The organism is Streptomyces sp. NPDC046900 (assembly GCF_040644975.1).
GTDB lineage: Bacteria > Actinomycetota > Actinomycetes > Streptomycetales > Streptomycetaceae > Streptomyces.
Map to the genome: position 1 here is coordinate 1 of NZ_JBEYXD010000021.1, position 115,343 is coordinate 115,343.

Consider the following 115,343-nt stretch of genomic DNA (forward strand, 5'->3'; position numbering starts at 1 on the left):
ACAGTGCGGTCACGAGGGTGTTCAGTTCTGTCGTCACAAACGGATCTTGAACACCCTCTCTTCATGCCCGCAGGCATTTGGACAGACTCGTCTAGCCGCTTCGCGGCCTTCCCCGCCGAGACCCGATCGTCACCCTTCTCACTCATGTGGGGGACTCTATGGCCCACTGTGACTACAACGAATCAACAGTTGCCAACCCGTGCCCCACACCGGGCCCCGCCTCTCACCAGGTGTGGGCCACGTCGACCACCATGCGGTCCGCCAGCCTCAGTACCCGGAAGGGCAGTCGCGCCCGCACCCCGAGCCCCACCTGCGAGACTCCCTCGTAGCTGGAGCCGAACCTCGCGTCCCGGAAGGTGCGGTAGCCCCTCAGGTCGACGCCCGGCAGCACCTTGCCGGCACGGCCGGGGAAGGTCGGGTGACCGGTCTGCGGGTCGTACGCCGGCGCGCTCACCCGGATCTCCAGGATCGCTCCGCCGGACACGGGTATCACCCTGTTGGACGGATCCTGGCGGAAGACGCCGACGTAAGCGACGTGGTAGGCGAGCGGCGCGGAGCCCGAGCCGGGCACGTCGAAGACCATGCGGTCGTAGCAATCGTGCCGCCCCGTTCGGATGCCGGTCAGAGGGCGCGGCTCCTGTGAGCCGGCCGTTGCGGACTTCGGCAGGCTGCCCCAGCCCTTCGGGCAGGTCGTCGAGGCCTTCGTAGCGTTCACCGCGTCCGTGGCGGACGCCTCCGGGACCGCCACGGCCAGCGATCCCGCTGCCATCAGGACGGCGATCGCACCCGTCGTCCATCTTCCCTTTCGCATGATTCCCCCTTGGCGTTGCGGACCTCCACGATCCGTTACGCACTTGACATTCGGGACAGACGGATGGTTGCGCGTCACGCTCGCCTGAACCCGCGGGAATCCGAAGTGCGCCTCGCGAGCCGGTGCTAGTCGCTGAGGCGGGCGTCGAGGACGGCCTCGGCGCCCGGCGCAGCGCGGCTCAGTCCCGAATCCGCAGGTAGTGGCCGATGGTCGGTCAGATGTTGGTGGGGCTGGCCTTCGGTGTCGTTTCCGGGTGCGGGGGCAGAGCTGGGGCCCGGCTGTCGTGCCGGGTGGCGGCTTTCCAGGGCGGTTCGTTGTGCGGTGGGGGCGGTCGGTCAGGCGGCCAGCAGGGTTCTGGCAGCGCGGATCTTCGCCAGGGTGGCGGCGATCAACTGTGCTGCGGCCGGTGCGAATCGCAGTTCGTCGCGGCGGGCGGTGCTGGTCAACCGCGCGGCGCGGCGCACGAGGAGGCGACGGACGGTGGCGATGCGGCGGCGCGCGCCGCCGATGGGGGCGAGCACCTGCAGCCAGGCGGAGAGGTTGTAGGCCAGCAGCGCGCCCCACATCCACATGCTGTTGACGGCGTGCGAGGCCGACGGCAGATGGTTCAGCCCGGCGCCGTACGCGGTGTCGCGGAACAGCTCCTCGATCTTGGTGCGGCGGCGGAACTCCCACTCCGCCTGAGCGATCTCCTCCTCCAGGTCCAGGTCCTCGTTGGTGGCGATGAAGGAGTAGGCGTACGCGGTGTCTTCGATCCCGTCCAGGACCAGGGCCAGTTGGTCCTTGCCCACGGTCCGCGAGCGTCGCGACCGCGGGTCGGCGGACAGCGCAGCGGCGTCGTAGCGCACCCGCCGAGCGATCACCTTCGTGCCGTCCGGCCAGTCGGCCGGGGCATAGTCCAGCAGGGCGACCTGTGCGTCGGGGTAGTCGACCGTGTCGATCCAGTCGTCTGCGTGCACGGCGGCCACGGCCCGCCACAGCGCCTTGCCGCGCGGCACCCCGAGTCGGAATAGGCCGCCGCGGGCCACGATCTTCTCCGCGACCTTGCCCGCGTAATAGCCCGAGTCGCCCTGGAACAGGATCCGCCCACTGGCCCCGGCGGCGCGCACGGCGTCCACGGCCCGGTCGATCTGGCCGGGAGAGTGGGTGCGGCCGTCCGAGCGGCCGTCGAGGAGGTCCGCGACCAGCACGGTGCCGGCCTGGGCCCAGTGCGCGGCGTGCACCCTTCCTGCGATCTCGCCCTTGTAGGAGCGGATGACCTGTTCCTTGCGGGTGGAGAACACCTCGATGTCCTTGGCGTCCAGGTCGATCGTCACGCGTCCGGACAGGATCCGGGCCCGCTCGGCGACCGGCACAGCCGCCAGGGCCCGGCCGGTCAGCTGCGCGCACGCGGTCTCGATGCCCTCGCGTTCGTCCTGGCCGAACCTGGCCGCGAGCGTGGCTGCCGTCGTGGACGGCGGGACCGGCGCGGGCAGCAGCCCCTCCCCGACCGCGTCCGCACGCAGCCGGTCGAAGCCGACCAGTTGATCCTCGCCGGTCAGCTGCACCACGGCCATCGCCAGCGCGAACTCCCCGCCCGAAAGGCCCCGGTCGCGCTCCTTGACCGGCCCGATCCCCGCGTCCAGTGCCGCGGTGATCCCCAGCACCCGGTCCAGCTCCGCCACCAGCAGCAGGCCGCCGTTCTCGGTCAGTGCCGCATCCGACTCACCGACCTGGGCGTTGATCCGGCTCCAGCGCTTGCCGGGCGTGACGGAAGCGGTACGGCGACGCGATATCGTTTTCACTCGACAGGTGCACTTTCTGGACGAGACGGTCAAAGTGTGAGAACCCCGATCATCTCGCCAGCAGAGTGCACCTGTCGCCATATCAGCTCCCGCCTGCCCCGGCTACCTGCGGATTCGGGTCAGACCAGGCCCATGAGGGTGGTGTACGCCGACTCGGCCTGGCGTCCGGGCGCTGCCTCCGTTGCCGCGTGGGTGAGGAAGCCGGCCGTCGGACCGTCGTAGGTGACGCGCCCGGCGAGCAGGCAGGTGACCGTGTCGGCCTCCTCGGCCAGATCGGCCACGTCATGGGTGGACATCAGCACCGGGGTCTCGGCCGCCACCTCACGTACCAGGGCACGGAACACCGAGCGCTGATGGGGATCAAGGCCGGCGGTCGGCTCGTCGAGCAGGATCAGCTTGGCGTTGTGGGCCAGGGCGCAGGCGATGCCGACCCGGCGCAGCTGCCCCCCCGAGAGGTGCGCGGTCCGCTTCCCGGCTTCCGCCGCCAGGTTCACCCGCCCCAGCACGCGGGCGGCGTTCTCCCATGCGGTGGACCGGTCCACACCCTTGAGCCACGCGATGTAGGCGACGTACTCGCGGGCGGTGAGCGTCTTGCTGGCCGGCACATGCTGCGGCAGCCAGGCGACCTCGCTGCGGTAGGCGCGCACTGTCGACTCCACGCCGCCCAGGGCGATCCGACCGGAGTTCGGGCGGCTGATCCCGGCGAGGAGCGAGAGCAGGGTGGACTTCCCGGCGCCGTTGGGGCCCAGCAGGATCGTCAGTCCGTCGGTGGTGCGGTGGGTGAAGCGGTCCAGCACGGGCGGCCTGCGCCGCCGGTAGCGGAAGGTCACGTCGTCGATGAGCAGGCTCAAGGCCGGATCCTTGTCATGAGTCGGGGCAGGAGGGCGAGAGCGAGGAGGCCTGTCAGGAAGGCAAGTCCGGCACCCAGCGCGGCGTAGGACACGTAGGGCCCCTCGGCGACGATCACCCAGGGGTAGGGGTCGTTGGAGGAACGATGGCCGTTCAGGAGGGACACCAGCATCCAGACCACCGGGAGGAGACTGGCCCGGGCGCCCAGGAGTGGCCAGGCGGCCAGCGCGATCCCGCAGAAGAACAGGACGTTGCGGGCCGCGGTGAGAGCGGTCGCGCTGTCGAACCCGCGCAGGAACAGCAGAGCGCCGGCACTCGCGGCCAGGCTCAGCCCGGCCGCGAGAACGACGTCCATCCGCTCGACCCGGCGCAGGGCCGCGGCCTCCGCCGCCACCAGCCTCCGCTCCAGTACGGCGACGACCGCCGTACTGACCGCGAGACAGGCGAAGTCGCTCAGCCGCGTGGTCACCAGGTCGGCCAACAGGCTGGGCATGGCGACCGTTTTGCCGGAAGTGACCGCGAGTACCACCCAGAAGCCCACCAGGACTCCGGGGACGAGTGAGAAGACGCCCCGTTGGCGCATCCACCAGCGCATCTCAACCAGCCGCCGTCGGCCGGAACTTCATGGTCGATCCCGCACAGGCCTGCATGATCTTGTCCTGGTACCAGGACTTCTGCTGAGCGGCGGGCAGTTTCAGGACCCGCCCGACCTCCGCGGTGAGCTGGGGCTCCTGGGCGGTCTTGAACTCGGGCTCCGACCGCAGCCACTTCAGGTAGCGGTCATCCACGCCGCTCTTCTTCATCGCCCAGTAGGTGGAGTAGTGCATGGTCTCCCAACTGGGATTGGAGCAGAACCAGTTCACGGACTGCATGGTGAGCGCGAATGCGAGGTCCTTCTCGTTCCCGTTGGCCGCACCGATCAGGTTGACGCGCCAGAAGGCCGCGGAGGACGAGCGTTCACCCTTTGCCGCACCCTTGATCTCGAAGACGGACGTGGGTACTTGGGGTATCGCCCCCGCGTTGGCCAGTGTGGTCAGGACCCCGCTCACCCGGGTCTGCAGGGCGGCCGCGTCGACCCCCGCCACCGTTGGCAGACACACCTTGGGAGCCGTTCCCGCGCAGGTGGTATCGGCCAGCCCGGCCACGGTCGGTGCACTGAAACTCCAGTTGGCCGTGATCCGGTAGGGGACCAGGAAGCCGACGGCCGCGATCGACAGGGCCGCGGCCACTGCGACTGTGCGACGGGCAGTGGGCAGGCAGAGCAGGGCAACGGCCAGGCCCACGGCTACCGTCGCCGCGGTTGTGGTGAGGAACACGACTGGTTCGAAGGCCTCCCCGAACCCCACCGGTTCCACAATGCCCGAGATGTGCCGCGGCCAGTACGGCAGGTACGACACGGACGTGCCCACCAGGAGCTGGACGGACACGGCGAGCGCCGGGGCGGCGTAGAGCGCGTTGATCCGACGACCCACGCTGTACCCGAGCAGCGCATAGCCGGCGATGTTGACCAGGGGGAGGGCGAGCGCGGCGAGGGCGTACCCGTCGATCCCGCTGCCGGTGGTGATGAGGGTGACGACCGGAACAGCGCTGACGGCGACGGCGAACACGCCGAGGATCGCGAGCAGACTCCGGGCAGCGATGGCCGGTTCCGACCGTGCGGGACCGATGCCCCAGGTCCTCAGCTTCCGCAGCCGGTGTCCTTCAAAGCAGGCGACGGCCGCGGTGAGCGCATAGACCGGCGGCAGTGTGCTGCTCAGGGAGAAGGTTACTGCGCGGGTCGGCCAGTCAAGTCCCAGGAAATGCAGTGAGGGTTGGATGCCGACGAAGAAGAAGTACGCGCACCCTGCGGCCAGGAACGGGGCCGTTCTGACAGCGGCAGAGGTGCGGAGGAGAGTCGTGGTTCTCAAGCGGATGTCCGAATCAAAGCGGGCCGTTGCCCCCGGTGGACCGCACCGGAGGCAACGGCGAGCGGTCGTCTGTCAGTCGGCTTGCGTGGTGTCGACGCCGACCCAGTCAGCGAACAGCAGGCAGCAGGACCCGCCCTGAGCAACCTTGTCGGCTTCGAAGTAGTAGGAAGCCGAGTCCAGACCGGTCTGTGTGTCTGTGCTGTAATAGCCGCTGCCGTTGAAGCAGTTGGAGAACGTGAAGGTATCCACGGTGACGTCCGGGGACAAGGAGACGTCTATCCTCCGCTTGACGACCGTCTGCTGTGTTGTGCCGTACTGGGCGAAGCAGCCCTCCCAGCTGATCTCGTTGTAAGACTCGTCCGCCCAACGGTGCGAGGTGTCCCCGTCCGTCCATGAACTGATATAGCTGGTCCACGTCCAGTCCGCGAAGGCGGAGGGGCTGAGGACGAAGAGCAGTGCGCTGACCGCGCCGAGGATCACACCAGTGCGCTGAAGTCTCAGATTACGTGTAGACATGACTCTCGCCTTCTCCCGCACGAGAACGCCACGTCGGCATAGGAAGATCGCGCAAGATTCGCGCGAACGTAGCATGATCAGCCGGGAGTTGACGGGTATAGATCACAGCCCGATTCCTGCGTGAGGGGGCAAACCGCTCGCGAGATTCTGAATCGGTCAGGCAGCCCTCGCCGTGACCGCGGATCTGGCAGCCCACGACCCTGGAGACGCACCCCGGTGCGAGGTGCCGCGGTGCCTGGTCTAGTTGGGGGGTGGCGCGCCGCGTCGGGGTCGCTTCCCGGTGGAGCCGGTCCATGCAGCGGGATGGGAGGAATCCTCCGTCCCACCATCCGGACGCCCCCTTGATCTGTACCCCACCCCGTAACTTCGACGCCCTCGCGTTGCGCCTGATCGAAGCGGGCGGCCAAAGTGGCGGCCGTGGTCACGGCCGGGACCGGCGCGGGCAGCAGTCCCTCGCCGACCACGTCCGCCCGCAGCCGGTCGAAACCGACCAGATGGTCCTCCCCGACCAGCTGCACGACCGCGGTGGCCAGCGCGAACTCACCGCCCGAAAGGCCCCGGTCACGTTCCTTGACCGGGCCGATCCCCGCGTCCAACGCGGCAGTGACGCCAAGGACCCGGTCCAACTCGGCCACCAGCACCAGCCCGCCGTTCTCGGTCAGCGACCCGTCCGGGACCCCTGTCCGGGCATTCAGCCGGGTCCAGCGCTTGCCAGGCGTGCGGGAGGCGGTACGACGACGCGATATCTTCTTCACCAGACAGGTGTACTTTCACATTCGAGACGATTAGGTGTAGGAACCTCGATCTTCTCAAACCGGAAGCGCACCTGTCGCCGTATCAGCTACCGATCACCGCCGCTACCTGCGGATTCGGGTCAGTGGCACCGCCCGGAGCCGGACCCCGAGCGGTGCCATGCGGCCCTTCTCTCGTCAGTCGAAGTAGTCCGGCTGCGTCTGCACGTTGAGCTCATGCAGATGGACCCGTCCGGCCGGGTCCGTGCGCCGGTCGCTGATCTTCAGGACGTCGAAGCCCTTGGCGATGTCGTTCGAGTAGATGTAGCCGTTGTAGTAGTACGCGGACCAGGAGCCGCCGGTCGTCATGTGGTCGGTGGTCAGCGGACCGCGCTCGAAGTAGCCGATCTCCTCGGGCCGGCCGGAGTCGGTGAAGTCCCAGACGGAAACACCGCCCTGGTACCAGGCCTGGACCATGAGGTCCCTGCCCTTGACCGGGATCAGCGAGCCGTTGTGGGCCACGCAGTTCTCGGTGTCGGCCTGGTGGCGGGGGATCTTGAAGTAGCTGCGGAAGACGAGCTTGCGCTTCTCGCCCTTGCCGACGATGTCGTAGATGCCGTCGGCCCCGCGGTTCGGGCCGATCGCCGCGTTGCAGGTGGCCGCGCCGCCGCCGCCCAACTCGTCCGTGAAGACGACCTTGTTCGCCTTCTGGTTGAAGGTGGCCGAGTGCCAGAACGCGAAGTTGACGTTGTCCTGCACCCGGTCGATCACCTTCGGGTGCGCCGGGTCCTTGATGGACAGCAGGATTCCGTCGCCCATGCAGGCGCCGGCGGCCAGGTCCTTCGAGGGCAGCGCCGTGATGTCGTGGCAGCCGGTGGTCTTCGAGACGCCGGGGTTGGTGGGCGCGCCCGGGTTGCCTCCACCGTCCGGTCCCTCACCGGGGAACAGCACCGGGAAGTCGACGACCGCTGCCTTCTCGGGCGCGTTGCGCGGCACCTTGATGACGGAGATGCCGTCGTGCGGCGGCTGGCAGTCGGGGTAGGTGGCGCTCGGCGAGTACGAGGAGACGTAGATGTAGACGTCTCTGCGCTCGGGCACCAGCGTATGGGTGTGCGACCCGCAGGCGGTCTCGACCGCGGCGACGTACTTCGGGTTCTTCTTGTCGCTGATGTCGAAGACCTTCATGCCCTCCCACGAGGACTTCTCGGTCGCCGGCTGCGTGGTGCTGTTGCAACTGCTGTCGCTGCGCGAGGAGTCGGTGGACAGGAACAGCAGGTCGCCGGAGACGGAGACGTCGTTCTGCGAACCCGGGCACATGACCTGGGCGACCGTCTTCGGCGAGCGCGGGTTGCCGATGTCGAAGATGCGGAAGCCGTCGTAGTTGCCCGCGAAGGCGTACTTGCCCTGGAAGGCCAGGTCCGAATTGAAGTTGGCGAGCGCGTCCTTGGGGATGTTGGCGAGGTGCTCGACATTGGGGGAGTGGACGATCTCGTCCTGGCCGGGGATCTCGCCGTTCGCGATGGCCGCCCGCGCTTCGGCCTGCGCACTCCTCGAGACCTGCTGGTGCGCGGCCGGAGTGTCCCCGGGGTCGGGGATCGCGGTGGCCGGGGTGGTGGTGAGGAGAGCGGTCAGCAGACCGGTGGCGACCGCGGCAACTCCCAGGCGTCTGCGCCGTGTGCGGGGGTCGTGTAACAGGATCACTGTTTCCTCCCTTGTTCCGTTCGCCTCGGAACGGTTCATCCATCCCGCAGTATCGCCTTCACCATGCACATACCAAAAGAGGGCAACGTACTTGCAATGAAGTTTTCCGATCAGTAATGCGCGGAAGCGTGCTAGGACGGTAGCCGGAACTCCCGAGGTGTCCTTCGACTCGCCTGTCCCAGGAGGCTGTTGTGCTCGTGCGTCGTGCGTCACTCGTCGCGGCCGGACTGTCCGCCGTGGCCGTGCTCGGACTCGGGGGGTGCGACTCCGGTTCCGACGCGAAGCCGAGCGCGGCCAACGGCCCTTCGGTGATCGTGCCGGGCGAGCCCGGGGAGGAGAACCGGACCCTGTCCGCGGAGGAGGCCGCCCGGCAGCGTGCGGAGGACGACTCCCCGAACTCCGCGGACGTCTCCTATGCGCGGATGATGATCGAGCACCACTCGCAGGCCCTGGAGATGACCGGACTGGCTCCGCGACGTGCCGAGTCCGCGAAGGTCAGACGGCTCGCCGAGCGGATCGCCGCCGCGCAGGGGCCGGAGATCAAGGCGATGCAGGGCTGGCTCGAGACGTACGGCGAGGCGAAGAAGGCCGGCGGTCACGAGCACGAGCACGCGGCGATGCCGGGAATGGCGACCGAGGCGCAGCTGAGAAAACTGCATGCGGCGCAGGGCAAGGCCTTCGACCGGCTCTTCCTGACACTGATGATCACCCATCACGAGGGGGCCATCACCATGGCCACCGATGTGAAGGCGCAGGGCAACAACATCCGGATCGAGGAGATGGCGGACGACGTGATCGCCCAGCAGACGAGCGAGATCACACGCATGCGCACCATGCTGTGACGGTCCGTCCGGACATGGCGGTGGTTGCCGCCCCGCGCGCTCCGGTGAGAGCCGGTCAGCGTGCCGACAGGTCGATCGCCCGGTCGACGTCCTGGGGCCGCAGGACGCGCAGGATGCCTTCGAGCAGGTAGTAGTCGGCGTAGGGGAGCGAGATCTCGATCCCGTCCTCGGCGGGCCGGTTCCGGGTGCAGCGGGCCACGACCGCGTCGGCACGCGACGAATTCCGCGTGAGACAGGTCTCCGACAGTGCGGTGAGCACCCGCAGGGCCACTTCACGGTACTTGTTGCTGCCGGTGGCCTCGGACAGGTCGAGCAGACCGCATGCCATGATCGCGCCGGCGGAGGCATCCTTGACGTCGTACGGCTGCTGCGGCGCGCGGTAGTCCCACACGGGGACGTGGTCCGCACTCAGCGCTCCTACCGCGAAGTCCGCGAGTTTCCGTGCGGTGGCAAGGAATTCCCGGTTCGCGGTCCGCCGGTACATCGTGGTGAATCCGTACACTCCCCAGGCCTGCCCGCGCGACCAGCACGAGGTGGGGCTGTAGCCCTGCACGGTGTTGGGGCCGATCGGCGCGCCGCTGTCCGGGTCGAAGTCGAACACGTGCGGAATCGAGCCATCCGGGCGGAGGAACGTGCGCTGGACGGTTTTCGCGTGCTCCACGGCGACGTTCAGGTACTTCTCGTCTCCGGTCTGACTGCCGGCGAAGGCCAGCAGGTCCAGATTCATCATCGTGTCGATGATGACGCGGCCGGCGTTGCTCGGATCGGTCAACGCCCCCCAGGCGCGAATGAAGTGGCCGCGCGGGTTGTAGCGCTGGATCAGCGAGTCGGCCGCCTGTACGGCCCCTGCCCGCCACGCTTCACCGCCGGTCAGCCGCCAGGCGGTGACCCATGACGGATAGGGGGTCGAGGAACATCGGAACGAAAACCGGCGCTAAGCCCGTCCGGCCTCCATGAGGGCTTTGACCTGGTCTTCTGCGGGGGTTGAACCTTCGGCAGTCGTATTGATCGACTGTCTGGAGGTCCGGGGTGCCGGTCGAGTTTTTGACGGATGAGCAGGCCGCCGCGTACGCGGCGTATCGCGGGGCGCCGTCCCGCACGGAGCTGGAGCGGTTCTTCTTCCTGGACGACGCGGACCGGGAGCTGATTCAGGGCAAGCGCCGGTCCCACAACCGGCTGGGCTACGCCGCACAGCTGACGACCGCGCGCTTCCTCGGGGTGTTCCTGGACGACCCGACGGACGTGCCGGTGGAGGTCGTGGACTACCTCGCCGAGCAGCTCGGTATCGACGACGCGTCGGTGCTGAAGGCGTACGGGGAGCGGGAGAACACCCGGCTGGAGCACGTGCGCGAGCTGCGGCGGGTGCTGGAGTACCAGGAGTTCGCCGAGGTAGAGGCCGAGTTGCGGGCGTGGGTGGACGCGCGGGCCTGTACCACGGGCGAAGGGCCGAAGGCGCTGTTCGACGCGGCGGCCGGGTGGCTGCGCGAGCGGCGGGTGCTGCTGCCCGGGGTGACGACGCTGGCCCGGCTGGTGGCCTCGGTGCGGGAGGCGGCGAACCAGCGGTTGTGGGACACGCTGTACGGGCTGCTGAACACCGGGCAGCGGGCGGTGCTGGACTCGCTGCTGACCGTGCCGCCCGGCGAGCGGGTCTCGGAGCTGGACCGGTTGAGGCGCGGCCCGGTGCGCGTGTCCGGGCCACAGATGAAGTGGTCGCTTCAGCGGGCGGAGGAGATCGCCGACCTCGGGATGGGGAACCTGGACGTCTCGGCGATCCCGCCGCGGCGGCTGGCGGAGCTGTCCCGGTACGGCGTGGACGGCAAGGCGTCGCTCTTGCGCCGGCACGGCGATTCGAGGCGGCTGGCGACGCTGCTGGCCACCACCGTCTACCTGACGGCCCGGGCCGTTGACGACGCGCTCGACCTCCTGGAGGTGCTGATCGCGACGAAGCTGCTGGCCAAGGCCGAGCGCGAGACGGTCAAGGAGAAGATGAAGACGCTGCCGCGGGTCGAGCGGGCCTCGGCGAAGCTGGCGACCGCGTGCCAGGTCGTGTTCGACACCACGAGCGAGCTGGTCGACACCGACACCGGTGAGGTGACCGGGCCGGCGGTGGAGTCGTTCGAGGCGATGTGGGAGCGGATCGAGGCGGTCGTGCCCCGCCACGAGCTGGCCGCCGCGATCGCCGCGTTGTTCGAGCTGACGCCGCCGCTGGACTCGGACGCGGACGAGGCATGGCGGTCCATGCTGGTCAGCCGGTTCGGCACCGTCCGCCCGTTCCTGGGGCTCTTGGTCAAGGTCGTCGACTTCGGCGCCACCCCGGAAGGAGCGCCGGTCCTAACCGCGCTCAAGTCCCTGCCGGACCTCATGGGCCGCAAGAAGGTCGGCCCGGCCGAGATCGACACCGGCCTGCTGGTCGGTTCGTGGCGGCGCCTGGTGCTGTCGACGCCGCACCTGGAGCCGGGGACGGTGGACTGGAAGGCGTACACGTTCTGCGTGCTGGAGCAGTTCCACCGGATGCTGCGGAGCAAGCAGGTGTTCGCGAAGAACTCCTCGAAGTGGGGCGATCCGCGGGCGAAGCTGCTGGATGGCGAGGCGTGGGAGCAGGCCCGGCCGACCGTGCTGGCCTCGCTCGGGCTGCCTGGCGAGGCGGGCGAGCACCTTGCGGCGCGGGCCGCGCTGCTGGATGGCACGTACCGGGAGGTCGCCGGGCGCCTGCCGGACAACGCGCAGATCGTCTTCGACGACGATGGACGGCTGCACTTCGCTGCGCTGGAGCCGGAGCCCGAACCGGCCTCGCTGCTCGATCTGCGGGCGGCGGTGAATGCGATGCTGCCGCGCGTGGACTTGCCCGAGGTGCTGCTGGAGGTGTTCTCCTGGACCGGCGCCGACCAGGCGTTCACCTCGGTCACCGGCGGCGAGGCCCGCCTGAAAGATCTGCACGTCACGATCGCTGCACTGCTGGTCGCGCACGGCTGCAACGTCGGCTACACCCCGGTCATCGGCGGGGTCGACGCGCTGAAGTACGGGCGGTTGTCCCACGTCGACCAGACGTATCTGCGGCTCGCGACCTATCGGGCTGCGAACGCCACTCTGATCGAGCACCAGGCATCCATCGGCCTCGCCTGCGCGTGGGGCGGCGGCCTGGTCGCCTCGGTCGACGGGATGCGGTTCGTCGTTCCGGTCCCCTCGGTGTACGCGCGGCCGAACCCGAAGTACTTCGGCCGCCGAGGCGGCGCCACCTGGCTCAACATGATCAACGACCAGGCCGCCGGGCTCGGCGGGAAGGTCGTGGCCGGCACCCCGCGCGACTCCCTGTACGTGCTGGACGTCCTCTACGACCGCGACGGCGGGCGCCGCCCGGAGATGATCGTCACCGACACCGCCTCGTACAGCGACATCGTCTTCGGGCTACTCACGCTCGCCGGGTTCACGTACGCGCCGCAGCTCGCCGACCTGCCCGATCAGAAGATGTGGCGCGTCGACCGCGCCGCCGACTACGGCGCCTTCCAGGACGCGGCCCGCGGCCGGATCGACCTCGCCCGGATCGAACGGCACTGGGAAGACATCCTGCGGATCATCGGCTCCATCCACACCGGCGCCGTCCGCGCCTACGACGTGATCCGGATGCTCTCCCGGGACGGCCGGCCCACGCCGCTCGGCGACGCGATCGCGCACTACGGGCGGATCGCGAAAACCCTGCACATCCTGCGCCTGGCCGACGAGCCCGGATACCGGCGGCAGATCAAGGTGCAGGCCAACCTCCAGGAAGGCCGGCACGCGCTCGCCCGGAAGATCTTCCACGGCCGCGCCGGGCAGCTTTACCAGCGCTATCAGGACGGCATGGAGGACCAGACCGGTGCCCTCGGCCTTGTCCTCAACGCGCTTGTGCTCTTCAACACCCGCTACATGGACGCCGCCGTCACCCAGCTCCGCGCCGACGGCTTCGACATCCGCGATGAGGACGTCGCCCGCCTCTCCCCGTTCGTCCGCCACCACATCAACATGCTGGGTCGGTACTCCTTCCAGCTCCCTGAGCTGCCCGGGGGCCTTCGTCCACTACGCAACCGGGAGGCCATCGACGAGGAGTGACTGCGGCGAACCCCGTTGCCATCGAGATGTTCCGGCATAGCGACGACGTTGACCACACTTCCAAGTGAAGTTAGTCTCTAACATTAGTTAGCAGCTAACATTTGGAGGATAGGATGGCGGATACGGCAGTCGTGGTGGCCGGGGCGGGCCCGACCGGGCTTGCCCTGGCCTGCGGATTGCGGGCGGCCGGGTTGCCGGTCCGGGTGGTGGACAGGGCGGAGGGGCCATCGACGACTTCGCGAGCACTCGGGTTGCAGCCGCGGGGCTCGGAAGTCCTGGACCGCCTTGGCGCCCTGGAGGACTTGCCGCAGCGGTCAGTGCATATCGGGCAGGTGATCACCCATGTCAACGGCGAGCCCGTGGCGCGGCTGAAGGTTGGCCAGCGCACCAAGCTGGTGACCAGGCCCGGCCTGATCGTTTCCCAGGCCGAAGTAGAAGCCCAGCTCCGGCACCGGCTCAGTGAACTGGGCGTCGAGGTGGAGTGGGGGCGCGAAGTACATGCCGCCGACCAGGACAGCCAGGGCGTGTCCGTCCGTTTTGCCGACAGGCAGATGCGCGCCGACTGGCTGGTGGGATGCGACGGCGCACACAGTCGGGTGCGCAAAGCGGCAGGCATCGGGTTCCCCGGGGTTGCCGTGATTGAGCGTTTTCTGCTCGCGGATGTGCGAGCAGAGCTACCTCTGCCCCGCGACGCAGTCTCGGTCTGGCTGCGAGGGGACCAGGTGGTTGGAGCCTTCCCGCTGCCTGGTACTGACGTGTGGCGCCTGATGGCCCCCGCGCCGGCGGGTACTGCAGAGGACACTGAGCCCGATGGGTTGCTGGCCGTGCTCACCGGAGTGCTTCAGGACCATGCACGTCTTCCGGCCGCTGTGGTGCGCGAGACACTCTGGACCTCCACGTTCCGTATCCACCGTCGGCTGGCGTCAACCTACCGGCGCGGCAGGATCCTGCTGGGCGGGGACGCGGCGCACATCCATAGCCCGTTCGGCGGGCAGGGCATGAACACCGGGCTGGGTGACGCCGAGAACCTGGCCTGGAAACTCGCTCTCGTCGCCACCGGCCGGGCCGGGGCTGCGCTGCTGGATACGTATCAGGCCGAGCGGCGGCCCGTCGCGCAGGAGGTGCTGGAGTCCACCAGCGCAATGACCCGCATGGTCGTCGGCGAGACTCCACTCGCTCGGGCGGTGCGTGACCGTGTTTTCATCCCGCTGATGAACCGGCCGCTGGTGCAGCGGCTGATCTGGGAGAAGTCCTCCCAGTTGAAGGTCAACTACCGTAACGGACCGCTGGCATCCCGCTCACTCCAGGGCTGGTCCGTCCGCGGCCCGCACGGGGGCGACCGGGTGCCTGACCTTGAGTGCGCCCGGGAAGACGGCAGCCTGACGCGTCTGCATACGGAACTCGGATCACGCTGGGCACTCCTCGTTCCCTCCACAGAGCACCCCGGCACAGCCACCGCCCGACGGCACCTCGGCGAAACCGGCACATTGACTGTGTTGACCCCTGCCACCGCTCACGGCCGGCAGATCATGCTGGTGCGGCCCGACGCCCACCTGGCCTGGCGTGGCACATCCCCGGCCGCGCTGAGCCGGTGGCTGACACGCATGCTCGCCCACGACCACACCCGGTGATCACGCCGACTCCCTTGCCCGAGCCATGAAGCAGCAAAGGAAGAAAATATGGCTGTGAATCCGTCCCCGACCGCGCCAACGGGCCTGCGTGAACGCAAGAAAGCCCAGACCCGCCGCACCATCCAGGAACAGGCCCTGAGGCTCTTCCTCAGCCAGGGATACGAGAACACCACCGTCGAGGAGATCGCGGCCGCTGCCGGGGTCTCCCACATGACCTTCTTCCGTCACTTCCCCACCAAGGAAGCCGTTGTCGAAAGCGACGACTACGACCCGATGATCGTCCGTCTCATTGAACAACGCCCCAAGGAGGAGGACCCGCTCACCGCCTTGCACCAGGCACTGGCCCACGGCCTGGCCACCGTCTACGCCACCGACAAGGAAGCACTCCTGGTCCGCACCCGCCTCGTCCTGAAGACACCGGCGTTGCGCGCCCGCGCATGGGAGAACCAGTACGCCACCGAGCAGATGTTCGCCCAAGCCCTCGCGGCCCGTCTCCAGACAGAACCCACGCTGAGCACCCGCGTTCTCGCCGCAGCCTCTCTCGCCGCCCTCACCACAGCGCTCACCTGCTGGGTGGACAGCGACGGTGCCGAAGACCTGCCTTCGCTGGTGGACCAGGCGTTCCTCACCCTGCGCGGGGCAGGCGCCATCTCCGGAGACCAGGCGGTGCAGTGAAGCTGGTCACCGGCCGCTCAGCGCCTGCTGCCGCCGGGTGCGAGCAGGCTGGTGAGTTCGGCGATGGCTTCCGGGGAGGGCTTGAAGTAGCGACGGAGGTTCTCCGGCTTCTTGTGCCGGGACTTCGCCATCAGCATCAGCAGCGACGCGCCCTGCTCTCCGAGGTGGGTTAGGGAGGAGTGCCGGTACTCGTGCAGGTCCCAGCCCGTGCCGGACCCGCGCACGGCGGTGTGCTCGTCCAGCAGCGCGCGGGCCTGCCCGTACGACAGGCGGGCCAGCCCGGTGTCCAGGCACACGTCGCGGGGGCTGACGACCTTGCCCGGCCCCGGGCGTCGGTGGGTGACGAACACCGGCCCGCGGGTGCGGCCCTTCAGCAGGCGGGGCAGGAGCCGGGCGGTACCGGCGTCCCAGTACACGGTCTCCAGCACGAAGTCCTCGCGCGTCTGGCTCCGGCGTCGGGCCTTGCTCCGCGCTCCCTTGGCCTTGACCAGGCAGCGACGCCCGGCGAAGTCCAGGTCCTCGATGTTCACGCCGAGGATCTCCTCCGCACGGCCGGCGGTTTCGTACAGCATCCGCCACAGGGTCTTCTCCCGCAGGTGTACCTCGCGCCGCGCGACCAGCCGGTCGATTGCCATCTTCGAGCGGGCCGGGGTCTCGGAGTCCGGCACCGCCAGCCGCTTCGCCCAGGCTGAGACCATCGGTCCCTCGTAGCCGCGCTCCCGGCACCAGCCGAGCCAGGACAACACCCCCGCCCGCCGGGAGTTCCACGTGTTGACCGCCGCGGTGCCCCACAGCAATTCCAGAGCCTCGCCGATCTCGTCGTCCGCGACCGACGCCAGCGGCCGGGCCTCCCCGATCCGTTCGGCCGTCTTGCCGACCCCGATCCCGTAGTTGCGGACCGTGTTCGGGTTGCCGAGCGAGTCGAGGAACACGTCCGCCGCCGCGCGGACGGTCAACGCCTTCCCGGCTGGCAGCTGCACAACGACGGGCACCACTTTCCCCTTGCCGCAGATAACAGGGCCGCTTCACGTACGGCTTGGAGAACGTCACCGCAGGTGACGGATCAAGCTACCGCAGATATTGGGGTGTTATCTGCGGGACGACTTCAGACCGGCCCCGCCCCCGGCGACCCGTCAGCCACCCACCAGAGACGACGAGGGCTTAGCGCCGGTTTTCGTTCCGATGTTCCTCGACCCCCGGATAGAACAGGAAACCGAGGTCGTGGGTGCTGGTGTCGTACTGCCGGGGAGCGAGTCTCTGTGCGGACTCCAGCGCCCATGTGCGGAACGCGTCGTCCTCGCTGTAGAGCCACGCCATCCACAGCGTCCCCGGCCAGAACCCGCCGACCCAGTCTCCGTTCTGCGAATACACCCACTTCTCGAACTTCGTACCGACGGGGAAGGCCTTCACAACCGGCGCGACGGAACGGACCTTGTCCACCGCGTAGTCGGCCGCCACGCGGAGCGTGCGCTCCGTCTGCGCCGGGGTCCGGGTGGCGAGGGCCTGTGCGGGTTGTGCCGAGGAAGCGTATGCAGCGGCGGCGCCGGCCGCCGTCGCCATGACGGTACGTCGGGAAACACTCACTGGCTCCCACCTCTCGAACTCGACAGCGTGACAAGGGAGTTGAAGGAGTCTTGCACGGCAGCTCCCTTCAGTACACTCATGTAAGCAAAGTTCATGTACATGAACCGGGAGGCGTCGGTTATTCGGCATACCGGGCCGGAACCTGCACTGCCTTCCCTGTAGGAAGGAAGATGAGATCGCGAGCGGACGCACGGTCGATGTGGAGGAGTGGGTGCCATGGAGCATGAACGAGCGGGCAGGCCGGCCGGACCGGAGGACCTGATCGACGTCGCCCGGCTGGTGACGGCGTACTACGCACTGCACCCCGACCCGGCGGATCCGGGGCAGCGCGTGACGTTCGGTACTTCCGGACACCGTGGGTCGTCGACGGCGACGGCGTTCAACGAGGACCACATTGCCGCGACCAGCCAGGCCATCTGCGAATTCCGTGCGGGGCAGGGCATCGACGGCCCCCTGTTCCTGGGGGCGGACACGCACGCCCTGTCCGAGCCCGCGAAGGTCACCGCTCTCGAGGTGTTCGCGGCCAACGACGTGACGGTGCTGATCGACACCGCGGACGGCTACACCCCCACCCCGGCGGTCTCGCACGCCATCCTGACTCACAACCGGGGCCGCACCTCGGGTCTCGCCGACGGCGTGGTCGTCACCCCCTCGCACAACCCGCCCTCGGACGGCGGCTTCAAGTACAACCCTCCGAGCGGCGGTCCGGCGGGCTCCGACACGACCTCCTGGATCCAGGACCGGGCCAACGACATCATCACGGCCGGCCTGAAGGACGTACGACGCATCCCGTACATCCGGGCGCTCGCCGCTCCCGGCACCGGCCGCTACGACTTCCTCGGCACCTACGTCTCCGATCTGCCGAGCGTGCTGGACCTCGACGCGATCCGGGACGCGGGGGTGCGGATCGGAGCCGATCCGCTGGGCGGAGCGTCCGTGGCCTACTGGGGGCGCATCGCGGAGCAGCACCGGCTGGACCTGACGGTGGTCAATCCGCTCACCGACCCCACCTGGCGGTTCATGACGCTGGACTGGGACGGCAAGATCCGTATGGACTGCTCGTCGCCGTACGCGATGGCGTCGCTCATCGAGCAGCGCGACCGTTTCCGGATCGCGACGGGCAACGACGCGGACGCCGACCGGCACGGCATCGTCACACCGGACGCCGGGCTGATGAACCCCAACCACTACCTCGCCGCGGCCATCGCCTACCTGTACGCCCACCGCGCCCAGTGGCCAGCCGCCGCAGGCGTCGGCAAGACGCTGGTCTCCTCGGGCATGATCGACCGGGTCGCCGGCGACCTCGGCCGACGGCTGGTGGAAGTGCCCGTGGGCTTCAAGTGGTTCGTGGACGGGCTGGTGGACGGATCGCTCGGCTTCGGTGGCGAGGAGTCCGCCGGGGCGTCCTTCCTGCGGCGAGACGGATCGGTGTGGACCACCGACAAGGACGGCATCATCCTGGCCCTGCTCGCCTCGGAGATCACGGCCGTCACCGACAAGACGCCGTCCCAGCACTATGCCGCGCTCACCGCGCGCTTCGGCGAACCCGCGTACGCCCGCATCGACGCACCCGCGACGCGCGAGGAGAAGGCACGTCTGGCCAAGCTGTCGCCGGCCCAGGTCAGCGCCGACACCCTCGCCGGTGAACCGGTCACCGCCGTGCTCACCGAAGCGCCGGGTAACGGCGCATCGATCGGCGGCATCAAGGTGACCACCGAGAACGCCTGGTTCGCCGCGCGGCCCTCGGGTACCGAGGACGTCTACAAGATCTACGCGGAGTCGTTCCGCGGGTCCGACCATCTCCGCCAGGTCCAGGAGGAGGCCAAGACCGTGGTCCTCGGGGCGTTGAACGGTTGACGCGACGGGCGCCGGCGGCGCGAGGCCTGGAGGGCTTGCGGTTCCGCCTGTCGTGCCGGTCCGCCACCACTCGGGCGGACCGGCACGGCGCCGGCTCAGGCGGTTGCGCGCCGCCGGGCCGCCAGCACCGCGTAGACGATGACGCCGGCGAACAGGAACAGCACACCCTGGTACACCGCCGCATAGCCCGCGCCCGCGACGAGCCACATCGAGAAGGCGATCGCGACCGCCGCGATCACGGCGTCCCGCACCAGCCGCGCACGGTCGACCTGTTCGCGCCGGCCCGAAACGAGGTGGAAGAGCTGCGCGGCGGTGGCCAGCAGATACGGCACGGTCGCGGTGAACGTGGTGACCAGGACCAGCATCTCGAAGACCTTGCCCGAGCCCGATGCGAAGTTGTAGACGGTCAGCAGCGAGGCGAGGACGACGGTGACACCCACGCCGACGGTCGGAACGCCGCGCCGCCGACGTGCGAAGGCCGCCGGGAACAGGCCGTCCTGTGCCGCGGCGTACGGGGTCTGGGCGCTCAGCAGCGTCCAGCCGTTGAGGCAGCCGGTCATCGACACGAGCGCGGCGAGCGCGACGGCCCAGCCGCCCCAGGTGCCGCCGAACATGGCGTTCACGGCGTCCGAGAACGGCGCGGTGGACTTCACCAGTCGGTCGTGCGCCACCGTGCCGAAGACGGACAGCGTGCCCAGCAGATAGACGAGCGCCGCGCCCGTGGTGCCGATGACGGTGGCCCGTCCCACATTGCGCCGCGCGTTGTCGACCTCTCCCGCGCTGACGGCGGCGGATTCCACGCCCAGGTAGGAGAAGAGGAGAATCGCGGCGCAGGCGGAGACCGCGCCGATCGGGCTGCCGCCGCCCGAATGGAACGGCCCGAGGTTGTCCGGGTCGAAGAAGAACAGCCCGCCCACCGCCACGAGCAGCAGGGGCGCGAACTTCAGCACGGTGGAGACGAGTTGGACGGCGCCCACGTAGCGGGTGCCCGCGAAGTTCGCGAGTGCGGGCAGCCACTGCAGGACGAGCGCGGCCAGACATGCGGTCCAGCGGTGGCCGTTCACCGGGATGAGCACGTCGAGATAGCCGACGGCGGCCACGGCGAGCGCCGCGTTCGACACCCAGGTGGTGATCCAGTACGCCCAGGCGGCGAGGAAGCCGGCGAAGTCGCCGAAGGCCTCGCGGGCGTAGACGTAGGGCCCGCCGGTGCGTGGGTCGCGCTCGGCGAGGCGGCCGAAGACCAGGGCCAGGGCGATGGCGCCGACGGTCAGGACGCCGAAGGCGAGCAGACTGACCGTGCCGTACGGCGCGACGGAGGCCGGAAGCAGGAAGATACCGCCGCCGATGATGTTGCCCATGACCAGGGCGGTGGCGACAGGCAGACCGAAGCGGCGGGCGTGCCGGCCGGTGTTGCCGTCCGTGTCTTCGGCAGCGGGGGCGGCCGCTGGGGTCTCCTGCGAGGCCGGAGCCGACTGAGGGACGGTTCCGGTGACGTGCATGGGGTGGTGCGCCTCTCTTCGAACTGGTGCCCGGGATCGCCGGGACGGGCCCTATGGTCGGACATCACCGGAGGCGCCCACAAATCCCTCGTTTTTGTCCCGTATGACACCCTCCGGTGCCGGAAAAGCTGCGCCCGTACGGGCCCTGGACCGGGAATCGTTCACCAGGCACCGATCCGGGAGGAGGGCGGCGCCGCACCGGCGAACGGCGAGGAGCGCCAGGCGCGGTGACCCTCGAACCCGCGCATGCCGGACTCCCCGTCCGCGTTTGTTGCCGGAATGAGGGGCAAGGCGATGTCCATGAGTGAACAGAACGGTGCAACGAATCAAAGCACGGGTACCAAACGGGCGGCCGCGGCCAAGGCGCGGCGGACCGCGGACAAGGCGACGGCTCCGGCTGCTCAGGCCGCGAAGAAGACCACGGCGATGACCGATGACGCGGCGTCAGCGGTCAAGGCCGGTGCCGAGCGCTCGGCCGAGGCCACCACGAAGGCCGCGCGGACCGCGGCCGCCGGCGTCGAGGCGGGCCGGCAGGCGGTCATCGCGACCGCGGGCCATGTCGCGGCCACGGCGAAGACGGCCTGGACGGTCATCGCGCATCGCAAGCTCGTCGTCGCCGGAGTGGGCGCCGGCCTGGCTGTGGTGAGCACCGCGTCCTATGCGGTCGGCCGTCGCGCGGCACGTCATACCCACGGCCCCCTGACCCGCCTCACCGGCGGGCGGATCTGACTCCGGTGGGGTGGGCGCAGCCACCCGTTGAAGAGACATGGAGTGGCAGGGCCCGGACCCTGGATTCCCAGGTCGTTCCTGGTCCTGCCCTCCCCACCGGATCCCCCCGAAGAAGAACCATCGCGGCACCTGAGAGCGGCCAGGACACTCAGGGTCGCGCTGATGGATCGTGAAGCAATACGGCCGTCCCTCCCGCCCGACGGGTCACTCCGCCAGTGATGCGCCAGGGACAGCAAGGTGATGCCAGGCCCCTGCAGGACGGCTGCGGCTCAAGGCCGAGTGCGTGCAGTGGAGCCCTTCATGCCAGGAGTCATCGCCCGCAGCAGGGCGATGAAAAGGCGCTCATCCGTCTCCCCTCTCGACGGCCGGTAGCGATCCGGGCGGCGGCCGTGGCAGCGATGCGGCGTGCGTTCCCTGGGCGGGTCCGGCGTACCTGACCGCTGCGGCGGGGGCGTGGGGTTCGGTGATGCCGCCGGCCTGTCGGCAGGAGTCGCCGCGCGTGCTGAAGTGGCGGCCGATGGTGCCTATCTCCGCCGGGCAGGCGGGCGGGGGACACGTGCCGGTGACAAGCCCTCGCTGCTGTCCGCCGCGGCTGCTCGGCGTTTGCCCGCCGGGCCGGAGCCACAGGTCCTCGAAGTCCTCGGCAACGCACTGGTGGACCCGGGACCCGGTGTTCAGCTGTCCCCGCCCACCCTGGTCGATGTGCGCCTGCGGCTCGCGGACGGGCCATGGACAGCCCTGGTCGCAGGTGAGCAGGGGTCGGCCGAGGCAGCGGTCGAGGACAACGGTCACTGTTCACCTCCGGTATCCCTGGTCGCGACCGGGACGGCCTCCGCCTCGGCCGGAGTGAGGGGGCCGTTGGCCATGACGATCGAGCTCAGTGGGTACACCGGGCCACTGGTGCCGCAGAGGGTCAGCAGCGGCATGTCGCCCTCCTGGCACTGGCCGAGGTAGAGCCACACCTGGCCGTGACGGTCGACCTGACCACGGGCGAGGTCGTAGATCCGGCCCCCCAGGCAAAACGGTTCCTCGGCGGATTCCGCGGCTTGGTCGAGCAGGCGGGGCACCCCATGGGCGGTGAGGTGGATGTCGACGCCGTCGATCTGTCCTGAGGCGATCTGTGCCCATCCGGCGCGCCGGGTCGGCACGTTGAGGGGTGCACCGATCGCGCCCAGCCAGTACTCCCAGTCGCCGAGGGCCAGGGCCCGGATGGCGATGGTGACGCGGTTGCGGTCAGGGGCGATCTGCATGACCTCGAGCCGATCGGCGTTCTCGGCCTGCAACTTGGCCGCTGTGGTGATCGCCCGGGCCTCCGCCAGGTCCCAGTCCGCCGCGCGCTGCTCCTGGGTGCCGGTGGTCTGCGCGCTGGTGGGCCTGATGGTGGGGGCCAGGTCCGAGAGGGGTACGACGGTCGGCTGCGGCAGGGTGCTCGCTGCATGGGGCGTGTCGCGAGAGGGGCGGGGCAGCACGATCGCGCCACGGGGCATCGAGGTGGGTGGCTCCGGGTCGGGAGCGCTTTCGTGGTGGGCCTCAGGCTCTTCCTCACGGTCACCGAGGAGCCCGTGCCGTCGCAGGGCGGTCGCCACCCGCAGGGCGACCGCGCTGGGGAAGCCGCATTCGGATGCGATGACGTCGACGGCGACCTTGTATCCGTCGGACAGGCTGCCCCGCGTTTCGACCTGTTCCCGCAGCCGCTTGAGAACGCCGGCGCCACCCGTCTCGACCAGGCGGCCCTGAGCATCGAGGTCGGCGACGAACTCCCGCGCCAACTGGCAGAGTTGATCCGTCAGTTGCTGCTGGACGTCGGTACAGGATTCGGGTGAGGTGGTCATGCTGGCACCCCTCCGTACGCCTTCCGGAGGGAGTCCAGCGCGCGCCACTGGAGCGTCTTGACGGCTCCGTCGGTGGTGCCGAGGGTGCGGGCCGTCTCGCTGACGGACATCTCGCCCAGGAACCGGAGCCGGATGACGACTTGCTGGCGCGGTGTGATCTCGGCCAGGGCATCGTGCAGGTCGGCCACGTCGAGGGCCGACAGCACGGTCTCCTCGGCGGTGCTGACCGGTGCCGTCCAGGCGTCCCACACATGCGTCATCTGGTCGACGAAGGTGAGGCGCTGGGTCGCGGCGACCTTGAAGTGGTCGGCGACCACATTGCGGGCGATCGTGCACAGCCAGGCGCGGATCGATGTACCGTTCCACCGGAACGTGTCGATCTTGGCCCAGGCCTTCACGAAGACGTCGGCGGTGAGGTCCTCGGCCAGTGTCGGGTTCGATCTGACGCGGTAGCCGATGAGCGTGGCGATGACGTCGTGGTGCATTCGGTACAGCTCGCCGAATGCCTCGGGGTCGCCTTGCTGGGCGCGGGCGATGAGAGCCGGTTCCCCGGTTTTGAAGCCGCCGGATACGGCGTTAGCCTTAGTGATCAAGGCCTACTCCCGTCATTCATGAGTAGATGAGCTCTGTGGGCTGGTGAGGGGAGGGGCTGCTTCGGCCACGGCCCGGCTGGGGGCGGCCCCTGCGTATGTCAGTCGGTCAAGCGCTGACGCCGGACTTGGGCAGGCGTCGGTCGCAGGCACGAATCGGTGGTGCGCCGCGGGTCTGCAGGTCGTCGTGCCCAAGGTGGGCAGCCGATCTTGTTGGCGCCGCGCAGGGTCCGGAGCGTGGCCGGCCTCGGTGTTCCGTGCCGGCCGCGAGCCGGTCGAGGAGGGACCTGTCGAAAACGTGTGCGCTGCCGCAGGGCGGCAACACTTTCGTCAGCGAGCTTGGCCATGCTTGGGGCGGAGCACGGCCAGGCGACCCCCCTTGATGATGTGCATGCGTGCGACTAACTCACGCGCTTGCAACTTACGCAAGTTGCTCACTTGTACGCAAGTTGCCAGGCTGAAGTGAGATGGGAAGTTTTTTTGATCCGTATGAATGGGGCGTATCGCGCATCTGGCCAGCTTGAACGCTCATCGCAGGGTTGACCTGCAATTATGCAAGCGTGCAACCGGCATGCAACTTGCACGCATGCGCGCTACTCTCCGAACATGCGGAGCATGGAAGAGTCCCCCCACGGGAACCGGGTAAAACGTCAAGCTCAGGCGGAGCGCGTCGGTGCGTATCTCACGCAGGCCGCCGCTGCGGCAGGGTACGACGTCCGCCCGCGGCAGGGCGGCCGAGCGCAACTCGCGGCCGCGACCGGACTGAGCCTCACCACCATCAGCCGAACGCTGGACGGTAAAACCCTGCCGCTGCCCTCGCAATTCTCGACGTGGGCGACGGTTCTTCGACTCGATCACCGGTCAATGTTGGTTGAAAGCGGCCTCATTCCTGCCGAACAAGGACCCGATCTCCCAAGCCGGGCGGTAACCTCAGCACCACTCTCTCCGGACGAGGCCATGAATGCGTGGGGTATCACCGATCCCATCATTCGCAAGACGCTCAATGCGAGCATCGTTCAGGCGATCAAGCTCCAAGAGGAGATCGATGCAGCCGACGACCGGGGGGCCGCTGCAAGGGGGTAACCGAAAGTGGTGTACAAACGGACTATCGCTAGCACCACTAGCTGCACGGCCGGTGGAATCCTGACAGGCGACGGTATCTGGACCCACACGTGGGAAGCCGCCGCGACCGGCCTCGGTTTATTGGCCGTGGGTATCGCCGGGGTGCTGGCCACGGCGATGTTCCACCTGCTCCGCGGCTTCGAGGCGCGTACCCGACGCGACATGGACCAGCTGGCCGAGGAGCGAAGCCTCTTCGAGCAGGACATGCGCGCGCGGGAGTACGAACTCCAGAGGCGCCAGGAAGCGTTGAATCGCCGTGCCGTGGCAACCTCTATCCGTCTTGCCAGCTATGCGAAGTCGGTGGACGACACGCGGACGGAGAACCGCACCCTGCGTGAGCGGATCCTGGAGCTGGAGGCCGAGATCGACGAGGTCAACGACGAGCGCAACCAGCTGATCTCCAACGAGCTCACCTTGGCCAGCGCCCAGTTCACGGCGCGGGCGTACGGGGATCTGCGGGCCGTCGCGGGGGGTGAGCAGCCGGCACGGATGCGACGTTCCGGTAAGCGGGGCGTCGAGCTCTTCGAACATGAACGGCGCTGAAAGCTTCTGGTGTGTCGAATGCGGGTCCGAACCGGCTCGCCTGAAGGCGCGGTCTCGCCGCCCATCGTTCGGATCGTCGCGTCCGCAGTGGGGAGGGGAAGGCGACGATATGACGTTCGTGTGACTGTTCGGGTATGAGGCAGCAGTGCGACTGGCGCCTCATGCCCGAACAGCCTCCCGGCACCTGTCGCCAGGGGGCGCGCCCACGCCGTCGCAGTGAAGTGCCGCGCTCGCACCACGGGCACGCGGCCTCGCGGGCGGTCTCTGCAGCTGTGCCGCCGCGCCGCTTGTCCGTCCAGAGGACAGGTGTTCGTCAGAGGGCGGCCGTCGTGTGCTGCTCCTCAGTCCCCGGCACCTTCTCGCCCGGGTCGACACACCGTGCGAGGCACCGCGTGCGAGACAGGGCGAAGACGCCGTAGCAGAGCAGAACGACACCCAGCGCCGCGGGCAGCAGCCACAGCCCGCGGCGCGGCGACTCCGCGAACAGCGTGATGCCGAGGCAGAAGCTCACCGTGGCGTCACCGAGTGTGAGGGCCGGCTGGGACGCGATCAGCGGACCTCCTTGCATGGCATAGCCCAGCAGGAAGATGGAGAGCGATCCGACGGCCGCGAAGCCGTAGGTCTGCCAGGTGAGGAAGAACGCCGGCACGCCGGCCTCGGAGAGCACCCCCATGGCGGACTTGACCAGCGCCGCGGTCAGTGCGTTGCCGATAGCGGCCGCGGACGCCAGGCACGCCGCGCGCGCCAGACCGAGCGGGCGCCGCAGACCGGCCAGGACGAGTACGGCGCCCGCCCCGCCTATGACGGCGAGCGTCGGTACCCACCAGACTCCGGGCACCTGGGCGCGTCCTCCGGAGGGAGCGGCTGAGAACAGCCCGACGGCCAGCCCTACGAAAATGCACACCACGCACAGCCACGCCTTGCGGGAGACCCGTACGTGGAAGACCGCGCTGCCGACCAGGAGGGCGAGCGGGAGTTCGAGGATGAAGACCGGCTGGACCGCCGCGAGGGTCCCCGCGTTCAGAGCCAGAGCCTGGAAGAGGGCCGCGAAGACGACCCCGAGGATGCCCCCGAACCAGATCGGGCTGTGCAGCAGATGCCGGACAAGACCGAGCCGCGCGCCGGAGTCGGGCACCTCCGACGCCGCGCGCCGTTGCAGCACAGTGCCCACCGCGTTGCTGCCGGCAGCCAAGACGGCGAACATGACCGCCAGGATCATCCCGCTTGCACCGCTTCCTTCTGCGCTGCCCGCTGTGGGCCCAGGCCTCGGTCCGGTCGCTGGTCATAAGGGGCATACTCGGGTGTTTTCCACCATGACACTCCTCAACAGGGGTTTCCAGCGCTGGCGACCCGGCCGCGCCGGTCCCCGAAGGGGTGCCCGACGTGATCGCCGATGCCGTCACAGTGAGTAGCGGCTCACCGGAAGGCGCCCCCAGGCCGCGTGGTCCCGGTCGACCTGGGGTCACCGTGCGTGATGGAAGCGGTCCTGCGTCGCCGTGGTGCGGAAGCGAGCACGGTACGTGGTCGGCGCGACGCCCAGCGTTTGCTGGAAGGCACGCCGCATGGTCTCCGCCGAGCCGAAGCCTGCCTGATCCGCGACGGTGTCGACGGTGTCGTTGCCCGCCTCGAGCAGTGCCTGCGCTGCCTCCAGCCGCAGAGACTCGAGGTACTGGCCCGGGGTCACACCGACCTCACTGCGAAACAGGCGGGTCAGGTGCCGGCCGCTCAGTCCCACGCGCCGGGCGAGACTGTCCACACCGCAGGAGCTGCGGGGGTCGGCCGCCAGAACGTTCATGGCTTCCCGTACCGCCGGGTGCTTGGCCTCCTTCGGCGCCAGCCGGACGCTGAACTGGGACTGACCACCGGGGCGGGCCATGAAGACGACCAGGTGCCGTGCCACGCTGCGTGCGATGTCCGGTCCCTGGTCGTCCTCGACCAGGGCGAGCGACAGATCGATTCCCGCCGTGACCCCTGCCGAGGTGCTGACCGCGCCGTCCCGGACGAAGACCGGGTCGGCCTGGACCTGCACCTTCGGGTATGCCGCGGCCAGTTCCCGGGTGAGCTCCCAGTGTGTGGCCGCCCGGCGGCCGTCCAGAGCGCCGGTCTCGGCTAGCAGGAAAGCACCGGCGCAGACGGAGGTGACCCGCCGGGACCGTCCGACCAGTTCGGTGGCGAGCCCGACCAGTTTCTCGTCGGAAACCGCCCGCTGCCATGGGATGCGGCCGGGCACGACCAGGGTGTCGATCCGGTCGGGCAGGATCTCGGGCGGCCCGTCCACGCCGACACGCACCCCGGAGGAGGTCCGGACGTCTGCCCCGTCGGTGGAGACGATCCGTACGTCGTAGTAGGCGCCGTAGGTGTTGGCGGTGGTGAACACCTCGGCGGGCCCGGTCACGTCCAGCAGCTGGACCTCGTCGAAGGCCACCACTGCCACGACATGGGGCGCGGAGGTGCTCCGGTTCACTGCGGCCACGGGGAGTCCTGGACGGAGCGGTGAATGAGTTCGCTCGCGGACCCGCCCACCCGCTCGGCCGCCTCCTGCGCCGGCACCGTGTCCGGAGCGCTCACCCCCGCCACGGTGTTCATGGCAGTCGTCATGGTGCTCACCCGGCCTTTCCCTCGTTTGCGGTGTCCGGCGGATCGGGCGTGGCGTGCCGTTCGCCGCCCGTCGTACTTCCAGCCTCCTGTCCAGGCCGAGTCTTCCACCATGGCGGTACGGACGCGCACCCCACACATACGGACATCGCTGCCCTGCCGCGGCAGGGCAGCGAGCCTCAGCTGCGACAGCGGACAGTCCGTGGGCGCGCGAGGCGGGAGGCTGGGGACAGGCCGCCTACAACATGACCAAGGGCGCGCTGGCGAACAGACCGACGTGATGGCGCTGGACCCGACCGGGAGATCCGGGTCAATGCCGTCCACCCTGGCGTGACGCTCAGCAGCCGGTTCCTGCGCGACGCGCTCGCCGAGGGGACCCCGCTGCGCGAACGATTCGCGGAGCGGGTACCCATGGGCCGGCCGGGCGAGCCGGCTGCCGTCGTCGCGTTCCTCGCCGCTCCCGACGCCGGCTATCTCAACGGCGTGCACATTCCCGTGGACGGTGGCCTGACCGCATCGAACGGCCAGGCCCACCTCTACAAGACCGAGGACTGAGGGCGAGGAGGGACGCGCGTGGAAATGCCGTCCGGGATGCCCGCGAGCCTGGACCGGCCCGTCGGCAAGACCGTCGACGGCGTGGCATGGGGCGCCGGTGACGGTCGATTCGGCGGCGCGCGGTCCGTCTTGTCTTGATGGCCTGTCAACTACAGGTCAGCTGGCCCGCGTTGAGCTTGGCGGTGAGGATCCGGTGGACGCTGTTGTTCACCTTGGTCCGGAACGAGGCGTCTTGCTGCATCCGGGCCTGAATGGCCTGTGCCATCGCCGGCACGGTGCTCGGCTGCACCGTCAGGATCATGTCCCCACCCGCCGCGATGAAGTTCAGCGCCCGCTGCGCAGGGGTGAAGGACCGTACCGCGACCGCGTTTCCGAGGTCGTCCGAGATGACCACGCCCTTGAATCCGAGCTGGGTGCGCAGCATTTGACCGATGACCGTGGGCGAGAAGGCCGCCAGATGCTTGGAGTCGATCTTGGTGTAGGTGGCCAGCGACACCATCACGAACGGTGAACCGGCAGCGATCCCGCTCCGGAAGGGGGTGAGGCTCGAGCTACTGGCGGTCGTCACCGTGTCCTTGACGTTCGCGGTGGTGTCGGTGTTGCCGATCACCTGGCCAAGTCCTGGAAAGTGCTTGAGCGTGGTCATCACGCCCGACTGCTTGAAGCCGGCGGCGAACGCGTTGGTGTGCGAGGTCACGGTGGCGGCGGTGTGGCCGTACTCCCGGTAGTAGTGCCCGATGGGGCCGTTCTTGGTGCCAAGGCTTGCCGGGACCACATCGGCGACCGGGGCCAGGTTGAGGTTGAGTCCGGCGGCCTTCAGCTGCTTGGCCCAGCCGGCGGCCCGGGTGCGCAGCGTCGTGGTCGACCAGCTGCCCTGGGTCAGCCCGTTGGGCATGGTCGAGAAGCCCGGGCCGCTGAGGACCTGGACCTGGCCGCCTTCCTGGTCCGTGGAGACCAGAAGCCCGACACGCCGGCCGCCGACCAGGTCCGCCTGGCCCCGGATGCTGTCCACCACCTTTCTCGTCGCCGTGACCCCGGCGGTGCTGCGCCCCGTCAGCATGATGGACCCCACGTGGTAGGTCCGCAGAGTGCGCAGCTGGGTCTGGTCCGGACGGGCCGCGTTGACTCCGCCCATGAAGAGCTGTCCGACCCGCTGAGCCGTGGTCATGCCGTTGAAGTACCGGTCGGTGCAGGTGACGGCGGGGGCCAGCGAGGTGGTTCCGGTGGCGGCCGCGGCTGCGCCGGTGGCTATGGAGCGGCTCGACAGGAAGCTCGCCGTCCAGGAGCCCTCTGCGCGTTGGCCGGTGGCGGCCGAGGGCGAGTCGCCGGCGCTCGCGTGAGCGACGGGTACGCCACAGGCGGCTGCGGCCAGCACCAGGGTGACGAGGGGGACCGCGGTGCGCATGGTTGCTGAGCGGCGGCCCTTGAGCCACCGGACACGTGCCGTCATGGATTTCTCTCCTGCCTCTGATGGTTCCCGGACCGCTGAGGCCACGGGTTTCAAAGCCGCTCGGTGCGCGGCGAACTCGGCGCACCGCGCCAATCACACGGTACGTTAATGCGTATTTGTCCGACTCCTAGTGGGTGTAGACAGGAATGGGGGCTCGGGGGTGCGCGACGCCCCGTTCGCCTGGGGTGGTGTCCCCCCAGGTAGACCGGTATTGGCGTGTCTGGGACGTCCTGCGGCGGCCCGGTGCGGGCATGCCGGCCCCTGCTGCTGGACCGACCGGGGCACGGATCGCATGGACATCGGTTCCTGCGGGCCGTCGACGATGGACCGTATGGCGCCGACGCCGGGCGTCTCCTGGGGGACGGTGAGTCGTTTGCCCATCTGGTGCCGCCGATTGCTCCGGCTCCTCCGCCGCGCCGGTCACGCCGGTCGGAGACAGGGGTGTTCGGCGCAGGCGATCCCCTGTTGCGGCGGCGTCGGCCGACGGCCGGAGGGGGCGCGATACCGGCCCTGACCGACACGTTCATGGCTCTGTGTCGCTGCCGAAGTGGCAGATGTGCGATGTGCGCGTGCGACCTGCTCGGTCACGCGTCCTCCGAACGAGGGCTGTTGATTGTTACGGAGGCCGTTGGGCCGGCCGGGGGAGTCCTTGCGGCGGGCCGGTCGAGGTGGGCCATGAGCGTCCACCGCTTGTGTGCTGATCACAGTGTGGTGGGGGGCGCAAGCGGACTACTCCAACCGGAGGGCCCGTTACTTCAGTGGTCCATGCACGGGAGCGTTACGGATATGTCCGTGTTTTGTAACGCGAATCGTCTCGTTGATCTGCTGCGGCCGGATCGAGCCAGAGTTGCGGACCTCGGCACCGAGCCGGGACTCGAATGGCGCGCCGGCCCCGCCAGGGTGGGCGTGCACGCACGTGAAGGGACAGCAGCATGTCTGTTTCTCGTAATGTCGTCCGCCTGTTTGCCACGTGTGTGGCATCGGGCGCCCTCGTGGGGGTGGCGGCCCTGCCGGCCCTCGCCAACGACGGCTGCCACGACCGAGACCTCGGGAGCAGCTACTCGGACAGCTACCGCCACGATGACGGCTACCTCTACCGCGCCGACTGGAACCGGGGCCGTGACTGGGACATGGGTTACGGCCGCGACTGGGACAACAGCTGGAAGCGCCACCACAAGCACCACAACAAGCACCACAACAAGCATCACAACAAGCACCATCACAAGCACCACAACAACGACTGGAACGGTTCGTACGGTTGGTAGGAGGGCCGCTAGCCCACCCCGGCGGGCGCGCCGGTGACGGCGCGGTTCCCCACACCCCGTGTCACACCCTCCGTCATGGTCGGCCGCGGCCATGACACCCCATCCGGGGGTCGAGGAGCGTAACCGACGCTCCCTCGGCCCCCGGGTCGTCTTTCGGGTAGCCGCGCCGCGACGATGGCTGCCGGTGCACCTGGTCATTACCGACTCGGCAGACGGGCGGCTTCACGCCGCACGTCGCAGGACGCCGTTCCGGCCCGAATGGGACGTCGAGAGCGGGGCATTCGCACCGCACGAGAAACCGACCACCCACTCATCCATCAGGGCGGACATCGTGCTGGCCATTGTCTCGGCAGTCCTCTTCTTCATCGCCTTCCTGATCAACGCGGCAGACCTCACCACCAACGACACCTTCTCTTCGACGAACGTCATGCTCCTCGGGCTGGCGGTGCTGGCCCTCCACGTCGCGGGCGTCGGCAGCGGCTGGGCCGTACGCGGCCGTAGACGCTGAGCGCAGGCAGGCCGGTCCCGCGTCGCTGCGCCCGAGGGAAGGACATCTTCCTCAAGCTCTGCTGCCGGGAACCCGCTTGCTGGTGGCGTGTGTCGGTACTGGGCGACATTCTCGCGACTGGCAGACGAAGACGGCCCGCTGCCGCTCAGCGGCGGCGGGCCGCCTCGGCAAGGGCACGCCGAGTCGGTGCACGTCAGGGCCAATGGCCCGTGCCCGGAGACCGGATGCTTCGTGACGCCCTACGGGCACGGAAGGTCCTGCCCGGAGGAAGGCGGGCGCTGCCGGCGGGTGACGACCGCGGCACGTGGTGGTGCCGTCGGGGGCGACGGCACGGTTCACCGCTGCTGTACGGCGTGCCGCCGCCCGCCCGACGACGCGGCAGGCCCTCGCACTGGCCGGTTCCGCCTACCGGGCGGCGGGGGTGAACAGGGCCAGTTGGTCCTTGCCCCACGGATCGTAGACCGCCAGTCGCTTCGCGGCCGCCGGGTCGAACATCGCCAGCTGGTCCGCCACCCAGGGATCGATGCCCTGGCGGGCGGTGCTGTGCGAGCAGTGGCCGGTGTCGTCCGCGACGGTGCGGGCGGGAGTGCGCCCCGTCGTGTGAGCGGTTGCCGCCGTCGCGGAGCCGTCGGCGGCGAAGAGAGCGCCTGCCACGACCACGGCACAAACGCCCGAGGTCGTCACACGCCGTATCAGCTTCTTCATGGTTCTCCTCCTTGCACAGCCCCTCGTTCCCTGACTGCGAACGATGGCGGCTGCCGTTGCGTCGGCGCTGGTCACGCTGCGGGTGCCGGCCTTGCAGGCACCTCGGCCCACCTCCCGTGGAGGCGTCCGGACGGGCGGTTACCCCACTCACCACTCCTCACACACCGGTGACGAGGGTCGGCGTGGGACGACGGTCCCGTGCGGCGAAGGCAAGGGGCATGGTGCCGCTGCCCGTGTGTGAGCGGGGACGTATGCAGTGGCGTCGACCGGGGACCGTCCACGCGGCGACGACGCGGCCGGCACCGCCGGGGGGCCGGAGCCGATCCGACCGGGACAGAAGGTCTGGACCGGCCCAGTCAAGAGGTGAACGCGCCATGTCGCCCGATGCGCCGAGGATGCTCAGAAGCCAAAGTCGCCTTCGCCTCACGGTCCAGCACCTTCGGCCGCATGTGAGCAAAGGATCTGACGCCCGAACATGGCCGGAAGACGGTTGAGGGGGAGCGGGGCGACGAGAGCAACTACTTCCGGCGGCACGTCGGTTCGACTGCTCCGCTCGTTTCGCGTTCAGTTGTTGACCGTGCGACGCAAGGGGAGTACAAACCCCGAATAGAGCGCTCTCAAGCACCGCTGTTCTTCATCCCCCACAGACAGCCACCGCTTTGGAGACCCCATGCGGACATCGTCACGCGCGCCGATATCGAGACCACTGTCCGGCGCCGCACGGTCCCGAACCGCTCTGTGCCTGATCCTCGCGCTGCTCGCCACATGCTTCTTCACGATGGCGCAGTCACCCGCCCGAGCCGACGACCAGCTGCTCTCCCGCGGTCGGCCCGCGACCGCGTCCTCGACCGAGAATGCGGCCTTCCCGGCCACAGCGGCGGTCGACGGCGACCCCGGCACCCGCTGGTCCTCGGCCTTCGCCGATCCGCAATGGCTTCAGGTGGACCTCGGTTCCGTCCAGCAGCTCACCCGCGTCACCCTTCGCTGGGAAGCCGCATACGCCACGGCCTACCAGATCCAGGCCTCCACCGACGCGCGGAACTGGACGACGATCTACTCCACGGCCACCTCCACCGGCGGCACGCAGAACCTGAACGTCGCCGGAAACGGCCGCTATGTACGCATGAGCGGAACCGCGAGAGCCACTCCGTACGGCTACTCCCTATGGGAGTTCGAGGTCTACGGCCCCGGCGGCAGTACCCCGCCCGCGGACGACTTCTGGGGCAGCACCAGCGACGTCCCGCCCGCGCAGAACGCCGTCGAGGTGAAGATCCTCAACCGCACCAACGGAAAGTACCCCGACACTCAGGTCTACTGGAGCTTCAACGGCCAGGTGCACTCCATCGCCGAACAGCCCTACCTCGACATGCCGGCCAACTCCGCAGGCCGCATGTACTTCTATCTGGGCTCGCCCAACGGCCCCTACTACGACTTCATCGAGTTCACCGTCGGCAACAACGTCTTCAACGGCAACACCACGCGCGTCGACGCCTTCGGCCTCAAGCTGGCCATGCGACTGCGCACCAAGGACGGCTACGACGTCGAGGTCGGCGAGAACCGGCAGACCTTCGCCGAGGACCGCTCAGCCACCTTCCAGCGCTTCGTCGACGCGGTCCCCGCCCCGTTCAAGACCCTGGCCCAGATCCAGGCCCCGTACCGCATCATCGCCCCCGGCAGCGCCCCCAACTTCCGTGCGGGCGGCGCCGATGCCGGCTACTTCACCGCCTACGCCCAGTCCGTCGGAGTCAACGCGGCCACGTCGGACATCTTCGGCTGCGCAGCCTCCCTGGCCGGCAACCCCGACATGTGCGCCGCCCTCAACCGCCACGTGGCCACGCTGCCGGCCTCTCAACAGGCCGACCCCAGCCAGTACTACAAGGCGGCCCCGGCGAACTACTACGCAAGGTTCTGGCACGACAACGCCATCAACCACTTGGCCTACGGCTTCCCCTACGACGACGTGGCGGGGCAGTCGTCCTTCATCTCCCACAGCAACCCGCAGTGGTTGCTGGTCGCCGTCGGCTGGTGACGAGCCGGTCGCCGGCCGAGGTCCCGGCCCGCAGGCCCTGACCTGTGGTGGACGACGACGGTGGTCCAGGTCGGCCATCGCGTCACGCCGGTGCGGCACCACAGAGCCGCACCGGCGTGGTCCCGCCTTCCTCGGCAACGGGACTGGACCCGCACGCGGCACCAGAGGACTTTCCTAGTCACATGCCGTCGGCCGTGCCCAGCCGCCACTCGTCGAACTCCTCCACGACGCTGCGCAGCCGCCACTGGGGGCTCTTCACGAACATGCCGCGCAGTTCGGCGACGGGGATCGCAGCCGGAAGGTAGTCGTCGTCTTCGTAGAGGTCCTCGTGGTCCGGATCCTCCATGGGGTCGCCCGGAACCCCCACGAAGGGTCCCTCCCATGCATCGGATTCGGCCGGGGAGTGGGGGTTGTACTTCCACACCGCCCCGGCGCGCACGCATACCTCGCCGAGGTACCAGGCGGGCACGGTCACCTGAGGGGTGTGCTGCGCGGCTCTGATGTCCTCCCAGGAGGAGAACTCGGCCCTGAGCACCGCGTCGAGCCGGTCGACCGAGTCCAGGGAGAAGTCCCAGACGCCCGGGTGGGAATCGGCCCACTGCGGGAACGCCTCTTCCTGCTCCTGCAGCCAGGCCCAGAGCCGGGGATGGTCCGTCCACTGCTGCTCACTCATGGGTCAGAGCCTAACCAGCCGCGTCGTCCGGTGGTGCCGCAGACCCAGGCATCCGCGCCGACCAATACGCTCTCCACGTCGGTCGGTGGCTCGCCGGTCGATGTGCGGCTGCTGCGTGAACACGCCAGCAGCACAGGAGGGTTGGCGTGAAGGGGGCATGCCTCACTTGGCAAGGCGTCGCAGCCGGCTCTCCTCCTGGGTGGTGCTCTCTGTGCGCCGGGGCCGGCGGCATTTCTGCTGCTGCCAAACGGGACGGCGCGCGAGCGAGAGCGTCACGTGGACGGCGCGACATGCACTGGGTCAGTGAGCGGCAGGTTCAGCGGCCGCCGACGTTGCGTGTCAAGGGGATCTTCGTGGCGGTTTTCGCCGTGAGGCTGATTCCCGCCGATGAAGATCCGTTGACGCGCAGGTTGCCTGTCCACAACGGTACTCAGCTGTGGATCCACCCGGATCCCATCGGGGCTTGGCGAGCGACGAGGGCATTGGCTTCGGATCCCATTGGAGAACGTATGGGGCTCGGCGAGCCACCGGTACGTGGCTATTGAAGGATCTCAGTGGACCCTACCCGGAACGCACGCGGGCGGCGACGAAGAATGGTGGTGGCCGTGTTGGCCGCCACGTTGGCGATGTTCGGTTTGGCCGGACCGGCCGCCGCGACCGTCAGCGCACGGCCGCCCGGCACGTCCGCGACCGCCGGCCTGACCTCGGCCGCAAGCGGCTCGGCGGCTGTGTCCGCCACGACACCGATGCCATCGACGAACAAGCATGCCACCCCGCTGTGTTCACTCCCGAAGAAGAAGGGCATGGCGCGGTGCTTCGCCGAACGGCGCACTGACGTCGCCTCGACCAAGGGCGTCCAACGGCTTGCCGCCGCTGTGTCCGGATACGGACCGTCCGACCTCGTCAGCGCCTACGCACTGCCGGCGGACGGCGGCGCGGGCCAGACTGTGGCCATCGTCGACGCCTTCGACGACCCGGCCGCCGAGGCCGATCTCGCCACCTACCGCTCCCAGTTCGGCCTGCCGCCGTGTACGACGGACAACGGCTGTTTCCGCAAGGTCGACCAGCGCGGCGGGACGTCGTACCCGGATGCGAACGCGGATTGGGCCGGTGAGATCTCGCTCGACCTGGACATGGTGTCCGCCGTGGCGCCGAGGGCGCACATCCTGCTCGTGGAGGCGGACGACAACAGCGACCCGAACCTGTTCGCGGCCGTGGACGAGGCGGTCGCACTGGGCGCGAAGTACGTGTCCAACAGCTATGGGTCGCAGTACAGTCCGGATCCGGGAAGCGGTGAGGACGCGTCGCAGGTCACCGATGCCGACGCGCACTTCAACCACCCTGGCGTGGCCATCGTCGCGTCCAGCGGTGACAGCAACTACGGGGTGTCCTACCCGGCCTCCTCGCAGTACGTCACCGCGGTCGGCGGCACCAGCCTCGTCCGGGACTCCAGCGCGCGCGGCTGGTCGGAGTCCGTGTGGAGCAGCGGAACCAACGGTGCGGGCAGCGGGTGTTCGCTGTACGAGGCGAAGCCGGCCTGGCAGCACGACAGCGGCTGCGACAAGCGCACGGTGGCCGACGTGGCCGCGGTGGCGGACCCGGCGACCGGTGTCGCGGTCTACGACTCCTACCAGCAGGGCGGCTGGAGCGTGTTCGGCGGCACCAGCGCCTCGGCACCCATCATCGCGGGTGTGTACGCCACCGCCGGCGCCCCGGTGAAGGACACGTATCCGGCGAGCTACCCGTACGCCAACGCCGCACACCTCAACGATGTGACCGCCGGCGCCAACGGCACGTGTTCGCCCGCGTATCTGTGCACGGCCGGTGCCGGTTACGACGGACCGACCGGGCTCGGCACGCCGAACGGCCTGGCCGCGTTCACCACGGGACCGCACGGCGCCATCACCGGTACCGTCACCGACGCCTCGACGAAGGCTCCGGTGGCCGGTGCGACGGTGACGATCGGTGACACGACGGCGCTGACCGACGCGTCGGGCCACTACAGTGCCTCGGCGCCGGTGGGCACCTACGACGCGACGGCGTCGGCCTACGGGTACGCGAAGAAGACGTTCAACGGTGTGTCCGTCACCGACGGCGGCTCGGTGACCGCGGACTTCGCACTCGACCCGCTGCCGACGGCCACGGTGTCCGGCAAGGTCACCGACGGCTCGGGCCACTCCTGGCCGCTGTACGCGACGATCAGCGCCGACGGCGTGCCCGGCGGGGCGGTCCACACCGACCCCTACACCGGCCGCTACAGCCTGAAACTGCTTCAGGGCCAGACGTACACGCTCAACCTGAACGCCAACTACCCGGGCTACGAAGCGGTGACGAAGAAGGTGACGGTCGGCACGTCGGACACGACCGCCGACCTGAGTGTCCCGGTCGACGTGTATGACTGCATTGCGCCCGGGTACACGGCCCACAACGCGGGTAAGACGGAGACGTTCGACGGGACGTCGATTCCGGCCGGTTGGACCTTGGACAATACGGCCACGGGCGCCTGGGCGTTCAACGACCCGCCGCTGCCGTGGTGGGATGCGAGACCTGGCAACCACACCGGCGGTAGCGGCGGCTTCGCCGTCACCGACACCTCCCATGTGGGCGGCCCGAACGTCGCGGACATGTCGCTGATCTCCCCCGTGACCGACTTCTCCGGTGCCGCGAACCCGTACCTGACGTTCAACACCGACCTCTGGGCATGGATATCCACCGCGGACGTCGATGTCACCACTGACGGCGGCGCCACCTGGAAGAACGCCTGGCGCAGCAGGGCGACCGACGTCCACGGCCCGGCGCACGTGGACGTACCGCTGCCGATGGCCGCTCACCAGTCCGCCGTACAGGTGCGGTTCCACTTCACAGATGGTGCTGTAGCTTGGTGGCAGGTGGACGACGTCTTCCTCGGCAATCGCACGTGTGACCCCATCCCGGGCGGCCTGGTGGCCGGAACGGTCACCGACGCCAACACCGGCCAGCCCGTCGTGGGCGCGAGCGTCACCAGCGCGGAAAAGCCGGCCGAGCACGTGATGACCGCCGCGACCCCGGACGACCCGAACCTGCCCGACGGCTTCTACTCGGTGTTCTCCTCGCTCACCGGTACGCACGACTTCACTGCGGCGAGGCGGAACTACACCACGGCCACCGCCCATGTCGACGTGGCGGCGGACGCGGTCACCCGGACGTCGCTCGCCCTCAAGGCAGGCCGGATCACCGTCACACCGGGCAAGGTCGGCCTGTCCGTGCCCTGGCAGGGCAAGGCCGCTCAAACCGTCACCGTGAAGAACACCGGCAGCGCACCGGCCAAGGTGACGTTCGGCGAGCATGTCGGCGGTGTGACACCGCTGACCGCGCACGGCGCGCCCACCACGCGGATCAAGGGCACGTACTCGCCGCTGTCCCTGGTCGACAAGAACGGCACGAAGGGCAGCACGGTCCGCAAGGCGGCCGAGGCCCCAGCGAACTCCTCGGTACCGGCCGCCGCGCCGTGGACCGCCATCGCCGACTACCCGGCGGGCACCGTCATGGACAACGCCGTCGTCTCGCTCGGCGGCAAGATCTACTCGGCCTTCGGGGTCGGCAGCAACGGCTTCTACGACGCCATGTACGCCTATGACCCGGCCACCGGAACCTGGTCGCAGAAGGCGAGCACCGCGACCAAGCGTGAGACTCCGGCCATGGCCGTGCTGAACGGGAAGATTTACGCGACGGGCGGCCTGGACCTGGACCCGAGCAACTGGGGACACCCGGAGGCCAGGACCGAGGTCTACGACCCGGCGACGAACGCGTGGACGACCGCCGCGGCCAATCCGCACCCGCTCTGGGCCTCCGGTGTCGCCGTTCTCGACGGCAAGATGTACGTCGTCGGCGGTTGCCCCGGCGACGGAGAGTGCGGCGCCACGGACGTCATGGAGTACGACCCGGCCACCGACTCGTGGAGCCGCGACGCCGACTACCCCGAGCCGGTCAGCTGGGAGTCGTGCGGCGCGATCTCCGGCGAGCTGTACTGCGCCGGCGGCACCGGCCCCAACGGCGAGACCAAGCACACGTATGTCTACGACCCGCACTCCGACACATGGACGCGGGTGGCGGACCTGCCCATCGACCTGTACGCCTCCGGGTACACGACGGCGCAGGGCCGGCTGCTGGTCTCCGGCGGTGTCACCGACCACGACTCCGTCATCACGAACCAGGGATTCGCCTACGACCCCGCCGGTGACACCTGGGCGCCCATCCCGAACTCGAACAACACGCTCTACCGCGGCGGCAGCGCGTGCGGGTTCTACAAGATCGGCGGCCGGACGGACGACCTGGACGGCGGCTTCGAACCGGTCGACGTGGCCAGCGGCGAAATGCTGCCGGGCATGGCCGACTGCGGCGACACCAATGACGTGAGCTGGCTCGCGGCGAATCCGAAGACGGTCACGGTCGCACCGGGGGCCAGCGCCACGATCACCGTGAACGTCGACGCGAGTGCCGCGGACATCACCCAGCCCGGTACGTACACGGCGGCCCTGGTGGTCGGCACGGACACGCCGTACCGGACGCCGACCCAGCCGGTGTCGATGACGGTCGCCCCGCCCAAGACCTGGGGCAAGATCACCGGCACCGTCACCGGGCCGTCGGGTCCGCTGCCCGGCGCACAGGTCCAGATCACCACGCCGGCGGGCCACTACACCCTCAGGACCGACGACGACGGCCACTACCAACTGTGGCTCGACGCGCGGAACAACCCGTTGCAAGTGATCTGCTCGCACAGCGGCTACCAGCCGCAGGGGACCACGGTAGTGATCAAGAAGGGAGCGACGACGACGCTGAACTTCGCCTTGCAGAAGGTCTAGTTCAGCCCGGCGGGAGGGGGCCGGACCCGGCGGTGTCACCGCCCGGCCCCTCCCGCGTGCCGCCCCGTCGCCGTGACAGGCGCGGGACATCCCCATCACCCGGTCACCTCAGTTTCGGGAGAAACTCCTTGCCCAGAACCCGTCCCCGTCGGAGCGGTGGAGGCGGAGGCCGAGCGGCCACCGCCGTCGTCGGACTCCTGTCCGCGGCACTTGCCGTCATAGGACTCCAACTGCCCACCGCCACGGCCGCGTCCGCCGCGTCCTCCGGCAACGCCACGACTGTCCGGCAGTGCGCGGACCCCAAGCCCGGACATGTCACCTGCCTGTCGTTGCACCGCACCGACGTGGCCGCACGCCGCGGTGTCCAGGCGGCGTCCGCGACGCCGGCCGGCATCGGTGCCATCGACCTGCGCAACGCCTACGCGCTGCCGGCGGACGGCGGCGCCGGACAGACCGTCGCCATCGTGGACGCCTACGACGACCCGACCGCCGAGGCCGACCTCGCGGTCTACCGCCAGCAGTACGGCCTGCCCGCGTGCACCATGGCCAACGGCTGCTTCACCAAGGTCGACCAGCGCGGCGGCACCCGTTACCCGTCCCCCGACGCGAGCTGGGCCGGCGAGATATCCCTCGACCTCGACATGGTGTCCGCCGCCGCCCCCAACGCCCACATCCTGCTGGTCGAAGCGGACAGCACGGGCTTCGCCGACATGGGTGCCGCGGTGGACGAGGCCGTCGCGCTCGGCGCGAAGTACGTCTCCAACTCGTACGGCACCGGGTACAACAGCACACCGGGCACCGGCGAGGACCCGGCCGAGGCGACCCAGTTCGACCCGCACTACAACCACCCGGGCGTGGCCATGGTCGCCTCCAGCGGTGACAGCGGCTACGGGGTGGGCTACCCGGCCTCCTCGCAGTACGTCACCGCGGTCGGCGGCACGAGCCTCGTCCGGGACTCCAGCGCGCGCGGCTGGTCCGAGTCCATCTGGAGCGGCGCGGGCAGCGGCTGCTCGCTGTACGAGACGAAGCCGGCCTGGCAGGACGACAGCGGCTGCGCCAAGCGCACGGTCGCCGATGTCGCGGCGGTCGCGGACCCGGCGACCGGTGTCGCGGTCTACGACTCCTACCGGCAGGGCGGCTGGACGATGTTCGGCGGCACCAGTGCCGCCGCGCCCATCATCGCGGGTGTGTACGCCGCCGCCGGTACCCCGGTGAAGGACACGAATCCGGCGAGCTACCCGTACGCCAACCCGGGACACCTCAACGACGTGACCGCCGGTCGCAACGGCACGTGTTCGCCGGCATACCTGTGCACGGCCGGGGCCGGTTACGACGGCCCGACCGGGCTCGGCACGCCGAACGGCGTCGACGCGTTCACCACGGGTCCGCACGGCGTGGTCACCGGCACCGTCACCGACGCCTCGACGAAGGCTCCGCTGGCAGGTGCGACGGTGAAGGTCGGCGACTCGACGGCCCTGACCGACGCCTCCGGTCACTACCACGCATCGGCGTCGGTGGGCACGTACGACGCGACGGCTTCGGCCTACGGATACGCGGACAAGACGGTCAAGGGGGTCACCGTCACGGACGGCGGCTCGGTGACCGAGGACTTCGCACTCGACACGGTCCCGTCGTCGACCGTGTCCGGCAAGGTCACCGACGGCTCGGGCCACCCCTGGCCGCTGTACGCGACCATCACCGCCACCGGCGTGCCCGGCGGGGCGGTCCACACCGACCCGTACACCGGCCGCTACAGCCTGAAACTGCCGCAGGGCCAGACGTACACGCTCAACGTCAGCGCCAACTACCCGGGCTACGAAGCGGTGACGAAGAAGGTGACGGTCGGCACGTCGGACACGACCGCCGACCTGAGCGTCCCGGTCGACCCCTACGACTGCGTCGCAGCCGGATACGCGGTCCACAACACGGGCACGACGCAGACCTTCGACGGGACGTCGGCGCCGGACGGCTGGACCCTGGACAACACGTCCGCGGGCGGATGGGCGTTCAACGATCCGCAGCTTCCGTGGTGGTCGTACAGCACGGGCAACCACACGGGCGGCAGCGGCGGCTTCGCCGTCACCGACACCCGCACCATGAACTCCCAGCACCCGGCGGACATGTCGCTGGTCTCCCCGGTGACCGACTTCTCCGGCGCCGCGCACCCGGACCTGACGTTCAGCACCGACCTGTCGGTGCAGAGCGGACCCATCGCGGACGTCGAGGTCACCACCGACGGCGGTACCACCTGGAAGCCCGCCTGGTCCCGCGGGAACGACCTGCGCGGCCCGGCGCACGTCGACGTCCCCCTGCCGATGGCCGCTCACCAGTCGGCCGTGCAGGTGCGGTTCCACTTCAGCAGCCATCTGCTGAACGCATGGTGGCAGGTGGACGACGTCCACCTCGGCGACCGCAGCTGCGACCCGGTCCCGGGCGGCCTGGTGGCCGGAACGGTCACCGACGCCAACACCGACCAGCCCGTCCTCGGCGCGACCGTCACCAGCGCCGACAAGCCGGCCGAGCACACGATGACCGCCGCGACCCAGGACGACCCGAACCTGTCCGACGGTTTCTACTGGATGTTCTCGTCGCTGACCGGCACGCACGACTTCACGGCGGAGCGCAGGCACTACACCTCGGCCACCGCTCATGTCGACGTGGCGGCGGACGCGGTGACCCGGACGCCGTTCACCCTCAAGGCCGGCCGGATCACGGTCACCCCGGGCAAGGCCGACCTGAGCGTGCCCTGGCAGGGCAAGGCGGCTCAGACCGTCACCGTGAAGAACACCGGCAGCGCACCGGCCAAGGTGACGTTCGGCGAGCATGTCGGCGGTGTGACACCGCTGACCGCGCACGGCGCGCCCACCACGCGGATCAAGGGCTCGTACTCGCCGCTGCGCCTGCTCGGCAAGGGTGCTGCGAACCGGATGGCGAGCGCTGCCGCACCGCACGGCGCGATACCGGCCGACGCCCCGTGGACCCCCATCGCGGACTACCTGCCGGGACAGGTCCTGGACAACGCCGCCGTCGCGCTCGGCGGCAAGATCTACTCGGCCTTCGGCGTCTCCGGCGCCGACTTCTACCACGGCATGTACGTCTACGACCCGACCGCGGGCAGCTGGTCGCGGCAGGCGGGCCCCGCGGACGGGCGCGAGGCACCGGCGATGGCCGTCCTGAACGGGAAGATCTACGCGACGGGCGGCTGGGGCGACACCGGGGCCCCGGACACCAGGACCGAGGTCTACGACCCGGCGGCCAACGTCTGGACGACCGCCGCGGCGAACCCGGGCCCGCTCGCGGGCTCCGGTGTCGCGGTCCTCGACGGCAAGATGTACGTCGTCGGCGGCTGCGATGACGCGCACTGCGGTGCCACGGACGTCATGGCGTACGACCCGGCCACCGACTCGTGGAGCCGCCACGCCGACTACCCCGAGGCGGTCAGCTGGGAGGCGTGCGGCGCGCTGTACGGCGAGTTGTACTGCGCCGGCGGCACCGGGCCCGGCGGCGAGACAAGCCACGCGTACGTCTACGACCCGGCGGCCGACTCCTGGTCGCGGGCGGCCGATCTGCCCATCGACCTCTACGGGTCCGGGTACACGACGGCGGAGGGTCGGTTGCTGGTCTCCGGCGGCGTCACCCAGAACAACACGGCGATCACCAACCAGGGCTTCAGCTACGACCCCTCCGGCGACACCTGGACGCCCATGGCTAACTCGAACAACGCGACCTACCGCGGCGCCAGCGCGTGCGGGTTCTACAAGGTCGGCGGTTTCGGCACGGACGAGTTTGGCACCGTCGGTATCAGGGCCGGTGCCGAGGTGCTGCCGGGCGTGTCCGACTGCGGTGACGGAAACGACGTGAGCTGGCTCGCGGCGAATCCGAAGACGGTCACGGTCGCTCCGGGTGCCAGCGCCACGGTCACCGTGTCGGTCGACGCGAGTGCCCCGGACATCACACAACCGGGCACGTACACGGCGAAGTTCGCGATCGGCACGGACACCCCGTACTCGACGCCGGTTCTGCCCGTGTCGATGACGGTTGCCCCGCCGAAGACCTGGGGCAAGATCACCGGCGTCGTCACCGGGCCGGCGGGTCCGCTGCCTGGCGCGGTGGTCCAGATCACCACGTCGGGGGCGCACTACACGCTCGTCACCGACGCGAGCGGCCACTACCAGCTGTGGGCCGATGCCCGGGACCCGTTGCAGGTGATCTGCGCGGACGACGGCTATCAGTCGCAGATGGCGACGGCAAAGATCAGAAAGGGAGCGACCACGACGCTGAACTTCGCCTTGCAGAAGGTCTAGTCACGGCTGACTGAGAGGGCCCGGGCGATGTCATCGCCCGGGCCCTCTTGCGCGGCGCCCCGTCGGGGGCGATCCGGACGAGTCCGGGACTTCAGCGGGTCCTCGTGAGAACCCGGGCGTTCACGCCCGGAGGGGCTTTCCGTTCGGATCGTGCCGGGGCCGCAGGCGCAGTCGCCGCTGCTGGTAGGCACTCGGGAAGCCGTACCTGCGTCGAGTTTCAGCGCCTCGGCTCTCAATTGAGCAATGGAGGCATGATGTCACTCCTCGATGACGGCGGGCCGATCTTCGCCCAGATCGCCGCCGAGCTGGCGAACCAGATCGCCGACGGCACGGTGGGCGAGGGAGAACGAGTCGCGTCCAGCAACGAACTCGCGGCGTTCTACCGGGTCAATCCGGTCACGGCGGCGCGCAGCCTCACCGTGCTCTCGGACGAGGGTCTGGTGGAGAAGCGGCGAGGCGTCGGCATGTTCGTCGCGAAGGGCGCACGGGACCGGCTGGTGCATGCCCGGCGGCGCCGCTTCGCCGAGCGCTACGTACGTCCGCTGGCGGTCGAGGCGGCAGGGGTGGGGATCGGGCGGGACGAGCTGCTCGGGCTGGTGCGCGAGGAGCTGGCCTCGGTCGAGGTGACCACGGGAGGAGCGGCATGATCGCGGCGATCTCGGTAGCCGGACTCGAGCGCCGTTACCGCGACCACCAGGCGCTGACCGATGTCACCTTCGAGATCGGCACGCCGTGCATCGCCGGACTGCTGGGCCGCAACGGCGCTGGGAAGACCACGCTGCTGCGCATCCTGGCCGGCCAGGAGTTCGCCACCTCCGGGCGCGTGCACGTGTTCGGGGCCGGGCCGCTGGAGAGCGACGCGGTGCTGCGCCGGATGATCCTGTCACTCGACACCCCCCTCGGGTATGGCGGACTCCCGGGCGAGCGTGACCAGGCGGGCGGCGCCGACAAGGTCGGCGGCGCCGGCCAGACCGCGCTCCAGCACCTCGGAGGGATCGCCTCCGCCTGCGGTGCGCACGGCGTCGGCGAAGTGGTGCATGTCCTTCTCCATGAGCAGGTGGACGTGCTCGGCCAGCTCCAGGGTGATGTCGCGTCCGAGGGATCGCAGTGCCGCGCTGCCGCCGCTGCTGGTGCCGATCACGTCGATCAGCGCGGGCAGGTTCAGCCCGACCTGCGATGCCAGACCGAGGACGTCCTCGATGTTCTTCATGTTGGTGATGGTCAACGCGTTGTTGAAGAGCTTGGTGAACTGCCCCGCGCCGACCGGGCCCATCAGCACGACGGTGTCGCTGAAGGTGTCGAACACCGGGTGGGCCCTCTTGAACGCGTCCTGGGATCCTCCGGTGAAGGTGGTCAGGGTGCGGGCACGGGCACCGGGGCTGCCGCCGCTGACGGGAGCGTCGAGGTAGACACCGCCCGCCTGCGCCACGTGATCGGCGATGCGGGCCGCCTCGGTGGGGTCGCCGGTGCCATGGTTGACGATGATCGTTCCGGGTGCGATAGAGGCCAGTAGCCCTTGGCCGTCCAGAATGTTCCAGATGTCCGCGTCGTCACGCAGGCACAGTCCGATCAGTTCGGCGGTCGCGCCCAGGTCCGCCACGGTGCCATGAACGGTGTGCGGGACCCTCTCCACCGCCGAGAGCGAAGCCGGGTGTCGCGCCCAGACGTGCAGGTCGAAGCCGTGCTCGCCGATGGCTTCTGCCATGGGTCCGCCCTGGTCGCCAAGACCGATGAAACCGACCCTGGCTGTCGTCGCTGTGATGTCCATGTCTTTTCGTTGTTCTTTCCATGGTTCGAGTGGGGAAAGGGAGGCCGGGGCTCTTTGGCGGTTCAGCTGACGATGCTGTCGGCCAGCTCCCACAGCCGCGCGGCGTTGTCCGGGTCCAGCGCGTAGGCGGCGACGCCGGGGACGCCGTATTCGGTGGGCCGGGCGTGGACGACGGGCGCCGCGTTGACGTCCTCGAAGTAGCGGCCGCCGACGCCCTCGATTCCCGGGTGAGCGGCGAGGAACACGCTGGTCGCGGCTCCCTGCTCGATCGTCTTGCGGAAGGGCTCCGGCGTCCGCAGGCCTCCGGTGTGCCGCTGGAGATTGGTGGCGATCGCACCGGGGTGCAGGGAGTTCGCCGTGATGCCGTCGCCGGACCAGCGGCGCTGTGCCTCCACGGCCAGGAGGATGTCGGCGGTCTTGGACTGGCCGTATGCGACGAGCGCGTCGTACGGGCGGAAGCGGAAGTCGATGTCGTCGAAGACGACGGGAGAGAAGAGGTGGCCGTTGGAGGAGACCGAGACCAGGCGCGCACCGTCGGCCGCGGCGAGGGCGCGGTGCAGCCCCAGGGCCAGGGCGAAGTGCCCCAGGTAGTTGGTGGCGAACTGCTGCTCATGGCCGGCGATGCCGCGCTCGAGCTCCGGCGGCATCATGATGCCGGCGTTGTTGATCAGCATGTGCAGGGGACCGTGCCAGGCGGCAGTGAACGCCCGCACCGAGTCCAGGTCGCCCACGTCCAGGCGGGCGACGTGGATCGCGTCGTTCCCGGTGGCCTTGCGCAGCTCGGCCGCGACCTGCTCACCGGCTTCCGGGCGGCGGACGGCGAGCGTGACCTCGGCGCCGTGGGCCGCCAGGGCGCGGGCGGTCTCGACGCCGATGCCCGAGTTGGCCCCCGTGACGACCGCCCGCCTGCCGGACAGGTCGACGTCTTCGATCACCTCCGAGGCGGTACTGCTGCGATCGAACGAGGTTGTGAAGAGCTGGGACATGTGAGGCGTTCCTTCGGTTGTGCTGACTGTGCCGTCAGACTGCGGCGAACGCCGTGGCGGGGACCAGGACGGGTTGAGACTGGGACCGACAGGGCCACCCAGGAGCCCCGGACGCGCCCGTACGCTGGGAACATGGCAGCCACCCGAGACGCCAACGCCCTGGGGCGGTATCTCCGCGCCCGCAGAGAACTGGTCCAGCCCGATCAAGCGCGGGATCAGGGCAACCGGCGTGTCCCGGGGCTGCGACGCGAGGAGGTCGCCTTCCTCGCCGGGATCAGCTCCGACTACTACAACCGGCTGGAGCAGGGCCGCGACAGGAACCCCTCTGAGCAGGTCCTGCGCAGCATCGCCCGCGCCCTGCAACTGGACGAGGAGGCGACGGCCTACCTGCTGGAGCTGGCCGCACCGAAGAGTCCACGGCGCAAAAGGCCCCGAAGGTCGGAGAGGGTCGGCGACGGCATCCGCACGCTCATCGACTCCTGGCCGCTCACCCCGGCGTACGTCCACGGCAAGTACATGGACATCCTGGCCGCCAACAGCCTCGCCGTCGCGCTCTCACCGTTCAACGCCCCCGGGCACAACAGCATGCTGGTGGCGTTCCTCGAGCCGGAGATGCGGGAGGTCCATCAGGACTGGGAGGACATGACCGCTCGGATCGTCCCGTACCTGCGCTCGGTCGCGGGTGCGGACATCGAGGACCCGCGTCTTGTCGAGATCGTCGGAGAGCTCTCCCTGCGCAGCGAGCGCTTCCGGACTCTCTGGGCCCGGCAGGACGTGAAGCACAAGTCCACGGGCGTGAGCCTGCTCCACCACCCCCAGGCCGGCCCCCTGGAACTGCAATACGAAAAACTCCTGGTGCCTGGCACTGACGGGCAAACGCTGATCACCTACCACGCACAGCCGGGCAGCGCCTCCGAAGAACGCCTGCGCCTGCTCGCCAGTATGAACGCCCCTGACGACGCCGGCGGCCGCCGGGGCGAGGCCGGCCAGTCCCGAACGCCCGGCCACACCGTGCCCTGACCGGGCGGGCCTCCTCGGCTCAGCGGAACTCGTGAATGACCTGGATTCTGCCGACGCTGTGCGCGTTGAACTCCTCCAGGTCCTCAGCCGGTACCCACAGCTCGAGGATCGTTTGTCCGCCCGCCTGCTGAACCGGATACCTGCGCAGGAACTCCGACTCGACCTCGAACCGGGTGACGAAGCCGGCGCCGTCGTGCTTGACGTTCCAGTCCCGCGCGATCCTGACGGCGTAGTCCTCGTCCAGGACCGGGTAGAAGATCGGCTGCTCGGGCAACCGGGGCGGCCACGCACGCCGGTCCAGCTCCCGCACCAGCTCCAGTTCCTTGGGACCGGTAGGACGCCACAGAGTCGTCGTCGCGTGTCGGCTGTTCACAGAATCGCTCCCTGGACGCGGCAACCGCCTGTGCGGCCGGCGGGGAGGCCGACGCTACTGGCAGTTCCCGTACAGCGGCTACAGGGTTTCGACCCACGCTCGCTCCACGGCATGGGCCGGGGACAGCGGGCGGGACAGCGCCCGGCGGGATTGTAACAATCCCGTGTGCAAAGGGAGTTGGGGGCGGCGCGCCCGGAGAACCATGGGACTCCTGTGCGTCCGGGAGGTTACCGTGGGGTGCTTGCGCGACGCCACTGACCACGGGGGCCCCTGGCGTCGCAGTGCTCTTTCCCCCCACTGGCAATGGGCTCCCGGGGAAGACTGACTGCAGTGAACCATCCGATAACCGCACGTCGCCGTGGGTTAGCCCGCGCGGCGGTGGCACTTGCCACCGTCGGCATCCTCTCTTTCGGCGGCCTGCCGCACCTGCAGGGCACGGCGGACGCGGCGGTGAAGGCGCAGCGCTGTGACGAGATGTTCAAGCTGAGAGGCAACCCGACGGATCCCAGCAAGTTACCGTGGGCGAACGGTGCTGCGATCCGGCCGGAGGCCGACTGGGACTCCTACGAGTACCCGAACCAGCGCAAGGCCATGGACGGCCTGACCCTGCCGGACGATCCGGCGGAGCGGGACAAGATCCTCGACAAGCTCGACAAGCCCTACAAGCAGTACAAGGAGGGCACCCCCGAACGCGTTTACGCCACCTACAAGGACTACTTGACGCGCAACGGCGGCACGGACGCCAAATACGGCGGCTTCAAGAACTGGCTGAACGAGGCGTACATCGAGGTCTACGGGCGCAACCCGCGCGGCAACGCGTTCCACGGGAAGGTCGTCAAGGATCTCGGACTGATCGGACCGGACTGGATCTGTGAGGAGACAGTCAAGGTCACCGACCCGGAGACCGGCAAGACCTATGAGCGCCGGTTCGACGCCTTCAACCGGAAGACCAAAGAGGCCGTAGAGATCAAGTCCGGTGGCAATCACGACGGTGAGCAGGCCCCGAAGGACCGGGCGTTCCTGAAGGACCCCACGTACAAGGACTACAAGCTCCGGTACGCGTTCGGTCAGACACAGTCCGGGGACACCGCCCGGTACACGAACGGCCTCAAACAGCTCGCCGGGCCGGGCCGGGTGACGACGTACGAGCACACGTCGACTCCGGAGGCGGAGTTCAAACCGGGCAAGTACACCGCCCAGGACACCTTGAAGAGCATCGGCCGTAGTTCCGATGTCATCCGGCAGTCCCCGCCGACACCGGCGGACATGAAGCGGCAGATGGACCGCATCCGTCTGAACGACCCCACCGGCATGCGTGTCCGCGGCCCCGGCGGTGTCGACTTCTCCACGCTCGAACTCCGGTATGTGGGCGCGCCGGTCAAGGGACAGGGCCTGAACTACTCGTTCACCGCGAAGAAGGTGGACGAGTCCGACGGCCTCGGCTACGGCGGCCAGGAGAAGGCCGAGCTGATCTCGGACAGCTTCTTCACCTGGCTCGCCCTGACGCCGGACAAGTTCTGGGTCAACCTCAACCCGGACCAGCCCGACAAGATCATGGACAAGTCGTTCGGCAAGACCGACGCCGGCCGTGTCCTGCTCCAGGCCGATCTGGAGATGAAGCACGACTACGCGAAGGACATGGATCCTCGCACCGGGATCGGCAAGGAGTTCTGGGCGAAGCTCCAGGCGGAGAACATCCCCTGCACCCACGGCGTACGGAACTGGATCGTCCCCAAGCCCGCCGTGGTGCGCGAGCAGGACGGCGGTGTGTACATCCTCGACGCGCCGCTGAAGGTCAACTCCGTGCCCCAGGACTTCAAGACCCCGAGTCCGAACGGCGAGTGCAACCTGACCGAGGCCCAGCACAAGCGGGTGCAGGAACTGCTCGACACGATGATCGTCCCGGACATCGAGGCGAAGGTGAACACCACCGCCAAGTACGCCGATCTGCGCCGCGTCTACAACGCGCGGGTCGCGGCCGAGTGGATCCGCCTGCAGGACGCGAAGACGCCGACGGACTACCACGCGATCATCAACAGCAACAAGGTGACCGACTGGCCGCTGCGCGGGCAGAACAAGTCCTGGACACCGGAGCAGACGTACAAGGAGTACCTGAAGTCCTTCACACGGGGCGACTACAGCTACCCGTGCCAGAAGGACGGCCGGAACGCCACCTGCGTCATGGGCGGCGTCGACTTCTCCAAGGCTCCGAAGCAGAACATCAGCAAGGCCCGGTTCACCTCCGAGCACAAGCACCTGCCCCGCACCACCGACATCTCCGTCAAGGCCATGACGGATGACGCCGAGAACAAGGGCCTGCTCGCCCTCGGCGGCAACACGGCAGTGCACAAGGGCGATGGCGGCGGTCAGACCCCGACGCCCACGCCGAGCCGGACGGGGACCCCGACGAGCCCGCCGTCCACGCCCCCGGCCGGCCATACTCCGAACCCCGGGCACTCCGGGCAGGGCGGCGGCGGGACCACCGCGCCGCCGAGCGACCAGAGCGGCGGAGGCGGACTGGCGAACACCGGCACGCAGATCGCCGGCATCGCGGGCGCGGCACTCGCGCTTCTCGCGGCCGGCGCAGGTCTGGTCCGGTGGCGTCGCCGCAGGACCACAGGCGCCGGGTAACACCGTCTGACGGCGACAAAGTCCAAAGCCTGAAGGGGCGCCTCAGAACAGTGGGCGCCCCTTCAGGTGTGCCGGAACAGTTCGGCCGAAAAGGCCGCGCGCCCCGAGCAGCAAGTGCTGTTCGCTCGGGGCGCGCGGTTGCGGGATCCCGCGGGGTTATGCGGTGTGGCCCTTGACGACGTGCAGGGTCACCGGGACCGCCGGTAGCCAGTACGGCGTGTCGCTGCGCAGGACCAAGGACGCCGTCCAGTCACCGGGCCGGCTGATGTCCCGTGCGTTCACCGTGACCGTGAACGACACCTTCTCACCGGGCCGCAGCGTCAGCCTGGTGGGGTTCGCGGACAGCCAGTCCACGTTCGCCTCGGTCTGGTCGTAACCCGGAAGCTGCTCCACGGTCGCGACAGGCACCGGGAAGCGGCTCTGGCTGCTGCCGCCCACCCGGTACATCCCGGGGGCGCCGCCGCCCCGGTAGACCGCGGTCGGGGTGTCGGGCAGGGCCGTCCAGCTGTCCTTGCCCGGATCGTAGGCGTAGCCCTCCGCGGTGAGGACCCTGTTCACGCCGACCCGCTTGAAACCGCCGGAGATCAGCAACTGCCCGTTGGCGGCGGTGTAGGCAGCGGTGGCGAGCCCCACGGGCATGGCGGCGATGGGCTGCCAGCTGTCGGAGGCCGGGTCGTAGACATAGGCGGCGTCCGTTTCGACGTACTCGTGGATGCCGCCCGCGCAGTACAGCTTGCCGCTGATGGCACCGCACGAGGCCCAGCTGATCGACTGCGGGTAGTCGGCGGCCTTGGACCACGAGCGTGAGTGCGGGTCGTAGACGGACACGGCGCTTCCGCACTCGGCGTTGGTGCATCCGCCGACCACGTACAGCCGCCCGTCGATCACCACGCTCGCCCCGCCGAAGCGTCCCTGCGGAATGCTCGGGCCCTTCGACCAGGTGTTGCTCGCCATGTCGTAGACCTGCATGGTGTCGCTGACCGTCTCCTGCGGGCCCCAGCCCCCCACGGTGTAGAGCCGGCCGTCGACGATGCCGTGCGCCGTGGCCTGCCGGGGTTCCGGCGCGGCGGCGCCGCGCTTCCAGGAGCCTGCCTGCGGGTCGTACATGTACAGGTCGGCGACGGGGCCGGTGCCGTCGAACCCGAGCGCGGAGTAGAGCTTGCCGTGATAGCTCTCCACGGCGTTGTCCATCACCGGTGCTGGGAGGTCGGGCAGCCCGCGCCAGGCGGTCCCGGGAGTCGCGGAACCGGGGCTGGTGCCGGTGCGTTCGCCGAGCCGGAGGGTAGCGGGAGCGGTGCCGGTGTTGCGCACGGTCACCTTCCGGACGGCCTTGCCGCCGGGGGAGGTGGTGATGTCGATCCCGGTGGTGCCGACCGACAGCTGCCCTGCCTTCAGGACGAACGAGCCCTTGACGGCCCGGTCCGCGGGGATCGTCAGGGTACGGGTGGCCGCGCGATAGGACGGCTTGGCGGCCGTGGCGGTGTGGCTGCCGCCGCCGGGGACGAACAGGCGGTAGAGGCCGTCGCCGACGAGCGGGTCGCCCGAGGTCGCCAGGGTCGGGGCAGCGGGACCGTGCGCGTCGGTGTGCACGGTGGCGCCGACCAGCCCTCGTCCGGTGTTGGCGTCGCTGACCGTGCCGGTGAGCATGCCACCGCGGACCGGGGTGAGAATCCGCTGGGCGATCGTCACGTCGTCGACGGCCCAGAGCATGCCCGGCCCGGTGAAGTGGAAGCGTGCCTGCACCGCGTGCTTGCCCGCGTACGCGGTCAAGGGGATCTCCACGCGGCCGTTCCCCCACAGCTGGTCCTGGTGCCACACCGTGGTCCAGGTCTTGCCCCCGTCATCGGTGACGTCAACGTCGCCGACCTGCTCGGCGGATCCCTCGTAGTCGGTGTTGAACGCCAGCTCCGGGTCGCCCGCTGCCCCGAAGTCGTACACGGGGGTGATCAGTTGGGTGTCGAATGGCTTGTCCCAGCCGGCGTGGTCGTTGTCGGCGACGGCGAAGCCGCCGGTGCCGCCCGTGTTGTTGCCTCGGCCACCCGGATCGTCGAACGCCCAACCGCCTGCGGTACCCGGGGCGTTGACGACCTGCCAGCCCTGCGGTGCACCGGCCGTGGAGTCGAAGGGCTGGTTCTCGAGAGTGTTCACCTTCAAGGTGTAGGCGGGGTTGCCACTGGCCCAGGTGTCCGCGGGCAGCGGCAGGTTCAGTGTCTGGTCGGCGCCCTTGACCGTCACGTGCCGTACCGCCGACTGGTAGTCGGGGTCGTCGGCGGCGATGCGCAGGGTGTAGGTGCTGTTCTCGGGCAGATCGAGGTGGTAGGCGCCCGTGTAGGCGTCGGACCACACGGGGGCGCCCGGCACTCCGTCCACGGTGATCTTCGCGTGGAGCGGCCAGCCGTGGCCCGATCCGTCGGTGACGGTGCCCGACACACGGTGGGTGGCCAGCTTGCGCAGCGTGAACGTGCGGGTGACGACTGCGCCGTCGGCGACATCGACGCCCGAGGCCTGCTCCGGTGCGTAGCCGTAGGCCGCGACACGGACGTCGTGGCTGCCGACCGGCAGCGGCAGGCTGTAGTGGCCCTTCCCGTCGGTGGTTGTGCTGGAGATGCCGGCCGTCACCGAGGCAGCCGCCACCGGTGCGCCGCTCGCGTCGACGACCGTTCCCGAAAGAGTGCCGTGCGGGCCCATCCGGAAGGCCGCCAGACCGCCAGGGGTGCCGAGGCCGGTGGGTCCGTCGTAGCCCGGGCCTGCGGTGCACAGATACGCCGGGGAACACCGGCCGTTGGAGCCCGTGGTCACGTCATGGAGAGCCGAGCCGCCGGAGGCGTACGGGTAGATGTTGGGGTAGGTGCCCGCGACGGGAGTGCCGGCGTCGGCGTAGACGCCCGTGATGATCGGCGCCGAGGCGCTGGTCCCGCCGGCCACGCCCCAGCCGCCGGAGCCGCCGTAGCTGTCGTAGACCGCGACACCCGTGGCCGGGTCGGCCACCGCGGAGACATCGGCGACGGTGCGACCGGGGCAGCCGGAGTCCTGTTGGAAGGCGGGCTTGGGCTCGTACAGGGAGCAGCCGGAACCGGTGCCGCTGCCGTCGTGGCTCCATACCGACTCGGACCAGCCGCGGGTGCTGCCGGCGTCCCGGGTGAGTGTGGTGCCGCCGACCGCTGTGACCCGGGGCGATGCCGCGGGATAGGCGACGCCGTAGCGGGAGTCGCCGGACGAGGCGACGATCGCCACGCCCGGGTGGTCGTAGTGCACGTCGGCCGCGGACTCGCCGGGGTCTTCGGGGAAGTACGCGTAGTTGGAGCCGTAGGAGTTGGAGACGTAACCCGCACCGAGCGCCACGGCCTGGTCCACGGCGGCGCCCAGATCGTCGATGCCGGCGTTGTCAGCTTCCACCAGCAGGATCCGGGCGTTCGGGGCGACGGCGGAGATCATGTCCAGGTCGAGGGAGATCTCGGTGGCCCAGCCCGGGTCGGCCGACGGGTAGGCGGTTCCGCCGCGCTGGTCGACCTTGGTGAAGCAGCCGTTGGCGGTGGTGCAGGCGGGCAGTCCGTACTGTGCGCGGTAGACGGCGAGATCTGCTTCGGCGTTCGGGTTGTCGAAGGCGTCGACGATGGCGATCGTCTTGCCTGCCCCGCCGTCGCCGGGAAGACCGTAGGCGTCGCGCAGATCGGTCGGCCCGAAGCCCTGCGGGGCGTCCGCAGCGGTCCGCAGCCCCTTTCGCGCCTGGACGTCGGTGCGACGCAGGCCGAAACAGGTGAACTCGTGCGGCTTGGGCGGCCCGCAGAACGGCTCGACGTGTCCCGGCAGCGAGGTGGCGAACGCTGAACGAGTCGTCGTCTCCTCTGGGGTGGCCTGGGCGGGGCCCTGTACGCCGAGCGCCGCCAGGATGGCGGCGCTCAGCAGCCCGACACCGACGGACAGACGTCTCCGCCGGTGGGGGAGGGGTCTCCGATATATGGACAAAACACAGCTCCCGTGGACATCCGGATGGTGACGACCGATGCCGCCCCTGGACAAGTGAGTTGCTGGAAACTCCGGAAAAGTTCACGGTCCGGTCGCAGAACTTTTCGGCCGTTTTCCAGGAATGCCTTTTGTGCCTTTTTGACCGGTATGGTCGACCGGGTGACCCGTGATCGACGTCGATGAGCGAAGGGTGCGGGCACCGGTAGGCGGAGCGGGACGGACATACGGAAGGGCACGAGGAGATGCAGATCGATCTGAAGGGCCGCACGGCGCTGGTCACCGGCTCGACGCAGGGCATCGGTGCGGCGATCGCGGCCGGGCTGACCCGTGCCGGGGCCCGGGTGGGGGTCAACGGCCGCACCCCGCAGCGGGTGGAGGACAGCGTCGCGCGACTGGCACAGGAGGTGGCCGCGGCCGACTTGGTGCCGATCGTCGCTGACGTCACGACCGAGGAGGGCGCACGTCTGACGCTGGAACAGTTGCCGCAGGTGGACATCCTCGTCAACAACCTCGGGATCTTCGGCGCCGAGGAGCCGCTGGAGATCACGGATGAGGAGTGGCGGCGCTACTTCGAGGTGAACGTGCTGGCCGCGGTGCGGCTGACCCGCCTGTATCTGCCGGGCATGATGCGACGGGGGTGGGGGCGTGTCCAGTACATGGCCAGCGAGTCGGCGGTCGTCATCCCCGCGGAGATGATCCACTACGGCATGTCCAAGACGGCGCTGCTCGCCGTGGGTCGGGGGTTCGCCAAGCGGGCCGCCGGCTCGGGCGTCACGGTGAACTCCGTGATCGCGGGTCCCACCCACACCGGAGGCGTCGAGGACTTCGTCCGCGAACTCGTCGGCAGCGAGCTGCCCTGGGAAGAGGCGGAGCGGGTCTTCATGCGCAAGCACCGGCCGCAGTCACTGCTGCAGCGGCTGATCGAACCGGAGGAGATCGCCCACATGGTCGTCTACCTCAGCTCCGACCAGGCCTCGGCCACCACCGGAGGCGCACTGCGGGTGGACGGCGGATGCGTCGACTCCATCCTTCCCTGACCGATCCGTCCATGCGGCCGCAGGGCCGATGGCGTTGCGGCGGCGGTGGTGACGGCCACATCGCCGTTATTTGATTGAACGATCCACAAAAGCTACAGTGGGGTCATGGCACGTAATCGGGAGTTCGACGTCGACGAGGCGGTCGACCGTGCGATGGATCTGTTCTGGCGCCGCGGCTATGCCGCGACGTCGTTGCAGGACCTGCTCGGGGAACTGTCGATCGGCAGCGGAAGCCTGTACGCGGCGTTCGGCTCGAAGGACAAGCTCTATGCCCGCGCGCTGGAGCGCTACTGCTCGCTGCAGGCGGGCGGCATCGCGGAGCGTCTGGAGGGCGCCACCGAAGTGAGGCCCGCTGTGCGCGAGGTGCTGGTGGAGATGGCCGAGGCCGATCTCGCCGACCCCGAGCGCGGATGCCTGGTGGTCAACGCCGCCACGGAGCGCGGGGGTGATCCGGCCACGGTGGACCGGGTCGCGGCCGCCATGCGGGTGCTCGAATCGGCTCTTGCCGGCGCTCTGGAGAGGGCGAAGGCCCGGGGTGAGCTGTCGCCCGACAAGAACCCGGTGGAGCTCGCCCGCTTCTTGACCACCTTCGTCCAGGGCCTACGGGTGGTCGGTCAGGCCCAGCTGGGCCGGGCGTTCGTCGAGGGCGCCGTGTCGACGGCCCTGCGCGCCCTGGACTGATCGGCGCCAGGTCCGGCCGGGCGTGGCGACGCTTCGGTGGCGCCGCGGGATGGTCTCGCACACCCTCATTGTGTATCAATCAATCCAGAAAAGAGGATCATCATGGAACTGCACCTCAAGGACAAGGTCGCCATCGTCACCGGGGCCAGCAAGGGCATCGGTCTGGCCATCGTCGAAGCGCTGAGCCGCGAGGGTGCCCACGTAGTCGCCGGCAGCCGGAGCTCGACGCCCGAGCTCGACACCCTCCGGGACAAGTACGACGTCACCGTCGTGCCCGTCGACCTCTCCACGGCGGACGGAGCGGACAGGCTCGTCGAACGGGCCGTGGACCGGCACGGCAGGCTCGACATCCTGGTCAACAACCTGGGCGCGGGCAGTCCTCGCCCCAGCTTCCTCGAGCTGGACGACTCCGAGTGGCAGCGCATCTTCGACCTCACCTTCTTCAGCGCCGTACGCGCCGGCCGCGCGGCCCTGCCTCATCTGCTGGAGTCGGAGGGCGCCGCCATCGTCAACATCAGCTCCATCAACGCCCGGCTGCCCTTCCCCATGGTCGTGGACTACTCCGCGGCCAAGGCGGCACTGACCAGCCTGACCAAGTCGCTCTCGGAGGAGTTCGCACCGCGCGGCGTACGGGTCAACGCGATCGCCCCCGGCCCTGTCCGCACCCCCTTCTGGACCGCGCCCGGCGGCTTCGCGGACGTCACCGCGGCGGCCGCCGGCACCACGGCGCAGGAGGCCATCGACGTGGTCGTGCCGCAGAGCATGGGCATCTCGACCGGACGGGTCACCGAGCCGCACGAGGTCGCCGACTTGGCGCTCTTCCTGGCCTCGCCGGTCGCAGGCAACATCACCGGTGCCGAGTTCGTCATCGACGGCGGTCAGATCAAGACCACCTGAAGTCGGCCTCGCATCGCCCGGACTGTTCTCTGACTTGCGACTTGTGCTTCCGAAGCCGCCCGGCCGGTGAAAGCCGCGCGGCGCCCGAAGTCCTGGTGACCGGTCCGGTGCTTGGTGACCGGACCGGCTCGGCGTCGTGCCGGAAGGTCGTTGCCGTTGCCCGACAAGCCGCGGAGCACGGTGCCGTCCTGGGATCGGGATGCCGGCCGCGGGCTGGGACACCGCCGTGGAGCCGAACCCCCTTCAGGCGATCGTGCCGTGCGGCATGGCGGCGGGGGTGGGGGCGGGGCGCGGTTTCGGCGCGACGACGGGCGAGAAACCCTTGAACCGGTCGTCGAAGTCGATGCTCATGCTGAACCGGTCGACGGGCCGGTGAGTTCGGCGGTCTCAGCTTCGAGCTGTGTGCTGTCGGCCGCATCGCGGGCGAGGAGCCAGGGCGAGAACGTCTCGACGTCGATGACGTTCCGTACGAGATCGAACCTGTAGAGGCGGATCATGTCGGCGCCGCCGTAGTACCGGTCCTGGTAGTTGGTGATGTGGAGGTGGACGTCATTGTCGGCGTCGTTGGCCAGTACGGTGCGCCCGGGCGGCCGGAAGTGCCCGCCCAGCCCGAGGAAGATCTGGTCGTTGCCGCTGATGAGGCCGTCCCACAGGCGCCGGCCGTTGTCGGAGAGATGGGCCCCGCCGTCGCCCGCGGCCCAGACCAGGTTGTGGGTGGTGAGGATCGTGGGCAGCGTGGGATGGGCGTCGAGCACGCCCTGGGCCCAGCGCAGGCCGGAGTCGGAGACCCGCCAGTCCAGGGTGAGGATCAACCACCGGGGGCCGCCCGCGGTCAGCACGTGGTAGCTGATGTAGCTGTCCGGCGACGCCCCGCCGAAGGTGGGCATCGAGGCGAAGCGGTGGGGGCCGAAGGCGTGAAGATACGGACTGTCCCCGCGCTGGTCGTCACCGGAGCTGATGTCGTGATTGCCGGCCAGAACGCTGTAGGGGACCTTGCCGTCGAGGGCATCGAAGGTGCCGGCGGCGAGCGTGATCTCCTCGCGCGACCCGTGCTCGGTGATGTCGCCGAGATGTGCCATGAAGGCGATGTCGGCCTCCTCGCGCTGGGACACCAGATATCTGAAAGTCGCCCGGACAGGTTCCGGGTCGGCGCCGTCGGCGTCGAACAGATACTGGGTGTCCGGCAGAACCGCGAGAGTGAAGCGAGGCGAAGAGGGGTCGTACCGGCTTTCCGCCGCAGTCGACGTGGGAGCGTGAACGGGGGCGGCGCTCGTGACAAGGGCACCATCGGCCGCGCCGACGACGGGTCTGGTCACCGCGGCCTGCAACAGCGGCCGTCTGTCAGGGCGGTTGGAGTCCGCTGCGCTCATGCCTGCTCCTGAGCATTTTGTGAGGGACCAGTGGTTTGCCCTGTCGTGAAGGGCCTTGACCGCTTCGAGACGGTGAGCTGAACGGCGCCCAACGCGCCGATAGCGGTACGCGAAGGGCGCTTGGACTGGTGGGCCGACTGCGCCAGGCTCGGTGCGCCGGCGGCGGCCGATTCCGGCCGGGCGTCGGGTGACGTCACAGTCCCGTGCCGCTCTGCACCGCCCCGCTGCCGGCCTGGCCCGCGGGGACCAGTTACGTCGATGGATCGCCCCGGCGACCAGTTACGGCGGACAACTGCCCCGGCGACCAGCCCCGTCGGACAACGGCTCTGGCGGCCGGCTACGGCAGACAACCGCCCCGGTGATCAGCCATGTCGGACAACTGCCCTTGCGACGCCGGGCCGGACCTGACCGCGGCAGGAGCCTGAACGCCTGATGGCATGTTCGGGTCAAATCTGTCAAACTTCCGGATGCCGTCGTCCCAACCCCAGTGGGCGACGGCGAAATCTCACCAGCGATCTCGTAAGCGATGCGCGCAATCCGCGGCCGCCCACGGCGCACCCAAGCCCCCTGGGCGGCCTCCGAGCAAGCCGGAAACCCGGCCGCTTCAAAGGAGTTTCGTGTGAGACGAACCCCCCACAAGACCCTCGCGGCGAGCGTACTTGCCGCCGTCGCGTCGGTCGCCTTCGCGCTTCCCGCCACACCGGCGGCAGCCGCGCAGCCCACGACCAGTACTCGGGTCGCCGACTGCACCCCGGCACAGGTGGTCAGCAACGGCGGCTTCGAGAACGGGACTTCGCCCTGGAGCCAGTCGTCGGCCGGCGTGATCACCAATCGTGCCGGCCAGACCGCCCATGGCGGCACCAGCTTCGCCTGGCTGGACGGGGTCGGCGGCACGCACACCGACACCCTCACCCAGTCCGTCACGATCCCGGCCGGGTGCAGCAGCGCCACCCTCACCTTCTGGCTGCACATCGACACCGCCGAGACGACCTCCTCCGTCGCCTACGACAAGCTGACGGCGAAGATCGGCAGCACCACGCTGGCGACGTACTCGAACCTCAACAAGAACACCGGTTATGTGCAGAAGTCGTTCGACGTGTCGGCGTTCGCGGGCCAGACGGTGAGCCTCGGCTTCACCGGTACCGAGGACTCCAGCCTGCAGACGAGCTTCGTCGTCGACGATGTCGCACTCAACACCTCCGGCGGCACGACCCCGCCGGCGGACTCCACGCGCACCCCGGCGGCGCCCTCGTACACGGTCAGCCTCAGCAGCAACAGCACCGGAACCGTCTGGACCGGCCACGAGAGCGCGACCTTCACCAACGTCTCCTCCACCGCGCTGAGCGAGGTGTACCTGAGGCTCTGGGACAACTACCACGGCACCTGCTCCGCCATGCCGATCTCGGTCAGCAACGTCACCGGCGGCAGCGCGGGCGCCCTGTCCGTCAACTGCACAGCTCTCAAGGTCGATCTGCCCAGTCCACTGGCTCAGGGGCAGACGGCCACGATCGGCTTCGACCTGGGCATCACCGTCCCCAGCGGCGCCGACCGGTTCGGGTACGACGGGGCCTTCAGCTTCATCGGCAACGCGCTGCCCGTTCTCGCGGTCAGGGACGCGGCGGGCTGGCACCTCGACCCGTACACCAACAACGGTGAGTCGTTCTACTCGCTGGCCGCCGATTTCAAGGTGACCCTCGACCACCCCAGCACCCTGCTGGTACCGGCCACCGGCACGTCGACCGACACTCCCGGCTCCAGCGGCCGTACGATCACCACTGCCACCGCCGCGAAGGTCCGTGACTTCGCCTGGGCCGCGGGCCCCTTCAGCAAGATCTCCGGCACATCGACCGCCGGGGTCCCGGTGAACGTCTACTCCGTCTCGGGCATCAGCTCCTCCAGCGCGCAATCCATGCTCACCACCGCGAAGTCCGCCGTGGACGCCCACGCGGCGCGCTTCGGCGCCTACCCGTACGGCGAGTTGGACGCGGTGATCGACAACAACTTCTGGTTCGGCGGGATGGAGTACCCCGGGTTCGTCCTCGATCTGGTCAGCACCACGGCGCTCACGCACGAGATCGGTCACCAGTGGTGGTACGGCATCGTCGGCGACGACGAGTACAACAGCCCCTGGCTCGACGAGGCGTTCACCGACTACGCCACGGATCTGGCACTGAACAAGACCGGCGCCAACTGCTGGAACAGCGTGTCCTGGGCATCCTCGGCGGAAAAGATCACCAACTCGATGGCCTACTGGGACGCCCACTCCTCCCGGTACTCCACCGTCGTCTACGGCTACGGAAAGTGCGCCCTGCACGATCTGCGGCGCGTCCTCGGTGACACTGCCATGGCCAAGCTGCTGAAGGACTATGCGACGGCGCACTGGTACGGCGTTTCGACCACGGCCGAGTTCAAGGCAGCCGCCCAGGCCGCCACGACCACGGACCTGACCTCGTTCTGGACCACGCACCGCATCGAAGGCTGACCGGTCATCGGTTCGCCGCGGCGGGTGCCCCCGGCGCGGCGGACCGACGCCGTCCGACAAGTCGCGACCCCGCCGTCACGGTCGGATACGAAGCTTTTACGATTTCGCGGGGATCCCTCGAACCGCTACCCACCTGCGCATTGTCCATTTTGTCTGCATCCTGGGTCTCCCCGTCACAGCATGTTCACCAGGCTGCACCTCCTAGGCGTTCTACGCGCGTGGTGTCATTCCCGCGCTCGCCACCCCCCATGGGTGCATCAACTCGACTAGGAGACAGGCATGTTGTGGAAGGTCCTCGGCCGCGCAGGTGTCGCCCTGACGGCAGGTGCCGCAGTGCTCGCCACCGCCGTCCCCGCGAACGCCGCCACGTACTCCGCGTTCGCCTTCTCGCAGAGCGGCAGCCAGCCCACCATCTACGACTTCATCAACTCGGCGACCACCTCGCTCGACATGACGATGTACGAGCTGGAGGACACCACGGCTGTCAACGACCTGATAGCCGAGAAGAAGAAGGGGGTCACCGTGCGGGTCATACTGGACCGCCAGCACCAGACCGCCAACAACTCGGCCTACAGCGCCCTGAAGAACGCGGGCGTGGGAGTGGTGTGGTCTCCCTCCGCCTTCGTCTACACCCACCAGAAGACCATCACCGTCGACGGCGTCAAGTCGCTGATCATGACGGGCAACCTGACCTCCCAGTACTACACGACCAGCCGTGACTACGGCGTGTTCGACGACGACACCCGTGACGTCGCGTCGATCGAGAAGGTCTTCAACGCGGACTACGCCGGCAGCTCGATCACGCCGACCGACGGCGACCATCTGCTCTGGTCGCCCACCGACTCCCGCAACCGCCTGCTGTCCCTGATCAACGGCGCCACCGCGAAGCTGGACATCGAGGAGCTGGAGCTCGGTGACAGTGCGGTCGTCAACGCCATCGTGGCGCGGGCGAAGGCGGGCGTTGCCGTGCGGGTGGTCCTGGAGAGCCCGTCCAGTTACTCCAGCCAGGTGTCCGCGATCAAGGCGGCGGGTGGCACCGTCGTCGGATACTCCGACCCCAACGGCTTCTACATCCACGCCAAGGCGATGGTCGCCGACTACGGCCTGTCCACCCAGAAGGTGGAGGCGGGCTCCATGAACATCAGCAGCAACTCGCTGGACAACAACCGCGAGTTGGGTCTGATTCTGACGGGCACCGGGGTGGCGGAGTCCGTGGCCACCACCGTTGAGACCACCTTCGGCAGTGACTTCGCGGGTGGCACCCGGGCGTGACCCTGAACGGTCGGCCCGTCCCCGATCCCGCGGCACCCGCCTGCCGTCGGGCTCGGGGTCGGGCCTCCGCCCGCGGGTGCGCTCGCGAGGGAACCCTGGGATGTCCCGACGAGCTGCGGCAAACTCGCCGTCCGCTGTCGGCGCGACCGTGCTGGTCGCAGTCCTGAACGAGGGCTGTGACCAACTGCGACCCGACATCCTGACGACCGCCCGACGGGCCTGCCTCACCTCTGTCCAGGCGATAGAGTCCGGATGTGCGTTGATCTTCCGGGCGGCGGCCATGTGCAGCCGCAGACGGTGCAGGGCGCCTCCCTCAACAGGGGCCGCCCCAGCAGGCATACCCGTCACCACGCCACCGGAGATCCACATCATGACTACTCAGCAGCCCCTCACCTACGACGCGTTCGTCGAACTCGCCGTCGCCGATTCAGCCGTCGTCGGCCTCGTCCTCAAAGGCTCCCAAGCCCATGAGGGCATGATCACCCGGCACTCCGATCACGACCTGTATGTGGTCCTCGCCGACGACGCGACAACAGATCTCACCCGGTTCACGGGCCACCGCACCCCCGAAATCGACCTCGTCATCGTCTCTCTCGCCCAGTTCCGTGCCGCCGGAATGCCCGGCTTCGAGCGCTACGCCCTCGCCCGTGCCCGGATCGTGCTCGACCGGCTCGACGGGGGTATCGCCAAGCTCCTGGCGGACAAAGCGCGTCTTCGCGCCGATGAAGGGCGCGAAGACTCCCGTTACTGGCTCGACGCCTATGCCAACTCTCTCTACCGCTCCGTCAAGAACCACCGAGACGGCCATGCACTCGCCGCCCGCCTCGACGCCGCCGACGCCATTCGGTTTCTGCTGGAGCTGCTCTTCGCTCTCGACCGTCGCCCCCGGCCCTACAACAAGTACCTGGAGTGGGAGCTCGCCCGATATCCCCTGCCGGGCTGGGACACCGACATGCTGCTCCGCGCTGCGGACCGCATCCCAGCAACCGGCGACGTATCCCTACAGCGGCGCCTCTTCACCCTGGTCGAGACAGCGGCCCGACAAGCCGGACACGGCGACGTGCTGGACGCATGGGGCGAGGACCTCGACCTTATGCGCCCGCAATAGCGCCCTCAGCCCAGCCCCTGTTGGCAGTGTGACAACCGGTAGAGATCCGAGACGGCGAGTTGTCGCGCAGTAATCGCAGTGCGGCGCGAGCACGCGTGCCGCAGAGTTCCTGGGTGATCGTTCTGCAGCCTGTACTGGAGATCTACGCCTCCGACGGCTTCACCCTCTGGCCTGTCACCGAGTCCGAGCTGTACGGCTTTCTGCCGCTCAGCGGCGCACTCGACCCTGCCGAGCTCGGCACAGCGGTGACGCGCATCGCCGACTACAACGACATCGATCCCGAGACCGACGGTCGCCCACCGCGTCCCGCCGACCCACTCGGAGGCTTCTTGCACGGACTGCTGACCATGGACGACCTTGTCGCACCTGGCGGTCTGCGGATTTCGGACACCGCAACCGGCACCACGCTGCTGCCGGCTGCTGCAATGGGCTGGACGAGAGGCGTGCCTGGCTTGAGGTCGTCGACGGCAAGGGCTTGGCCTCCTTCGGTCACGATCCCTCTCCGCTCGCTGAACGGCACGGCGACGTCGTCCGATTGACCGTCGACGCGGAGCAGCGCAACAGCCCGGCGATCGAGCTACCCGTCGCGGACCTGCGTCGCCTGCTCGCCGGCGCAGAGCGCGACCTGCTCGACTTCCTCCACCTAGCCGCGGCCTGGGCGGCTCGGCACCTAACCGATTACGCCACCCCTGTCACCTCCGCCCTCGGCCGTGCTCTGGACCTGCCCGCACCAGTGTTACGGCCGACCCCGTAGAGGCCTACGTATCGGCGCACTACCTCGGATTCGTCGACAGCGGTCCGAAGGCTAGAGGTGGTCAGTTGGATCTTTATGGACTGCCCTTGGGGCCCTGGGCGGTGCCATGACTTTGCCAACAGGCCGTAGACGGCAAGGGGCCCGGCGTCAAGGAAATTCACTCGAAGGAGTGTGAGGAGGAAGTCGGGGTATTGCGAAGCTCATGGCAGTTGGGCGTAGCGTCCTATGCCCCCGGCAGATTGCCGGGACTGCTGACAGGCCGGGCGGGGAGAGGGTGGCGCTGGATGAAGGCGGTTGACGACTGGGCCGAGCGCGGGGCGTGCCGGGGATTGAACCCGGAGGAGTTGTTCGTCGAGGCGTCGGCCCAGCATCGGGTCAAAGCGGTGTGCGCGGGCTGCGCGGTGCGGACGGAGTGTCTGGCATTCGCCCTGGACCAGCGGATCGAGCACGGGGTGTGGGGAGGGATGACCGAACGGGAGCGACGGTCGCTTCTGCGTCGTCGTCCGACCGTGACGTCTTGGCGGCGGTTGCTGGAGGCGGCACGCACGGAGCACCAGAACCGTTCGCGAGGCGGCACGCCCACCGGCCGTCAGGTTTCTGCCTAGGGTTTTGACCGGGAAGGTCCGCCGGGTGCTCGCTCTCGTTCTCTGACGTCGCCCATGGACGACGTCGGAAGGACTGCGATCATCATTCGCATGGCGTGCGACGTGTATGGGAGCGAGCCGGCCCGGCACTGGCGGCTGCCCGCAACTCCTGTCGCCGGGGCGTGACGATCCGCCGGATCGACTGTCCGGCGGAGACCACCCTCTGGCACTGCGGCACCGTGCTGGCCAAGAACGAGACAGTCAACTACAGCCAGGGCGCCGTGCACGAGATGACGAAGACGAACGTGTGCGCCGAACCAGGCGACTCCGGGGGCTCCTTCATCAGCTGATACCCGGCACGAGGAACGGCCCCGGTGCGGTCGCCTCAAAAGTCGAACGTGGCGTTCCTGAAGGCGATGACGATCGCCACGAGGCCGAATACCCAGAGCCCGATCGCGCCGAGCATGGCGCCCGCGGCGGCAGGCACCCCGGTGCGACGGCCCAGCACCGTGGCGCCGGTCCAGCCGCACACGGCTCCGGCCAGCGGAGCGCCGCAGAGCAGCAGGGCGGCGTGCACCAGCGATTCCTTGGCCCGGTGGTTGGCGACCCCATCGGTGGTGCTCTTGTGCCGGAGCGCATCTTCGGCGGCGTACCAGAGCCAGCCGAACAGCGGGAGCAGGAGCACAGCGGTCACCACGAGGAAGGCGGCAACGGTGCGGCGCGTCCGTCTGGCCGTCTCTGCGGAAAGTTCCGTCATAGGGAGCATCGTGCTGCGGCGTCGCCGCGCCATGCCATCCGTATGCGTACTCAGTCGCGTAGCTCGTTCCGCCCGCAGAGCGGCCGACGCAGCCGTCAGTCGTGAACGTCGTCGTCCTCCACGGAGGGCATGAAGGCGCGCAACCAGCGCTCCGTCTGGGCGACATGGGCCTGTGCGGCGCCTGCGGCCGCCACGGGGTCGCGGTCGGCGATGGCATCGGCCAGGACGCGGTGGTCCTGGTCGCTCTTGCTGCGCAGCCGTGGGCCCTCGGGGAGCGTGAAGACCCGGTACTTGCCCGAGCGGGCGCGGAAGACCGAGAGCAGGGACGCCAGGGTGGGATTGCCGCTGATCCGGGCGATCTCCGCGTGGAAGCGGTGGTCGAGTTCGGCGGCCTCGGCGGGGTCGTCGGTGGCCTCCATCGCCTCGATGAGCGAGTAGAGCCCACGCACCGTCTCCGGCGTGCTGCGTGCGGCGGCCTGCGCCGCGACGTGCGCCTCCAGTACCCGCCGGATCTCGTAGACCTCCAGCAGGCCCGTCAGGGGGAGGAGCTCGAAGGTCAGCGCGAGACTGCCGATGACGTCCTCGGGCCGCAGCTGGGAGACGTACGTGCCCGATCCGTGGCGTGGCTCGATCACGCCCAGGGCGGCGAGCATCCGTACGGCTTCGCGCAGGGACCCTCGTGAGACGCCCAGCTCCTCACACAGCTCGCCCTCGGGCGGAATGCGCTCACCCGGGCCGAGACGCCCCGTCGCGATCATGTGCCGTAGCCCGTGGAACGCCTTCTCGACTGCGGACATCCCACTCCTCTCGCCGCTGTGTGGGCTGCGGCTCGCACCCTTGAGGGACTGCGACGTCGTCGCCGGAGCCTCTCGGCACTGTAGCGAGTCATCAGATGTCTTGGGCGGGTCGAGCAGGAGTCGTCCGATGAAGTTCCACTTCAGTCGCTTGCGTCCAGGGAAATGGCGATGACAGGATCCCCAGGTCGTCATATGTCTCTCTGGAAGAGTCCGGTGCATCGCATCGGACATTCCGGCTCGAAGGATCGGGAGTCAAGTGAGCGGGACCGAGGTCACCACCGCGCCGCACCCCCTGCTACTGGCCGACGGCAGGCCTGCCGCCGAGGCGTGGTCGCTGGACCCCGCCCTGAAGCACCTGAACCACGGTTCGTTCGGCGCGGTCCCCCTTGTGGCACAGGGACGGCAGCAGGAACTGCGCGCCGAGATGGAACGCTCACCCGTGGTCTGGTTCCCCGCGCAGCCGCAGCGGATCGCCGAGACCCGGTCCGAGCTCGGCGCCTTTCTCGGTGTGTCCGCCGACGATCTCGCGCTGGTGCCGAACGCGAGCGCCGGCGCCAGCGTCGTGTTCGCGGGACTCGAGCGGCGCCGTGGCGGGGAGATCGTCGTCACCGACCACGGCTACGGTGCCGTCACCATGGGCGCCGAGCGGCTGGCACGCCGCTGGGGCGGCCGGGTCCGCACCGCCCGGGTGCCGTTGGACGCGGACGAGGAGCAGGCGTACGAGGCCGTGATCGCGGAGATCGGGGAGGCCACCGACCTCGTCGTCCTCGACCACATCACGTCGGCCACCGCCCGCCTGATGCCGGTGGACCGGATCGGCGAGGCGGCCCGGCAGCAGGGGATACCGCTGCTCGTGGACGGCGCGCACGCGCCCGGTCTGCTTGCCGCGCCCCTCGCCGGCGTCAGCTGTGACTTCTGGGTCGGCAACCTGCACAAATGGGGCTGCGCGCCGCGCGGCACCGCGGCGCTGATCGCCCGGGGGCCGCTGCGCGACAGCCTCTATCCCCTGATCGACTCCTGGGGTGCCGCCGATCCCTACCCCGACCGCTTCGACCAGCAGGGCACCCTGGATGCCACCGCCTACCTGGCGGCGCCGACAGCGCTGGACTTCGTCGAGCGCACCTGGGGCTGGCAGGCCGCCCGCGAGTACATGGACGAGCTGGCCGACTACGCCGCGCACGTGATCGGCACCGCGTTCGCCGACCTGACCGGGGTCGGCGGCACCGTCGACGTCGGTATGCCCGTCCCCGGCATGCGGCTGGTGCGGCTGCCGGACGGTCTGGGCACATCGCGTGTCGCGGCCGACGCGTTGCGTGACCGGGTGGCCGGAGAACTGGACGTGGAAGCCGCCTTCACCAGCTTCGACGGCATCGGATACATGCGGCTGTCCGCCCATGTCTACAACACCGCCGCGGACTACGAGTACTTCGCCGAGTCCTGTGTCCCCGTCCTCGGCCGGTGGGCTCACGAGGCCCGCGAGCAGCACCGCTCGGCGTAGCGGCGCGGCATGGCCTCGGAGCGGGACCGGCTCGGGGCGCATGCGGGGGAACAGCCCGGCTCTGCTCCTCGGCGCCCGGCCGCGCTCGGGCCCCGACCGGGTCGGCCGGCTGTTCGCTGCGCCGTCGGGCCGGCTGCCCGACCGGGGTGCCGGCGGGCTGCCGCCGGCCCTTTCGGCGGGCACGGCGCCGCCCTGCGTTCGCGATGACCGGTTACGGGCTGCCCCGGGCGACGTGGCCGAGGCCGGGAACTGGGTACGCGGTGTAAGAGCCGAACGAGGGAGCGACATGACGACGTACGTGATCACCGTGCCCGGCACCTTCACCGGCCCCATCGCACCCGGTACGAGAGCCGACCTGGTCCGGGCCCTGCGCCCGGCCGATCCGCACCACACCCAGAAGGGGAACGAGGAGGACCTCGACATCCTCACCGTGAACGAGGACAACACCTTCACCATGCGCCTCACCGTCGAGGCGGACAGCGGACCCCACGCCGAGCAGGACGCCCAGCACCTCGCGGGTTCCGCTCTGCGTGCCGCGGGGCTGGACGAAGCCAGCGCCCCCCTGGGGCCGTCGGTGATCACCGGCATCGACTCCGACATCTGAGAAGCCGCAGGTGCCGGCCCCAGACGACGGGCCACCCGTGGATCCTCGATGCGCCGGTCGTGCGAGCCCGTGGCGCACGACCGGCGGGGGGTCACGGACGTCCTTGTTCTTTTCCTGCCGGTACGGGGGTGGCTGCCGGATGCGCTGAGGGCGGCGGCTCGGCGGCGCCCGTGGGCGGAGCCCAGGCGCAGGCAAGGGAACCACCGATCAGGCCGAAGAACAGGCCGAAGAACAGGCCCCCGAAGTTCGCAACGGGAAGCGAGATGAGGGCGAGCAGCAGGGTCGCGATCCCGGCGAACACACGGACCTCCTGGTGGAACCAGAGAGAGATGCCCAGGGTCATGAGCAGGACTCCGATGACCAGGGACGCCGCCCCGGAGGTGGTGGAGAGCGCCAGCGCGATGCCCTGCAGACTCAGGTGCGTGTAGGGGAAGTACATGATGGGCAGTCCCGCCGTGAGGGTGAACAGCCCCGCCCAGAAGGGCCGCCCGCCCCGCCACACCCAGAATCTGCGCCGGATGCCGGAGACGGTGGCGCGTAGTCCCGAGCCTGTTTCGAACGGATCAAAGAACACGTGTGCTCTCCGTGGTGGGGAGATGGACAGGACATGCGGTGAGCGGGCGCCGACGCGCGCATGTGCCCGTGCCGGCCCGGCACGGGGTCAGAAGCAGTTGTGGCTGCCTGGCTCGATCTGCACCTCGAGGCCGGGGATGTCGAGCGTGGCGGCCGATACCGCGACCGAGGTCACGCGCACGTTGGTGAGGTCGATGGAATCGGCCTGCTGGGCGAAGATGTTGGGGTCGAAGAACCGCGAGTTTCTGTCTCCCGGATTGATCGGCCCCTTCGTGACCGAGCCCGCCGCCACACCGATGTCGATGTTGTTGCTGTTCGCCTGATCGGCCGAGATCGAGGTGGCGTCGATGAACAGGTTCGTCGCCTCGACCTGGCTGCGGTCACCGCCGGTGAGCAAGAGGGTGTAGGTACCCAGTACCGGGACCGGGAGATTCACGGACAGGCACAGCCGGCTGATGTTCGCGTGCCGGAACCCCAGGACCACGACCGGCACGAGCGTGCCCTTCCTGGCCACGTCGACCATGGGGTAGAGGGCCAGACCACGGGCGTTGAGCTTGTTCGCGGCGACCTGGAAACGCTGGCCCGAGATGAAGAACGACGCGGCCAGCGCTCCTTGTGCCATACCGATGCAGAGTGCCGCCGCGGCGGCGACGCCCGTGACGAGAAACGCGGCGAAGCGCCTCCAGCAAGTCCGGCCGGAGCGATGCAGCATTACGCCTCCTCCGTCGCGCAGGTGGCTCCACCCGTACCGGACAAATGCGGGCGAGGTGCTGGTGCCGTCACGGAGTCTAGACTTCCGGGCACGATGGCCGACGGCACGTCAGGTCGGCCGGCCGGGTGATATGCACGCTCGGCGCCGGTTACGACTGCCCCGGTGTCGACCGCGCTGAGCGGCAGAAACAGGTCCGCAGACACTCTGCGCCGGCGCAACAGGGCCTCCACCGGCAGTTAATTGCACGGGGGATCGGCGCGGACAGGCGCCTGACCGTCCGTCTCGCCCGGTCCACATGAGTCCGGGCCATCCACATCACCCACGCCGGGGGAGCCGGTGTCGGGACGTGGTCACACGGGCAGCAGCCGAGAGATCAGCGCACTGAGCTGCCGGGCGTTGCGGCACTCGTACATCTCGACGAGCGCGGCGTAGTCGGGCGCGGCGGAGTCGCCCGTGCCCCACTGGGAACATGCCTCGGGGTTCAGCCAGTACACACGGCGGGCCCGTTCGGAGATGTGCCGAACCGCCGGCAGATTCGGGTCACTCATGTTCGTACGCGCGTCACCGAGGACGAACACGGTCGTACGGGAACCGACCGCGTGGGCGTATCGCTCCGTGAACTCGCCGAACGCGGCACCGTAGTCGCTGCTGCCGTGCCATCCCGTCACCGCCGCCTGCGACAGGATTCCGGCACTGAGGTGGCCGGGATCCGCCGCGCCGTGCACCAGAAGCCCCGTGACCTCGTCGACGCGGTTGACGAAGGCGAAGACCCGGACCTTGCTGAACTGGTCGTGCAACGCCTGCACCAAGAGCATCGTGAAGTCGGAGAATCCCGACACCGAACCCGACACATCGCACAGCAGCACCAGTTCGGGCCGGACGGGACGGCGCCGGCGCAGTACGGGATGCATCGGGACGCCGCCCGTCGACAGTGAGGCACGCAGGGTGCGCCGCAGATCGATGGTGCCCCGGGAGGCACGACGGCGGCGGGCCGCGAGCCGGGTGGCCAGCTTGCGAGCGAGTGGCTGAACCACCCTGCGCAGCTCGGCGAGCTGATCCCGTCCGGCGAAGAGGAAGTCGACCCGGTCGGGGGTCGGGGCGACCGCCCGCCGGGCGATCTCGTCCCTGCCGCGGCGCTCGGCGACCCGGCGCCGCGCCTCGGCGGCGACCTGCGCGCGGAAGACCTCGATGCGCCTGCGGATCTCGTCCTCCAGCAGCCGGTCGGTGAACCCCGACGCCCCGGACTGCGCCCTGACGGCGTCCCGGACGCGAGCCAGCAGCGTCTGCGGGCGCAGCCGGTCGAGCGTCTGGTACGACGACCAGCCGTCCGAGCCCGGTGAGGCGCCGTAACCACCGAAGCCGCTCACCGCCTCGGTCGCCAACCGCGCCGTCATCGCCTCGTCGCCGGCCGCGAGGGCGGCGATGAGCCGTTCCCGCAGTGCTTCCCGGTTCGGGGTCGCGTCTGCGCCCGGTGTCCCGACACGGCTGGGAAAGTACACGTCGAAGACCGGATCGAAGACGCGGCGCTGCGTCTCCCCGTGCAGCAGTGTGGCGGCCAGTCCCTCACGCAGCAGCTCGCGGTCCGTCAGGCCGAGTGCCTCCAGAGCCCGCGCGGCGTCCACGGTCTCGCCGGTGCCGATCCGCAGGCCGTGCGAGCGGAGTGCGCCGACGAGCCCCGTCAGCCGCTGCGCCACCCCCGCGTCCGGGGAGTTCACACGGCGTCCAGGTCGAGCTTGGCGGCCGCCTTGAGCACGTCGTCCTGGTGCTTGAGCAGCACTCCGAGGCTGTCACGTACGACGGTCTCGTCGAGGGTGTCCGCCCCGAGCGCCAGCAGGGTGCGCGCCCAGTCGATGGTCTCGGCGACCGACGGGACCTTGCGCAGATCCATCGCGCGCAGCGCCCCCACGACGCGCACCACGGACTCCGTCAGGGCCTGGTCGAGGCCCGGCACCTTCAGCCGGACGATGCGGCGCTCCAATTCCTCCTCGGGAAAGCCGATGTGGAGGAAGAGGCAGCGGCGGCGCAGCGCTTCCGACAATTCGCGGCTCGCGTTCGAGGTGAGCACGACGAACGGACGGCTCGTGGCGGTGATCGTCCCCAGTTCCGGGACGGTGATCTGGAAGTCGCTGAGCACTTCGAGCAGCAGGCCCTCCACCTCGACGTCGGCCTTGTCGGTCTCGTCGATCAGCAGGACCTTCGGCCCGTCGCCCCGGATCGCGGTCAGCAGGGGACGCGCCAGCAGGAACTCCTCGCTGAAGATGTCCGTACGCGTCTCGTCCCAGGTCTCGTCACGGCCCGCGCTGATGCGCAGCAGTTGCTTGGCGTGGTTCCACTCGTACAGCGCCCGTGATTCGTCGACGCCTTCGTAGCACTGCAACCGGACCAGCCGGGCCCCGGCGACCTGGGCGACGGCCTTGGCGAGTTCCGTCTTGCCGACCCCCGCCGGGCCCTCCACCAGCAGCGGCTTGCCGAGCCGGTCGGCCAGGAAGACCGTCGTGGCGACCGCGGGGGAGGCCAGATACCCGGTCTCGGCTAGGCGCGCGGATACGTCGTCGACGGATGTGAACAACAACGTGGCCTCCAGCCCGGGACGACGCATCTGACGCACTCACTATCTAAGCGCTTGCTCATGTGTTCTGTCACGTGTGACGCAGCCCACGCCATGCCGGCTACGGCCACCCGGCCGGCTGCCGAAGGGGGCGGTGCCCTGGTGGAGGTCCAGGGCACCGCCCCCTCGGGCGACGAGGTGAGGTCAGACCTCGCCGCGCCAGGCGCCGGTTTCCACGCCGCCGCGCTGCTCGATGAAGCTCTTGAACCGCTTGAGGTCTCCCGTGACCCGCCGGTTCACGACGCCGAGCTTGTCGCCCACGGACTCGGCCAGGCCCTCGGGCTCGTAGGCCATCTGCAGCATGACCTTGGTGCGGTCCGCGGCCAGGCGGTGGAAGGTGACGACGCCGGCCTGCTTGGCCTCGCCGTTCACGGTGGTCCACGCGACCCGCTCGTCGGGGATCTGCTCGGTGATCTCCGCGTCGAACTCCCGCTGCACACCGCCGATCTTCGTCACCCAGTGGGTGAGAGTGTCGCCGCGCTGCTCGATGCGCTCCACGCCGTCCATGAACGCGGGGAAGGTCTCGAACTGGGTCCACTGGTTGTACGCCGTGCGGACCGGGACATTGACCTCGATGGACTCCTCGACCTGAGACATGCCGAAGCCTCCTTTTCATGGTGTCGATGGTTTGACGCCCGGCTCGGTGCCGGACCGTGTGCCACGGAAACGCTCACTCGCGGGCCACTGCCCGACCCGGTGAGCCGACCGCCGGTGGCGGGCCCGGGGAGCGGGTCCTTGCCGCTCCGGTTCCAGGGCGCTTCGACAGCGGGTATCCCGGGGTCGGCAACCCATGCCCGACGCCATCCCGGCGTCTGCCGCGGAGCTCAGATCTCGCCCAGGCGGCGCAGGTCCTCCTCGTCCCAGCTCCTGGTGTCGCGCGGTTGGGTGTACGGCTCCGCCTCCGGGGGGAGGCCGCCGGCGATCGCCCGCTGCCGTACGGTCTCCGCGTCGAACTCCAGACCCAGCAGGACGGCCAGGTTGCTGATCCACAGCCAAACGAGGAAGACGATGACGCCGGCCATGGTGCCGTACGTCTTGTTGTACGAGGCGAAGTTGGCGACGTACAGCGCGAAACCGGCGGACGCGGCCAGCCAGATCAGCAGGGCCAGGACACTGCCCGGCGTGACCCACCGGAAGCCCTTGACCTTGGCGTTGGGGCTCGCCCAGTAGAGGATGGCGATCATCACGGTGACGAGAACGACCAGGACGGGCCACTTGGCGACCGACCACACCGTCAGCGCGGTGTCCCCGATGCCGAGCGCGGCTCCCGCCTGACGCGCGATGCCGCCGGTGAAGACGACGATCAGCGCGCTCACGACAGCCAGCACCATCAGCACGATCGTCACGCCCACGCGCACCGGCAGGATCTTCCACACCGGTCGGCCCTCCGGCATGTCGTAGACGGCGTTCGCCGAGCGGATGAAGGCGGCGACATAGCCGGAGGCCGACCAGACGGCCAGCACAAGGCCGACGATCGCCATGAGGGAGCCGGTACCCGCATGGCTCTGCAGCTGTTCCACGGACCGGGTGATGATGTCCCTGGCCGATCCCGGAGCGAGATGGCGCAGGTTCGCCAGTACCTTGTCGGTCGCCGACTTGTCGGCGATGCCCAGGAGCGAGATCAGCACCAGCAGCGCCGGGAACAGCGACAGGACCCCGTAGTACGTCAGCGCGGCGGCCCGGTCGGTGAGTTCGTCGTCCTTGAACTCCCGAAAGCTCCCCGTCAGCACCTTGCCCCACGCCCGCTTGGGCAGCTTCGTCGGACGGTCGGGCGCCGACTCCTCGACCTCCGGCCCCGGCCCGGCCTCTTCCGGGTCCGGCACACCACGGGCCGGTGCCTGCTCGTCACTGTGATGGGCTTTTCGCCCTGGAACATGCATCTTCGCCATGGCCGCCGGGTATCCCCGGACCACGGCCTTACGCTCAGGCTCGCCCATGAGCGCCGACGCCGGCGCCGCCGGCCGGGATGCGCGATACGCAAACGGTGGGCGGATGAGCGGCGGTGGAACGCCTACCCCGAAGCGCCGCCGCCACTGCCGGGACCGATGGACGGTGTGGCGTCGCGCGAGGCGTGTGCGACCGGGGGTTGCAGCTCCGCCCATACCGTCTTGCCCGTGGCGGTGTAGCGGGTGCCCCAGCGCTGGGCCACCTGCGCGACCAGGAACAGCCCTCGCCCCCCTTCGTCGGTGACGTGTGAACGTCGCATATGGGGAGCCGTGTTGCTGGTGTCCGACACCTCGCATATGAGGCTGCGATCCCGGATCAGGCGAAGGCCGATCGGCCCGGAGGCATGCCTGATGGCGTTGGTGACCAGTTCACTCACGATGAGCTCGGTGGTGAAGGCGAGGCGCTCCAGGCCCCACGCGGTCAGCTGACGGGCGGCCTTGCCGCGTACCTCGTGCACGGCCCGGGGGTCGGCCGGTACCTCCCAGGAGGTGAAGCGGTCGGAGGTGAGGATGTGCGTGCGGGCGATCAGAAAGGCGACGTCGTCATGCGGGTGGTCCGGTAGCAGGGTGCGGACCATCGTGTCGCAGATCTCCTCCAGCGGCCGATCAGGATGGGCCAGCGCGAAGCACAGCCGCTCGAAGCCGACGTCGACATCGCGGTCCGACGCCTCGATCAGGCCATCGGTGTAGAGCGCGATGACGCTCCCCTCCTCCACCTCGATCTCCGCCGACTCGAAGGGCAGGCCACCCAGCCCCAGTGGGGGTCCGGCGGGGATGTCCGGGAACTCGACGGGCTCACGCAGATGGGCGATGGCGGGGCTTGGATGTCCGGCGCGCGCCACGTTGAGCTTCCTCGAGATCGGGTCGTACACGGCGTAGACGCACGTCGCTCCGATCACCAGCGGACCGTCCGTGGCCGCTTCCGCCTCGTCCGCCAGGCGCAGAACGAGGTCGTCGACATGGGCCAGGAGCTCGTCGGGCGGCAGATCCAGATCGGCGAGCGTCTGCACGGCCGCCCGGAGACGGCCCATGCTCGCCGCGGCATGGATGCCGTGCCCGATGACATCACCCACCACCAGCGCGACCCGTGCACCGGACAGGGGAATGACATCGAACCAGTCGCCTCCTACGCCGGCCTCGGCATCGGCCGGCAGATAGCGGTAGGCGATCTCGACGGCGCTGTAGTCGGGCAGGTCGGGTGGCAGCAGGCTGGTCTGGAGGGTGAGCGCGGCGTTGTGCTCGCGAGCGAACCGCCGGGCGTTGTCCACACACACCGCCGCCCGGGCCACCAACTCCTCGATGAGCAGCAGGTCGTCCTCGTCGAACGCGTTCGGGTTCTCCCAACGCAGCACGGTGACCACTCCTATGGTCACTCCCCGGGCCATGAGCGGGACCGTCAGGTGAGAGTGCACGCCGAGTCGGCGCAGTGTCTCCAAGCGCAGCGGATCCTCGGTGAGCCACGATGTCGTGGGGGCCAGCACCGCGTCGAGGACCGACTGCCCGGCCTTGAGACAGCGCTGTTGAGGGGACCTCGGCGGGTACCTGGTCGGTTCCCCGATGGCCACGACCACTTCCGGTAGATCCTTGTGGATCGAGAGATGGGCTGCCCGTGTGAGGGTGCCCCCGGTCGCTGACCCCGTTGTGAGGTCCGCGGGGGCGAAGCCGCCCTGGAAGAGGTCGATCGCCACGAAATCGGCCAGCTGGGGCACCAGCACTTCGGCCAACTCGTTGACCGTACAGTCGAGATCCAGCGTGCTGCCGATGCGATGCCCCGCCTCGTTGATCAACGCGAGCCGCTCGCGCGCTCCGTCCCGCGGTGTGGCGGCAGCGGAGGTGGGGCGCGGAGGGAGTGTCTTGCCCTCCGGAGCCGTCGCCGGCAGTCCGAAGGTGGGCTTCACGGGCGCCGAGAGCAGCAACGGCGTGCCCTGCCCGCTTGGAGCCGGCGCCGTCTGCCCGGACTCCCCGGCAGACGTCGTCAGAGGGGGCGGGTGCGACCGCAGCAGGTCTTCCATGCCCTGCGGCACGCGGTCCTCCCCGTGGCCCGAGTGCTCGGCATCGCCGACGATGCCTGCCGTCACCGCCCATTCCAGCAGGCGGCCCATCACCGTCTGCTCCTGTTCCCACTTGTGCGATGCGCTGATGTCGCAGGCAACGAACAGCCAGCTGGACCCCTCCCCGGTGCGCAGCGGGCATGCGCGCAGTGCGAGTTCGATCCGATGCCCCGAACAGTGACGTGCGGTGACCACGCTCTCCCAGCCGTCCCCGACCCGCCGCCCTTCGGCCAGTGCGGACGAGAGCGCTTCTTCGCTCGCCAGCAGCGACGTCACGGGCCGCCGAAGCACACCAGCCGCCGAATAGCCGAGCAGAGCCTGTGCCCTGCGGCTCCAGTACTGGATCAAGCCGTAGGCGTCCACCAGGGCGACGGCGGCGGAAGTGATGCCGAGCGGATCGCCCCGATGTTCGTGCGCCATGTCCGTAAGACCCATGCTGCACGACCGTTCATGGGCGGGGGTTTCCTCGGACCACCGTCTCATATCGACCCCGATGTGTCGCAGCACCCGGCTTCCCGCTCCCGCGTCTTGAGTGTCCTGATGTGTTCTCCGCGAGCCCTGCGACCGGCAGGTGTCATGCCTCCCGGGCGTGCGCCGCCGCCTTCCGGGCGGGATTGCGGGGCCGGCTGCTGTCGCCCTGCGGGTGTCCGAGGAGGACCATGGGAGATGAGCGGAAAAGGGAGACCCACCATGTCGAACCGAGCCTCGGAATACGATGAAGGGCTGTACTCCCACACCCCCTCCCAGGCCGAGGGCGAGCGCGATGAACCATCCGAGCGCGCGGTCACGGAGCAGCACCCCGACGTCCCCAGGAGCGAACCGTCCCAGGCCGAGGGCGAGCGGGTGGACGACATCGGGACGGCATGACCGTCGCTGACCGACACGGCCGTCGGCTCGTGGCAGCAATACGAGTTCGCTCCGTGGCGGTACGGGGAGAGACGTCCGCAACCGGGATATGACATTCGTTATAACCCGTTTACGCTCCCCCTATAACGGTCGCCGGATGCGGTGCTGGTCCCCGAGGTGGGCCGGTTCGTCCCGCCGGCACGGGTCGGCTTCCAGGTGCACTTCGTCGAGCGCGAGCACGACATGATGGCCATCGCGGGCCGGCTCCTTGCGTATGCCGAACAGGACCCCGATGTCATGGTCTTGACTGTGCCGGCCACCGACCGGTGCCGGCGGACCTTGATGTGACCGACGCCTTGCAGGCGGACGCGGGTGACGGGGTCGTGGGGGGTGGAGTCCTAGCGGCAGCCGTCTCCGTCCTTAGGGAAGTCGACGTTGTCGAACCGCTTGCCCGAGCGGAAGCGGGGACAACCCGGCCGCTGCCCGGCCTTCACGCGGCGGAAGAACGTAGCGACGAGGGCAGCTGGGGATCGCGTGGCGGCGTGCTGTCGGCTGTCCCTCCTCGAGAGTGGCGTTTTCGCCGAGGAGAAGGCCAAGGCGATCCGTGTCGCACTCGGCGGCTGAGGGAAGAGCTGCCGGTCCCTCGGCCGTTCGGCCAGGGCCGGGTGCGGGAGGCGGTTCAGCTCCTGGTTGCGCTCGCGACGAGTGCCAGGAGTTGCTCGGAGGTGCGGTCGAGGGGCTGGGTGCTGCGCTTGGCGCGGCACATGGCCATGGTCCCCTCGACACCCGCGACGATGAGCGTGGCGAGCTGGGCGGCGTGCTCGGTATCGGCGCCGTGTTCGCGCAGGGAAGTGGCCAGCAGGGTCTCCCAGTCCTCGAAGACCTCGGCCGCGGCCGCCAGGGCGGGCGGGATCTCCTCGGTCGGGGGTTCCTCGATGGAGACGGCCAGGACGGGGCAGCCGGCGTGGAAGTCGGTGTCGACGACGATCTTGCGCCACAGTGCGAGGAACGCCTTGAGTCCGGCGGTGGGGCCCGCCTGGAGTTCCTTGCGCAGACTCCTGGCGATCGTTTCCCCGGTGTGGCGGACGGCCTCGGTGGCCAGTTGCTGCTTGCCTTCGGGGAAGTAGTGGTACGTGGAGCCGAGCGGAGCCTTGGCGTGTTTGGCCATCTCCCGGATGCTGGTGGCGCTCAGGCCCCGTCGGCTGATCATGTCGGCGGCGCCCGTCACGATCCGCTCGCGGGCCTGCGGACTCGTTCTGGTCACGCGGGCACTCCCTCTGGCCATAACGACCGTCATAGTCTAGCGTGCCACCCGACTATAACGACTGTCATAGAGCGTCGCGGCGACGAGGAGTGAGCTGCCGTGCCGATGATCCGGCTGACCGCCCCGACCGGTTCACTGACCGACGAGGGCCGCAAGACCGTTCAGCGCGACCTCGCCGAGGTCCTGCTGCGCTGGGAGGGCGCGCCCGACACGCCCTTCTTCCGCGCCCAGGCGTGGAGCTACCTGATCGAACTGCCGGACGGTGCGCAGACCACCGCGCACGACGAGGAGCCGCGGTTCCTGGTGGACGTCACCGTGCCCGAGGGCGCCCTCTCCGAGCGCCGAAAGGCCGGGCTGGTCGAGGACGCGACCCGGACCGTGCTGAAGGCCGCCGGACTGGCACCCGATGACGCGCTGCGCGTGTGGGTGCTGGTCCATGAGCAGCCGGACGGCACGTGGGGTGCCGGAGGCTCGGTCGTCCGCTACGCCGACCTGGTCGCCCTCGCCCAGCAGGACAAGGGGGACCGGTGCGATGCGTGAACCCTGTTCCGTGGAAGCGAGACGGCTCAAGCCGTTGAGGCCGGCTCGGGACAGCCGGCCGTGAAGGTGACGGGCAGGCGCTCGGGGCCGCGCAGGCCGCTGGGTCTCCACCGCAGGTCGCCCGGTGGCACGGCGAGAGCGAGCCGGGGAAGCCGGCGCAGGACGGTACCGATGGCGATCTGACCCTCCAACCGGGCCAGCGGCGCCCCCAGGCAGTAGTGGATTCCGTGCCCGAACGCGAGATGCGCGTTGTCCCGGCGGGCGATGTCCAGGCGATCGGGGTCGGCGAACCGGCTTGGATCACGGTCGGCGATCGCGGAGGCGATCAGCACCGTCGCACCGCGCGGGATCGTCACGCCCCCGATCTCGACGTCCTCGCGCGCGAATCGTGCGATCCCCGGGTTGACCGGCCCGTCGTAGCGGAGGAACTCCTCGATCGCGTCCGGGAGCAGTGCCGGATCGTCGCGCAGTGTCCGCAACTGGTCGGGGTGGGCGAGCAGCACGGAGATGCCGCCCCCGATCAGATTGACGGTGGTGATGTATCCGGCGACCAGCAGCAGGAATGCCATGGCGACGAGTTCGTCCTCGTCCAGCCGCTGTTCCTCGTCCCGGGCGACGATCAGCGCACTGAGCAGGTCGTCTGCCGGCCGTGTTCGTTTGGCCCGCAGGAGGTCGGTCAGGTACGAGCGCATGCGCCGCCATGCCGTGTCCACCACGGCCGGGTCCGGCAGTTCGGTTCCCCGCCGAATCATGTCGTCGGTCCAGTGCTGGAAGTCGTGGCGGTCTGCGGCAGGGACGCCGAGCAGCTCGCTGATCACGGTGACGGGAAGCGGCAGGGCCAGGTCTGCGACGAGGTCCGCACGGCCGTTCGGTACGACTGCGTCGAGCAGACGGTCGGTGATCTCCTGGACCCGGGGCCTCAGCTCGGCCACCCTGCGCGCGGTGAACGCTTTCGAGACCAGGCGGCGCAGGCGGGTGTGGTCGGGCGGGTCGGCGCGGAGCATGTTGCGCAGAAAGGACTCGCGCTCCGTCACGGGCAGCTGCTGCGTGAGCCGAGGGTCCGACGCGTCGCGGACGTCGCTGCTCAGCCGCGGGTCGGACAGGGCGGCCAGCGCGTCCTCGTAGCGCATGACCAGCCAGGCCTCCAGGCCGCCGGCGATGACGGCGCGCTGGACCGGGCCGTCGTCGCGCAGTTGCCGGTAGACCGGAAAGGGGTCCGTGACGAAGGCCGGGTCGGAGTAGGGAAGCAGGACCGGCTGCTGACTCATGATGCCTCCGGAAACACGCCGCGAGTGCGCATGGCGAATCTGTCAGGCTTTGAGATTGTATGTGCCGGTTCGGTCGAATTCGGGATTTGGCCGGGTCGCCGCGGGAGACCGGTCGCCTGCGCGGCCGATGCCGGCCGCGGGCGGGTGACGTGGGTTGAGGACGGCAGGGATCGTGTCGCGGTCGGGATCCGCTCTCCCTATACCCGGTGCCGGAAGTCCTCCAGCAGCGCGCGGTAGCGCTTGGCGTGCAGGGCCAGTTGCTCGTCACTGGTGCCACGGACGTCGTGCAGGACGAGCGGCTCGGCATAGGCCAGGCCCATACGGTGGGCGGTCTGCTCCAGCGGCCGCAGCAGTTCCTCCATGGGGAAGCGGTGGAAGCCGCCGGGCCGGTAGGCCTCCTCGATGCCGCCGGTCGAGGTGACGAGCTGGAGGGTCTTGCCCTGCAGGAGGGGGCCGGAGTCGTAGGCGAAGTCACGCAGCATCACGTCGTCCAGCCACTGCTTGAGGAAGCCGGGGACCGAGTACCAGTGGAACGGGAACTGGAAGACGATCACGTCGTGCTCGCGCACCAGCCGCTGCTCGGCGGCCACGTCGATGACCCGGTCCGGATAGACGGCGTAGATGTCGTGCAGGGTGATGTGTTCCAGGTCGCGCACGGCCTCGGCGAGGGCGGAGTTGATCCGCGACCGGTCCAGGGCCGGGTGGGCGAGCAGAACGAGGGTGCGGGTTGTCACGGAGCTTCCTTCCAGACAGACAGGTCTGTCTTCTTGGGGGCTGAGAACCCCCCGACCGCAGTCAGGAGATGGGGGAGCTGTCAGGGGGTGGAAGGGCAGGCCTGGTCCACCAGCGCGCGAGCCGCGGCCTTGGCGGCGGCGGGCATGGCGGGGTTCTGCTCCAGCTTGCCGGCGGCCAGAGCGCCGTCGATGAGCAGGGTGAGCTGCAGCGCCAACTCGTCGGCGTCCCGCGCGCCGGCTCCTTCGGCCAGGCCGCGCACCCAGGTCCGTACGGTCGCCTTGTGCTCGACCATGACGGCATGCGGTGCGCTTCCCGGCTCACTCTCGGCGGCCGCGTTGATGAACGGGCAGCCGTGGAAACCATGGCGCCCGTAGGACTCCGCGACGGCGTCGAACAGGCCGACCAGCTGATCACGGGGGTCGCTTCCCGCGGCGAGCGCCGCGCGGCGCAGCTTGCCCCGCCAGGACTCGTCGGTGCGGCGCAGATACTCCGCCGCCAGCTCGTCCTTGGACGGGAAGTGTGCGTACAGGGTGGCCTTCGCGACGCCCGAGTCCGCGATGATGCGGTCCACACCCACGCCGCGCAGCCCGTGGGCCTCGAACAGATCGCCGGCCGTGGCCAGGATCCGTTCGCGTGCGGGCGGTCGCTTGACGGTGGCGGGCATGGGTGGCACCTCGTCTCAGGAAGGGCTCGGCAGCCCCGGCGTCCATCCAAACCTAACAGACAGGTCTGTCTGTTTCCATGTGCGGCTCAGGACGGTACGCCGGCCAGTACCTCCACCTGGCCCGTGTCGAGCGAGTAGTAGGCGCCGACCACGGCAAGAGTGCCCTTCGCCACGAGCGGGGCGAGGTCCCGGTTGGAGCGCAGATCGGTCGCGGTCAACTTGACCTGGGCCCGGGCCATCGTCTCGACCGGGTCGGTGCCGCCCTCGCGCGCCGCCTGCTCGTAGGCCGGCTGCAGGGCCTTGGCGATCGCCTGCAGATTGCCGGGAAGCGGTTTGCCCGCACGCATGGACTTGTACGCCGCGTCGATGGCGCCGCAGCGCTGATGGCCGAGGACCACGACGAGTGGGGTGCCACTCGTCATGGGCCCGTACTCGACGGAACCGGTGACCTCCGGTCCGATCGTCTGCCCGCCTGTACGCATGACGTAGAGGTCACCCAGCCCGGTGTCGAAGAGGAGCTCAGGCGGCACCCGGGAATCGATGCACGAGAGGATCGCCGCGTAGGGCATCTGCTCCTGTGCCACGAACTGGCGCCGGTCCGGGTCGCGGTCCGGGTGCTCGAGATCTCCGCTCACCCAGCGCTTGTTGCCTTCCATCAGTCTCGCGAAGGCCGCCGCCGGGGTGGTCGGCCGTGCCTGCGGCGAAGGGCTGGCCGCCGTCGCGACCATGCTCCTCGGTGCGCACCCCGCCAGCCCGACCGCGGCGCTCACCAGAGCACCCGTGAGCAGAGCTCTGCGATCCGGACGTCCTGCTGCGTCCATCGGTCGTCCTCCTCGGTGCCGCTCAGACGCATACGTGCGTCTTGACCAGGGCAATTGTTCAACCTGGCAAGGGCGACCCGGCGGCAGGCGCAAGGGGGCGCGGGGCATTTTGCCCACCGACGGCCCACAGCGCCGGCTCGAGTGTCCGACCGCCGTATGGTCGCAACCGCTCGGCCGATCGGCGAACCGTGCGCGGCCGGCCAGGGCGCGGCAGACCCCTGAACCGGTGACTGGTGCCGATGGGGAGTAGCCGATGTGCCCGCCGCGCGGCATTTCGCGCGCCCAGGCCGGAAGATAGGAATGCGGGCCTCCGTGCCGTGTTTCCCCGAGCCGGCATCGGAGGCCCGCGTATGCCGAGCGGGAGACGGGGGTGGACCTCCGGACATGCGCACCCCCTGGCCGCGCGCAGACGTGTGGGCCGTCCGGGGTCGGTCCGGTCATGGCGCCGGCTCGGCCGGCAGTTCCAGCTGGAGCTCGTAACCGCCCTCGGGGGTGGGCCCGGAGGTGACGGTGCCGCCGAGGAGGGCAGCGCGCTGCTGCAGGCCGATCAGGCCGTAGTGGGCGCTGGGCAGGGGCAGGGCGGGGCGGGTGGGAGCGCTGTTGGTGATGGTGACACGGACGGTGTCGCTCTGGCAGGTGGCGTACACGGTGGCGGAGGCGCCGGGGGCGTGTTTGCGCACGTTGGTCAGGGCTTCCTGAACGGTGCGGTAGACGGCGCGCTGCACGGTCGGGGGGAGGCCGCCGGGCAGGTCGGTCGTGAGGGCCGCGTCGAGGCCGCTGCCGTCGATCAGCCGCCGCAGATCGGTGAGGGAGGGCTGCGGGGTCAGTTCCGTCGGGATGCCCTGCGAATCGCGCAGGACGTTGACCATGTGGCGCAGTTCGTCCAGGGTCTGCACGCTCAGCCGCCGGATGGTGGACGCGGCCTCCTTGGCCTCGGCGTCCTGTGTGCCGACCTGCAGTGCCCCGGCTCGTACCGCGATCAGGCTCACCTGGTGGGAGACCACATCGTGCATCTCGCGTGCGAGCTGTGCCCGCTCCTTGGCCAGGGTGGCCTGAGCGGCCAGTTGCCGCTCGTGGTCGCGTGCCTCGAAGACCTCGCCGAGCCGCAGTGACAGGTCGCGGTGGGCCTGGACGAGTTGGCCGAGGAAGACGGGAGCCGCTGCGGTCGCCGCGGTGTAGCCAAGGGTGATCAGGGCTGTTGTGGTCCACAGGCCGAGCCGGAACGAAGGCCACGACGTCATGTCGCAGAGCGTGTACGCAAGGGCGCAGACGGCCAGCAGAGCCCGCCGCCGGGTGACCGTGGCCAGGTAGTACAGCGCTGCCAGCGAGGCGAAGATCGCATCGGAGACCAGGACGGCGGGCAGGGTGAACACGAAGGTGAGCAGCGGCAGACGCCGGCGCAGCAGAAGCAGCCAGGCGGCCGCCAGGGCGCAGGCCATCCGCGTCGGCTGGTCGAGGTTGACCTGGATCCAGACGTCGAGCAGCGCTGCGCCGACGAGTGCGATGTCGCGCAGTGTTCGGGCGCGGGCGCGGGTCATCATCCCGGTTCCAGATTGCGGGGCGGGTTGAGGAGTCCGGCGCGTTCGGCGAGCAGGGCCGCCTGGACGCGGCTGCTGACCTCCAGTTTCGTGAGGATGGCACTCACGTGGTCCTTGACCGTTCCGGTGCTGAGATGCATCCGGGCGGCGATCTCGGAGTTGGACAGTCCCTCGGCGATCAGGACGAGCACGGCGCGTTCTCGGCCGGTCAGACGCTCTATGGTGCGGGCAGCCGGTTCCCGGCAGCCGGCCTCCAGGTACCTGTCCACGACCGTCCGCGTGACCTTGGACGACAGTACGGTGCCGCCGTCCGCCAGGGCACGCACGAGGAAGGGCAGCTCCTCGGGGTCGGTGTCCTTGAGCAGAAAGCCTGCCGCGCCACAGCGAAGGGCTGTGGCCACGTACTCGTCCATGTCGAACGTCGTGAGCATGGCCACCACCGGAGGCTCGCTCAGCCTGCGGAGATCGGCGAGAACGGTGAGTCCGTCCACGTCCGGCATGCGGATGTCCAGCAGCACGACGTCGGGACGCATCTCCTGTGCCATCCGGGCAGCGTCCGCACCGGGAACCGCCGCCACGACCTCGATGTCGTCCGCGGCGTCCAGGATGCGCCGGAAGCCCGTACGGATGAGGGCCTCATCGTCGACCACCAGTACCCGGATCACGCGTGCTCCAACTTGCCACCGGATCACTGTTCGATTCGTATCACGTCGGGAAGCGCCCCGCAGTCCAGCGCTCACGGCGCACCGGGACCGTCCACTCGGCGGGCGGTCGCCAGCCAGTCGGCGGGGATGAATTCGGACTCCTGCCGGATGGCTACGGCACCAGGGTTCGCAAACCCTGGAGGCAACGCACTAGCTGCCGACCACTCTCCCACTTCGGAGCCACCGGTGGCGGCTGACCGCTGGCGTGCGCCGGCACAACCTCACCAGGACGGCTGATCAGCGCCGATCGGTCCTTCGGGCACCCGGCCACGGATGCCGGACCAATGGAGGAGGGCAGTCGCATGACGATCCGCCTGACACTACTGTGTGCGCACACCACGGACGACTCCGTGGACGCGGTTTTCGGTCACGGAGCCCAAGGCGACCACGACCTGCACGCGGCCGGCACCGCCCGGTCGGCGCTTCCTCCCTACTCGCCGGCCCTGCGGTCGCCGTCGACCCGGTGCGCCATGACGGCGGCAGCTCTCGGACTCCAGACCGTCGTCGAGCCGGCGCTGCGCGACCTCGACTACGGCACCTGGTGCGGCCGCACGGTGGACGAAGTCGTCGCCGAGGATCCTTTCGGGTACAGCGCGTGGCTGACCGACCCCGATGCCGCGCCACACGGCGGTGAATCCGTCCGCCGCCTCTGCCGCCGGACCGGCGCATGGATGCGGGGCCTGCCTTCCGACACCGGTCGCGTGGTGGCCATCGCTGAACCAGCGGTGTTCCGGGCGCTGCTCGTCCATGCCCTGTCCGCGCCGGCCCGGGCCTTGTGGGGACTTCAGATACCGCCCATGTACGCCGTCTCCCTCGTGGGCCGCGGTGACGACTGGCGTATCCGGTCGGTCGACGGAACCACCCCGCACGGCGTCGGTCGATCCGCTCCCTTCCGGACGACCGTGCCGGCCGCCCTCTGGCACACGAACGCCCGGCGCACGACGCAGCCGTACGGAGAGCGCGCCAGGGTGTTCTGCGGTGCCGATGCCGACGGCAAGGGCACCGCAGCCTGACCCGACCGGGGGCGGCCACCACGAGGGGTGTCCGCCGACCTCATCCCGCCGTGATGCGAAGCCTGATCGTGCGGGACTCAGGGCGAAGCGCGAACTCAGGCCACACATCCGGTCCACAGGCGCGTGAGCCGAGCCCGTGCTGGGCCGCATCGACGATCAGATGACTCGTCGCCGATTCCGGAAGCTCAAACGGGTGTGCGGCCTGCGCGATCTGCTGCGGGGTGTGACGGCTGAGTGTGAAGCCGGGGAGCCGTCCGTGCGTGTCCGGGACCGTCCTCAGGCGCAACACCGTCCTTCCGGCACTCGCCAGCGCCAGCTGTCGCAGCTGAGAGCGGTGCCCCGTCTCCTGAGGCCGGGCGTAGTCGACGGAGAGATCGCGGACGGTGGAGAGGAAACGGCCGGTGCGCGCCGCGCGGAGACTGTCCGGGTAGGACTCGTGCGGGCCGAGACCGAACCACTCGGCGGCATCGACGGGAGCCGACCCGTCGGGCAGATCGAAACGGATGCCGATCCGCGGCCACACCGTGCGCCAACCGCGGGAGGGCTCGATCTCCACCCGTAGCTCGAGTTCGTCGCCCTCGAGCGACCAGACGGTCTCCACCATCACCGAGAGGGCGGAGTGCGCTGCGGAGACCCTGGCGATCGTTCGCAGCGCATCGGAGGTGCGCTCCACGGACAGCCGCCGCGTGGTCAGCCGGTCGAGACCGTCGCGACGCCACAGTTCGGCATTGGAAACCCCTGCCACGCTGGCGTCGCTCTCCTCGACCTGTTCCGACGTGCCTTCGTCGTTGTCGGTGGGGGCACGGAACAGTTCCAGCCGCGGGCCGGCCACAGCGCGCCCGGCGAGGCGCACCAGGGCCCCGTCGACGAACTCGGCGATGCCGAGCGTCAGCGTCCCGTCGCTCCGCTGCCAATCGGTTCGGGGCCGCACACCAGGTGCCGGACGAGGCGCCGAACGGTCCAGCTGAGCGGTCGCGATCACATGCCCTTCGGGTGCCCAGGCGGTTCCGGCGGCCAATTCCGCATCGATGGTCAGCCACGACTCCGCGTCCTGCGGCATCGGGAACTGGGGAAGCGGCACCCGCTCCGACTCACCGGCCGGGATGACGGCGACCTTCAGGTCCCCGGAGTCCACGCGTGTCCCGTCGTGCTCGACGCGCCAGCAGAAGCGCAGGTCGGAGGTGTCAGCGGAGTGCCGGAGGTTTGTGATCACGACGTCGTCGCCGTCGAAGGTGAAACGGACCGGCTGCGCGACGGCCTTGTACTCGTGGAGGCTGGGAGTCGCGACGTCGTTGCTCAACAACATCCCGTCCATCACGAAGTTGCCGTCGTGTACGACCTCCTTGAAGTCGCCGCCGTACGCGTAGAAGGGCGTACCGTCCGGGGTCGTCGCCAGGATGCCGTGGTCGCGCCATTCCCAGACGAAGCCGCCGTGCAGCCGCGGATGCTCGTGCACAAGCGCCTCGTACTGGTCCAGCGCCCCCGGCCCGTTGCCCATCGCGTGGGCGTACTCGCAGAGCACGAACGGCCTGGTGCGCTGGCGGGCGCCCTGCGCGGGAGTGCAGTTCAGCAGCGCGGCGCGTGAGCCGTCGGTGCCGATCTGCTCGGTCTCGAGCACGGACGCGTACATGCGCGAGTAGATGTCGGTGTACTCGCCGGCGTGGTCGCCCTCGTAGTGCACAGGCCGTTCGGGGTCGCGGCCGTGGACCCACGCCGACATCGCGGCGAGGTTGCTGCCGGTCCCCGCTTCGTTGCCGAGCGACCAGATCACGATGCTGGGATGGTTCTTGTCCCGTTCGACGGTGCGCTGGATGCGGTCGAGGTACGCCTCCCGCCACGCCGGGTCGTCGCTCGGATTGGCGGTCCAGCCGACCTTGTCGAAGCCGTGCGTCTCCAGGTCGCATTCGAGGACGACCCAGAATCCGAGCTCGTCGGCGAGGTCGAGCAGCCGCGGATGCGGCGGGTAGTGGCTGGTGCGGATGGCGTTCACGTTGAACCGCTTCATGCGGGCCAGGTCTTCGCGGGCGTGCTCCTCGTCGAAGACGCGGCCGCGCTCGGGATGGGTCTCATGGCGGTTCATGCCGTGGAACACCACACGTCGGCCGTTGACCAGGAACCGGTCTCCGCGGATCTCGACGGTGCGGAAACCCAGCCGCAGGGAGACGGTCTCCGCGGCCGTCGACACGGTGCCGTCGTACAGGCGGGGCCGCTCGGCGGACCAGGGCTCCACGCCGTCGATGTCGAGCGGAGCCACCTCGGACGGCCCGGCCCAGACCTGCTCGACGCCGAGTCCGGGCACGCGAAGGGTGATCGGGTACGCCGCCTCGTCAGCGACGACCTCGGGCTCGATACGTCCGCTGCCGCGGTCGAACCCGGTGCGCAGCCAGACGTCCTCGATGCCTCCGGCCGGACGTGCGAGCAGGGTGACGTCGCGGAAGATGCCCGGCAGCCACCACTGGTCCTGGTCCTCGAGGTAGCTGGCCGCCGACCACTGGTGCACGCGCACGGCGACGACGTTGTCGCCCGAGCGGACGGCCGAGGTCACATCGAACTCGTGGGCGAGCCGGCTGCCGCTGGCGCTGCCGATCTCGTCGCCGTTGACCCACACCCTGAAGAGCGACTCGACCCCGTCGAACCGCAGCACGACGCGCTCGGCGTCCGACCAGTCGGCGGGCACCTCGAAGTGGCGGCGGTAGTCACCGGTGGGGTTCTCGTCCGGGACATGGGGCGGGTCGATCGGGAACGGGTACTGCACGTTCGTGTAGATCGGCCGGCCGTATGCCCCGTCGCCCTGCAGCACCCAGTGGGAGGGCACCGGGATGGTGTCCCAGCCACTGTCCTCGAAGCCCTCGGTGGCGAAGTCCTCCGTCGCAGGCACCGTCGGCGACAGACGGAAGTGCCAGGGCCCGTTGAGCGATCGAGAGGGGGCGTCGGAGTGCAGCCACGAGCGCGCCGGGCGCAGCGCGCCACGACCTGGTGTGGTGTCCGAAACGTACGCGGAAGGCTCGGAGTGCACGGGGTCACAACTCTTTCTTGGTTGGCAAGAGGGGATCGAAGCGCCGGCAGGAGTCGGCTACCGGACCACGACCGTGCGGATCTCCCACGGGCCGAGGGCGAGTTCCAGCCCGTCCGCGACCGGCGCCGCGGAGAGAGGCCGGCCGAGCAGGTCGACCGTGATGGCCTCCGTGAACGCGCCGGTCATGCGGACGGTCGAGCCCGCGTCGCTCAGGGCGGCGAGCCGCACCTCGGTGCCGGCGCCGTGCTCGTCGTCGGTGACGCGGCGGATGCTGGAGACGAGGACGTCCGCGCCCTCGACGCGCACACCGGTCGCATCGGCGGGCAGGTCGCCGCCGGCGGCGCCGGTGCCACGGGTGACCAGCACGTCGTTGCGGAACTCCTCGGCGAGGGCCACCGCGTTCGCGGCCTGCCAGCCGGTGGCCGAGGGGACGACGGCGAAACGGTTCTCGATGCGCACGCCGAGGTCCTGCGCGCCGGGCGCGGGGATCTCGCTCGCCGCGGGCTCGTCACGAAGGGGGTGGATGTTGACGCTGATCGAGCCGATCGCGCGGAGCAGGGTGATGGCGAGTTCGGAGCCGTCACCGACGACCTCGTACTCGGTGACGTGGTCGAGCAGGACGGTGGCGGCACCGGCCGACACGAACGTGCTCGCGGGGAAGGTCGGGATCGGGTACTCGCCCCAGCCGCCCTCCGCGGTGAGCCCCCGCTCGGTGACGGCGAACTGCCCGGCCGACGCGGACCCGGCCACCGGCTCGGGCAGCGGCAGGTGGAAGCGCAGCCGGTGGTCGGCCGACTGGTTCAGGAACGCGGTGGACACGCGGACGAACGGCTCACCCGCGCGCACCTCCACGAGGGTCTCCACCGGCGTCGGCACGGTACGGGTGCCGCGCAGGTCGCGGTCCGGGGAGAGCGCGGCGGGCCACGCGTAGACGCGGGTGACGCGCATCCGCGAACGCAGCGGGCCGTTCTCGAGGAGCTCGACGGCGACCTCGTCCGGCTCCGACACGAGCACGTCCCGCGCCGGGGGAGCGTAGTTGTAGCTGTCGCCCCGGTCACCGCCGTCGACCAGGCGGCCGACCCCGCGCAGCACCGTGCCGTCGGCCCCGGTCACGTTCAGGGTCCCGTCGGCCGCGACCGCCACGTCGACCAGGCCGTTGGTCAGCGTGCGGGCCGTCGCCGTCGCGGGCGTGAACGCCGTCGGCCGCACAGCGGCCGCCTCGTCGGGTGCGACCCGGAAGCTCGCGAGTCCGGAGGCGGGGACGTGTACGGGCACCAGCGCGGTCGCGCGTGCCTCCTCCACCGTCAGCGCCCGCCACTCGCCCGGGTGCGCGGCGGCCGCCGCGGCGACCTCCCGGCGCAGGATCAGCAGGTCGAACGGTCCGCTGGTCGGCACTTCGGCCAGGTGGAAGACGAGCGATCCGGGGGTGAGCTCGTAGTGGTCGATCAGCCGGCCGAAGAGCTCGCGGCGGTGGATGCGGCGCAGTACCCGTTCGAGCTGCGAGGCGTCCATGCGCTCGTCGCTGAGCACGGTCGGGGCCTGCGACACGAGCTGCACGGGGTGCGTCGAACCGTCGGCGGCGGTCGCGACGAGCACGCTCCCCTCGGGCGGGGCGACGACATCGACCTCGACCAGCGCCGTGCGTGGGAGGGGCAGCGGGTTGGCGACCAGGTGGGCGTCGCTGGGCACAAGGGCGGCGGGTTCGCTGAGCGCCGCGTCCCGCACGGCCCGTGCCGCCTGCGAGGCCTCGGCGAGACGTGCGTCGACCTGGTCGGCGGTCTCGTCCGTGCCGGAGCCGACGACCGAGTCGTGCGCGCTCGACTCGATGATCTTGTGCCAGGCGAGTGAGAGGAACCGCGAGTCGTCGCGCCGGGACCACAGGGCGTTCAGCCGCTCGGCGTGGTCGACGATGCGCTCGGCGACGGCCATCCGCTGCTTCAGCCCGCGCCGCACGGAGATCACTCCGGGCAGGATGTTGCCGCGCACATGGCTGCGCAGCTCGCCGGTGACGACGGCCGAGACCTCGTCGCGCACGTGCTTGCGAATGTACTCGTCCAGCGTCGCGATGGTGATGGGACGCTCGTCGCTGGAGGCCCGGCGCAGCCAGGCCGCCAGCTGCGGGTCGGGCGCGTTGTGGTCGGTGCCGGCCATCGCGAGCACCGGGTCGTCGCCCCACCGCTCTGCGGTCATCTCCGCGTACTCGCCGAGCGCGCGCCGGATCTGGTCGGGCACCAGAAGGACGTCGAGCCCGTTGTCGTAGCCGTCGAAGAGGAACTCGGTCCGCACCTCGGAGCCGTCGGGGGCGCGCCAGCGGAAGGCGTGTCCGTCGACGGAACCGGGCACCCCGCGCCACAGCGCCGCGTGCTCGATACCGGCACGTGCCAGGATCTGCGGCATCTGCGCGACGTGGCCGAACATGTCCGGCAGATAGCCGATGGGCATCGAGCCGCCGAGCTCCGCTGCTGCGGCCCAGCCCATCTGCAGGTTGCGGACGATGCTCTCGCCGGAGCAGAGGAACTCGTCGAGCAGGATCAGCCACGGCCCGATGGCCAGCCGGCCCTCGGCGACCAGGGCGGCGACGCGTTCCCGGTTCTCCGGCCGCATCTCCAGGTAGTCCTCGACCGCGGCCATCTGCCCGTCGACGGTGAACCGGAAGTCCGGGTTCGCCTCGGCCGTCACCAGCACGGTGTCGAGAGCGGTGACGAGGCGGTGCCGGAACACCTGGAACGGCTCATACCATTCCCGGTCCCAGTGGAAGTGGGGCACGAAGACGGCGGGATTGCGCATGCGGGCGGGACCTTCTGTGCTGGCGGAGCGAGGCGTACGACGGGGGAGCGGCGCGGGGTTACTTGAGGGAGCCGGCGGCCAGTCCGGTGCGCCAGAACCGCTGGAGGAGGATGAACAGGACGATCACGGGCACGATCGAGACCAGCGAGCCGGTGATCACCGATTCCTGGAGGAGCGGGGCGCGGGCGGTCTGGCCGTTCCACTCGTACAGGCCGAGGGTGATCGGGAAGAGCGACTCCTTCTGCAGCATCACCATCGGCAGGAAGAAGTTGTTCCAGATGGCGACGAACTGGAACAGGAAGATGGTGACCAGCGAGGGCGTCATCAGTCTGAACGCGACCGTGAAGAAGGTGCGGAACTCGCCGGCGCCGTCCAGGCGTGCCGATTCGAGGATCTCCTGGGGAACGGCGGCGGAGGCGAAGATACGGGCCAGGTAGACGCCGAACGGGCTGACGATGCTCGGCAGGAACACCGCGAGGTAGGTGTTCACGAGCCCGGTCGCGGAGAACAGCAGGAACAGCGGGAGTGCGAGCGCCGTGGTGGGCACGAGGATGCCGCCGAGGATCACGGAGAACAGGAACTCGCGGCCCCGGAAGGTGAACTTGGCGAGCGCGTAGCCGCACAAGGCGGAGATCAGAGTCCCGACGGCCGCGCCCACCACCGCGTAGACCACGCTGTTCAGGGCCCACCGCCCGAAGATGCCACCGTTGCGGCTGAACAGGATGCTCAAGTTGTCGAACAGGTTGAAGTGCGAGAACGCCAGTCCGTTGGTGGAGGCGAGGTCGCCCTGCGGCTTCGTCGCCGCGACGATCAGGAAGTAGATCGGCAGCAGGAAGTAGATCGCCAGCAGGAACATCAGAGCCATGACGGCCGTCCGGCTGACGTGGCTTTCGCGGATCGGGGGCTGGTTGCTCACAGTCCGGCCCTCTTCGAGGTCAGTCGCATGAACCCGAAGCTCAAGACGAAGGTGATGACGGCGATGACCACGGAGATCGCTGCCGCCTGCTGGTAGTTGTTCCCGGAGGCCACCGCGTACGCGAGCATGTTCGGTGTGAACGTGCTCGAGATGTTCGAGGAGATCTGGCGCAGCACGGCCGGCTCGGCGTAGAGCTGCAGGGTGCCGATGATCGAGAACACCGTGGTGAGGATGATCGACGGGGCGATGATCGGGACCTTGATCTGCCAGGCGATCTTCCAGTTGCCGGCACCGTCGAGCTTGGCGGCCTCGTAGAGCTCCTGCGGGATCGACTGCAGCGCCGAGAACATGATCAGCATGTTGTAGCCGGTCCAGAGCCAGGTGGAGACGTTCGCCGCCGACCACAGCACGGCATCCGGGCCGAGGAAGTCGGGCTGAAGGCCGAGGCCTTTGAGCAGGTCGACCACGGGGCTGAGCTGCGGCGAGTAGAGGTACGACCACATGATCGCGGCGATGACGCCGGGCACGGCGTACGGCATGAACGCCGCGATACGGAAGAACGACTTCAGCTTCAGCAGCGGCGTGTCGAGCAGCAGTGCCATGATCAGCGCGACGAACAGCATGACCGGCACCTGCACGATGCCGAACAGTCCGATGCGCCCGATGCTGCTCCAGAACTCGGTGTTCTGGAACACCTGCGCATACTGATCAAAACCGCCGAAGGTCGTGTACGACGTGCCGTACTGACCGCCGGTGCGCCGCACGACGAGCAGGCTCTGCCAGATCGCGTAGCCGATCGGCACGAGGTAGAACAGCACGAACGGGAGGAAGAACGGGATCAGGAACGCGGCGATGGTGCCTGCCCGGGGGCCGCCGCCGATACGACGGCGGCGGCCCCCGGTGGTCGCAGTCACCACGCGTGTCGCGCGTGTTGCGATGTCGGTCATGCTGCGGTCACTTGCCTGCCGTGGCCGGGATCGCCTGATCCTTCATCGACTTCAGCGCGGCGTCCTGGGCGGCCGAGAGCGCGTCGCCGGCGGTGCCCTTGCCCGCCGCCGCCTTGGCCATCGCGTCCTGGAGCGCCAGGTTCACCGTCTTCTGGGTGGGACCCCAGCTGAAGCTGGTGTCGATGTTCTTGGACGAGTCGGCGAAGACGTCGAAGATCTTCTCGTTGTTGTAGTACGGGACGCCCTGTGACAGTGCCGGGAGCTTCAGACCGTCGTTGGCCGCCGGGTAGAGGCCGCCCAGCTTGTTCTCAAGGGCGAGGGCCTCAGGGTCGGTGTTCAGCCACTCGTTGAACTTGACCGACTCGTACAGGTGCTTGTTGCCCTTCATGAACGCCACGGTGGACCCGCCCCAGTCGCCGGACGAGGTGCTCGAACCCCAGGTCGGCATCGGGACGATCGACCACTTGCCGGCCTGCTTCGGCAGGTTGTCGCGGAACATGCTGTAACCCCAGGCCGCGCCGACGTAGGTGGCGATCTGGTTCTTCTGGTACGCGGCGTACATCTGGGTCGAACCGTGGGCGAGGTCGGTGCGGACGAGCTTGGCGTCGATCAGCTTCTGCCAGTAGTCGGCGACCTGCTTGCTCTGGTCGGACGTGACGGTCACGTGCCACTTGTCGCCGGAGTAGCTGTACATCTCGGCGTTGTTCTGCCAGAGGAGTCCGTTGAACCACTCGGCGTTGTTCGGGTCGAAGAACGTCATGCTGAGGTTGGGGTCCGCGGCGTGCAGCTTCTTCGCGTCCGCTGCGTAGTCGTCCCAGGTCTTCGGGATCGTCAGGCCGTGCTGCTTGAAGATGTCGCTGCGCACGTAGAGGGCCATCGGACCGGTGTCCTGCGGGAAGGCGAACACGCCGGTGCCGCCGAAGCTGGTCTGCGACCAGGTCCAGGGCACGAACTTCGACTTGGCGCCGGTGGCCGCGGAGCAGGCCGAGGCGTCCACGAAGGCGTCCTGGGTGCGCAGGTTGGGGAGCTCGTCGTAACCGACCTGGGCGAGGTCGGGCGCCTTGTCCGCCTTGAGGGCGTTACCGATCGTGCCGTACTGGTCGTTGGAGATGTTCTTCGTCTCGACCTGGATGTTCGGGTTCTTCTTGTTCCACAGGGCGACGACCTGATCCATGCCCGGAACGGTGTTCCAGTACTGAAGGGTGACTTTGCCCTTCGAGGGCTCACACGAGGACGCGGATGCGTTACCCGAAGGAGCGGGCGACGAGCACCCGGCGAGTACGGCTATACCTGCTGCCGCGGCGGCGACGGCGAGGCGGGTGCGCGTGACTGTGTTGCTCATAGTTTCCGTTCCAGAGAACGACTAGCGACGACGCTAGACGGGTCGACGTTGACACCTCAGGCGGGATGCCTTCTGGTTGGAAGGGACAAAACGCCACCGTGTCGGTAGTGCCGAACGCCGTGGCGGGATTGGCAACCATGGATCCCAGTGCCGTGAGCGTTCACGTGAACGTTCACGGCGAGCTGGAATTGTTCGGAAGTGTGCGCTCCGGTGCGGTCGAGTGTCAAGGCTTTCGTGTCACGCACAAATCCGGCATATTACGCGGATCCCCTCAGTCGCAGCTCGGCCCGGACGACGAGGTCGTCGGCGTCGAGCGCGTTCGCCCCGGTCAGCAGCCGTGCGACCTGCTCGATGGCGAGCGCGCCGAGCTTGCGTGTGTCGAGGGCGACGCTGGAGAGCGGGGGCTCGACCACCGCGCCGAGCTGCAGGCCGTCGAAGCCGATCACGGCCAGGTCCTGGGGGACGCTCCTGCCGAGCCGGCGTGCCTCGCGCAGGGCGCCGATCGCGATGATGTCGTTGAAGGTCAGGACCGCGGTCACGTCCGGATGGGCGGTGAGCAGGGCATCGAGCGCCGCTCCGCCGCCGTCGGCCGACTGGTGGGCGCCGACCACCATGCTCGAGTCGATGCCGTGCGCCGCGGCGGCCGTGGTGAACCACTCGCGTCGAAGGCTCGGCTCGGCGCGGCCGTCATGGTCGAGCATGCCGATCCGCGTGTGGCCCTGCGCGATCAGGTGCGCGACCGCGGCGTGGACACCGTCCTCACCGTCGATCCGGATCGAACTGAACCGCGCGGTGCGGTGCTCCCGGCCGATGAGCACCACCGGCATGCCCCGGGTGAACAGCTCGACCTCGTCCTCGGGGCAGCTGAAGTAGCCGACGACCGCGTCCACCTGCGAGCTGATCACCTGGAGTGTGCCGAGCTCCTCCTCGGCCCGGTCGGCGGTGTCGTAGACGACGACGTGCCAGCCACGGGCCCGGGCGGCCTCCAGCGCGGCCGCGGCGACCTCGGTGAAGAACGGGTTGAGCAGGTCGGGGATGACCAGCCCGATCGTGGTGGTGTCCTGCCGTACCAGGCCCCGGGCGAACCGGCTCGGCCGGTAGCCGAGCGCACGGGCGGCGTCGAGGACACGCTGCTTGGTGGAGTCGTCGATCTCGTCCTTGTCGTTGAGTGCCCGCGACACGGTCTGCCGTGAGACCCCGGCGGACCGGGCGACGTCATGGATCGTGACTTTCCGGGGCTCTGTCCCCGACACCGAAGACGACACCGTCGCCCACCTCCCGCTGTTCGCGGCCACCGATGCGTCCGCAGGGCCTGAGTATGCCTGTGCCGGACGCGGCTGCGCGATATCGGGTCTTCTTGCTTCTCCTGGGCACGGGTCCCGCGGACCGGTCGAGCCTCCGCGTTCCGCCTGGCCGGCGTCGCGGCAGGTGGTCGGCATGCTGCCGTCGTCGGGTCGGACGTTTTCGCGCTGCACCGAGTGCCGCGGTTCCGGCGTGCACAGGGGTGCGACGTGGGACACAGTGGGTGATAAACAGAGAAGCAGTGCGTACGCAACAGCCTTTATTCATCGATGGCTTCGTTGGGTTTCTTGAAGCGTTTTTCTCGCTCTCTTGATCGACCATTTCCCTGCCGGCATCCCGGGCGAATTCTCGAGGCCGAGGCATCCCCGTACGAGCGGCGGTAATAGGCACCAGAACTTCTGCCAGAGGACGGGTGTCTTCTCATGTCCAAAGTTACCGTCGGCGAGCAGAACGGCCACCCCATCGAGATGGCCGGCGAGCAAGGCGACGCCGTGGGCCGATCACCTCGCCGGCGTACTGCACCGCACCGGCTTCAGCGGGCGGCCCGGCCCGCCGTCGGCTGCCGCGGCCGAGATGCACCCCACGGACCAGGGTGCGGACCGTGGCGGTGGGCCCACTCTGTGACGTCGGCCCGGCCGACCGGACCGACGTCACGACCACTGTGGGGGTCCCCCGGTCATGGCGCGGGTGGTGGTGCGCCGTACCCGACCGGTACGCCCGCCTCCGCCGCGCGTCGGGCGATGACGGGGGAGGCGCGTTCGGCGAGGGCGGCGATGGTGAGGGAGGGGTTGACGGTCAGGGAGGTGGGGACGGCGGAGCCGTCGGTGACGAACAGGCCCGGGTGGCCGCGCAGTTCGTTGGTGTCGTCGAGGGCGCTGGTGGCGGGGTTGTCGCCCATGCGGGCGGAGCTGATGGGGTGGGCGGTCACGCTTCCTGCCACGTCTTCGCTCCAGGGGCGGACCGTGGCCAGTCCGTCCTTCTCGAGGATGCCGCGCAGGGCTGTGTCGGCCTGCTGCCAGGCGTCGCGGGTGCGGGTGGTGGGACGGTAGGTCATCGTGCCCAGCCCCAGTCCGGGTGCCAGCCGGGTGAAGCTGCCGGTGAGGGGTGGCACGGAGCTGAAGGTGCCTTCGTTGTCGTCCTCGGTCATCGCGAGGAGGGTGAGCCAGGATTTCCAGCGGGAGCGCAGGTCACGGGCGGGGATGCCGAACCAGTTCGGCGGGTCGGCGGCCTGGGCGAGGATGTTGGTGACCGGCGGGAAGTAGATCTGCTGGAGCATGAAGCGGCTGTACTCGGGTGCCGCTGCGTCCAGGTAGTCGTACGTCGCCGCTGTGATGGGGCGGCCGATCGGCAGTCCCTCGTACGGAACGCCGTCCGGGCGGGACAGGCCCAGCAGCGAACGCACCTTGTTCTCGTCCACGTCGGCGACGCTGACGCGATCGCCGTTCCCGGAGAAGTACCGTCCCACCGCGCCCGGGACTCCGCCCAGCAGCAGTGCGGAGCGCTGCAGGATGACGGGGGTGCCGACCGCCCCGGCGGCCAGGACGGCCACCTTGGTGTGGATGGTGCCCACCTCGAGAGTGCATGTGTAGTCGTCGGGGTCGAGGACCGTGTACGTGACGGCGTATCGATAGCCGGACAGGGGCGAGGGGGCGATGGTCTGGACCTCGTGCAGGGGCTTGATGGTCGTGCCGTGCGCCTCGGCGGCGGGCAGGTAGTTGAGCAGCATGGAGCGTTTGGCGTCGAAACGGCAGCCGGAGAGCATCCAGTTGCAGTTCGTGCACTGTTGCGTGTCCACGGCCACGGGCACGGGGTTGCAGGTGTGGCCGGCCCGTTGGCAGGCGGCCGCCAGCACACCACCGGCGTAGGAGACGTCCGGCCAGCCGGTGCGGGTGACCGGGAGCGCCTGCTCCACGCGGTCGTACCAGGGGTCGAGCGCGGCTCGGGTGAGCGAGGCGGGCCAGATCCGCCGGCCCAGGCTGCCACGCCGTTCGAAGATGTAGGCAGGGGCGCGCAGGGACGCGGCGAAGTAGACCACGCTGCCGCCGCCGACGCAGTTGCCGGCGACCACGGCGATGCCCTCGCCGCGGACGACGTCGACGATCCGGTTGTACGTGCCCAGCCGCAGCGAGTGGGCGAAGTCGGATGCGGCCAGACGCGGGCCGCGTTCGAGGACGGTGACACGGGCGCCCGCGGCGGCGAGATAGTACGCGGGGATCGCGCCGCCGAATCCGCTGCCGATGACGAGGACGTCGGTGGTCTGGGCGCTCATGCCGGGCTCCCCGAGGCGGTGGTGGCGGGGTGCAGGGCGGCCAGGGCCCTGCCGTAGGAGTAGTCGGCGAAGCGCCAGAGGCCGTCGGCGCCGGACTGGGGGAAGCCCAGCCAGGTCAGCCCGGGGTGGTGTGTGTCCACCGCCTCGCGGGTGTCGAGATGGGCGGCGGTGTCGAAGGCGAGGCCCGTCAGCAGGCTGAGCATCTGCCAGACGACGCGGTCCGGGTCCTCGGAGCCGAACAGGCCGCGGACGAGCGTGGTGCGGTGGCGGAAGGACAGGCCGACGAAGGCAGGGACGGTGAGCGGCAGCAGGATCAGGTGGGTGGTGGCGTAGGCGACCGCCCGGGCGTTCAGCAAGGTGGCGATCTCGGGCAGCAGGGGGGCGAGGGGCAGTTCGGGGGAGGTGAGTGTCTGGATCACACCGGCCTGCACGGCGCCGGGGCCGGTGACGGCGCCCGCTACGGCCAGGTCGCCGGCGAACCGGCGTTCGCCGGGGATCAGAGTGTCGGCGAACGCCTCCATCGTCTGCACCGTCCACCCCGAGGCCCCGGCGTCGGCGGTCGCTGTCTCGGCTGCGGCGGCCGGGAACCGACCGGCGGAGAGGGCGGTGGCGGTCGCCGCGAGGGCCTTGAGGAGAGTCCTCCGGTTCGGCGGATGCACGGTGCTCACCCGGCCAGAGAACAGCGCAGATCGTAGGGCAGGGTGACGGTCAGTCCGCTCTCGCCCGCGTCCCGGCCGTAGTCCTCCAGCACGGCCGCCAGCTCCGGGAAGGTGGGGCGCAGCGCTGCGACGGCGTCGCCGATGCCGACGCTGGTGCCGTGGACGCGGAAGTTGGTCAGGCGAGCGCCGGCCCGCTGCCCGGTCTTGTCCCACCAGTACTGGCCGTCCCAGGTCACCCAGGGGGTCGCGCCGGTGGTGGTCTGCACGCTCCAGTGGTCCTTCTGGTAGTAGCGGCAGGTCACCATCGCGAGGGCGAAGCGTGAGGGTTCGGCGACCAGGAAGCGCAGGGCGCCGCCGTTGTCGAAGGTGATGTCACGCTTGCTGTACTCCACGCAGAGCGGATCGCGGAACATCAGCCACCACGGCGGGATCTCGCCCTCGCCGAAGCGGTGCCACTCACAGCCGGCGGCGAACGAGGGCTCGGTGAACGGCGCGACGGACGAGGTCGTGGTCAGGCTTCGGGCCGTGGCACTGGTGTCTGCGGCTCCCGTGCGCGGCGCGGCCGAAGCGGTCCCCGGTACGAGGGCTGCGGCACACACCCCGAGCGCGATTGCCAGGGGCATGACAGATCTACGGAATCGATGCGAACCGGACAAGGTGATTGCCTTCCTCGACGAGCGATCGGCCCGGCGGCGGGGCGCGGTCGCTTGGGGGTGGGTGGCGGTCTTCGAGCGGCGTACGGACACACGGACATCGCTCACGCGTGCGGGCATGACCGTGAGCCGGTGCCGGGCCGTGGGGCGGTCCGGCACACCCCACAGAGTGGGGCATGACTACCAGTCAGTAAAGGCCTGGGTCAGTGACTCATCCACTGAGCCAGCGAACTGGGGCCGATGGAGGGGGAGTAGGGGAGTCGGGCCGACCGATGGCGGCTGCCGAGGCGGCGGGGGAGGGCTGGAAGGACCGGTGCGTATGGGGCGCGGTGCGCTGGAGGTCGTGGGATCTCAGGCATGGCGGTTCTGGGGCCGGATCCCGGTGGTCCGGCAGTGCCCCGGCGCGTCGCCGCGTCATCCGCCCGAACGGCGGCATGCTCGACAGGGGGTGCCGTGCCCTCCACTTGAGACTGCCGGAGCGATGGAATGACGCATACTCTGCCGAAGCATCCGGGTCTGGCCGACGGGCTGGTCTACCTCGACTACAACGCCACCACCCCGGTGGACCCGCGGGTCGTGGAGGCGATGTCGCCCTACCTGTCCGCCTTTTTCGGGAACCCGTCCAGTAGTCACCCCTTCGGTGTCGAGCCGCGTGCCGCTCTCGCTGTCGCCCGCGCTCAGGTCGCCGGTCTGATCGGTGCCGGCCCTGAGGAGATCGTTTTCACCGGTTCCGGTTCCGAGGCCGATCTGCTCGCCCTGCGGGGTGCCGTCCTCGCCTCGAGCCGTCGCCACCCGCATGTGATCACTCAGGCGACCGAGCACCCGGCCGTGCTCGCCACGTGCCGCGTTCTGCAGCGCCTGCATCGGATCCGGGTGACGGTGCTGCCCGTGGACGGCACCGGTCTGGTCGAACCGGACGCGCTGAGCGAGGCCATGGACGAGGACACCGTGCTCGTGTCGGTGATGGCCGCCAACAACGAGACAGGCGCTCTTCAGCCCATCGCCGAACTCGCCGCCCGCGCCCGCGAGTACGGCGCGCTCTTCCACTGCGACGCCGCTCAGGCCGCCGGGAAGATCCCCCTTGACGTCGAAGCCCTCGGCGTGGACCTCCTCACCGTCGTCGGCCACAAGATGTACGCGCCCAAGGGAATCGCCGCCCTCTACGTACGCGACGGCGTCCGGTTGGAGCCCGTCGTCTACGGCGGCGGCCAGGAACGCGGGCTGCGCGCCGGCACCGAGAACGTCGCGCTCGCGGTCGCCCTGGGCGCGGCCGCTCGACTGTGCGAAGACGAACTCGCCGACGACGGCCCGGAACGTGTTCAGTCCCTGCGCGACGACTTGCACCGGAGACTCGAGGGCTGCCTGCCCGATCGGGTCCGCCTCAACGGGCCGGAGAAGGAACGGCTGCCGAACACCCTGAATGTGAGCATCGACGGCGCCGTCGGACCCGAACTCCTCGCCGCAGCACCCCATATCGCGGCCTCCACCGGATCTGCGTGCCACAGCGGCAGCAGCGCGCCCTCGCCCGTCCTGTCCGCGATGGGCATCGACCCCTCACGGGCCATGGGCGCGCTACGGCTGTCACTGGGCCGCTGGAGCACGCCGGACGATGTCGTCTCAGCCGCGCTGGCGCTCACCGCCGTCGCCCCCTGACCGCCCCGCGACCGTCGCACGCGACCGGTGACCCCCCACGGGACGCACCCGCCGAGGGCGGAGTCCACCGTGCGGTGGCGGCGGCGCCCGCCACGTCGCCCTCGGAACCCTGAACCAGGCGCGCCTCGACCGAGGTTCGGGAAGGAGCCGCCGTACCTCGGTGACGGGGCTTCGCCAGTCGACTGCACTCAAGCGCTCCTCGGCGAGGCGCACACGCACACCCATCCGCGGTCACAAGTACGGCCGCCGGGACGCCAGTCGGCGCGCGCGCCATCCGTTCGCCGTGTCAGGCTCCCGGACTCAGGGCGCCTACGGGTAGCGCGCCCGACCATTGGGCAGCTCGCCCGAGGTGGACTCCTCCAGCAGCCCGGTGTACTTGCGCGAGAGCTCCTCGTACTGCGCCTCGTTGCCGTCCACCCGGCGCTTGCGCCCGGTGTCCGCGGAGTGCTCCAGGCCATCAGCGCACCGGCGTTTGAGGTCCTTCGAGACCAGCGAGCCCAGATGCGCGCCCACCAGGCGCAACACCTCCTCGTCTTCGGCGCTCAGGTGACCCAGACGGGTGCGGATTGCCACGCCGGACGGGCCGAGGGCCACGAAGGGAGCAGCGATCGTGCGCAGCGACTCATCACGCATCAATGTACCCCGCTCTCCAACCCTCGATCAGCAACAGGAAGAACGGTACCGGCCGACACTGACAGCGCCCGTCACGCGACGTGTGCGCGCTGCAACACCACGAACCAGTACATGCTCATGCACACTCACGCACGCTCCCGCACATCTGAAAACGAACAGTTCCCAACCCCTCCTCGCTGCGCACCGGGACGGCGGACACACCGGGAACGTGATCGCCACCCACGCCGAACTGCACGTCACGGCCCGCGCCTTCTCCGAAGCCGCCCTCGACCGCGCTGCCGCCGCCGTGGAGCGAGTGGTGCGTGCCGAGGCAGCCGCCGCTGCCCTCCCGCCCCGGGTCATGGTCACCCTGCTCTCGCGCTCCGGCGTCACCCTTCCCGATCCGCACGTCACCGCCGCCGTCCGTACTGCCCACCGGGCGCAGTTCGATGCCGCCCGCGTCACCGGCTGGCCGGGCTCGCCCGCCACCGAGGACTTCCCGCTCCTCACGGGTTCCGGCGCTCACCTCCACGGCAGGCCCGGTATCCGCGGCGCCTACTGGATGCTCGGCGCGACCGACCCGGTCCAGTGGGCGGCCGCTACAGGCTCAGGCGCCGCCGAAAAGCTGGGTGCTCTGCCCGCCAACCACTCGCCCCGCTTCCTGCCCAGCGTTCGCCTGACGTTGGAGACCGGAACGGCCGCACTGGTGACGGCAGCACTGGCGCGGCTGAGGACCCCCGACGCGACGCACGGGGAGCCGGCCCCAGCCGAACGTCGGACACGGGGCACCCAAGCGCACTGAGCGCGTGCCTCGGCGGAATCAGGTGAAGCGCCAGCGGGTCTGGGTGAACCCGGCGTCCCTGCCGAATCCGAAGACGGTACGAGGCGCCACCGCGAAGACCAGGGCCCGACCCGCGTCCGTGCTCTCCTCGGTCGGCGGCGGGGCGGCCGTCGTCTTCGCGGTGCTGAACGCCCCGTCCCGTACCTCGAAGTGCCAGTCCGGACCGTACTTCGCCTCCCACGCCACCGCGAGTTCGACCAGCCGTTTCTCGTCGGTGACCGGAACCGCCTCGCCCTCGACCACCACGTCGCAGCCCTCGCCGTAGGCGTTGGTGCCGGTGGTGAGGACGACCTGGGGATTGGCGGCGAGGTTCATCCCCTTGCGCTCCCGCTCACCGGTGGCGAAGTGGAGCGCCCCGTCCAGCCACACGGCGATCAGCGGTGTGACATGGGGGCGGCCCTCCGGACGGACCGAGGACAGCCAGAAGATCTCGGCTTCCTTGAGGCGGGATGCGGCCTCGGCCCAGGACTTGGCGGTGGCGCCGGGGGAGCTGTAGCGCGCGTCCAGATCGGTGTGCGGTTCCTGCGCCCGCGGTTGTGCCGGCATGACGAACCCCTCTCGGCCTCGGACCTTCACATGGTCTTCCTGAAGGGGAGACTCCGCCCGCCCGCCGGACTCATCGCCATCCTGTGCCCGGATTGCCGGCCCAGGGGAGACGGCGAAGCGATGTACTACAGGCTGAGCAGCACCCGGCCGAAGGGTCCGCCCTCTATGAGGTGGCGCTGAGCCTCGGCGGCCTGTTCGAGGGGGAAGACGCGGTCGACAAGGGGGGTGATCTCCTTGCGGGCGACCAGGTCCAGCAGCAGTGAGTTGGTCCTGTTGATCTGTTCCTGGGTGAACATGGCGAACTGGAATCCGCGTACGCTCGCCGCCTTCCAGATCAGGTCGGTGACGTTGATGTCGGCCTGAATGCCGGCCGAGTAGCCGATGCTGACCAGTGTTCCGCCCCTGGCGAGAGAACCCAGTGCCTGACCGGTGATCGGCCCGGCCACACCGTCGAGTACGACGTCCACGCCCTTGCCGCCGGTGAGCCGGGCGACACCCTCGCGCAGCGATTCGCGGGTGAGGTCGATGACCTCGTATCCCGCCGCCCGGCTCAGCTCGGCCTTGGCCGTGGTGGTGGCGGTGGTGATCGCGAGGGACGCGCCGAGGTGCCGGGCGATCTCGACGCCGCCCTGGCCCACCGCGCCGCCGCTTCCGGGGGCGAGCACGGACCCGCCCGGCTGGAATCCGGCCAGTTCGGTGAGTGCGAGATAGGCGGTGAGGTAGCCGGCGCCCGCGGACAGCGCCGCCACGCTGGTGTCGTCGATGTCGTCGGGAATGGCCAGCAGGTGGGCCGGATCGACCACGATGTACTCGGCCCAGGTGCCGTCGAGGGCGATGCCGTACCGGCCGCCGCTGATCATCACACGGCTGCCCGCAGCGGGCCCGGAGGCCCCGGGCACCTCGACCGTTCCCACGCCGATGGTTCCGGGCGTGACCGGGAACGGCTTGACCGCACCGGCGGGCAGCTTGCCCCAGCGCACGGTGTTGTCCAGGGGGTGGGTGCCGGCCAGCGTCAGCCGCACCAGAGCCTGGCCGTTGTCGGGAACGGGCTTCGGGATGTCGACCGCGCGCAGCACGTCGTAGTCGCCGAACTGGTCGTATTGGATCGCTCGCATCGTGAAGCCCTTCGGTCATATCTGTCATGGTTCGGCGATTCGCTTCGGTGCGCCTCGGCCCCTAGGGGTGTCATCGCGCGCCGAGGGCACAGCCCGCTCGAAGTAAAGCGATCGCTTTCCTTCGACGCTAGTGGAGCCGGAGCTCAAAGTAAAGTGAGTGTTATACTTGCGCCGTGGAGACAGAGAGCACGCCTGTGACGCGGCGCCGTGGCGGCCGCGGGGCGCGCGAGCGCATCCTGCAGGCGGCCGCGAAGCTCTTTTACGAAGAGGGCATTCACGCCACAGGCGTCGCGCGCCTGGTGGAGACCGCAGAGGTGTCCACCCGGACCTTCTACCAGCACTTCCCTACCAAGACGGCCCTGGTGGAGGAGTACCTGCGCGGCTATGAGGCCGGGCTGGCGCGCCGGATCGAGCAGAAGCTGACCGGCGAGGGACTCACCCCCAAAGAGCAGCTGCTCACTCTGTTCACCATGGTCGCCGAGACGGCGTCGGGGACTTCGGGGGGAGCGGAGACCCGCGGCTGCCCTCTCCACAACGCGGCCGTCGAAGCCGCGGGGCACATGCCCGATGTGCGGGAACTGGTCCAGAACAACAAGCAGGGCGTCGTCCAGCAGCTCACGGACCTCGCCGCCCGCGCGGGTGCAGCCGACCCGGAGCAGTTGGGCCGCCATCTGGCCGTCCTCCTCGAGGGTGCCACCGCTCTGTCGACGTCTCTGGACAGCCGCGGCCCGCGCAATGACGCGCTCGAGGCCGCCCGCGTACTGGTCGATCACGCCGTACCCGATACGCAGCCCGCCTCCTGAGACGGCGATCCGCCCAGTTCGGTGAGGAGCGGTCTTCCCTGGCGGCGACGGCTGTGCACAAGCGCGCAGAGCAAGAGGGCGACCCGCGCGGCACCGGGAGCAGCGGCCCGCCGACGTCCGAGAACTGACGGTGACTCCGGGCCTCCGCCGGCCGGTGGCAGGATGTTTGCGGCAGCCGTCATTGACGCCACGGGTGCGAGCGACTGCCTGTTCCAATGCGGGGAGAATGCCGATGAGTCGGAAGAACCACCACGTTGCCGTGCTCGTGCTCGAGGGCGCGAAGCCGCTCGACGTCGGTATCCCCGCGCAGGTGTTCTCCAACCGGCCGAGCATGCCCTACGAGGTGCGCGTGTGCGGCGCCGCCCCCGGACTGGTGACCGGCGGCGACGGTCTCTCGTATCACGTGGCCGAGGGGCTCGAGGCCTTCGAGCACGCCGACACCATCTTCATCCCCGGCTACCGGGAGCCGGCGACGACAGAACCGCCGGCAGCGGTCGTCGGGGCGCTCATGGCCGCCCATGAGCGCGGGGCACGACTCGCGGCCATTTCCACGGGGGCCTTCGCGCTGGCGGCCACCGGCTTGCTCAACGGCAAACGAGCGACGACCCATTGGCACTACACGAAGGCGCTGGCCGAAAGGCATCCGCTCGTACAGGTCGACGAGAACGTGCTGTTCGTGGACGAGGGCGATGTGCTCACGTCGGCCGGAGCGGCGTCCGGTATCGACCTCTGTCTGCATCTGGTGCGCCGCGACCACGGTGTCGGGCTCTCCAACCATGTGGCGAGACGGCTGGTGGCGGCGCCCTATCGCAGCGGGGGACAGGCTCAGTACGTGCCGCGGAGCGTGCCCGAGCCGCTCGGCGACCTCTTCGCGAGCACACGTGAGTGGGCTCTGTCGCATCTCGCCGAACCCCTGACCCTCGAGATGCTCGCCCGCAACGCGCGGGTGTCGACGCGCACTTTCTCGAGACGGTTCGTTGAGGACACGGGCTACACGCCGATGCAGTGGGTGCTCCGGGCGCGGGTGGACCTGGCGCGGGAGCTTCTTGAACGTACCGATCTGGGCGTGGAGCAGATCGCCGACCGCGTCGGGCTCGGCACCGGGGCGAACCTGCGTCTGCACTTCCAGCGCATTCTCGGCACTTCCCCGACCGAGTACCGGCACACCTTTTCGGCCTGAGCTCCCCGAGCGTGCCGGTGCTGTATGAACCACGGCATCGGCCGGTACTGACGTATCGGTCCCGTCAAAGGGGCAGAGGCACGGCTGGCGAGATCCTTGCGGGCCATGGCCAAAGTTCTGGCGGCATCCTTGCGCATGGTGTCGTTCAGGCCACTGTCGGCCTGGGATCCGGATGTCGATCATGGAGAGCGGAACGAAAGGAGTCCCCATGACCCGCATCGCCGTCAACGGGTTCGGCCGCATCGGACGCAACACCCTCCGCGCCCTGCTCGACCGAGGCAGCGACCTCGAGGTGGTCGCCATCAACGACCTCACCGCCCCTGAGACCCTCGCGCACCTGCTCAAGTACGACAGCTCGCTCGGACGCCTCGCCCACTCCGTCGAGGTCGACGGAAGCGAGCTCGTGATCGACGGCCGCCGTATCAAGGTGCTCGCCGAACGCGAGCCCGCCAACCTGCCGTGGGCCGAACTCGGCGTCGCCATCGTGCTCGAGTCCACCGGCCGCTTCACCGCGGCGGACGCCGCCCGCGCACACATCCGCGCCGGCGCCGAACGCGTGCTGGTGAGCGCCCCTTCCGACGGCGCCGACGTCACGCTCGCCTACGGGGTGAACACCGATGTCTACGACCCCGCCGAGCACGTGGTCGTCTCGAATGCCTCGTGCACCACGAACGCACTGGCTCCGCTGGCATCCGTGCTGGACGATCTGGCCGGCATCGAGCACGGCTTCATGACCACGGTGCACGCCTACACGCAGGAGCAGAACCTGCAGGACGGCCCCCACCGCGATCTGCGCCGCGCCCGGGCCGCCGGCGTGAACATCGTGCCCACCACCACCGGGGCGGCCAAGGCCATCGGCCTGGTTCTGCCGAACCTCCACGGCAGGCTGTCGGGCGACTCGATCCGCGTGCCGGTCCCGGTCGGTTCGATCGTGGAGTTGAACACCACGGTCGCACGTGAAGTCACCCGCGACGATGTGCTCGCGGCCTACCGGGCCGCCGCCGACGGGAAGCTCAAGGGCATCCTCGAGTACGCCGATGAGCCGCTGGTCTCCAGTGACATCACCGGCCGGCCGGCGTCCTCCGTCTTCGACGCCGCCCTCACCCGTGTCGACGGCAAGCACGTCAAGGTGGTGGCCTGGTACGACAACGAGTGGGGTTTCTCGAACCGCGTCGTCGATACGCTCGAACTGCTCGCGCGCGACTGACGCGCAGGACCGAATGGCGCGTCCTGCACAGCCGGAGGGCCGGGCGCCGGTGTGCGCCCGGCCGACTCCGGGGCCCGGTTCAGCCCCGCGGCTGGGCGACGTTGACCATCCAGGCGATACCGAAGCGGTCCGTGCACATGCCGAACACGTCGCCCCACATCTGCTTGTCCAGCGGGACGGACACCGAGCCGCCCTCGGACAGCTTCTCCCAGTAGCCGCGCAGTTCGGCCTCGTCGTCGCCGCTGAGGCTCACCGAGAAGGTGTTCCCGGGGTTGTGCTCCGTCGTCGGGGTGTCGGCTCCCATGAGGGTGTAGCCGCTGGGGGTCTCGAGCATGCCGTGCATGATCTTGTCGGCCATGGGCGGGTCCTGGTGACCGGACTCGCCGTAGGTGTTGAGCGCCAGGGTGCCGCCGAACACTCCCTTGTAGAACTCCAGCGCCTGCCGGGCGTCGCCGGCGAACATGAGATACGGGTTGAGACGCGAGGCCATGATTCCTCCCGGAGAGGGACAAGCGGTCAGTTGCGCGCACAGTAGCGCGGGGCACTGACACGGCCCGCCGAGAACGCGTCCGACCTCCGAAGTGTCGGTTCGAAGCCCCTTCGTGACGAATCCTGGCTGATCGCCCCCCGACCGGTGGCCCCCCTGTGCTCTGGCCGAAATGGATGGCGTCGGCTGTGCCACCGGCCAGGAACCCATGGAAATCGGTCGAGTTCGCCCCCTGGGTGGCAGGTCGGCGCGCAACGCGGGCGTTGCGTCATCGAAGTCGCCGTAGCGCGACAGGAGTCAGGTCCGCCGAACGCCCACGGGCAGCGCGGTGAACCGCACCCGGCGGCTCCCGTCGGACAACCCGCCACACCCGGCAGCCCCTCTCGGGCGGCCGGGTCATGCGTTTCCGGACACCCCACATCTCGAATCGATAACGAGTCTGGTCCGACGGATTTGAAAGGTTCATGCTCACCTCGGCCGGGCCTCGATCCTCGGCCATGCGGCACCCCGACAGTAACGCCGCCCTCATCTCCTCTCATCGCACTTCGGAGGTCCATGTGTCACCGCTCGACCGCCGTACTTTCCTCAGAGGAGCAGCCGTTGTCGGTACTGCTCTGGGTCTGGATGCGTTTCCCGCAGGGGAGCACGAAGCTGCGTCGGCCGCGTCCGGGTCGATCACCGATGTGAAGCATGTGGTGATCCTGATGCAGGAGAACCGCAGCTTCGACCACTACTTCGGTGCGCTCAGGGGTGTGCGCGGCTTCGCCGACCGCAGCACCGTCATGCTGCCGGGCGGTTACTCGGTCTTCAACCAGCCTTCAGGATCGGGTCGCCAGTACCGTTCCTACGGACTGAGCATGGGTTGCACGGGCTCAGTCGGACGCTCCGAACGGTGTTGGGCGTCCTGGTCTCCCGCGTTCGCGCCGCGTCTGGTCCCAGTGGATCGTGTCCGTGGTCCAAGGATGCGGGGGCGGGTTTCCTCACGCCCTGGGGTGCCGTGTCCGGCCTGGGCGGTCCGATGCCCCATACGATCGCTCTGGTCGTGTGGGGGCGGTGCCGTCCGTCGCCGGATGCGGTGCCCGAGGGCGCGCCTGCCGATCGCGATGCTCGCGGCATCGTGGCGGCTGGTTTTCCTGCTCTTGTTAGTGAGGGGTTTTTGCCAGTGCTGGGCGCCCCACCTGCTGGTGTAGGCCGGGTCCACGGCCACAATGGTGACGCCGAGTTCGGCTGCCATGCTGACGAGCCGGGCCCGTAGCTTGGACACAGGCATGCCGGAGATCACCTGCCGGAACCGTTTCCTGCGGCCGTGCTTCTCCCGGGTCTTGTCCGCGGCGAAGTCGAGGTCTTCGACCGCGATCGACAGGCTGTGGCGTTTCGCCCAGTGCAGGAGCCGGATCAGTGCATGCCGTACCTGGGCATCACGGTGGTCCGCGGTGCCGGACAGGTCGTAGAAGAACCGGCGGGGTTGGCCGCACGGGTTGCCGTGGGCGTCGAGCCGCCAGGCGGCGAGGTGGTCGGCGTTGGTGTCGACACTGATCAGGCCGCCCTCGCGGGCGTGGGACAGGGGGACGGTTGTGACCGGTGGGATGGTCCAGGAGGCGCTGAGGTACCAGCGGGAGCGGTCTGTGTCGTAGTGGATGCGGTAGGCCACGGACCGGTTCGTGGTGATGCGGTCGGCCCACTCGTCGCTGCGGTGGTGGAAGACCGTGGTTGCGGCGAGGACGTACCGGCCGTGCGGGGCGTTGGCCAGGTGTGCGAGGGGGACGGGGAGCTTGATGCTCACCGTGCCGTCCGGGATGACGCGGATCGTCTCGTTCCCCAACCGCTTGCCCGACTCGCCGTCCGCCCGCAGGAACCAGCGCGATGCTTCCCAACGCCGCCGCCACGCGTGCTCGGTGAGCTGCGCCGCCTCGAGGTGGTGTCGGGTGTGGAGTAGGCGTTTGCCGCCTCGCACGACCCGCACGCGCGCCCTGTCGTGATCGGCCCGCTCCCGCTCCAGCCGGTCCTCCAGCAGACGCAGTCGCCGGGACTTTTGGAACCACTCCTGCCGGGTGCGGTATCCGCCCGGCGCCCGCTTCGTGCCCTTCTCACCCACCGGCAGCGACAACCGGTGGGCGATCGTCTTGATGCCGGCCTCAAGGCTGTGGATGTGCGCGAGTTGGGCCCGCCGCGCAAGCGCCCACTGATCGTGGGTGGCCTTCGTGATCGAACCAGCCCACCGCGAGGACGACTCGTCGGTCAGGGCCCGCTTGCGCTGCGCCCACGTATCCGCGGAGTGCTCCAGACCCTCAGCACACCGGCGTTTGAGATCCTTCGAGGCCAGCGACCCCAGATGCGCGCCGACCAGACGTAACACCTCGTCATCGTCTGGCGTGAGGCCCTTGATACGGGTGCGGATCGCCACGCCTGACGGGCCGACGGCCACGAAGGGGGCAGCGATCGTGCGCAGCGCCTCGTCAGGCATCGATGTGCCCCCTCCCCAACGCTTGATCGGCAACAGGAAGAACGCTACCGGCGGGCACTGACATTTAGCTTTGGCGTTGGCCCGCCATGCGACGTGCGCACGCTGCAACACCACAAACAGGTACATGCTCGTGCGTACTTACGCACACTCCTGCACATCCGAAACCGAACAAGTCCCAACCTCTCCGCCAACACCAACGCCCCGCCCGCGCAGGAGCCGGGCACCAAGCCGGCCCGTGCCCTGCCGTACCAGCCGAACGCCTATATCAGCCGGTTCGACTACAACGCGAACGGCCAGATCCTGGCCTGGATCGACATGGCGAACCAGGGCGTCCAGGCCACCGAGGCGGTCCACTTCTCGGCCTACGCGAACGCGTACCGCAGCGGCGGCCCCTGGCAGTACACGGTGGATCCCTACAACGCCGCCACGCGCACGGACGGCGTCGTGGAGGATTACTTCAACGTCGACAGCGGGTACGGCAACGGGCTCTACGACCTGAGCGTCGTCGGCCCCAACCGCTTCCTGCGCCGCTTCACCGGCAACGCGCTCGGCGCGGCCAAGGACATCGAGGTCGGCTGCTACTACGCCACCGCCCCGACCACCGGCAAGCAGGCGGTCTGGTTCCGCATGACCGACCAGTCGGCTGCCGACGTGACCTTCACCATCAAGTCGAACAACTACCGCAGTGACGGTCCCTGGACCTACCAGGTGACCGCCGGACAGTTCACGGACGACTTCTTCAACGCCGTCGCCTACACGGGCGGTTGGTACGACTTCACCGTCACGGTCAGCGCCGACAGCTCCTTCTCGCGGCGGTTCGTGGGCCACATCGAAACGGGCGCTGCCAGCATCACCGGCTGAGCCACCGGTCCGCACCTCACCCCCGGGTGAGGTGCGGACCGGAGCACAGTGCCGCGGCAGTCGGCCACCGGCGGCACACAACCCTCCTCACTGCCGGACGAGAGCGAGGGACGCCCGTGCTTTGCCCGAAACATCCAGGTCATGACGACCCCCCGGCATGCGCGGTATGCGAAAGGCCGAGGTTAACGCGACTTGACCGAATGCTCCGTGGGATCACATCTGATGCTCATCTGCGTCACCCCGAACGGATACCCGTGATCCCCCGGGCTGGTGTGCGGTGGAGTGGCGTGCCGGTGACCCACCTGCACGTATGTCCGTAAGGAAAAAACACACGCAATGAGAATTCACGCAAAGAGACCTGCGGGAACGGGGATTCGCCGAACCGCAGTGGCGACCGCGGCGGCGCTGGTGCTCGGCGGAGCTGTGGCGGGAGCCGGCACCGCTTTCGGCTCGGCCGATGACACGGCCGCCGACAGCCCTGCGGCGCACCAGAGCTGGCTTCCGGACACGCCGGAGAACTGGCCGCTGGTCGTGGACTACACCCGGACGCGGCCCGAGACCGTCACCCGCGGCCTGAAGCACTACAGCGAGACGTACGACACCGTCGGCGGCCGCCAGCACATCCAGGTGTTGCAGGCCGATCTCGGCGACCGGAACCTCCGGGTCGGCATGGTCGAGGCCGGTGACACCATCACCAACCCGGCGGACGAGACCCCGTCGTCGATGGCCCACCGCACCCACGCGGTGGCGGGCGTCAACGGCGACTACTTCGAGATCCACGCCAGCGGCCGCCCCCTCGGCGGCATCATGGCCAACGGGCACCTGCTGAAGAGCCCCAAGCCGGGCTTCGAATCCCAGCTGGGCGTCAAGCCCGACGGCACCATGGTGATGGGCCCGGAGACCTTCTCCGGCACGATCTCCACCGGCTCCGCGACCCACGAGCTCACCGCGGTGAACACCGTGAACGACGTGGCGACCGGCGGCATCACCGAGGTCACTCCCGACCTCGGCGAGACCCCGAGCCTGTCCAAGTCCTCCACCCTGGTGCTCGGCCACGTCACCGACGGCGGCTTCGTGGTCGACAGTGTGCGGACCGGCGTCACCACCGTGCCCCGGCTCTCCGCCGACCAGCTCGGTCTGCTCGGCGCCGGCGCCGGCGGGCAGTGGCTCTCCGACAACCAGCACCCGGGCGACAAGGTGGCGATCGCCACCCAGCTTTCGCCCGACAACGATGTCACCCAGCTGATCAGCGGTGTCGGCACATTGGTGAAGGACGGCAAGGTCTACAAGGACCCGACCGGCACCCCGCCGAGCGGCGCCAACCCGGAGACCGCCGTCGGCATCACCCAGGACGGCAAGCACGCCATCGTCGTCGCCATCGACGGCCACGGCGGCGCCTCCACCGCCTTCGGTGTGACGCCGGAGCAGGCCGCGGGCTACATGGTCGCCCACGGCGCCTACACCGCGATGCTGTTCGACGGCGGCGGCTCCACCGGCATGGTCAGCCGCGCCCCCGGCGCCGACCGGGCCGAGGTCGTCAACACGCCGTCCGACCTGCCCGGCAACACCGAGCGCCCGGTCGCCAACGGCATCTTCTTCTACTCCACCGCCGAGGAGGCCGGACCGGCCGTCAAGGTCGTGGTGAACGGCGGCAAGACGGTCACCACCGTCGCCGGCGGTTCCATCCCGCTCCCGGTGTACTCCGTCGACCGGTCCGCCAACCCCTCCGCCGGCCAGGTCGACATCCGGATCGAGCCCTCGAACCTCGCCACGTACGAGGACGGCAAGCTCACCCCGCAGCGCAGCGGCACGGGCCGGATCATCGCCACCAACGGCGAGGTGACCACCTCCGAGAAGCTCGAGGTCGTCAGCAAGCTGGACTCCCTCACGGTCTCGCCCGACAAGGCCGACCTCAACAACGGCGCCACGCAGCAGCTCGCCCTCTCCGGCAGCGTCAAGGGCGGCGGCGATGTGCAGATCCCCGCTGAGGCGGCCACCTGGAAGGTCACCCCGGACAACCTGGGCTCGGTCGACGCGCATGGCCTGTTCACCGCGGACGCCGACAAGGGCGGTCTCGCCGAGGTGAGCGCGCAGGTCGCCGGCGCCACCGCGACGACGTCGATCGCCGTGGGCAGCGTCAGCAAGGTCATCGACCCGATGACGAGCCTTGACGTCTGGCGGCTGAGCAACAACACCACCGGCAAGCCCGCCACCCTGAACGCCGACGCCGGCGTCGTCCCGCCGAGCTCCACCGACTCCGGATCGCTGCGGCTCGACTACTCGATGCCCGCCGGCTCCGGCGTCAAGCAGCTGGTGCTCTCGCCGCGTACCACCCTGAAGACCGACACCGACAACGGTCAGGTCCCCACCGCCATCGGCGTGTGGATCAAGGGTGACGGCAACGGCATCGAGCTCGCCGAGAAGTACATCGGCGTCAACGGCACGTCCACGACGCTCTACCCGACGTACGTCACCTGGAAGGACTGGCACCTGGCGGTCGCGCAGCTGCCGGCGGGTATGCAGTTCCCGCTGACCATCAGCTTCATCGACTTCCTGGCGATCAGCCCGAGCACCGCCTACAGCGGCTCGCTCAACGTCGCGGGTCTGCAGGCCCTGTACTCGCCGCGACCGGTCACGGCGCCCGAGTACCACGCGATCCCGCAGAACCCGAAGTGGCTGTCCTTCGAGGAGGACTCCGCCGACTTCGCCAAGCAGGGCACCACCCTGCTGGCCGGTGACGACGCGCACATGCTCGCCGGCGACCCGGGCTCGGTCAGCAGCAACGTGATGGACTCCATCGCCAAGCGGCTGCCCACCCTCACCCCGCAGGCGAAGCCGGACGCCGCCCAGTTCCTCGGCGACATGTCCGACGACGGCAAGCCGGCCGACCTGCAGTACGCCAAGTCCAAGATGGACGCCCTCGGCATCCCCGAGCGCGACATCGTCGGCAACCACGAGATCACTCAGGGCGCCGACTCGGAGAACGGCAACTACAGCAACACCTTCGGTGACACCCACTACGCCTACACGCAGGGCCAGGCGCAGATGATCGTCACCGACAACTCGCACGGCAGCCTGCAGTCCTCGGACCCGTTCCAGAACCCCGAAGGCGTGCAGTACCCGTGGCTGGTCCAGCAGTTGACGGACGCCACCGCCAAGGACGTGCTGGTCATCACCCACATGCCCGCGTACGACCCGCACCCGGCCGCGAACAGCCAGTTCACGGACCGCTGGGAGGCGCGGATGTATTTGCGGCTGGTGCAGCGCTTCCAGCAGACGCACCCGAAGCAGCACGTGATCATGATGTACGGTCACGCCCGCGGCTTCGCCGAGCAGATCCTCAACCCCGAGGGCCAGAGCGTGACCACCGGGGAGGGCGGCATCCCGCAGTTCACCTTCGCGGACCTCGGTATGCCGGCCTACGCCCCGGCCGACCAAGGTGGCATCTACCACTTCGGTCTGATCCGCATCGGTGACGACGGTGACCTGCAGTACAGCGTCGAGCCCGCGCTCGCGTCGATCACCGTCAGGGGCCCCAAGGACCCGATCGCCCACGGCGACCACGTCACCCTGACCGCGACCGGCGACCAGATCGCAGGCG

General features: G+C 69.3%; 94 protein-coding genes and 5 pseudogenes (1 of these 99 running past the window's edge). 42 read left to right on the forward strand and 57 right to left on the reverse strand.

The genetic code is table 11. The features are described from left to right. Nucleotides 1–223: 223 nt before the first annotated feature. The 7 genes from ABZ904_RS21605 to ABZ904_RS21635 form a co-directional block, all read right to left on the reverse strand. Nucleotides 224–811: a hypothetical protein gene (locus ABZ904_RS21605; protein WP_361825089.1), complete on the reverse strand. Its 588-nt coding sequence runs from the start codon at nucleotides 809–811 to the stop codon at nucleotides 224–226. Nucleotides 812–1,146: 335 nt separating this feature from the next. Continuing rightward, the gene (locus tag ABZ904_RS21610) at nucleotides 1,147–2,595 is read right to left on the reverse strand and encodes a transposase (protein WP_361825091.1); all 1,449 of its coding nucleotides are present in this window, start codon (nucleotides 2,593–2,595) and stop codon (nucleotides 1,147–1,149) included. 119 nt (nucleotides 2,596–2,714) lie between these two features. Next, the gene (locus tag ABZ904_RS21615) at nucleotides 2,715–3,446 is read right to left on the reverse strand and encodes an ATP-binding cassette domain-containing protein (RefSeq protein WP_329511332.1); all 732 of its coding nucleotides are present in this window, start codon (nucleotides 3,444–3,446) and stop codon (nucleotides 2,715–2,717) included. Further along, entirely contained in the window at nucleotides 3,443–4,027 is a 585-nt protein-coding gene (locus ABZ904_RS21620) for a hypothetical protein (protein WP_329511333.1), read from the reverse strand. The genes ABZ904_RS21615 and ABZ904_RS21620 overlap by 4 nt, the downstream gene beginning before the upstream one ends. Before the next feature lie 13 nt (nucleotides 4,028–4,040). Beyond that, nucleotides 4,041–5,351: a hypothetical protein gene (locus ABZ904_RS21625; RefSeq protein ID WP_361825094.1), complete on the reverse strand. Its 1,311-nt coding sequence runs from the start codon at nucleotides 5,349–5,351 to the stop codon at nucleotides 4,041–4,043. A gap of 72 nt (nucleotides 5,352–5,423) precedes the next feature. Next, entirely contained in the window at nucleotides 5,424–5,867 is a 444-nt protein-coding gene (locus ABZ904_RS21630; RefSeq protein ID WP_359410413.1) for a hypothetical protein, read from the reverse strand. A 929-nt stretch (nucleotides 5,868–6,796) separates the two neighbouring features. Next, entirely contained in the window at nucleotides 6,797–8,299 is a 1,503-nt protein-coding gene (locus ABZ904_RS21635) for a hypothetical protein (RefSeq protein WP_359400604.1), read from the reverse strand. Between the two features lie 191 nt (nucleotides 8,300–8,490). Between ABZ904_RS21635 and ABZ904_RS21640 the strand changes: the two genes are divergently transcribed. Continuing rightward, nucleotides 8,491–9,141 carry a DUF305 domain-containing protein gene (locus tag ABZ904_RS21640; protein WP_359400618.1) on the forward strand — a complete coding sequence of 217 codons (651 nt, stop codon included), beginning with the start codon at nucleotides 8,491–8,493 and terminating at the stop codon, nucleotides 9,139–9,141. Nucleotides 9,142–9,196: 55 nt separating this feature from the next. Here ABZ904_RS21640 and ABZ904_RS21645 read toward each other — a convergent pair whose 3' ends face one another. Further along, the gene (locus ABZ904_RS21645) at nucleotides 9,197–10,015 is read right to left on the reverse strand and encodes a glycoside hydrolase family 88 protein (RefSeq protein WP_361825180.1); all 819 of its coding nucleotides are present in this window, start codon (nucleotides 10,013–10,015) and stop codon (nucleotides 9,197–9,199) included. 155 nt (nucleotides 10,016–10,170) lie between these two features. Here ABZ904_RS21645 and ABZ904_RS21650 point away from each other — a divergent pair, with 155 nt between their 5' ends. The 3 genes from ABZ904_RS21650 to ABZ904_RS21660 all read left to right on the forward strand — a co-directional run bounded on the left by ABZ904_RS21650 (nucleotide 10,171) and on the right by ABZ904_RS21660 (nucleotide 15,533). Next, nucleotides 10,171–13,227: a Tn3 family transposase gene (locus ABZ904_RS21650; protein ID WP_361825097.1), complete on the forward strand. Its 3,057-nt coding sequence runs from the start codon at nucleotides 10,171–10,173 to the stop codon at nucleotides 13,225–13,227. Nucleotides 13,228–13,340: 113 nt separating this feature from the next. Then, entirely contained in the window at nucleotides 13,341–14,858 is a 1,518-nt protein-coding gene (locus ABZ904_RS21655) for an FAD-dependent monooxygenase (protein ID WP_361825099.1), read from the forward strand. Between the two features lie 48 nt (nucleotides 14,859–14,906). Continuing rightward, the gene (locus tag ABZ904_RS21660; RefSeq protein WP_361825101.1) at nucleotides 14,907–15,533 is read left to right on the forward strand and encodes a TetR/AcrR family transcriptional regulator; all 627 of its coding nucleotides are present in this window, start codon (nucleotides 14,907–14,909) and stop codon (nucleotides 15,531–15,533) included. Nucleotides 15,534–15,550: 17 nt separating this feature from the next. On the opposite strand, the gene ABZ904_RS21665 is transcribed toward ABZ904_RS21660, so the two are convergent. Both ABZ904_RS21665 and ABZ904_RS21670 read right to left on the reverse strand, forming a co-directional pair. Then, complete coding sequence (locus ABZ904_RS21665) at nucleotides 15,551–16,525, reverse strand: site-specific integrase (RefSeq protein WP_361825103.1); 975 nt, start codon at nucleotides 16,523–16,525, stop codon at nucleotides 15,551–15,553. Nucleotides 16,526–16,694: 169 nt separating this feature from the next. Next, a complete protein-coding gene (locus tag ABZ904_RS21670) occupies nucleotides 16,695–17,117 on the reverse strand; it encodes a hypothetical protein (protein ID WP_361825105.1) in 423 nt (140 codons plus the stop codon). 216 nt (nucleotides 17,118–17,333) lie between these two features. Between ABZ904_RS21670 and pgm the strand changes: the two genes are divergently transcribed. Beyond that, on the forward strand, nucleotides 17,334–18,974 hold the full coding sequence (gene pgm / locus ABZ904_RS21675) for a phosphoglucomutase (alpha-D-glucose-1,6-bisphosphate-dependent) (protein WP_361825107.1): 1,641 nt from the start codon (nucleotides 17,334–17,336) through the stop codon (nucleotides 18,972–18,974). 95 nt (nucleotides 18,975–19,069) lie between these two features. On the opposite strand, the gene ABZ904_RS21680 is transcribed toward pgm, so the two are convergent. Further along, on the reverse strand, nucleotides 19,070–20,473 hold the full coding sequence (locus ABZ904_RS21680) for an amino acid permease (RefSeq protein WP_359407543.1): 1,404 nt from the start codon (nucleotides 20,471–20,473) through the stop codon (nucleotides 19,070–19,072). Nucleotides 20,474–20,773: 300 nt separating this feature from the next. Here ABZ904_RS21680 and ABZ904_RS21685 point away from each other — a divergent pair, with 300 nt between their 5' ends. Beyond that, on the forward strand, nucleotides 20,774–21,202 hold the full coding sequence (locus ABZ904_RS21685; protein WP_359407546.1) for a hypothetical protein: 429 nt from the start codon (nucleotides 20,774–20,776) through the stop codon (nucleotides 21,200–21,202). 342 nt (nucleotides 21,203–21,544) lie between these two features. Here ABZ904_RS21685 and ABZ904_RS21690 read toward each other — a convergent pair whose 3' ends face one another. From ABZ904_RS21690 to ABZ904_RS21700, 3 genes are read right to left on the reverse strand one after another with little or no spacing between them, the layout of a single operon-like run. After that, a complete protein-coding gene (locus ABZ904_RS21690; protein ID WP_359407549.1) occupies nucleotides 21,545–21,994 on the reverse strand; it encodes a hypothetical protein in 450 nt (149 codons plus the stop codon). Then, nucleotides 21,991–23,034 carry a BN159_2729 family protein gene (locus tag ABZ904_RS21695; protein WP_359407552.1) on the reverse strand — a complete coding sequence of 348 codons (1,044 nt, stop codon included), beginning with the start codon at nucleotides 23,032–23,034 and terminating at the stop codon, nucleotides 21,991–21,993. Before ABZ904_RS21695 ends, ABZ904_RS21690 begins: the two co-directional genes overlap by 4 nt. Beyond that, the gene (locus ABZ904_RS21700; RefSeq protein WP_359407555.1) at nucleotides 23,031–23,627 is read right to left on the reverse strand and encodes a sigma-70 family RNA polymerase sigma factor; all 597 of its coding nucleotides are present in this window, start codon (nucleotides 23,625–23,627) and stop codon (nucleotides 23,031–23,033) included. Before ABZ904_RS21700 ends, ABZ904_RS21695 begins: the two co-directional genes overlap by 4 nt. Nucleotides 23,628–24,239: 612 nt before the next feature. Between ABZ904_RS21700 and ABZ904_RS21705 the strand changes: the two genes are divergently transcribed. Then, a complete protein-coding gene (locus ABZ904_RS21705) occupies nucleotides 24,240–24,707 on the forward strand; it encodes a transcriptional regulator (RefSeq protein ID WP_359407558.1) in 468 nt (155 codons plus the stop codon). A 120-nt stretch (nucleotides 24,708–24,827) separates the two neighbouring features. After that, nucleotides 24,828–25,289: a hypothetical protein gene (locus ABZ904_RS21710; protein WP_359407561.1), complete on the forward strand. Its 462-nt coding sequence runs from the start codon at nucleotides 24,828–24,830 to the stop codon at nucleotides 25,287–25,289. Between the two features lie 313 nt (nucleotides 25,290–25,602). Here ABZ904_RS21710 and ABZ904_RS21715 read toward each other — a convergent pair whose 3' ends face one another. From ABZ904_RS21715 to ABZ904_RS21725, 3 genes are all read right to left on the reverse strand, one after another. Beyond that, a complete protein-coding gene (locus tag ABZ904_RS21715) occupies nucleotides 25,603–26,508 on the reverse strand; it encodes a DMT family transporter (protein WP_359407564.1) in 906 nt (301 codons plus the stop codon). 243 nt (nucleotides 26,509–26,751) lie between these two features. Next, a complete protein-coding gene (locus ABZ904_RS21720; RefSeq protein ID WP_359407566.1) occupies nucleotides 26,752–27,762 on the reverse strand; it encodes a GlxA family transcriptional regulator in 1,011 nt (336 codons plus the stop codon). Then, on the reverse strand, nucleotides 27,750–27,887 hold the full coding sequence (locus ABZ904_RS21725; protein ID WP_361825111.1) for a hypothetical protein: 138 nt from the start codon (nucleotides 27,885–27,887) through the stop codon (nucleotides 27,750–27,752). Before ABZ904_RS21725 ends, ABZ904_RS21720 begins: the two co-directional genes overlap by 13 nt. 327 nt (nucleotides 27,888–28,214) lie before the next feature. On the opposite strand from ABZ904_RS21725, the gene ABZ904_RS21730 reads away from it, so the two are divergent. Beyond that, nucleotides 28,215–28,439, forward strand: coding sequence for an SDR family oxidoreductase (locus ABZ904_RS21730; RefSeq protein ID WP_360995297.1), 225 nt, complete (start codon nucleotides 28,215–28,217; stop codon nucleotides 28,437–28,439). 145 nt (nucleotides 28,440–28,584) lie between these two features. On the opposite strand, the gene ABZ904_RS21735 is transcribed toward ABZ904_RS21730, so the two are convergent. Continuing rightward, nucleotides 28,585–29,889 carry a glycoside hydrolase family 3 N-terminal domain-containing protein gene (locus tag ABZ904_RS21735; RefSeq protein WP_360995300.1) on the reverse strand — a complete coding sequence of 435 codons (1,305 nt, stop codon included), beginning with the start codon at nucleotides 29,887–29,889 and terminating at the stop codon, nucleotides 28,585–28,587. Between the two features lie 932 nt (nucleotides 29,890–30,821). On the opposite strand from ABZ904_RS21735, the gene ABZ904_RS21740 reads away from it, so the two are divergent. Both ABZ904_RS21740 and ABZ904_RS21745 read left to right on the forward strand, forming a co-directional pair. Then, nucleotides 30,822–31,154 (forward strand): hypothetical protein, encoded by a 333-nt coding sequence (locus ABZ904_RS21740; RefSeq protein ID WP_361825113.1) that lies wholly within the window; start codon nucleotides 30,822–30,824, stop codon nucleotides 31,152–31,154. Between the two features lie 331 nt (nucleotides 31,155–31,485). Beyond that, nucleotides 31,486–31,662, forward strand: a complete 177-nt coding sequence (locus tag ABZ904_RS21745) for a hypothetical protein (protein ID WP_359407581.1) — start codon at nucleotides 31,486–31,488, stop codon at nucleotides 31,660–31,662. Between the two features lie 405 nt (nucleotides 31,663–32,067). On the opposite strand, the gene ABZ904_RS21750 is transcribed toward ABZ904_RS21745, so the two are convergent. Further along, a complete protein-coding gene (locus ABZ904_RS21750; protein ID WP_361825115.1) occupies nucleotides 32,068–32,367 on the reverse strand; it encodes a hypothetical protein in 300 nt (99 codons plus the stop codon). A gap of 670 nt (nucleotides 32,368–33,037) precedes the next feature. Between ABZ904_RS21750 and ABZ904_RS21755 the strand changes: the two genes are divergently transcribed. Further along, nucleotides 33,038–34,396 carry a beta-1,3-glucanase family protein gene (locus ABZ904_RS21755; RefSeq protein ID WP_361825117.1) on the forward strand — a complete coding sequence of 453 codons (1,359 nt, stop codon included), beginning with the start codon at nucleotides 33,038–33,040 and terminating at the stop codon, nucleotides 34,394–34,396. A 178-nt stretch (nucleotides 34,397–34,574) separates the two neighbouring features. Here the strand turns inward: ABZ904_RS21755 and ABZ904_RS21760 are convergent, their stop codons facing one another. Both ABZ904_RS21760 and ABZ904_RS21765 read right to left on the reverse strand, forming a co-directional pair. Beyond that, the gene (locus ABZ904_RS21760; protein ID WP_360995312.1) at nucleotides 34,575–35,069 is read right to left on the reverse strand and encodes a hypothetical protein; all 495 of its coding nucleotides are present in this window, start codon (nucleotides 35,067–35,069) and stop codon (nucleotides 34,575–34,577) included. Between the two features lie 538 nt (nucleotides 35,070–35,607). Beyond that, nucleotides 35,608–35,808, reverse strand: a complete 201-nt coding sequence (locus ABZ904_RS21765; RefSeq protein WP_360995315.1) for a hypothetical protein — start codon at nucleotides 35,806–35,808, stop codon at nucleotides 35,608–35,610. A gap of 64 nt (nucleotides 35,809–35,872) precedes the next feature. Between ABZ904_RS21765 and ABZ904_RS21770 the strand changes: the two genes are divergently transcribed. From ABZ904_RS21770 to ABZ904_RS21785, 4 genes and pseudogenes are all read left to right on the forward strand, one after another. Further along, nucleotides 35,873–39,910 carry a carboxypeptidase regulatory-like domain-containing protein gene (locus ABZ904_RS21770; RefSeq protein ID WP_361825120.1) on the forward strand — a complete coding sequence of 1,346 codons (4,038 nt, stop codon included), beginning with the start codon at nucleotides 35,873–35,875 and terminating at the stop codon, nucleotides 39,908–39,910. Between the two features lie 128 nt (nucleotides 39,911–40,038). Continuing rightward, a complete protein-coding gene (locus ABZ904_RS21775; protein WP_361825122.1) occupies nucleotides 40,039–44,214 on the forward strand; it encodes a carboxypeptidase regulatory-like domain-containing protein in 4,176 nt (1,391 codons plus the stop codon). A 254-nt stretch (nucleotides 44,215–44,468) separates the two neighbouring features. Then, nucleotides 44,469–44,861: a GntR family transcriptional regulator gene (locus ABZ904_RS21780; protein ID WP_361825124.1), complete on the forward strand. Its 393-nt coding sequence runs from the start codon at nucleotides 44,469–44,471 to the stop codon at nucleotides 44,859–44,861. After that, nucleotides 44,858–45,043: pseudogene (locus ABZ904_RS21785) on the forward strand (ATP-binding cassette domain-containing protein); the annotation flags it as partial. The gene ABZ904_RS21780 and the pseudogene ABZ904_RS21785, both read left to right, overlap by 4 nt. A 54-nt stretch (nucleotides 45,044–45,097) precedes the next feature. Here ABZ904_RS21785 and ABZ904_RS21790 read toward each other — a convergent pair. Both ABZ904_RS21790 and ABZ904_RS21795 read right to left on the reverse strand, forming a co-directional pair. Beyond that, complete coding sequence (locus ABZ904_RS21790; protein ID WP_361825126.1) at nucleotides 45,098–45,982, reverse strand: NAD(P)-dependent oxidoreductase; 885 nt, start codon at nucleotides 45,980–45,982, stop codon at nucleotides 45,098–45,100. 62 nt (nucleotides 45,983–46,044) lie between these two features. Continuing rightward, complete coding sequence (locus ABZ904_RS21795; RefSeq protein ID WP_361825128.1) at nucleotides 46,045–46,968, reverse strand: SDR family NAD(P)-dependent oxidoreductase; 924 nt, start codon at nucleotides 46,966–46,968, stop codon at nucleotides 46,045–46,047. A 132-nt stretch (nucleotides 46,969–47,100) separates the two neighbouring features. On the opposite strand from ABZ904_RS21795, the gene ABZ904_RS21800 reads away from it, so the two are divergent. After that, nucleotides 47,101–47,988: a helix-turn-helix transcriptional regulator gene (locus tag ABZ904_RS21800; protein WP_361825130.1), complete on the forward strand. Its 888-nt coding sequence runs from the start codon at nucleotides 47,101–47,103 to the stop codon at nucleotides 47,986–47,988. 19 nt (nucleotides 47,989–48,007) lie between these two features. Here ABZ904_RS21800 and ABZ904_RS21805 read toward each other — a convergent pair whose 3' ends face one another. Then, nucleotides 48,008–48,361: a hypothetical protein gene (locus ABZ904_RS21805; protein WP_361825132.1), complete on the reverse strand. Its 354-nt coding sequence runs from the start codon at nucleotides 48,359–48,361 to the stop codon at nucleotides 48,008–48,010. Nucleotides 48,362–48,739: 378 nt separating this feature from the next. Between ABZ904_RS21805 and ABZ904_RS21810 the strand changes: the two genes are divergently transcribed. After that, entirely contained in the window at nucleotides 48,740–50,992 is a 2,253-nt protein-coding gene (locus ABZ904_RS21810) for an LPXTG cell wall anchor domain-containing protein (protein ID WP_361825134.1), read from the forward strand. A 156-nt stretch (nucleotides 50,993–51,148) separates the two neighbouring features. Here ABZ904_RS21810 and ABZ904_RS21815 read toward each other — a convergent pair whose 3' ends face one another. Continuing rightward, on the reverse strand, nucleotides 51,149–54,958 hold the full coding sequence (locus tag ABZ904_RS21815) for a carboxypeptidase regulatory-like domain-containing protein (protein ID WP_361825136.1): 3,810 nt from the start codon (nucleotides 54,956–54,958) through the stop codon (nucleotides 51,149–51,151). 242 nt (nucleotides 54,959–55,200) lie between these two features. Here ABZ904_RS21815 and ABZ904_RS21820 point away from each other — a divergent pair, with 242 nt between their 5' ends. The 3 genes from ABZ904_RS21820 to ABZ904_RS21830 all read left to right on the forward strand — a co-directional run bounded on the left by ABZ904_RS21820 (nucleotide 55,201) and on the right by ABZ904_RS21830 (nucleotide 57,573). Next, nucleotides 55,201–55,995: an SDR family oxidoreductase gene (locus ABZ904_RS21820; RefSeq protein ID WP_361825138.1), complete on the forward strand. Its 795-nt coding sequence runs from the start codon at nucleotides 55,201–55,203 to the stop codon at nucleotides 55,993–55,995. 105 nt (nucleotides 55,996–56,100) lie between these two features. Then, nucleotides 56,101–56,676, forward strand: coding sequence for a TetR/AcrR family transcriptional regulator (locus ABZ904_RS21825; RefSeq protein ID WP_361825140.1), 576 nt, complete (start codon nucleotides 56,101–56,103; stop codon nucleotides 56,674–56,676). 102 nt (nucleotides 56,677–56,778) lie between these two features. Continuing rightward, complete coding sequence (locus ABZ904_RS21830; protein WP_359398421.1) at nucleotides 56,779–57,573, forward strand: oxidoreductase; 795 nt, start codon at nucleotides 56,779–56,781, stop codon at nucleotides 57,571–57,573. Between the two features lie 347 nt (nucleotides 57,574–57,920). Here the strand turns inward: ABZ904_RS21830 and ABZ904_RS21835 are convergent, their stop codons facing one another. Beyond that, entirely contained in the window at nucleotides 57,921–58,943 is a 1,023-nt protein-coding gene (locus ABZ904_RS21835; RefSeq protein WP_360995350.1) for a metallophosphoesterase, read from the reverse strand. A gap of 619 nt (nucleotides 58,944–59,562) precedes the next feature. On the opposite strand from ABZ904_RS21835, the gene ABZ904_RS21840 reads away from it, so the two are divergent. The 7 genes and pseudogenes from ABZ904_RS21840 to ABZ904_RS21870 form a co-directional block, all read left to right on the forward strand. Further along, nucleotides 59,563–61,425, forward strand: a complete 1,863-nt coding sequence (locus ABZ904_RS21840) for a M1 family aminopeptidase (RefSeq protein WP_360995353.1) — start codon at nucleotides 59,563–59,565, stop codon at nucleotides 61,423–61,425. A gap of 279 nt (nucleotides 61,426–61,704) precedes the next feature. Beyond that, nucleotides 61,705–62,697 (forward strand): phospholipase D-like domain-containing protein, encoded by a 993-nt coding sequence (locus tag ABZ904_RS21845; RefSeq protein WP_359398426.1) that lies wholly within the window; start codon nucleotides 61,705–61,707, stop codon nucleotides 62,695–62,697. 370 nt (nucleotides 62,698–63,067) lie between these two features. After that, the gene (locus ABZ904_RS21850) at nucleotides 63,068–63,805 is read left to right on the forward strand and encodes a hypothetical protein (protein ID WP_359398428.1); all 738 of its coding nucleotides are present in this window, start codon (nucleotides 63,068–63,070) and stop codon (nucleotides 63,803–63,805) included. Between the two features lie 113 nt (nucleotides 63,806–63,918). Continuing rightward, nucleotides 63,919–64,344 (forward strand): hypothetical protein, encoded by a 426-nt coding sequence (locus tag ABZ904_RS21855; protein ID WP_360995358.1) that lies wholly within the window; start codon nucleotides 63,919–63,921, stop codon nucleotides 64,342–64,344. Continuing rightward, nucleotides 64,341–64,559: a hypothetical protein gene (locus ABZ904_RS21860; RefSeq protein WP_360995361.1), complete on the forward strand. Its 219-nt coding sequence runs from the start codon at nucleotides 64,341–64,343 to the stop codon at nucleotides 64,557–64,559. The genes ABZ904_RS21855 and ABZ904_RS21860 overlap by 4 nt, the downstream gene beginning before the upstream one ends. Nucleotides 64,560–64,843: 284 nt before the next feature. Further along, nucleotides 64,844–65,164 carry a WhiB family transcriptional regulator gene (locus ABZ904_RS21865; protein WP_360995364.1) on the forward strand — a complete coding sequence of 107 codons (321 nt, stop codon included), beginning with the start codon at nucleotides 64,844–64,846 and terminating at the stop codon, nucleotides 65,162–65,164. A 194-nt stretch (nucleotides 65,165–65,358) separates the two neighbouring features. Then, nucleotides 65,359–65,490 (forward strand): annotated as a pseudogene (locus ABZ904_RS21870) (S1 family peptidase); the annotation flags it as partial. A 38-nt stretch (nucleotides 65,491–65,528) separates the two neighbouring features. Here ABZ904_RS21870 and ABZ904_RS21875 read toward each other — a convergent pair. Next, on the reverse strand, nucleotides 65,529–65,900 hold the full coding sequence (locus ABZ904_RS21875; RefSeq protein WP_361825144.1) for a hypothetical protein: 372 nt from the start codon (nucleotides 65,898–65,900) through the stop codon (nucleotides 65,529–65,531). Nucleotides 65,901–65,995: 95 nt separating this feature from the next. Continuing rightward, nucleotides 65,996–66,697 (reverse strand): FadR/GntR family transcriptional regulator, encoded by a 702-nt coding sequence (locus ABZ904_RS21880; RefSeq protein WP_359398437.1) that lies wholly within the window; start codon nucleotides 66,695–66,697, stop codon nucleotides 65,996–65,998. Between the two features lie 256 nt (nucleotides 66,698–66,953). Between ABZ904_RS21880 and ABZ904_RS21885 the strand changes: the two genes are divergently transcribed. Together ABZ904_RS21885 and ABZ904_RS21890 are read left to right on the forward strand one after the other, a co-directional pair. Further along, nucleotides 66,954–68,195, forward strand: a complete 1,242-nt coding sequence (locus tag ABZ904_RS21885) for an aminotransferase class V-fold PLP-dependent enzyme (RefSeq protein ID WP_360995370.1) — start codon at nucleotides 66,954–66,956, stop codon at nucleotides 68,193–68,195. Nucleotides 68,196–68,481: 286 nt separating this feature from the next. Beyond that, a complete protein-coding gene (locus ABZ904_RS21890; RefSeq protein WP_359398441.1) occupies nucleotides 68,482–68,799 on the forward strand; it encodes a hypothetical protein in 318 nt (105 codons plus the stop codon). 91 nt (nucleotides 68,800–68,890) lie between these two features. On the opposite strand, the gene ABZ904_RS21895 is transcribed toward ABZ904_RS21890, so the two are convergent. The 7 genes from ABZ904_RS21895 to ABZ904_RS21925 form a co-directional block, all read right to left on the reverse strand. After that, nucleotides 68,891–69,373, reverse strand: a complete 483-nt coding sequence (locus ABZ904_RS21895; RefSeq protein ID WP_360995374.1) for a DUF6114 domain-containing protein — start codon at nucleotides 69,371–69,373, stop codon at nucleotides 68,891–68,893. A gap of 87 nt (nucleotides 69,374–69,460) precedes the next feature. Further along, nucleotides 69,461–70,084: a DUF6230 family protein gene (locus ABZ904_RS21900; RefSeq protein WP_359398445.1), complete on the reverse strand. Its 624-nt coding sequence runs from the start codon at nucleotides 70,082–70,084 to the stop codon at nucleotides 69,461–69,463. Nucleotides 70,085–70,434: 350 nt separating this feature from the next. Then, nucleotides 70,435–71,799, reverse strand: a complete 1,365-nt coding sequence (locus ABZ904_RS21905; protein WP_360995379.1) for a VWA domain-containing protein — start codon at nucleotides 71,797–71,799, stop codon at nucleotides 70,435–70,437. After that, nucleotides 71,796–72,653, reverse strand: coding sequence for a MoxR family ATPase (locus tag ABZ904_RS21910; protein WP_360995459.1), 858 nt, complete (start codon nucleotides 72,651–72,653; stop codon nucleotides 71,796–71,798). The genes ABZ904_RS21905 and ABZ904_RS21910 overlap by 4 nt, the downstream gene beginning before the upstream one ends. A 183-nt stretch (nucleotides 72,654–72,836) precedes the next feature. Then, complete coding sequence (locus ABZ904_RS21915; RefSeq protein WP_359398449.1) at nucleotides 72,837–73,289, reverse strand: SRPBCC family protein; 453 nt, start codon at nucleotides 73,287–73,289, stop codon at nucleotides 72,837–72,839. Nucleotides 73,290–73,516: 227 nt separating this feature from the next. Next, nucleotides 73,517–74,581, reverse strand: a complete 1,065-nt coding sequence (locus tag ABZ904_RS21920) for a YihY/virulence factor BrkB family protein (RefSeq protein ID WP_359398451.1) — start codon at nucleotides 74,579–74,581, stop codon at nucleotides 73,517–73,519. 122 nt (nucleotides 74,582–74,703) lie between these two features. After that, a complete protein-coding gene (locus ABZ904_RS21925) occupies nucleotides 74,704–77,124 on the reverse strand; it encodes a SpoIIE family protein phosphatase (RefSeq protein ID WP_361825148.1) in 2,421 nt (806 codons plus the stop codon). Between the two features lie 255 nt (nucleotides 77,125–77,379). Between ABZ904_RS21925 and ABZ904_RS21930 the strand changes: the two genes are divergently transcribed. Beyond that, nucleotides 77,380–77,556: a hypothetical protein gene (locus ABZ904_RS21930; protein WP_359398455.1), complete on the forward strand. Its 177-nt coding sequence runs from the start codon at nucleotides 77,380–77,382 to the stop codon at nucleotides 77,554–77,556. A 141-nt stretch (nucleotides 77,557–77,697) separates the two neighbouring features. Further along, nucleotides 77,698–77,883, forward strand: coding sequence for a hypothetical protein (locus tag ABZ904_RS21935; protein ID WP_359398539.1), 186 nt, complete (start codon nucleotides 77,698–77,700; stop codon nucleotides 77,881–77,883). Here the strand turns inward: ABZ904_RS21935 and ABZ904_RS21940 are convergent. Beyond that, nucleotides 77,832–78,047, reverse strand: a pseudogene (locus ABZ904_RS21940) (RNA-guided endonuclease TnpB family protein); the annotation flags it as partial. The gene ABZ904_RS21935 and the pseudogene ABZ904_RS21940 sit on opposite strands and share 52 nt — an antisense overlap. Before the next feature lie 167 nt (nucleotides 78,048–78,214). After that, complete coding sequence (locus tag ABZ904_RS21945) at nucleotides 78,215–78,799, reverse strand: TetR/AcrR family transcriptional regulator (protein WP_360995388.1); 585 nt, start codon at nucleotides 78,797–78,799, stop codon at nucleotides 78,215–78,217. A 99-nt stretch (nucleotides 78,800–78,898) separates the two neighbouring features. On the opposite strand from ABZ904_RS21945, the gene ABZ904_RS21950 reads away from it, so the two are divergent. Beyond that, on the forward strand, nucleotides 78,899–79,339 hold the full coding sequence (locus tag ABZ904_RS21950) for a tautomerase family protein (protein ID WP_360995391.1): 441 nt from the start codon (nucleotides 78,899–78,901) through the stop codon (nucleotides 79,337–79,339). A 26-nt stretch (nucleotides 79,340–79,365) separates the two neighbouring features. On the opposite strand, the gene ABZ904_RS21955 is transcribed toward ABZ904_RS21950, so the two are convergent. The 6 genes from ABZ904_RS21955 to ABZ904_RS21980 form a co-directional block, all read right to left on the reverse strand. Continuing rightward, entirely contained in the window at nucleotides 79,366–80,607 is a 1,242-nt protein-coding gene (locus tag ABZ904_RS21955; protein ID WP_360995394.1) for a cytochrome P450, read from the reverse strand. A gap of 197 nt (nucleotides 80,608–80,804) precedes the next feature. Continuing rightward, the gene (locus ABZ904_RS21960) at nucleotides 80,805–81,341 is read right to left on the reverse strand and encodes an NAD(P)H-dependent oxidoreductase (RefSeq protein ID WP_359398464.1); all 537 of its coding nucleotides are present in this window, start codon (nucleotides 81,339–81,341) and stop codon (nucleotides 80,805–80,807) included. Between the two features lie 80 nt (nucleotides 81,342–81,421). Next, nucleotides 81,422–82,006 carry a TetR/AcrR family transcriptional regulator gene (locus tag ABZ904_RS21965; RefSeq protein WP_359398466.1) on the reverse strand — a complete coding sequence of 195 codons (585 nt, stop codon included), beginning with the start codon at nucleotides 82,004–82,006 and terminating at the stop codon, nucleotides 81,422–81,424. An 86-nt stretch (nucleotides 82,007–82,092) separates the two neighbouring features. Further along, nucleotides 82,093–82,827 (reverse strand): carbonic anhydrase, encoded by a 735-nt coding sequence (locus ABZ904_RS21970; RefSeq protein WP_359398468.1) that lies wholly within the window; start codon nucleotides 82,825–82,827, stop codon nucleotides 82,093–82,095. Between the two features lie 437 nt (nucleotides 82,828–83,264). Beyond that, entirely contained in the window at nucleotides 83,265–84,368 is a 1,104-nt protein-coding gene (locus ABZ904_RS21975) for a histidine kinase (protein WP_359398470.1), read from the reverse strand. Then, the gene (locus tag ABZ904_RS21980; RefSeq protein ID WP_359398472.1) at nucleotides 84,365–85,030 is read right to left on the reverse strand and encodes a response regulator transcription factor; all 666 of its coding nucleotides are present in this window, start codon (nucleotides 85,028–85,030) and stop codon (nucleotides 84,365–84,367) included. Before ABZ904_RS21980 ends, ABZ904_RS21975 begins: the two co-directional genes overlap by 4 nt. A 341-nt stretch (nucleotides 85,031–85,371) precedes the next feature. On the opposite strand from ABZ904_RS21980, the gene ABZ904_RS21985 reads away from it, so the two are divergent. Then, the gene (locus ABZ904_RS21985) at nucleotides 85,372–86,082 is read left to right on the forward strand and encodes a histidine phosphatase family protein (protein ID WP_359398474.1); all 711 of its coding nucleotides are present in this window, start codon (nucleotides 85,372–85,374) and stop codon (nucleotides 86,080–86,082) included. A 40-nt stretch (nucleotides 86,083–86,122) separates the two neighbouring features. Here ABZ904_RS21985 and ABZ904_RS21990 read toward each other — a convergent pair whose 3' ends face one another. The 9 genes from ABZ904_RS21990 to ABZ904_RS22030 all read right to left on the reverse strand — a co-directional run bounded on the left by ABZ904_RS21990 (nucleotide 86,123) and on the right by ABZ904_RS22030 (nucleotide 99,943). Then, nucleotides 86,123–89,098: a glycoside hydrolase family 2 TIM barrel-domain containing protein gene (locus ABZ904_RS21990; protein ID WP_361825153.1), complete on the reverse strand. Its 2,976-nt coding sequence runs from the start codon at nucleotides 89,096–89,098 to the stop codon at nucleotides 86,123–86,125. Nucleotides 89,099–89,155: 57 nt separating this feature from the next. Continuing rightward, a complete protein-coding gene (locus tag ABZ904_RS21995) occupies nucleotides 89,156–91,885 on the reverse strand; it encodes an alpha-mannosidase (protein ID WP_361825155.1) in 2,730 nt (909 codons plus the stop codon). A 58-nt stretch (nucleotides 91,886–91,943) separates the two neighbouring features. Continuing rightward, nucleotides 91,944–92,750, reverse strand: coding sequence for a carbohydrate ABC transporter permease (locus ABZ904_RS22000; RefSeq protein WP_359398535.1), 807 nt, complete (start codon nucleotides 92,748–92,750; stop codon nucleotides 91,944–91,946). A gap of 47 nt (nucleotides 92,751–92,797) precedes the next feature. After that, a complete protein-coding gene (locus tag ABZ904_RS22005) occupies nucleotides 92,798–93,748 on the reverse strand; it encodes a sugar ABC transporter permease (RefSeq protein ID WP_359398480.1) in 951 nt (316 codons plus the stop codon). A gap of 7 nt (nucleotides 93,749–93,755) precedes the next feature. After that, complete coding sequence (locus ABZ904_RS22010; RefSeq protein ID WP_360995407.1) at nucleotides 93,756–94,922, reverse strand: ABC transporter substrate-binding protein; 1,167 nt, start codon at nucleotides 94,920–94,922, stop codon at nucleotides 93,756–93,758. A gap of 425 nt (nucleotides 94,923–95,347) precedes the next feature. Next, a complete protein-coding gene (locus tag ABZ904_RS22015) occupies nucleotides 95,348–96,355 on the reverse strand; it encodes a LacI family DNA-binding transcriptional regulator (RefSeq protein WP_359398484.1) in 1,008 nt (335 codons plus the stop codon). A gap of 713 nt (nucleotides 96,356–97,068) precedes the next feature. Continuing rightward, on the reverse strand, nucleotides 97,069–98,661 hold the full coding sequence (locus ABZ904_RS22020) for a GMC family oxidoreductase (RefSeq protein ID WP_359398487.1): 1,593 nt from the start codon (nucleotides 98,659–98,661) through the stop codon (nucleotides 97,069–97,071). Then, the gene (locus tag ABZ904_RS22025) at nucleotides 98,658–99,329 is read right to left on the reverse strand and encodes a DUF5987 family protein (protein ID WP_360995411.1); all 672 of its coding nucleotides are present in this window, start codon (nucleotides 99,327–99,329) and stop codon (nucleotides 98,658–98,660) included. The genes ABZ904_RS22020 and ABZ904_RS22025 overlap by 4 nt, the downstream gene beginning before the upstream one ends. Then, nucleotides 99,326–99,943 (reverse strand): hypothetical protein, encoded by a 618-nt coding sequence (locus tag ABZ904_RS22030; protein ID WP_360995414.1) that lies wholly within the window; start codon nucleotides 99,941–99,943, stop codon nucleotides 99,326–99,328. Before ABZ904_RS22030 ends, ABZ904_RS22025 begins: the two co-directional genes overlap by 4 nt. Nucleotides 99,944–100,459: 516 nt before the next feature. On the opposite strand from ABZ904_RS22030, the gene ABZ904_RS22035 reads away from it, so the two are divergent. Then, nucleotides 100,460–101,626 (forward strand): cysteine desulfurase family protein, encoded by a 1,167-nt coding sequence (locus tag ABZ904_RS22035; protein ID WP_359398493.1) that lies wholly within the window; start codon nucleotides 100,460–100,462, stop codon nucleotides 101,624–101,626. Nucleotides 101,627–102,040: 414 nt separating this feature from the next. On the opposite strand, the pseudogene ABZ904_RS22040 reads toward ABZ904_RS22035, so the two are convergent. Then, nucleotides 102,041–102,259, reverse strand: a pseudogene (locus ABZ904_RS22040) (IS200/IS605 family accessory protein TnpB-related protein); the annotation flags it as partial. A 208-nt stretch (nucleotides 102,260–102,467) separates the two neighbouring features. Between ABZ904_RS22040 and ABZ904_RS22045 the strand changes: the two are divergent. Further along, a complete protein-coding gene (locus ABZ904_RS22045; protein WP_361825159.1) occupies nucleotides 102,468–103,040 on the forward strand; it encodes a hypothetical protein in 573 nt (190 codons plus the stop codon). Between the two features lie 18 nt (nucleotides 103,041–103,058). Here ABZ904_RS22045 and ABZ904_RS22050 read toward each other — a convergent pair whose 3' ends face one another. Further along, nucleotides 103,059–103,625 carry a pyridoxamine 5'-phosphate oxidase family protein gene (locus tag ABZ904_RS22050; RefSeq protein WP_361825161.1) on the reverse strand — a complete coding sequence of 189 codons (567 nt, stop codon included), beginning with the start codon at nucleotides 103,623–103,625 and terminating at the stop codon, nucleotides 103,059–103,061. Nucleotides 103,626–103,750: 125 nt separating this feature from the next. Next, nucleotides 103,751–104,740, reverse strand: coding sequence for a zinc-binding alcohol dehydrogenase family protein (locus ABZ904_RS22055; RefSeq protein WP_361825163.1), 990 nt, complete (start codon nucleotides 104,738–104,740; stop codon nucleotides 103,751–103,753). A gap of 173 nt (nucleotides 104,741–104,913) precedes the next feature. Here ABZ904_RS22055 and ABZ904_RS22060 point away from each other — a divergent pair, with 173 nt between their 5' ends. The 3 genes from ABZ904_RS22060 to gap all read left to right on the forward strand — a co-directional run bounded on the left by ABZ904_RS22060 (nucleotide 104,914) and on the right by gap (nucleotide 107,930). Then, nucleotides 104,914–105,543, forward strand: a complete 630-nt coding sequence (locus ABZ904_RS22060) for a TetR/AcrR family transcriptional regulator (protein WP_359398501.1) — start codon at nucleotides 104,914–104,916, stop codon at nucleotides 105,541–105,543. Nucleotides 105,544–105,775: 232 nt separating this feature from the next. Continuing rightward, on the forward strand, nucleotides 105,776–106,723 hold the full coding sequence (locus ABZ904_RS22065) for a DJ-1/PfpI family protein (RefSeq protein ID WP_359398503.1): 948 nt from the start codon (nucleotides 105,776–105,778) through the stop codon (nucleotides 106,721–106,723). Between the two features lie 208 nt (nucleotides 106,724–106,931). Beyond that, nucleotides 106,932–107,930, forward strand: coding sequence for a type I glyceraldehyde-3-phosphate dehydrogenase (gene gap, locus ABZ904_RS22070; RefSeq protein ID WP_361825166.1), 999 nt, complete (start codon nucleotides 106,932–106,934; stop codon nucleotides 107,928–107,930). A gap of 79 nt (nucleotides 107,931–108,009) precedes the next feature. Here gap and ABZ904_RS22075 read toward each other — a convergent pair whose 3' ends face one another. Beyond that, nucleotides 108,010–108,420 (reverse strand): VOC family protein, encoded by a 411-nt coding sequence (locus ABZ904_RS22075; RefSeq protein ID WP_359398507.1) that lies wholly within the window; start codon nucleotides 108,418–108,420, stop codon nucleotides 108,010–108,012. Nucleotides 108,421–108,914: 494 nt separating this feature from the next. Between ABZ904_RS22075 and ABZ904_RS22080 the strand changes: the two are divergent. Continuing rightward, nucleotides 108,915–109,256: pseudogene (locus ABZ904_RS22080) on the forward strand (alkaline phosphatase family protein); the annotation flags it as partial. Nucleotides 109,257–109,261: 5 nt separating this feature from the next. Here the strand turns inward: ABZ904_RS22080 and ABZ904_RS22085 are convergent. Beyond that, complete coding sequence (locus ABZ904_RS22085; protein WP_361825168.1) at nucleotides 109,262–110,881, reverse strand: IS200/IS605 family accessory protein TnpB-related protein; 1,620 nt, start codon at nucleotides 110,879–110,881, stop codon at nucleotides 109,262–109,264. 93 nt (nucleotides 110,882–110,974) lie between these two features. On the opposite strand from ABZ904_RS22085, the gene ABZ904_RS22090 reads away from it, so the two are divergent. Both ABZ904_RS22090 and ABZ904_RS22095 read left to right on the forward strand, forming a co-directional pair. Next, nucleotides 110,975–111,742, forward strand: coding sequence for a phospholipase domain-containing protein (locus ABZ904_RS22090; protein WP_361825170.1), 768 nt, complete (start codon nucleotides 110,975–110,977; stop codon nucleotides 111,740–111,742). A gap of 387 nt (nucleotides 111,743–112,129) precedes the next feature. Further along, nucleotides 112,130–115,343 carry the 5' portion of a phosphodiester glycosidase family protein gene (locus ABZ904_RS22095; RefSeq protein WP_361825172.1) on the forward strand. Its footprint extends 185 nt past the window's final position, so the window shows 3,214 of its 3,399 coding nt (coding positions 1–3,214); the start codon lies at nucleotides 112,130–112,132; its stop codon lies off the right edge, out of view.

Coding starts and splice junctions, on each gene's coding strand:
- ABZ904_RS21605 (WP_361825089.1), bottom strand. CDS start 811: ATGCGAAAGGGAAGATGGACGACGGGTGCGATCGCCGTCCTGATGGCA.
- ABZ904_RS21620 (WP_329511333.1), bottom strand. CDS start 4,027: ATGCGCCAACGGGGCGTCTTCTCACTCGTCCCCGGAGTCCTGGTGGGC.
- ABZ904_RS21630 (WP_359410413.1), bottom strand. CDS start 5,867: ATGTCTACACGTAATCTGAGACTTCAGCGCACTGGTGTGATCCTCGGC.
- ABZ904_RS21655 (WP_361825099.1), top strand. CDS start 13,341: ATGGCGGATACGGCAGTCGTGGTGGCCGGGGCGGGCCCGACCGGGCTT.
- ABZ904_RS21660 (WP_361825101.1), top strand. CDS start 14,907: ATGGCTGTGAATCCGTCCCCGACCGCGCCAACGGGCCTGCGTGAACGC.
- pgm (WP_361825107.1), top strand. CDS start 17,334: ATGGAGCATGAACGAGCGGGCAGGCCGGCCGGACCGGAGGACCTGATC.
- ABZ904_RS21680 (WP_359407543.1), bottom strand. CDS start 20,473: ATGCACGTCACCGGAACCGTCCCTCAGTCGGCTCCGGCCTCGCAGGAG.
- ABZ904_RS21685 (WP_359407546.1), top strand. CDS start 20,774: ATGAGTGAACAGAACGGTGCAACGAATCAAAGCACGGGTACCAAACGG.
- ABZ904_RS21695 (WP_359407552.1), bottom strand. CDS start 23,034: ATGACCACCTCACCCGAATCCTGTACCGACGTCCAGCAGCAACTGACG.
- ABZ904_RS21705 (WP_359407558.1), top strand. CDS start 24,240: ATGGAAGAGTCCCCCCACGGGAACCGGGTAAAACGTCAAGCTCAGGCG.
- ABZ904_RS21715 (WP_359407564.1), bottom strand. CDS start 26,508: ATGATCCTGGCGGTCATGTTCGCCGTCTTGGCTGCCGGCAGCAACGCG.
- ABZ904_RS21725 (WP_361825111.1), bottom strand. CDS start 27,887: ATGACGACTGCCATGAACACCGTGGCGGGGGTGAGCGCTCCGGACACG.
- ABZ904_RS21735 (WP_360995300.1), bottom strand. CDS start 29,889: ATGACGGCACGTGTCCGGTGGCTCAAGGGCCGCCGCTCAGCAACCATG.
- ABZ904_RS21740 (WP_361825113.1), top strand. CDS start 30,822: ATGTCTGTTTCTCGTAATGTCGTCCGCCTGTTTGCCACGTGTGTGGCA.
- ABZ904_RS21750 (WP_361825115.1), bottom strand. CDS start 32,367: ATGAAGAAGCTGATACGGCGTGTGACGACCTCGGGCGTTTGTGCCGTG.
- ABZ904_RS21755 (WP_361825117.1), top strand. CDS start 33,038: ATGCGGACATCGTCACGCGCGCCGATATCGAGACCACTGTCCGGCGCC.
- ABZ904_RS21760 (WP_360995312.1), bottom strand. CDS start 35,069: ATGAGTGAGCAGCAGTGGACGGACCATCCCCGGCTCTGGGCCTGGCTG.
- ABZ904_RS21770 (WP_361825120.1), top strand. CDS start 35,873: ATGGCGCGGTGCTTCGCCGAACGGCGCACTGACGTCGCCTCGACCAAG.
- ABZ904_RS21780 (WP_361825124.1), top strand. CDS start 44,469: ATGTCACTCCTCGATGACGGCGGGCCGATCTTCGCCCAGATCGCCGCC.
- ABZ904_RS21790 (WP_361825126.1), bottom strand. CDS start 45,982: ATGGACATCACAGCGACGACAGCCAGGGTCGGTTTCATCGGTCTTGGC.
- ABZ904_RS21795 (WP_361825128.1), bottom strand. CDS start 46,968: ATGTCCCAGCTCTTCACAACCTCGTTCGATCGCAGCAGTACCGCCTCG.
- ABZ904_RS21800 (WP_361825130.1), top strand. CDS start 47,101: ATGGCAGCCACCCGAGACGCCAACGCCCTGGGGCGGTATCTCCGCGCC.
- ABZ904_RS21820 (WP_361825138.1), top strand. CDS start 55,201: ATGCAGATCGATCTGAAGGGCCGCACGGCGCTGGTCACCGGCTCGACG.
- ABZ904_RS21825 (WP_361825140.1), top strand. CDS start 56,101: ATGGCACGTAATCGGGAGTTCGACGTCGACGAGGCGGTCGACCGTGCG.
- ABZ904_RS21830 (WP_359398421.1), top strand. CDS start 56,779: ATGGAACTGCACCTCAAGGACAAGGTCGCCATCGTCACCGGGGCCAGC.
- ABZ904_RS21835 (WP_360995350.1), bottom strand. CDS start 58,943: ATGAGCGCAGCGGACTCCAACCGCCCTGACAGACGGCCGCTGTTGCAG.
- ABZ904_RS21845 (WP_359398426.1), top strand. CDS start 61,705: ATGTTGTGGAAGGTCCTCGGCCGCGCAGGTGTCGCCCTGACGGCAGGT.
- ABZ904_RS21850 (WP_359398428.1), top strand. CDS start 63,068: ATGACTACTCAGCAGCCCCTCACCTACGACGCGTTCGTCGAACTCGCC.
- ABZ904_RS21865 (WP_360995364.1), top strand. CDS start 64,844: ATGAAGGCGGTTGACGACTGGGCCGAGCGCGGGGCGTGCCGGGGATTG.
- ABZ904_RS21875 (WP_361825144.1), bottom strand. CDS start 65,900: ATGACGGAACTTTCCGCAGAGACGGCCAGACGGACGCGCCGCACCGTT.
- ABZ904_RS21880 (WP_359398437.1), bottom strand. CDS start 66,697: ATGTCCGCAGTCGAGAAGGCGTTCCACGGGCTACGGCACATGATCGCG.
- ABZ904_RS21890 (WP_359398441.1), top strand. CDS start 68,482: ATGACGACGTACGTGATCACCGTGCCCGGCACCTTCACCGGCCCCATC.
- ABZ904_RS21900 (WP_359398445.1), bottom strand. CDS start 70,084: ATGCTGCATCGCTCCGGCCGGACTTGCTGGAGGCGCTTCGCCGCGTTT.
- ABZ904_RS21915 (WP_359398449.1), bottom strand. CDS start 73,289: ATGTCTCAGGTCGAGGAGTCCATCGAGGTCAATGTCCCGGTCCGCACG.
- ABZ904_RS21920 (WP_359398451.1), bottom strand. CDS start 74,581: ATGGCGAAGATGCATGTTCCAGGGCGAAAAGCCCATCACAGTGACGAG.
- ABZ904_RS21925 (WP_361825148.1), bottom strand. CDS start 77,124: ATGGGTCTTACGGACATGGCGCACGAACATCGGGGCGATCCGCTCGGC.
- ABZ904_RS21930 (WP_359398455.1), top strand. CDS start 77,380: ATGTCGAACCGAGCCTCGGAATACGATGAAGGGCTGTACTCCCACACC.
- ABZ904_RS21955 (WP_360995394.1), bottom strand. CDS start 80,607: ATGAGTCAGCAGCCGGTCCTGCTTCCCTACTCCGACCCGGCCTTCGTC.
- ABZ904_RS21965 (WP_359398466.1), bottom strand. CDS start 82,006: ATGCCCGCCACCGTCAAGCGACCGCCCGCACGCGAACGGATCCTGGCC.
- ABZ904_RS21970 (WP_359398468.1), bottom strand. CDS start 82,827: ATGGACGCAGCAGGACGTCCGGATCGCAGAGCTCTGCTCACGGGTGCT.
- ABZ904_RS21975 (WP_359398470.1), bottom strand. CDS start 84,368: ATGATGACCCGCGCCCGCGCCCGAACACTGCGCGACATCGCACTCGTC.
- ABZ904_RS21985 (WP_359398474.1), top strand. CDS start 85,372: ATGACGATCCGCCTGACACTACTGTGTGCGCACACCACGGACGACTCC.
- ABZ904_RS21995 (WP_361825155.1), bottom strand. CDS start 91,885: ATGCGCAATCCCGCCGTCTTCGTGCCCCACTTCCACTGGGACCGGGAA.
- ABZ904_RS22000 (WP_359398535.1), bottom strand. CDS start 92,750: ATGGCTCTGATGTTCCTGCTGGCGATCTACTTCCTGCTGCCGATCTAC.
- ABZ904_RS22005 (WP_359398480.1), bottom strand. CDS start 93,748: ATGACCGACATCGCAACACGCGCGACACGCGTGGTGACTGCGACCACC.
- ABZ904_RS22010 (WP_360995407.1), bottom strand. CDS start 94,922: ATGGATCAGGTCGTCGCCCTGTGGAACAAGAAGAACCCGAACATCCAG.
- ABZ904_RS22020 (WP_359398487.1), bottom strand. CDS start 98,661: ATGAGCGCCCAGACCACCGACGTCCTCGTCATCGGCAGCGGATTCGGC.
- ABZ904_RS22030 (WP_360995414.1), bottom strand. CDS start 99,943: ATGCCCCTGGCAATCGCGCTCGGGGTGTGTGCCGCAGCCCTCGTACCG.
- ABZ904_RS22035 (WP_359398493.1), top strand. CDS start 100,460: ATGACGCATACTCTGCCGAAGCATCCGGGTCTGGCCGACGGGCTGGTC.
- ABZ904_RS22050 (WP_361825161.1), bottom strand. CDS start 103,625: ATGCCGGCACAACCGCGGGCGCAGGAACCGCACACCGATCTGGACGCG.
- ABZ904_RS22055 (WP_361825163.1), bottom strand. CDS start 104,740: ATGCGAGCGATCCAATACGACCAGTTCGGCGACTACGACGTGCTGCGC.
- ABZ904_RS22065 (WP_359398503.1), top strand. CDS start 105,776: ATGAGTCGGAAGAACCACCACGTTGCCGTGCTCGTGCTCGAGGGCGCG.
- gap (WP_361825166.1), top strand. CDS start 106,932: ATGACCCGCATCGCCGTCAACGGGTTCGGCCGCATCGGACGCAACACC.
- ABZ904_RS22075 (WP_359398507.1), bottom strand. CDS start 108,420: ATGGCCTCGCGTCTCAACCCGTATCTCATGTTCGCCGGCGACGCCCGG.
- ABZ904_RS22085 (WP_361825168.1), bottom strand. CDS start 110,881: ATGCCTGACGAGGCGCTGCGCACGATCGCTGCCCCCTTCGTGGCCGTC.